This window comes from Pseudoalteromonas sp. 13-15, from assembly GCF_001468205.2.
GTDB lineage: Bacteria > Pseudomonadota > Gammaproteobacteria > Enterobacterales > Alteromonadaceae > Pseudoalteromonas > Pseudoalteromonas marina.
Genome location: NZ_CP019163.1, coordinates 288,357 through 403,699 on the forward strand (window position 1 = coordinate 288,357; position 115,343 = coordinate 403,699).

Here is a 115,343-nt window from a genome sequence, read left to right on the forward strand (position 1 = left end):
ACATCCGCAGGGCGTTGAGTGTCAGCAAGTGTAAACGCGATATCGCCGTTGCTGCTTACATCAAAATCTCCGCCTGAGTATGGTCGTCCAAATGCTACACTGCCAATTTGTTCGGTGATCACTTTACGCTTGCCACTTCGAGGTTGATAAGCAAGGGTAGTTTGCCCTTCATTGGCATAGCTAAAGTAAACCCCTTTAGAGTTTGCAGCCCATTTTATTTGCCCAACGCTTCTATCAAAGTTGGGTGTTAAGCTTTTGGTGTTACCCGTTTTTAAATCACGAATGTAAAGTTGAGTATTTTCGTAGTTAGTGCGTTTATCGTCATATCCTGTATACGCAAGGTAACGACCATCAGGAGAGACTTTGGGTTGTTGATCTGGGCCATTTCTATTTGTTACAGCTTCAATGGCTAATGTGTTGAGGTTTAGCTTATATACTTCGCTGTTTGTAGGCTTGAGTTCACCATTTTTATGCCTATTCGCTGAGTAGTAAAGTAAGCTGCCATCTTTGCTAAAGCTAACATCACCTGTGTTATCAAATTCATCGCTAGTAAGCTGCTTAGCATTCCCACCGTTAGCATCAAGTGTAAATAATTGATTAAAGCCTTTTTGCGAGTATCCACCACCATCGGCTCGATAGTATACGTCATCAATAAATTTAGCTGGCTCTGCCCACGTTGCGCCTTTCGGTTTTCCTGGCAAATTAACCGGTGGCGTGTTTTTACTTGGTACAAACATGCTGAATACAAGCTGGCTTGAATCGGGGCTCCAACTAATAGCGCGAGGGCTACTGGTTAAATTACTTATTTTGGCAATGGCACCGGTTTTAAGCCACTTCATATAAATTTGGCTGCTGCCATCGCGGGTAGATATAAAAGCAAGGCGCTGTCCATCTGGAGAAAGTACCGGCGAGTAATCCATATGAACGCCTGAAGTGAGCGGCTGCATTTGTTTGGTTTTGTAATCAACAGACCAAATGTTTCCCACTTTTCGGTCTGTTTTTATATCCATGCGGTTTCGCACAAAGTAAACGGTTTTTCCGTCGTCAGTAATATCTATTTGATTTGCATATTCTAAATCAAATACATCTTGAAGTTGCAATGTGTGTGTATTGTCGTTTGCGTTTGCCAAATGGCTTGCGCTTAATATAAAACTAAGTGCTAAAAGTTGTTTCATTATTAATCCCTGTTGTTAACTTATGTACAGTTATAAGTGAGGGATTATTAAATTAACAGTGCAATGCGATGAAGCTCATATTTAACTCTATGGGTGTATTTAACAAGTTGGGGTAAAAAGCTGTAAAGGGGGTTTACAGCTTTCATATATTATTAAATGTCAGTCACACAGTGCTTTTATTTCTTTAATGAGTTCAATTGCATCATTATTGTCTCCATGGACACATAAACTATGTGCATTAAGCATAAGTTGCTTACCTGAGCGTGTGGTTACACTACCTGTTTGTAAGAGTTGTTTGACCTGTGCAAGTATGGCCGGTTTGTCATGCACGCTGCCATCAAGTTTGCGAGAGACCAAAAAGCCCTCATCAGTGTATTGCCTATCTGCAAATGCTTCGAGTACTAGTTCTACATTAAACTGTTTAGCTAACTGGATGTGTTTATCTGCTTGATTAGTCGCTAAAATCATCAGCTTTAGTTTACTAGGATAGCTCGCGACAGCAGATAAAATGGTTGCTAACACGTCGTTGTTAGCCATCATATCGTTATAAAGTGCACCATGTGGTTTTACATAGCTTAACGTAATCCCCTGTATTTTTGCCATGCCTTCAAGCGCTGCTATCTGATACTGAATACAATTAGTTAGTTCGCTTGTTGTTAACGCCATAGAGCGTCGTCCAAATCCTTGAAGATCAGGGTAACTGGGATGCGCGCCTACCGTTACGTTGTTTTTTTTAGCTAACGTTAATGTTGTTGCTATTACATCAGGGTCACCGCCGTGAAAACCACAAGCAATGTTCGCCATATTAATATGTGGCATAACTTGATCATCTAGCCCCATTTTCCATGAACCAAAGCTTTCACCCAAATCACAATTTAGTTTCATGTTAATTGCCTTTTTGCGGTTTAATTGTAACAGGCAAGGTGCCATTGGCAGTGGCTTGCCCTACTAATACTTTAGCGAGTGCGGTAAAGGCAGGGCCTGAAACACGCTCGTGCGTGTCTACATCAATATTGTAAGCATAAGAGGCCAGTACACTGTGGGCATAGTCGCCAAATTTAGCAATGTCGTAAGGAGCCCTCAAACTTATAAATACAGTACGCTTATTAAATTTGTTAGTCATGGAAAGCAATGACTCAAGCGCTTGTGGCTGTTCGCGCGTATTAAGCGCAAAATTAGGGTCATCTTTTAAATCATCCATGCCACCAATTTCAACCGCACTTTGATTAGGCGTAGCATTACCCGCTATAACAATATCAGCTGTTTTAATGCTCTGGGCTGCTTTTGCTGGGTCAAACCCTTGTAAGCTGCTGCAGCTGAACGTAATAGATGATGAACTTGCAGATTCAATTGCTTGCTGCATAGCCATACACTTACGGGTGTCGGGCATAATAATATGTATATGTTGGTCATCATTTAAATTTAGTGGCAATGTGTTTTCTGTGTTTTTTACCTGTGTTATTGCTGCTAAAGCAAGCTCAGCTTCTATTTTTCTGTGTTGTTTATTGCCTATTATACTTTTTGCATTAACTACTGCATTAATAGGGTCAAACTCAGTAGATAACTCAAATGCATTTTTAAGCGAAATAATACGCGCAGCCGATTGTGTTATTTCTTGCTCATCTAACTGATTTGACTCGACAGCATGAACTAACGATTTAATAAGCTCATCAAGCTTTTTTATATCATCGGGCGTTCTTATTTCTATAGGCATAAGCGCAATATCAACGCCGGCTAAAAATGTATTTATAACAGCTTGAATGGGTGTGAAAAACTGACTAATACCTGCCATATCAAGTGCGTCGGTAACCACTACGCCTTTATAGTTAAGCTCACCTCTTAAAATGTCGGTAATAATAGTGCGCGACATAGTGGCGGGCTTAATCATTGTATTGCCTTCTACAGAGACAAAGGTTGAGCTATCAAGCGCTGGATATTGTATGTGCGCTGTCATGATCATACCGGGATTTTGCTTAGCAATAATATGTTTAAAAGGGGCTAAATCTTGTTCGTAAATGGTACTTTTTGAGTGGGCAACGTTAGGGAGTCCTGTGTGGCTATCAACGTGAGTATCGCCATGTCCCGGAAAATGTTTGAGCGATGTAATTATGCCATTGCTCTCAAACCCAGCCACTTGTGCTGCGCCAAGTTCACTCACTCGTTGTGGGTTCTCACCAAACGAGCGTACATTTATAACGGGGTTGTCTGGGTTCATATTCACATCAATGGTGGGTGCATAATTTACATTGATCCCCAGGGCTGTTAGCTCATTGGCAATAACCGTTGCTGATTTAGTAGCAAAGTCAACGCCATGCTGTTTATAGGTTGCACCAATAGACATATTGCCTGTGAATGACGTTGCAATATCACGCGGCAAACGCGCAACCCTTCCGCCCTCTTGGTCTATTGATATAAATAGTGGCAGTTTACTTAAAGATTTACTGGCAGCCACTTGAAGTTGATGGCTAAGTGTAATGGTTTGTTCAATTGACTGAGTGTTTTCTGAAAATAATATAACGCCACCAATGTTATAGTCGCTGATTACGCGCGCCAATGACTCTGGTAGCTTTGTCATTGGTGTTCTGCAATGTTGACCAGTGCCTTGTTCACAAAAATAGCGAAAATCGAGCATTAACTTTTGCCCTAGTTTTTCCTCAAGAGAAAGAGCCGGTTTTGCAACCGCTTTAATTGATGGCATTAAGCACCCAGATATAAAAATAATTGACGGTAAAACATACTTATTTAGCAAAATACACTCCAAAGCTAAATAAAATGAACAAGTGAAAGCAGCTTATCTATTTTTTTATACAACTGCAAAATAAGCGCACCCTAGTTAGTAGAGGGAATGTAACGTCACAATGTAATAAAAAGTTATTTGGCTGGTTATTAAAAATACACTATGTGCTCAAATATTAGATAATTAATAAATGGCGGGGTATAATTGTAAATACTTTTTAACAAAGTACTTGCTTTAATAGCAGTGTACTGTGGGCTGTTTACTTTTGCTGAATAAATTATTTCCTGTGCTTAATCTGCGTCTTCTTATTGTGCTATTGGCTTTTTCTGCGGCTTTAGCCACGCTCATTAGTAGTTTTCATTCAACGTACCAAGTACAAAAAGAGCAGTTAGTAAGCCATACATTAGAAAGTAACTTCGCTTACGCTAATAAATTAGCTTCAGCAACCGACAACTTTTTAGAGTCGGCAAAACAACAACTTGCATATTCAGCAAATAAAATTGAGCAAAACATAAATAATGCAGCATTACTGCAAGAAGAAGTAACGCGTTTAAATTTGCAAACAAATAGCTTTAATTCAGTAGTTATAAGTAAGAATGGGGTTATAAATGCCACATCCCCTTATTTACCTGAAATCATAGGAAAATCAATTTCCTCTCCCGGCGCAACACAGGCTTTAAAAGAAAAAAAGCCACTTATTAGTATGCCGTACATGTCAGCAGCCAATAATTTAATTATATTTATATCGCATCCCTTATTTAACGAAGAAGGGAATTATTTAGGCTATGTGGGCGGCTCGTTATATTTAAAAGAAAGAAATATTTTAAATGATCTCCTAGAGCAACACTTTTATGAAGGGGGTTCGCACCTTTATGTCGTCGATGCTAATAAGCAAATCCTTTATCACCCAGATAGTAAACGAATAGGTACAAGCGTTTCCAATAATAAAGTAATTAATGCGGTTATTACAGGAGAGGCGGGGCAAGCCGTTGTTGTAAACAGCAAAGGGGTAAAAATGCTCGCAGGATTTTCACCCGTTATTAATTCAAACTGGGGCGTAGTTGCCCAACGTCCCATCAAAGCAACACTTGCGTCTCTAGATACATTAATCATGGAAGTATTTGCAAGAACGCTCCCCATGGCGTTGCTCACCTTCATACTCATAGGTGTATTTTCGTATTTTATTTCACGCCCATTAAAGCAACTCGCTAGTAGCGCAAACAGACTCGACGAAGTAAACAGCATAGAAAAGCTAAAAAGAATAAAAGCGTGGTACTTTGAAAGCCAAAGATTGAAGCTGGCCATGCTTAATGGCGTCAATATTTTACAAACACAAATAGGGCAACTTAAGCACGATGCCCAAACCGATCCGCTGACAAACACCCACAATCGTAGAAGCTTAAATGGTTTACTTAGCCAGCTAATGTTAAAGCAAACACCTTTTGCTATTTTAGAAATAGACATCGATTTTTTTAAACGTGTGAACGATACCTTTGGGCACGATAAAGGCGATGAAGCACTTAAAGTATTAGCCGATATTATAAAAAAGATCTCTCGAAAAGGGGATATTGTATCGCGTATTGGTGGTGAAGAGTTTTTACTTGTATTGCCTCATGAAGATAGCCAAAGCGCTCTAAAAATAGCAGAGCGATTACGCACCACTGTTGAAACAACGCAAATGGAAACAATCGGTTTTATTACCGTTTCAATCGGAATTGCAACTTGGCCAATCCATAGCAATGACATCGACCAAGTATATAAATGTGCAGACAAAGCGCTTTACCATGCTAAAGAGCATGGCCGTAATCGCTGCGTAGTGGCCGAGCCTAGTTAGTATAGACATGTTTAACTTGAATTAAACTTTACTTTAAAAGCCCTTAAATTTATTTAAGGGCTTTTTTGTTTCTTAAGTTTTTTTTAAGTTTCGCTCTTTAACTTATAAACATACTCCTTAAACGGGCGATGTTTATGCAATTAGCACAGTCAAATTTATCACTAGATAACATATCAAATTCGGCACATTTAATAACTGCTCGAGAAAATGATGAGCATCGCAATGCACTAGAATCTGCGGTAAAAGATGGATTTTTAGTGGCTTACAATGCAACGCTTAAATCATTTATGCCACTACTTTGCCAATACACAACAAGTGAGGGGCAATGTACGTTAGGTTTAAGGCAAGCCACCTCTCCCTTATTTATTGAGCAGTACACTGCAGAGCCCATTGAGCACTTTTTATTAAAACAAACTCCGCGTAGCAAAATATTTGAGCTAGGTAACTTATGCTCTACACATCGCAGGGCAACGCTTGGTCATTTTATTGTTGTTAACGAGGCACTTTACAATGCTGGAGCTAAGTATTTAGTATTTTGCGCCACAAAAAAAGTAAGGGCGATGGTTCGAACGCTGGGGGTTAACTGCACTGAGGTTGCTGTTGCAAACAGCTTTGTGGTTGAAAACCCATTAAGTTGGGGAAGTTATTATGCAAATCAACCTACGGTGTGCATTGTTAATTTAGCGCAGGCACATCAGCAAGTACTTAACACACTCATGCTGTTAAATATTAAACAGCAAAATACACAACAAATTAATGCCTTGATGACTGCGTTGGAGAGCTTATGAGCCTATTAAATAATATTAATAAGGTAGCGAATGAGCCAGTGGTTGTTAGTTACTTAGCCAATAAAGTGATGCCTATTAGCGCTTTGGAGTTACAACAAGAAACTAATAAGCTAACAGCTATTTTTAACGCTTTAGACTCAGGTGCAATTGCCTTCCAGCTTGATAACACTCCAGCTTGGCTGGTTGTTGATGCCGCAACCAGTGCAGCAAACAAGGTTGCGGTGCCTATCGCCCATTTTTTTAGTCAGCAGCAAACACAGTATGTGCTAGCGCAATGTGGTGCGCCGTTTTTTATTAGTGATATGCCTCGTTATTCGCTTGGTAAGCATTCATTGTCGGTAACATTATTTGAGCATTATACCCTTTATATTTATCAGCTCGATGCGATTGAACCCGTGGACTATTTTACTGGTACGCAAAAAATTACATTTACTTCAGGTTCTACTGGCGAGCCAAAAGGGGTGTGCTTATCAATACAAAGCCAGATGCAGGTAGCTCAGTCATTATGTGAGCAAATAAACATTTGTAACCCCGTGCATTTATGCTTACTCCCGCTGCCAGTATTACTGGAAAATATAGCGGGTGTGTATGCACCTTTGTTAAGTGGCGGTTGTGTACATTTAATGCCGTTAAACGAATTAGGTTTTGTTGGCTCAGGGTTAAAAAACCCTAACAAACTCATTGGTGCAATCGATAGTGTAAAACCTAACACCCTTATTTTAGTGCCTGAGTTATTAACGTGTTTAGTTGCCTTTGCAAAACAAGGCTGGCAGCCACCAAAGTCACTTAAGTTTATTGCTGTTGGCGGAGCACGGGTTAGTGAATCTCTAATTTTAACTGCACGAGAATATAACCTACCGGTTTATCAAGGTTATGGTCTGTCTGAGGCTGCTTCAGTAGTGAGTTTAAACACCCCCAACTATGACGATATAAATAGTGCTGGTGAAGTATTAGGGCACGTTGAAACCAAAGTTGAAAATGGTGAGTTATTTATTAAAGGAGCGTTATTTTTAGGGTATTTAAATCAAGCGCCGCATAACCCAAATACCTGGTACGCCACTGGCGACTTAGTAACTAAGCGCAATAATAAGCTGTACATAAAAGGGCGAGTAAAAAATCTGATCATCACCAGTATGGGGCGCAACGTTAGCGCTGAATGGCCTGAATCATTAATTTTAAGCCAAAGTGCGATACAGCAAGCGGTGGTGTTTGGTGAAAGCCAGCCATTTTTAAGCGCGCTTATATATGCGGCACCCGAGTTTAGTGATGAGCAATTAAAAGCACATTTAAAAACAGTAAACCAGCAACTTCCTGACTACGCACAGATTAAAAAGTGGCACCGTTTGGCACAACCTTTAAACGAGCAGCAAGGATTTTTAACCGCTAATAATCGCCCTAAACGAGCGGCAATTAGCCAGCACTACAGCCCTATTTTTGAACAGTTTTACCGACTTGGAGAAGAGATCCATGAGTGATTTTTTTAATACATTAAAAGCACAAACTCAAAACGAGCGTGAGTACTTATTAGCTGCGCCAATTATACAGCGTGTATTTAACGGACAAGCAACGCTTGAAGAGTATGCCTCGTTTTTAGCGCAGGCTTATCATCATGTAAAACACACCGTTCCTTTAATGATGTCACTTGGCGCACTTTTAACTGATGAGCAAGAATGGTTACGTGAAGCGGTAGCTGAATATATTGAAGAAGAAATTGGTCATCAAGAGTGGGTGCTAAACGACATTGCAGCCTGTGGGTTTGATAAAGAAAGTGTGCGCCATAGTCAGCCACAATTCGCCACTGAAATGATGGTGTCGTATGCCTACGATAGTATTGCACGTAAAAATCCGCTTAGCTTTTTTGGCATGGTTCACGTATTAGAGGGGACCTCAATTGCGCTTGCTGATGGAGCCGCATCAAACATAGCGAATGCAATAGGGCTTCCTAAAAAAGCATTTAGCTATTTAACCTCTCACGGCGCGCTTGATATAGAGCACGTAAAGTTTTTTGAAAACTTAATGAACCAAATTACTGACGAGGCGGATCAGCAGGCTATTTTACATGGTGCAAAATGTTTTTATCGTTTGTACGGCGATATTTTTCGCGCTTTAGACGACGAGCCGTTTTTTAAAGCATCAGCACAAGAGCAACACGCATGAATACCGGCTTATGTGTATTAACTGGTGCGACAGGCGGAATTGGTCAAGCGATTGCTAAAACATTACACGGCCAAGGTTGGCAACTGCTCTTGGTGGGGCGAAATAGTGATGCCCTCAATACGTTAAGTAGCCAATGTCCCGGTAGTATAGTTTTTGTGGGGGATTTAACGGTTGCCGAAAACATGTTGGCACTAGCCATTAAAGCCAAAAAATTAGGGGGCGCTAAGTTACTCATAAACAATGCAGGCATTAATGTAATGCAAAGCTTAAGTGCATCGAGTAGTGAGCAAATTGATAATCTACTGAGCACTAATTTAGCCGTCCCTATGAAATTATGTCAGCTGTTTTTAGCGCAGTTGCACGCGAATAAAGGCTCCATAGTTAATGTTGGGTCGTCATTTGGCAGCATAGGTTACCCGTATCAAACACTTTACTGTGCTAGTAAGTTCGGTTTACGTGGTTTTAGCGAAGCGCTATCACGAGAGCTTTCAGACACACCCGTTAAAGTTAGTTATTTAGCACCAAGAGCAACCGATACAGATATTAATGATGCACAAATACGAGCAATGAATAAGGCGCTTGGTAATCAAATGGACTCCCCGCAGTTGGTAGCTGATGAGTTAGTTGCGTTATTAAACTCAAGTAAAACCAGACGATTTATTGGTTTTCCTGAGAAACTTTTTGCACGTATCAATGGCGTTTTTCCAGGTATTGTGGATAACGCAATTGCCAAACAGCTTCCTAAAATAAAACAGTTTTTAGGTTAATAGAGGATTTATTATGAAAAAATTTACTTTAGTAGCTTATTTAAGCATTGTTAGTGTGTTTTCATCGCCGGTATTTGCAGACGAACAAAGCGATTTACTCGCTATTCAACAGCAATGGGCGGTTGCTAATTATGAGCTTGAAGGTGATGCACAAATCAAAGCCTTTACTCAACTGAGTGAGCAAAGTGCTCAATTTATTGAAAGCTACCCTGATTCAGCAAATAGCTATACGTGGAACGGCATTGTACTGGCCAGTTTTGCTGGCGCAAAGGGCGGGTTAGGGGCGCTGGGCTATGCTAAAGATGCAAAAGTGTCATTAGAGCAAGCCCTTAAAATAGACGACAGTGCTTTAGGTGGCTCAGCGTATGCCAGCCTAGCAACCTTATACAGTAAAGTACCGGGGTGGCCTATTGGTTTTGGTGATGATGACACCGCCGACAAGTTTTTTAAGCAAGCGCTCGCTTTTAACAAAAAAGGCATTGATGCTAACTACTTGTATGGTGAGTTTTTATATGACGAACGTGAATATGAGCAAGCTAAAGCCCATTTGTTAGTTGCGCAAGCAGCAGGTATTCGTGATACTCGTGCTAAAGCTGATAAATATCGTCAACAAGCAATTAGCTCTTTATTAGCTAAAGTAGATAAAAAACTAAAGAGATAGCAAAATAAACAATGCATTTATTATTAGTTGAAGATGATCATCTTGTGGCGCAAGGGCTTTGCCGCTCATTGCGCCAAGAAGGCTACAGTGTAGAGCATAGCGCAATGGTTAAGCATGCATTGCAATGCTTAGGCAGTGGTGAAATAGAGTTGGTTATACTTGACCTAGGTTTACCCGATGGTGATGGTTCACAAATTTTAAAGCACATAAAAGCACAAAAAAAAGTGATTCCGGTGGTTATACTAACTGCACGAAGTAGCATTGAAGACAAAGTGCAAGGGCTTGATATGGGCGCTGATGATTATTTAGCTAAGCCATTTGAACCAGCCGAATTATTTGCTCGTTTGCGCGTAGCGAGCCGCCGAGTAAATCAAGCTCAGTCGAGTTTATTACAGTGTGGCGAAGTGACTATGGACACGTCAGCGCATAGTGTCACACTCAACGATGAGCTACTTTCTCTGCCACGAAAAGAGTACATGCTGCTAAAGGCGCTGTTGGAAAACCAAGGTCGCGTGCAATCTAAACAGCAGTTAGAAAATAAACTCTATCAGTGGGGAGAAGAAGTTGGCTCCAACACCATTGAAGTACATATTCATCACCTACGAAAAAAATTTCCCAGCGATTTTATTAAAACTCTCCGTGGTATTGGCTATGTCGTGGGAAAGAGATAGTTCACGTGATTAAAACGCCCCTAGATTGCACAAACTTGAATTTACAAAGGTAACCATACTCTATGTCAATTCGTAAGCGTTTAACCCTTATTTTACTGTCAATGATGGTGTTAACCTGCTTTTTAGCTTTAGTCAAAGGCTACCAAAAAAGTATGAGCCATGGTGAGCAATTACTCGATAGTGAACTAAAAGTGGTCGCTGGAGTGTTGATGCAACAGCCTTTATCTATAAACGCCATGGCGCCAAAAATACAAGACAGCGCCCAGTTACTGTATCAAATTTGGCAAGGCGGTGAGCTCCTTAGTGGCTCTAATGAATTGAATCTAAATTTAAGCCAGTATCAAGCGGGTTTTCAAACGCTTAATATTGCAGGACAGCGAATGCGGGTATTCGTTTTTGTCACTTCTTTACGCACCGTGATTGTTGCCGAGCCGATTGCTAAGCGGTTTGAACTTGCCGAGGCGGTGATTTTATCAGCCATGTTGCCTATGCTTTGGGCGGTTCCTTTGCTTGCGATATTTATTAGCTTTTTTGTTAAATATGCACTGGCACCATTAACCCGTTTATCAAAACAGTTAGCTCTGCGCCAAGCAAATGATTTCACTTCGATCAATTGGCAGGTGACTGATGAAGAGATAAAACCGGTGATCAGCCGCTTAAACGATTTATTTAAACGAGTAGAAACCGCCTATTTACGAGAGCGTTTTTTTGCCTCTGATGCGGCACATGAATTACGTACTCCCCTGAGCAGTTTAAAAATTAATGTGCACAATTTGGCAGCTCAACAAGGAGATAACCAAGAACTACAAGCCATGACCCAAGGTATTAATCGACTGTCCAATATAGTCGAGCAAATGCTAATACTAGGGCGTACTCAGCCAGAGCAGTGGCAAAAACAGTTTAAGGAGCAGTCATTATTGGCGATCACGCAAGAGGTAGTTAGCCAGTTGTATGAAAAAATAGAGGCTAAAAACCACACTATTAGTCTTGAGGGAGATGACTTTATCATTAACGGTGATGAATTTACCTTAGTGACGTTGATTTCAAACCTACTTAGCAATGCCATAAAGTACGCACCAGCCAATGGACAAATAAAAATAACGCTAAAGCAGATGCACAAGCAGCGTATTTGGCAAATAGAAGACAGTGGCCCAGGTATGGCGGACGATCAAAAACAACGGATATTTAACCGTTTTTATCGTGTTGGCGGTGACCAACACCCTTCGGGTGAACAAGGTGCGGGTTTAGGCATGGCAATAGTGCAGCATATTATTGCTATTTATCGCGCTGAAATTCACTTAACGGATAGTGATTTGGGTGGCTTAAAAGTACAGGTAGTTTTTGCAGGAGCTAAATGTGATTAAACAACTTATTAGGCCTTACTTATATTGTTGTGTATTTTTATCATTTAACGCCGCCAGTAAAGACTATCGTATTGTACTTAAAGATCATTTGTTTTACCCCGCAGAAATTGTCGTGCCGGCCAATAAAAAGGTACGCTTGTTAATCGAAAATCAAGATAGTACGCCTGAAGAGTTCGACAGTTTCGATCTCAATCGAGAGAAAGTACTTTACCCAAAGCGCAAAAGCGTTATTTATATCGGGCCATTAATCCCTGGGCGCTATGAATTTTTTGGCGAGTTTTCGCCCAATACGGCGCGTGGTGCTGTCATAGTGACTGAAAAGGAGCGTTCTAATGCTAATAACTAGCCTAGTGATGAGTCTAAACCAGTTACTGCCGGTGGCCATTTTACTTATTTTACTCCAAGTTGTAGCCAAGCAAAGATTAATGAAATTGCTGGGAGGGCTTATTTTAGGGAGCGGGCTTTCATTTTTGTTTGTAAAAAGTGCGCCGTTAATGAGCCCCTTGTTTGACTATCAGGGTTTAGAATATGCCCAAATTGGTTTGTGTATTTTAATTTTTATTAGTGCACTGTACTACGCCATTAAACAAGCAACAGCTGCTTTTATGATTGCGATTATCAGTGTAATGACTCTTTATTTAAGTCACTACATTATTTACCTGATTGGCTTTTGGCAAAGCAACGAAGCGGCTCAAAGTTTATTTATTGGCACTTTTTTAGGATTGGGAATATGCAGCAGCTTTAGCGTCTTGTTGTATTTTTTATTGAGTGCAATCAAACAGCGCTTTGGGCTTACCCCTTTATTGGTATTGTTAGCTTTAAATAGTGCGGCAAAACTACTAGTGGCACTTGATTTAGCAAGCCAGATTGACTTAATAGCAACAACGGTAACCGTATGGGATTTACGTGACATTTTAACCGAAAACTCAGAGTTTGGACGAGTATTGCGAGCTTTGATCGGTTATGAGGCTACGCCAAATTTAACCAGTCTTTTAAGCTATGCGCTGAGCAGCGTATTATTTTTATCTGCTTGTTATTTTATTCCTAAATCAATCACTAAGGAAAAATCATGAAAGCAATAAACCTATTTGCAGCTACTGTATTAATTGGTTTTTGTTTATTAATACCTAAGCTCGCTTATGCTGATGGCATAGTAGTAGATAAAGTTTATCACCCGTATGTGTTGCCGTTTGAACGAGAGCTTGAGTGGCGCCTTGTGTCGCATCAAACCGACAGTGGCAATATTTTAGCTCAACGTATTGGTTTAGGTGGCGCCATTAACGATACTATGGCACTCGAAGGTTATTTAGTGGGTGAGCGAGATGATAACGGCGACTTTGGCTTGCAAGCGTATGAATTGGAGCTTAGATGGCAACTAATAGAGCAAGGCCGGTTATGGGCCGATTGGGGCGCTTTGTTTGAATTTGAAAAACAGCATGACGCCGACGCATACGAAGCAACCTCCGGTTTTGTAATTGAAAAAGAGTTTGGTCGTGCAAGTCTCACCATGAATGCTTTTTTGGTATACGAATGGGGGCAAGACATAGAGAACGAATGGGAAACAGAGTTTAGGGCACAATATCGTTACCGATACTTGTCTGCGTTTCAACCCTCTATTGAGTTATATGCAGGGGAAGATTTTATCGGAATTGGGCCCGGGTTTATTGGGCTATACCGGTTTGAAGGGCAAAAACAGCTAAAATGGGAAGCTGGCTTTATAAGTGAAATTAGCCAGTCTGAAAAAAACCACAGTTTTAGACTTGCCCTAGAATTTGAATTTTAAGCATATAAATACAGGTTGATTATTTATTGCTCAATAAAATAAGGAAGTGCTTGACTTATATTTGGTTATCTATATAGTGGGCCGCAGCTAGAAAGAAAGCATGTAAGCTATAAATCTCCATTTCGTTGTTGTATAAGTAATACTTGTAGTACCGTCCTGAAGTTTTTAAAGTACCATCTCATTTTTTGCTACACCCGCTCATATGAGCATATTTTTTATTTTATATCAGGATATTACAATGTCTAACATCGTATCAGGTACAGTTAAGTGGTTCAACGAGTCTAAAGGTTTTGGTTTCATCGAGCAAGAAAATGGCCCAGACGTTTTCGCACATTTCTCAGCAATCAAAAGCGAAGGTTTCAAAACTTTAGCTGAAGGCCAACGTGTAGAGTTCACTCTTTCACAAGGTCAAAAAGGTCCTCAAGCTGATAACATCACAGCTGTATAATTTTACTTTTTAAGTAAAATGAAAAAAAGCGCCTAGGGCGCTTTTTTTGTGTCTGAAACAAACCTAACTTATTCAACAACCAGGACCTAATGGCAAGGATCACAATTAAAGTGGTTCTACTTGACCCCAAGGTCTAATATAAACACCTATTTAGTGACAGGGTTAGGTGCTAATAAAAAGCCTGTATAGCTTTAATTAGTCAAAGCGTAAAAGAGAGTGAGTTAAAGCACCGCTGAGCAAATACTACTTATTGTTAGTCATTTTCCTCACCTGCACATCATTTAATTAAAAGCCGCGTGTAATTTAACTCATTTACCGTAAGGGCTTCTTTTAGTTTTGCTCACTTGTTTGTGCGCTTCTTCCATTTTTTCTATAAGAACTTTATCTGTATCTTTATTTGCAGCTAAATAAGCAACCGTTGTTAATGTATCTATTTTAAAAATAAATTTTAAGTGGCCCGGTTTAAGTTTAAAGTAATCACTATATTGGAGCATATAAAGCGGGTCATCCAATATTAGGTCTACTTTTTTGGCTAGTAGTAACTTATAAGAATGCTGTATATCTGAAGTTATAACGCCCTCAAACCCCATTTTAGTGAGAGTTTGGGTCGAGAAGTCGTTATGTTGCATAGCTATTTTGTAATTTTTTGCTTGGTCAATATTATTGATTACTATATCGGTTCTGTCTGATAGCCCAACAAACCCCATTTCAAAGCGACCAATTTCCCCTACCCACTGAAATTGATCTTCACGTTCTGGCGTGCGAGCAATGCTGTAAATAAACGTGTTTTTTTCCTCGCTTGCCATTTTGTAGGCGCGGGCCCAAGGGTACATTTGTATGTCTGGTGTTAAACCAGCCTGTTTAAATATATCTCTTATGTACTGTGTTCCTTTACCTTGAACTTCACCGTCTATTAAAACTTGATTAGGTGGTGCTAATTCTGTAACAACCAGCAAAGGCTCTTCAGCTAAAGTACTAAATGATAAAAAAAGGATAAAAAAGGTCAGATTATATTTCACTACAACTAGTCAATTTAAGCTTGGAAACACTTAATTAAGTGTGGTTTAAAATTGTTAAATTTACAAAGTATTAGTGGTTATTTGAGTTGTAAAAATCTCATAATGAAAATAAAGAGAGGATATAGGAAGGAAGATAACTTTATTAAAGCCCTAAAACGATAAAAGGGCCTTGCGGCCCTTGGTGAAGTATCGTTCAAGTCAGCTAGCACTTTAACCCCTTAAAGTACTAACTTCTTGTTTTGCAACACCGGTTCATCTCTTAAGTTTCTAAGCTAGCGAGAGGAAAAACCCAGCAATTGCTGCGCTCATAAGGTTAGCCATAGATCCTGCTAACACTGCTCTGAGCCCTAAGCGTGCGATATCCTTCCGCCTGCTAGGCGCCATACCGCCTAACCCACCTAGTAAAATGGCTATCGATGATAAGTTAGCGAATCCACACAAAGCAAACGTAACAATTGCTTGTGTGTGCGCACTTAACGTATCGCGATAATTTATAAAGTCTAAGTAAGCAACAAACTCGTTTACTACTATCTTTTGACCAATAAAGCTGCCGGCTATAATTGCTTCATCCCACGGTACACCGAGTAACCATGCAACAGGAGCAAATACATAACCTAAAATTTCTTGTAGCGTTAATGTTGGATGATCAAACCATCCGCCTACACCACCTAATAAACCATTTAGAAGCGCAATTAACGCTACGAATGCCAGTAGCATTGCACCAACATTAAGTGCTAAATGCATACCATTTGCCGCACCTGATGCAGCAGCATCAATTACGTTTACCGGTTTATCATCGTCGTTTAAATCTAAATCAGCTAAGTTATCTTTAGGTGTTTCGGTTTCTGGCACAATCATTTTTGCCATTAAAAAACCACCTGGTGCCGCCATAAAGCTGGCTGCAATTAAGTACTTAAGCTCTACACCAATAATTACGTAACCAGCCATTACAGAGCCAGCTACAGTGGCTAAGCCACCTACCATTACAGCAAATAACTCAGATTTGGTCATCGTTGCTATAAAAGGTTTAACAATTAACGGCGCTTCAGTTTGGCCAACAAATATATTTGCCGTCGCTGAAAGTGATTCTGTTCGCGAGGTTTTTAAAAGCTTTTGTAAACCACCGCCTAAAATTTTAATTATCCAGTCCATAATGCCTATGTGATATAAAACAGCGACCAGCGCTGAGAAAAACACAATAACGGGCAAAACCTGAATTGCAAAAATAAAACCTAGCGTGTCTTGCGATGCCAGCGGGCCAAACAAAAAGCCTATCCCGTCATTCGCGTAGCCAATAACCGATGAAACGGCTGCTGACATACTTGCTAATACGTTTTTTCCTGCGTCAAAAAACAGAACAAAGCCGCCAATAACAACTTGCATTGCAAATGCTATAGCAACGGTTCTTAAATTAATTGCCTTGCGATTAGTTGACGCGGCAAAGGCAATGCCCAGCAGCACACACATGCCTACCAAGCTCATAAATGTTGTCATACAAATGTTTCCCGTTGTTATTCTTGTAGTAAATATTTAATTTTACTTTTTATAATATCAATCGCAACGCGGTTCATGCCGCCTCGAGTCACTACTAAATCTGCATTATGCTTAGAAGGCTCAATAAATTGATAAAACATCGGTCTTACAGTTGCTTGATACTGTTCAACAACAGATTGTAACGTTCTGCCTCGCTGCTCCATATCACGTTGCATACGACGCATTAAGCAGATATCTAAAGGAGTATCTATAAATACCTTAATATCAAATTCTTTATTTAGCGCTTTGTCGCTCAGTAATAAAATACCTTCAACAATTAAAATTTTTGCAGCGGCTACACGTCGCGTTTTATCGCTGCGGGTATGCTGTGCATAATCATATGTTGGTACTTCTACTGAATTTCCACTACGAAGTTGAGTTAAATGTTCAAGCATTAACTCATGTTCAAATGCATCAGGGTGGTCGTAGTTCGTTTGCGTACGATGAGCCATCGGCAAATGCGACTGATCCTTGTAATAAGCATCTTCTTCAATAATGGCAATTGCGCCCGGTTCAAGCTCATTAACCAACTCGTTGTATATAGTTTGGCTAAACAGAGATTTGCCCGACGCAGACGCGCCAGCAATAGCTATAATAGTTGTTCGTGTCACTAAAGTTCTCACCCACACAGAAGGATATATTGTTGGTAGATCACAATAGCAAAAAAGACACGATTAATCTCTTTTGCTTCGCTTAAGAACGCAAATTTATAATGTTTAGGTTTTATGAAACAGGACTTTTGTCCTGTACGGAAAAATCGTTCAGCAGATAAAGTAACCACCTAGAAACAAAGTGAGGTCAAAATGGCAAGAGCAATTATCTTAATGGCAGATAGCCTAGGAATCGGTGCAGCACCAGATGCAGATAAATTTGGTGATCTTGGCGCCAATACATTCGCTCACTTACTAAAAGCATATTACGACGAAACAGGCAGCGCACTTTCGCTTCCTAATTTATCTAAATTAGGTTTAGTAGACGCCTGTGAAGCCGCAGGTGGAGAAACGTGTTTAGTTTCAGACCGCCAAGCACCAAAAGGTGCATGGGGTTACGCTAAAGAACTTTCTAGCGGAAAAGACACTCCATCAGGCCATTGGGAAATGGCTGGCGTGCCTGTGTTATTTGACTGGGGATATTTCCCAAAAACACAGCCCAGTTTCCCACAAGAATTTGTAGACGAGTTTATAGCTCGTACAGGTATTCCTGGCATTTTAGGCAATTGCCATGCATCAGGAACAACCATATTAGAACAGCTAGGTGAAGAGCACGTAAAAACAGGTAAACCAATCTGTTACACCTCAGCTGATAGCGTGTTTCAAATAGCCGCGCATGAAGAGTCATTTGGCCTAGAGAAGCTTTATCAAGTTTGCGAAATCGCACGGGCGCTGCTTGATGAAATGAATATAGGGCGAGTGATTGCGCGGCCATTTTTGGGTTCAAATAGTCAAGACTTTGCACGAACAGGTAATCGTCGTGACTATTCAGTACTTCCGCCAGCACCAACATTGTTAGATGTTTTAGCAAAAGACGGCGGCGAAGTAATTAGTATTGGTAAAATTTCAGACATATACGCGCATCAAGGCATAACCCAAAAGCACAAAGCACCAGGGCTTATGAACTTGCTTGAAAAAACCAGCGAGGTTATTTCAACAGCACCTGATCGCAGCTTAATTTTTACCAACTTGGTTGATTTTGATGAAAAATTTGGTCATCGCCGTAACCCGGTAGGTTACGCTAAAGCATTAAAAGAATTTGATGACTATTTACCAACTATACTAAACCAGTTAAATGCAGATGATGTATTAATGATCACTGCCGACCACGGGTGTGACCCAACCTTTCCAGGTTCTGAGCACACGCGTGAATACGTACCTGTGATAGCGTACAAGCCTGGTATGGATAATACACCGCTAGGTGAACGAAACAGTTTTGCAGATATTGGTCAAACACTAGCACAGTGGTTTAACTTGTCTGAGCTTGAATATGGCGACAGCTTTTTAACTAAATTAAACGCGCCAAAATAAAAGGAAACAACGAATGAGTACTCCTCATATAAATGCAAATGTTGGTGATTTCGCCGAAACAGTTTTAATGCCAGGCGATCCGCTACGTGCGCAATATATTGCTGAAAACTTTTTAGATGATGCTGTACAAGTAACTGGTGTACGCAACATGTTTGGCTTTACAGGTACTTACAAAGGTAAGCCAGTAAGCATTATGGGTTCAGGCATGGGTATTCCATCAATGTCTATTTATGCACGTGAGCTAATTGTTAGCTTTGGCGTAAAAAACATTATACGCATTGGTACATGTGGCGGTATTGGTACCGACATTAAAATCCGTGACGTAATTTTTGCACAAGGTGCAAGCACAGACTCAAACGTAAACCGTGCACGTGTTCGTGGTTACGACTTTTCTGCAATTGCAGACTTCGACCTACTTTTAAACGGCGTTAATGCAGCAAAAGAGCTAGGTATTAAAGCAAAAGTAGGTAACGTATTCACAACCGACACTTTCTACCAAGCAGACGACACTTTCTACAAAGATTTAGATAAGTTAGGCGTTCTTGCAGTAGATATGGAAACAGCCGGTTTATATGGCGTTGCAGCTGAGTACGGCGCAAACGCAATGGCATTATTTACCGTAAGCGACCACGTGATCACTGGCGAAGCAACACCTGCTGACGAACGTCAAAGCACGTTTAACGAAATGGTTAAAATTGCATTAGAGTCTATCTAATCAATAAAACAGTTCCTTGGTAACGTATTCACTAAGTTTTGGAGACACGCCCAAAGTGAAGTGAGACTAACCTCCAAAGCCGCATTTTATGCGGCTTTTTTTATGCCTTAATAATTATAAAATCAATTAGTACCAGACTCTAAAAGCGCAGCGTCTCTTAACCTCTTTTTGAATAATGTTTCAAAAACGTAATGCACAAAGAGAACAGAATGAGAAGAAAATGAGTAGCCAAATGAATAGGTTAGAGCTTTGTCTTGTAGACGCACGCTAGAGGGGCAGCTTCTTATTACTTAAGAATAGATATGACCACAGAGCGCACCGAGGCGCTTCGCGCTACACAGAGTTAAAAGCATTTTTTAGTCACTACTCCTGGTCTTCTCCTTCACTTCTCGGTGGTGAAATAATCACTTTTATAGCAGTTGCTATTAAACGAAAGTAAAGCGAGTCTGTAGGCTACATTCAGCCACTGCTTTTGAAATCTTAATGCACAAAGAGAAGCGAATGAGGAGTAAATGAGAAAACAAAGTGAACAGGTTATAGTTTAACTTTGTTTTTTAGACATAGAGCTTGCTCACTTTAGAGGTGTCGCTTCTCACTTCTGGTCAAATATTAAATTACTTATTTTTTACCTCTAAAAGCGCAGCGTCTCTCAACCTCTTTGTGAATAATGGGCTTTTAAATCTTAATGCACAAAGAGAAGCAAATGAGGAGTAAATGAGAAGACAAAGTGAACAGAGTGAGGAGTAAATGAGTAGCTAAAATAAATTGGCTAGGGCTTTGTTTTGTAGACGTAGAGCTTGCTCACGTTAGAAGCGTAGCTTCTTGTTACTTAAAAAGGTATCACCACAGAGCACACCGAGGCGCTTCGCGCTACACAGAGTTAAAAATATTTGTTAGTCACTACTCCTGGTCTTCTCCTTCACTTCTCGGTGGTGAAATAAGCACTTTTATAGCAGTTGCTATTAAACGAAAGTAAAGCGAGTCTTTAGGCTACATTCAGCCACTGTTTTTGAAATCTTAATGCACAAAGAGAAGCGAATGAGGAGTAAATGAGTAGCCATAGTAAGCAGGGTTAACTGATTTTGTAGACGAAGGCTTGCTCACGTTAGAAGCGTAGCTTCTTGTTACTTAAAAAAGGTATCACCACCGGGTGCACCGAGGCGCTTCGTGCTACACCGAGAAAACCAGGAGTAACAACTAGTCACGGCTTCTGTCCTTTCCTTTACTTCTCGGTGGTGAAGCAATCACTTTTCATACCATCATTAAAAATTATGTGTTTAACAAAATTATTTTAAAAGCTGGGTTAAACTCAAGCTAAACTTCGCAATGAAAGCCAAGGTTATTCATTTAATTGCTACCCGAAAACGTTAAAATTTGCTATGTTGCAATACAATACACGCTTAGTGTTTTTATTAGGAAAGTTATGAAATCGTTATCTATTTTTTTTGCTTTATTTACCTTTACGCTAGCAGTAAATAGCTATGCCACAGAGTCTACTACCGATCAGCAAAAAGCGGATGAAAAAGTAAACACACTTGAATATAAAGCCCCTGAGCTTAAAAAACCGGTTGTTGACCCAACCAGACCAGACGACTCAAAAGTGTTAGGCGATGAAACCCCCAAGCCCGTTGAAAAGCCTAAAAATAAAATAGAAAAAGCAGCAGCCGTAGCCGAAGCAGAAAAAGCAGTGGCCCAAGCAAAAGAGGCCTTAACAGCTAAACAGCAAGCTAAAGCTAAGCAATCACGAGAATCACTTGCTGTGGTTGAACAACTTATAAAAGCCTATAACGCGCGCAACATTGAAGAGTTTATTCGTGTTTACGATGAAGATGTAGAGTTTTATATTTTCCCCAATGAGCTATTATTTAAAGGAAAAGAAAAACTAATAGCACGTTATGGTTTAATGTTTAAAAAGCTAAAGTGTATTCACTCATCGCCAATTAAACGCATAGTACATGGTGATATAGTAATAGACCATGAGCTATCAGAAACCTGCTCAGCAGACGAAAACGTAATAGATAAACGCTCAGAGCTTGTATCGAGCTATCAAATTAAAAACGGAAAAATAATTCGCGTATTATTTTTTCGTTAAGGATTATTATGCAAATTACTGACGACAAAAAACTTCGCTTAATGTACCGAGTAGAGCCCGGTTGTTTAGGCCCCGAAGGCGCACAACATATTGAAGATTTTTGTCGTTATGCTAACAAGCATATTAAGTCACCTTATTATGCACAATTCGTTTTTTTACCGCGTTACGATAAACAAAAAGACGAACGCCAATACAGCGTAAAAAGCCGTAACCTATCGCAATTGCAGGTTAAAAAGTACTTTAGTCACTTTGAAATCGATATGGATGGCTTTGAAGAGCAACTCGACGAGCTACTCACCAAAGCAATCGACTTGTACTTTAAACGCTAACACCTAAAGCTCCGAACAAAATTAAAGCGGCCAAAGGTACACTTAGCACGTATGCTTTATTAAATCACTTAGCCCCTAACTCTAAAAGCGCAGCGTCTCTTAACCTCTTTGTGAATAATGGGTTTTAAAACAGTAATACACAAAGAGAAGCGAATGAGAAAACATAATGATCTGGGCAATGCTTAGCCTTGTCTTGTAGACGTAGAGCTTGCTCACGTTAGAAGCGCCGCTTCTCATTTCAGGTCAAATATTAAATTACTTAGTCCCTAACTTTAAAAGCGCAGCGCTTCTTAACCTCTTTGTGAATAATGGGTTTTAAAACAGTAATACACAAAGAGAAGTGAATGAGGACTAAATGAGTAGCCATAATGCACAGGATAGAGCTTTGTTTTGTAGACGTAGAGCTTGCTAACGTTAGAAGTGAAGCTTCTTATTACTTAAAATTAGATATGACCACAGAGTGCACAGAGCGCACCGAGGCGCTTCGCGCTACACAGAGTTAAAAACATTTTTTAGTCACTACTCCTGGTCTTCTCCTTCACTTCTCGGTGGTGAAACAATCACTTTTATAGCATGAGTAAAACGTTGTTATTAAACGGAAGTAAAGCGGCCAAAGGCACACTTAGCACGTATGCTTTATTAAATCACTTAGTCCCAGCCTCTAAAAGCGCAGCGTCTCTTAACCTCTTTGTGAATAATAATCTTTTAAAACCTTAATACACAAAGCACAGGGCTTTATTACAGCCATAAAAAAAGAGCTTTCGCTCTTTTTTTCAAACTATATAAGCAAGCTAAACTTACTCGCCCGCCACAATAGTATTAAAGCTATTATTATCGTGAAGGCTTGCAAATGCACTTTCGTGAAGTAACTCATTACGTAAGTTAGGCGAATACTCAAGTGCCATTTTTATATCGGCCAGCGCATCGGCGTGCTCGTGTATTAGCGCAAACGCACAGGCACGTTGCCAATACGCATAACCGTAATCGCTATCTATATCAATTGCTTGGTTACATAAATCAATCGCTTTGGCGGTTTGATTAATTTCAAGCAGGGCGTCAGCTTTGTAGGCAATAGCTTCAACGTCTTCAGGTTTACGCTTTAAAATTTCATCAAAAATCTCGATTTTATTAGCATAATCACTTTCTAAATTTGCGCGCATCCACAACGAGTGAACCTCATTTGTAATCGATATACGTTCTTGGTTACTGAGTATTTCTTCAGAACGTACACGCAGCTTTTCTTCTAATACTTTTAAGCGCTCTTCGTACTCATCGGTAATAACACTCACGCGGGTATTTACAATATCTTCTACTTTATTTTTAACATCGCGCAGCGAGTTCCAGCCAACAAGTACCAAAATAGATGCCGTCGCAGTAATAATAAAAAACACATTATTTATAGTATCGGTAGTGTAAGTAAGGGCTCTATCGGCAGTGTCTAATTGCGCATGCGTTACTTGTTTAGTAACGTCTTCACGTAGTTTTTGCTGATCTTGGCGAACCGCTTTTAGCTCATCTAAAATGTAGCGTTCCATAAGCGGTTTGTACATAGGCTCTTTAAGTTGCTCGAGCGCTTGCTGTTCTTGTAGCTTTGAGGGGGCTTCTGTTTGTTGCTCAGCTGCATTAGCCATTGTTAAAAACAAAGTAAAACAAATACATAGTAAATAAAAGTAATAACGCATCAACATGCCCAAATAAAATAATAAATTGCAAAAATAATATTAACACGCACAACCTAAACTCACTAGGGCGGGTTTTGTTTTGAAGGCGAGTTTACAGCACATTATAAATTATTATCACTAAAGCATTGTGCAGCAATAAATTTTAGGCAAAAAAAACCAGCTCTGGGTGAGCTGGCTGAAACTGCTAAAACATCAAAGGTTAGGGAAAACTTAACTACCGCTAGCTAACAATAATCAGCTAACAAAAAACAAATAAATTAGAGTTATAAAGTAAAGGTGTATTGGGCTTAGTAATACACCTTTAACATTATAACTACAATTTCATGGTGAAGGGGGGTATTCCTATGTGCGCTGTGGTAAACCAAAGCCACTTTCAAACCCTTCACATACTATTACGCCGCTACTTTTTAATTCGATCATCGTTATTTAAAAAAAGATCAAAAATTTATAAATGCTCGTTTTTAAATACCAATCAAAAATACAAATCGGTCCAATCGTTTTAAATACGGTGCATTTGTTGGCACAGCTCAAAAAATAAGCCTATATTGATAATTCAAAATAAGTACAAGTATATAAGCAGTTGATTAAGCAACATTTGCATGAATTCAAAATAGTAATACCTAAACAAATTAACCATTGCTTACGTATTTTATTTTAGACCAAGAGGATTAAATAATGAGTAACTCTAGCGCTGGCAAATGCCCGGTAATGCATGGCAGCAATACACAAACAGCAGGCCAAAACACAGATTGGTGGCCAAATGCACTTAATTTCGACATCCTTCATCAACACGATACAAAAAGCTCTCCATACGGTAGCGACTTTAACTACGCTGAAGCATTCAAATCCCTAGATCTAGAAGCCGTAAAAACCGACTTAAAAAACTTAATGACACAAAGCCAAGATTGGTGGCCAGCCGATTGGGGCCACTATGGCGGTTTAATGATCCGCATGGCATGGCACTCGGCAGGTTCGTACCGTTTATCTGACGGACGTGGCGGCGGTGGCACGGCAAATCAACGCTTTGCCCCTTTAAACTCATGGCCCGATAACGCCAACCTCGACAAAGCGCGCCGCTTACTTTGGCCAATTAAAAAGAAATACGGTAACAAACTCTCGTGGGCCGATCTCATTATTTTAGCGGGCAATATGGCGTACGAATCAATGGGGTTAAAAACCTTTGGTTTTGCCGGTGGCCGTGAAGACATTTGGCACCCAGAAAAAGACGTATACTGGGGCGCCGAAAAAGAATGGTTAGCACCAAGCGACGAACGTTACCAAAATGTTGATAAACCCGACACAATGGAAAACCCGTTAGCGTCTGTTCAAATGGGCCTAATTTACGTAAACCCAGAAGGGGTAAACGGTAAACCCGACCCGCTTAAAACCGCAGCACAAGTTCGCGAAACGTTTGCCCGCATGGCAATGAACGACGAAGAAACGGCAGCGCTTACCGTAGGTGGCCACACAGTTGGTAAAACACACGGTAACGGAAAAGAGTCAAACCTTGGCCCAGAGCCAGAAGCGGCTGATATTTCAGAGCAAGGTATGGGGTGGAACAACCACAAAACACGGGGCATTGGCCGCGATACAATGACATCGGGCATTGAAGGTGCGTGGACCACACACCCAACAAAATGGGATAACGGCTACTGTGACCTTCTTTTAAATTACGAATGGGAACTGACAAAAAGCCCAGCAGGCGCTCACCAATGGGAACCTGTAAATATTAAAGAAGAAGACAAACCGGTCGATGTAGAAGACCCATCAATTCGCTTAAACCCAATTATGACCGATGCCGATATGGCCATGAAAATGGACCCAGCGTACCGCAAAATAATTGAGCGTTTTCATAACGATTTTGAATACTTTTCAGACGTGTTTGCTCGCGCATGGTTTAAACTTACGCACCGCGACTTAGGGCCAAAAGCGCGCTACCTAGGTGCCGATGTACCAAGCGAAGACTTAATTTGGCAAGACCCAATTCCAAGCGTTGATTACACCCTAACAGATACCGAAATCGCCGATTTAAAAGTAACACTACTTAATTGCGGCGTAAGCGCCAGCGATTTAATTAACACCGCATGGGACAGTGCGCGTACGTACCGAGGTTCTGATTACCGAGGCGGCGCAAACGGTGCACGTATTCGTTTAGCCCCGCAAAAAGAGTGGCAAGGCAATGAACCAGAACACTTAGCAAGTGTGTTAACGGCTCTTGAAAAAGTACAAGCTGGGTTAAGTAAACCTGTTAGCATGGCCGATTTAATTGTACTTGGCGGCACAGCAGCGGTTGAACAAGCCGCTAAAAACGCAGGGGTAGAGGTTAACGTACCGTTTGCGCCAGGGCGCGGAGACGCAACCGACGACATGACCGACGCCGAATCGTTCGACGTACTTGAACCTATTCACGACGGTTTTAGAAACTGGCTGAAAAAAGACTACGTTGTGTCTGCAGAAGAGTTATTACTTGAGCGCAGCCAGCTAATGGGTTTAACAGCACCAGAAATGTCGGTACTAATGGGTGGCATGCGTATGCTTGGCACAAACCATAGCGGCACACAACATGGCGTATTTACAAACAATATAGGAACGTTAAGTAACGACTTTTTTGTAAACCTAACCGACATGGCAAACCGCTGGGAGCCAACAGGTAATGGCCTTTACAACATTGTTGACCGCGCAAGCGGTGCAACTAAATGGACCGCAACACGCGTAGATTTAGTCTTTGGGTCAAACTCAATTTTACGCGCACTGGCAGAGTTTTATGCACAAGACGATAATAAAACCCGTTTTGTTCACGACTTTGTAAATGCATGGGTAAAAGTAATGAACGCCGACAGGTTTGATATTTAATAAACCTAAGTAACAGTTAAGAAGGAGCAGCAATGCTCCTTTTTTGTTTTTAAAAACGGGGCTTTTAAAACCGTATTGCACAAAGAGAAATGAATGAGGAGAAAATGAGAAGCCATAGTAAGCAGAGTAAACTGATTTTTTGTAGACGAAGAGCTTGCTCACGTTAGAAGTGCAGCTTCTTGTTACTAACTTTTAAAGCGATTCCTCTAAAAGCGCAGCGCCTCTCAACCTCTTTGTGAAAAATGGGCTTTAAATCTTAATGCATAAAAAGAAGCGAATGAGGAGTATATGAGTAGTCAAAGTGAGCAGGGTTAACTTATTTTGTAGACGTAGAGCTTGCTCACGTTAGAAGCGACAGCTTCTTGTTTTACATGCTATTTAATTTAAATAAATACAATCCCAAAATGGATATTGCCCGACACTTTTTACTATGCCAGTTCTTAGTGGGTTAGCAACAATATAACGAGCTTGATTAGTTAAATCTTTTTCAGAACGAAGCTGATGCTCAAAATAATTTTGCTGCCAAATCTTGCCTGTTGTTTCATTTAGCTTATTTATTTTTACAGTCGTTACACTTTTAAAGATTTTTATTACGTTAGCTAGTGAGCAGTCTTTAAGCTGAAATAACCAATGGAGATGATCAGGCATTAATACATAGCAAATTGTATTTACTTTATTTTGCATATCCACAATAGCCTTTGCTGCAATACATGCATTGCCAAATTCTTTAAATAGAGATGCTCTATTTATGCAGCATATAGTCACAGAGTAGAACTGATTATTATTTGAAAAACGATGTGCTAATAATTTTGAGGAGTCATGCATAGGAAAGGAATATATTTTGGCTTTGTATAAACATAGATAAGAATTAATCTAAAACAAGTTTTAAAAAGCCTTGCTTTTTCACGCCAGCAAGCTGCGCGTCTACAAGTTACTTTAAACACTATTTTGTAGACGTAGAGCTTGCTCACGTTAGAAGTGAAAGCTTCTCAGTGCTACAAAAAAAACACGAGCAATAGTTAATTACCTCTTGGTGATGATTTAATTACTTGTTTACTAATACACTTAACCAAGCACAAAAAAGGCGCTAACTAAGCGCCTTTTAAACTAAAAACCAATGGGTTTATGCTTTTTTCTCTTCGCAGCTTGCAAGGTACTCGTCAAACGTACCCTGAAAATCAATAACCTGCTTATCTTTAATATCAATAATACGCGTAGCTAACGACGACACAAACTCACGGTCGTGGCTTACAAAAATAAGCGTGCCTGCAAAGTCTTTAAGCGCATTATTTAACGCTTCAATGGCTTCCATATCCATGTGGTTTGTTGGCTCGTCCATTACAAGCACGTTCACGTCTTGCATCATTAACTTACCAAATAACAAACGGTTTTTTTCACCACCTGAACAGTTACGCGCTTTTTTGTTTGAATCGTCTGCTGTAAACAACAAACGGCCTAACATGCCACGAACCATTAAATCGTTATGCTTGGCCGTACGCCACTGCGACATCCAATCAAACAACGTTAAATCGTTATCAAAATCTTTAGTGCTGTCTTGCGGGCAGTAACCAAAGCTCGCATTTTCAGACCACTTAATTTCGCCTTCGTTACTTTTAAGCTCGTTAACTAAACAGCGTAAAAAAGTAGTTTTACCCACACCGTTTTCGCCAATTACCGCAAGCTTTGCACCGGCTTCTAGTAAAAACTCACCGCCACTAAATAACGTTTCACCATCAAAACCATGGCCAAGCTTGTTAACTTCAAGCGCTTGGCGGTACATTTTTTTGCCTTCGTCAAAACTTAACGATGGGCTCATACGGCTTGACGCTTTAACTTCATCAAGCTTAATTTTATCCATTTTTTTAGCGCGCGAACTTGCTTGCTTAGCTTTAGACGCGTTAGCACCAAAGCGGTTAACAAAGTCTTGTAGCTCGTCAATCTCGGCGCTTTTTTTAGCGTTTTCGGCTAACAGTTGCTCGCGCTGCAAGCCTGCCGCTTCTAAAAACTTCTCGTAGTTGCCTGGGTAAATACGCAGCTCGCCGTAATCAATGTCGGCCATGTGTGTACATACCGAATTTAAAAAGTGGCGGTCATGCGAAATAATAATCATGGTGCATTTACGTTTATTAAGCTCATCAGCAAGCCACGTAATAGTATGAATATCCAAGTTATTGGTAGGCTCATCGAGTAGCAGTATATCTGGGTTTGCAAACAAGGCCTGTGCCAAAAGCACACGAAGTTTCCAGCCTGGAGCAACGTTTGCCATTAACCCATAATGAAACTCTTTATCTATACCCGCTTCTATTAGTATTTCTTCAGCGCGGCTTTCGGCGGTGTAACCGTCCATTTCGGCAAAAACGCTTTCAAGGTCGGCCACTTTCATGCCGTCTTCTTCGCTCATTTCGGGTAACGAATAAATACGTTCACGCTCTTGCTTCACTTTCCAAAGCTCAACGTCGCCCATAATTACCGCATCTACCACCGTGTATTGCTCAAATGCAAACTGGTCTTGGCTAAGGTTACCTACTTTTAACCCCGGGGTAATCGACACATTACCCGCACTTGGCACAAGCGCACCGCTTAAAATTTTCATGAAGGTCGACTTGCCGCAGCCGTTAGCGCCAATTAAACCGTAACGGTTACCGTTACCAAATTTAGCTGAAATGTTTTCAAACAACGGCTCTGCGCCAAACTGCATCGTAATATTTGCGGTGGAGATCAAAAAGGGTAATCCTAGAATGAGTACTGACAGGAGCGTGTTGCAGCAAAAGGCCACAAACAACATCAAGCAATAGGGTAAATTAGCTGGCGAATTATACAGATCAGCCACAATTAATGAAAGGTAAAAGGCAGCTAATTTATAACCAATCTTAAACGCACTTTAACGGTGCAAAAAGCCTTAAAATTTGCCTAGCAAGTAAAGGAGGTTAACTAAGTAAATTTACTGGTGTGATTGGTAAATACGCTCAATAACCGCTTTATTGTTAGTAATATACGAATTAATAGCTGCTATATCGTCGGCAGTAACCGTTTTTTTACTCAGCATAAAGTGCACATTATTAACGTTTATGGGCTCAACCAATGCCGCAGGCATAATGTTTGAATACTGCTTTGTAAAATATTGCGCCACTAACGAATCATCAATTAAAAAATTAATGCGCTGCTTGTTAAGCAAAATAAAACGCTTTTTAGACTCCCCCGTAAGCACCACTTGGTTTGCATACTGCGTGCGTAATTGTTCAAACGCATCGCCAAAAACACTCCCTCTGTTTACACCCACCGTAAGCGATTTTTTAAATAACTCGTTAATGCTATTCACATTAGGCGAGCTGGCGTGCTTATATAATAGCATTTTTTCAACACGGTAAGGTAACGTAAAGTGAGCATACTCAGCGCGCTCTGCCGTTTTGCTGGCAGCAAAAATTAAATCAACACGGCCCTGTTTTAGCTCTTCAAATGCACGTAACGAGCTAGGTAACACACTAAAATTTAAGCAATAAGGAGAGCTTTTAAAAATAGCCTTAAGTACGTCTATTTCAGTACCACCCAGGGCATTGTTTTTTAATATTACATAAGGCGGCCAGTAACTTTCGTTGGTAGCTACTGTTAACGTTTTAGTGCATCCCCAGGCGTTAAATGCACTAAAAGTAAAAAGGGTTATAAACAATAATATTTTCAAACTACAGCCTTTTGTAAACGGTTTTTAGTGTGTATTTAGTTATAATTTTTCAAACAGTTCTTCTAATTGTGCCTTATGGCTTTGTATTAATTTATTAACCTCAATAACATCTTGCATAGTGGAAGTATTTTTACTCAGCATTAAATGAATAGAGCCTTTGTTAACATAGGTTGTAGTATTAACTCGCTTAATATTGTTTGACTGGCTAATAAAGTACTCACCCACTAACTGGTCTTCAATTATAAAATCGACCCGTTGTTTAGCTAATAAAGCAAAACGCGTTTTTGCTGCACCGGTAAAAATAATTTGTTTTGGATAAATACTTTTTAAGTGCTCAAATTGCTCGCCGTAATAACTCCCTACATGTGCGGCCACGGTGTAGCCCTGTTCAAGCGCATCTTGTAGGTTTTTAACATTATAGTGTTTATTTTTATGCTGATACAGCCACATCACCTCGTTGCGGTAACTATCCGAAAAATAAACATGCTCTGCACGTTTTTCAGTAAAGCTGGCAGCCCAACCTAAATCCATTCGGCCTTTAGTTTGTTCAACAAATGCGCGCTCGGTATTGGGTAAAAACTCAACCTGAACACAATAAGGCGACCCCGCAAATATAAGCCAAAGTGCCGTTACTTCTTTACCCTGTGCGTGGCCGTCTACATTAACTACGTAAGGTGGCCAATAGGTATCGTGCGACGCGACAAAAAACCTTTTTTCGCAAGCCGTGCTCCCAAAAGAGAGGGCTACTAACAAATACACACCGTATTTTTTTAATCTATGCATTATATCCCTCATGCTAGCGACGCAATATGTACAGTATAAACCAGCCTAAAAATTTGGTAGCAAATTTTGTATAAGCATGTAAATAACATTACGGGCTGTAAAAAGTTATGTATTTATAAATCAGGCATAATTTCGTCTTTATGGAGCTATTTCAAATGTATGAATAAATGCTTTTGATAATTTGGTTTTGATCTATTACAAGTACATTATGTTATTCTTTAGGTCTCAGATTAAGGATTAATAAAATGATATATCTTGATTCAGCAGCTTCGCATCCACTACTCCCCGAAGTCAAAATAGCTTTAATAAACGCCTTTGATGATTGTTATGCTAACTCCGCATCTGGGCATCTTTTAGGTGAAGCAGCTTTACAAAGAGTTGATGAAGTTAGAGAGGAACTTGCAGATATAATCGGAGCTTATCCTAGTGAAATCATTTTCACTAGCGGTGCTACAGAGTCTAATAACATTGCACTTAAAAGCCTTTTACTTAGTAGCGATCATCCTAAAGAAAAAAACCATATAGTGATAAGCGCGATTGAGCATAAATGTATTTTTGCAATATGCGAGTATTTAAAGCTACAAGGTTTCGAAATATCCATAGTTATGCCTAATAGTGAAGGAATAATTGAGCCAAAAAATATAAAAGATGCAATACGCCCTTCTACTGCTCTTGTTTCTGTTATGCACGTAAATAATGAGTTAGGGACTGTAAATCCAATTTCAGAGATTGGTCAAATTTGTTTTGAAAACAATATTCTTTTTCATAGCGATGCAGCACAAAGTTTTGGAAAAACAGAGATAGATGTAGACGATATAAATGTGGATATTATGTCGTTTTCAGGACACAAAATAGGTGGCCCAAAGGGTATTGGTGCGGTTTATATTCGTGACTTAAGAAAAAGAAATGTTATGCCAGTAATACATGGGGCAGGACAAGAACAAGGGGTAAGAGGCGGAACTGTTGCTGCTCCGTTAATCTTAGGGTTCGGTGAAGCTATAAACTCTTTTCCACAATCTTATAAAAATTTTGCTAATAAACAGATACGCAGTTACTTTTTAGAACAACTCGTTCAATCTGATATTTCCTTCTCTATAAATGGAAACAAAGAAGCGCTACCACATATAGTTTCGCTTACATTACCCAAAACAAACATTGGTGTTTTAGTAAGAGATAATGAAGACACTTTTTGTTTAGCTCAAGGTTCTGCATGTTCTTCTAAAGAAATTGAAGCCTCACATGTATTAACCGCATTAGGCTTAAGTCGTGAAGAGGCTGAGTATACTTTTCGTATAAGCTTTACGAACCAAATAACAACTATTGATATAGATCTGTTAGTTAGCGCCATAAAAAAAGCGGCTATTTAGCCGCTTTCATTTTATTTATAACATGTTACACAGGCTCCACCGCCTTCTGCTTCGTCATAAATATCGTCCAACTCATTAAACTCACATACACCTTCAAAGTCCCCTAAAAGTGCATTACGGCGCTTTTTCTTATTAAAGCGGGCTACTTTCTTCTCGTGATTTTCAATAATACGTTTTTGTACTGCTGGGTCTTCTAGCGTTTCTAATGGTTGGCCTTGGCCCATCCAATAAAAGCGTTCACCTACAGTGGTATTGTTGTCATCGCCTTTTTCAAAAGCTTTGGCTTCTTCAAATAAATCAGGGTGCTTTTCCATAAGCTTAACCCATTCTATTTTTCTTTGATAAAAGCAAAATGTACAACCAGAGCGAGAGCGCCATTTATAGTATTCAGGTAATTCTAAACCGTTACGTTGTAATATATTTTCAATATCACTTCTAACTATGCCGTGTTCTCTAAAAGGGAAAACAGATTCAATTGGCTTTTCAATCGTCATGTAACCAGAGCGGTCTGGTTCGTCAGCTCTAATCCCTACATAGTTTTTTATTTTGTAACCATCTTGGATAAAGCCATCAAGCCACTGCTCAAATGGTTTTAATTTCATCTGAACGGTACACCAACGGTCGCGTTGAGAAGGTAAGTAATTACCATGCTCTTTTAAAAGGTGGGCAAAATCTTTCTCGCCACGCCCTTCAATATTATTTAACGAACGTGCATTTAAGCGGTGTATATAACCAAGCTTTTCCTCAAGCTGGTCAATAAACTCATTAGTTTCTGGCAGTTCATAACCCGTATCAGTAAAAAAGTATTCTACATCTAATTCCGGGTAAGTTTCTTTAACAAATAATGCCAAAGCACTACTGTCTTTACCGCCAGAGAGGCCTAAAACATGTTTAACTTTTTCCGTCATCTAGCACCTCAGTTTCTGTTTGATCCATCAAATTAGTTAATAAGTTTGTAAGTGCTGCTAGTTGCTTTTCTTTCGGCATTTTTGCGATAGCGTCTTCTATGTTATTCACAGCCGATTGTACATCATCATCAGCAGCTAAATCATGCTTAGTAAAGCTACTAAACTCTTGATGATTACCTTTTTTATCTGTTGTAATAAAGGCGAGAGGTTTAGAGGAACCTTGAGTACTAAAATTACTGAATGACTCTATACGCCTGAACTGTACACATAAATTTTGTAGCTCGTCTAATCCACTTCGTAAATGTTTATCTGTCCAGTTGCGTTCAGGCACACCGGTTAATATATTAATTACAAATTCAAATTTGGTTTTGCCATCAATATAATGTGATAAACGCTTAGCTAAGTCTTTAACCTTAGGGCGTTTAGCTTCTTTTTCAACAACGTCACAGCGCTCTTTTAAAGCAGTATTAAAATCTTCACCAAGCATATTAACAATAATTTGTTTAAAGCCATTTAACAGTATTTCATGCTGAGCGCTTAAATCTTCTATTGCAGTTTTCAGGTTTTTCCCTAATTTCTCTTCCACATCAGGGTCATCTTTCTTAAACCCAAAAACAGTAGGCAAATCATCTAAAATAAGTTTGTAGGGGTCGTTCGCTGCTATTACTTTGTTTCTAAAGTCTCTTGCTTGTTTAGTAAGGCCGTTTTCGCCTGAGCTTGTAAAGCTTTCGCCACTTGTTTTTTTAACCCACGTAGGTAGCTTATGAATAATGCCTACAATATGTTTTGCAATATTTAAAATTGCAGCGTTATTTGTACCTTCACCTAAAGTCGCTTTCGCAAGGTTATCTAATAAGTGACTTTGAATTTCTGATATTTCAAAATACCTCACTGCTGCTTCACTTGGGTATTTATAAATCTTATTTACGAGTTCTTCATCGAGTTCAGGAATAAATACAAACTGTTTTGTTGAATCCCAATCATAAAATGCAACTTGGCCTTCTAATGATTTTAAAAGAGCTAATCCGTAAATTCGGCATAAGCCAGCTGTTAAACCGTATGGAGGTAACATCCACATTTCATAAAGCTCTGCCAAGGTTACATGCTGTTTGGAAGAATTGTTCTTTATAAACTCAAAGCCGCTCTCAAATAAAGCATGCATTTTAGGGTTTGCTGCAATTGCTTCGTTAGTCCAACGGCTTGGAAATAAATAACCTTCAGGGGTTTCACAGTGCCACCCTTTACTTTTTAAACAAGACAGATAAAGGCCTTTTTCTGGCGGGAATGCTTTGTCATCAAATCCTAAGTCTTTCTCATCACCATTTTCAAACATAGCATTCATTAACTTACGAATAGCACTGTTTGCACTACCTGAAGGTTTAGAGCGGTTAACTAACTCATTAATAACAGATGGAGATTTATGAAATATCTTGTCAGCTATATCAGAGGCTATTGTGGCTAAAGGTAATGTTGCTAATTTTTTACCACAGTATGACCAGCTAGTATTTGTATATGCATTCTTTATTTCACTGTCTACATTCGCTTGTGCAAACTTTATTCGGCTTTCTAGCTCGTTTTTAGCAATTAAATCGTGAGTGATCTTTTTCTCTTCTTTTAAAATCTTACGAAGTGCTATTAACTCAATAGCCGCCGTTTTTAAGTTTGTAAAATCTTTGAGTGTGCCTATTGACGCAAACGGCATTTCTTTCGCGTTTTCTTTAAGAGTTTTGGCAACCTCGGGATTTGTTGGTAAAACAAAGTAAGTGAATGCCTCACCTGTTTTTGGTTTAGTTACAAACGTTTCAAATGCAGTGGTATCAAACTTATTTAATAATTTGGTGGTAGCCCAGCGCATAGTGCCGGTTTTATGGTAATGGGCTGTTGCTAAAATATTTTGTGGTGTAGCGCATGCTTCTGTCCAGTCAACGCCTTCGCTAATAACCTCAATTTGCTCACTAATAAGGTTATTAATATCAATATCACTACCTTGAAACACAAATAAAGCATCGTGTTTTTGGCGATAAATAATTACAGTACGTGCTTCTAACTCTTTAATTGCATCATCAACATCATTCACCTTATAACCACGGCAAACAAAGTAATCTTTAATGAAACTTCGTTTAGCATGTAACTGATTATGAAAGCCAAAAATAGTTAATAACGCTATAAGCTTGGTAATGGCAATATGAAGTTCGTCACCTTTTTGCTCTGCTCTATAAATAGCATCAGAGCCTTCGAGCCATGCTTTACTGTCCTGCGAGGTAACAATTAGGTGGTGTAAATTATGGTAAAGGTAATCCCAATACATTTCAGGGCGATACAAAGCAAGCTCTTCATTTAGGCTTGTATAGTTTTCAGTTAAAAATTCTCTAAACCCATATTTTTCGTGGGATGCTAAGAAACCAAATAAGCTACGTTCGTTTTGTGAAAAACGACGACGAGAAACAGGGCCAAGCAATAAACTAACAATAGGGTCTAGTGGCAGTGTTTTGCTAAGTGCATGCTTGTTTTTATTCTGGTTTGTAAAAGCGCCGCTGACAGTACTAATTAAGTCGGCGTATTTAGACTCTATTGCATCTTCCACTTTAGGTGCTCGGTATATCGAATCACCAACAAGCGTTAAAGACTCGTCAATAGATGGATTAAAGCTTAAGTCGCGATAGCGCCCTTGCACTTTGCTCCATTCTTTTTGAGTTTTAACATCTTTGTTTTTAGCGTAGTCAGAAAACGCCTGATGTAAAAAGCCCATAAGTAAAACAGGTCGTTTTGCCTGCTGCACAATATCGGCTAAAGATTGAAATAAATGTAAATCTTTGTTTTCACGAGATTGATAATCTAAAGCTTTACCCATTTCATCAAGTAAAATTAAAACACCGTCTTCATTTTTACTTGGTTTTTGTAGGATCTTTTTTATTTCTGCTAAGCATTTATCATCATCAAAATCAGCTATTTCTGTTTTATCAAAGTCTTCATCAAATGCATTAAGTAAGCTGACTAAAATACTGTTTGCTGGGGCTTCTAAACCACAAACATGTTTAACAGTTTGCCAACCGTTTTTTAACGCAAAGCGCTCTTCAAAATCGGTAATAACACTTTGAGAATTATTTAATTTTTTTAGGGCATAACTACGTTTTTTTGTGTCGGTAGAGAGCAAGCAAGATAAAAACAAAGCAACGGTAGATTTACCTGACCCATAAGGGCCTGTAATTGTAAATGCACGTTGTGTGCTATTTTCAAATTCGCGACTAATAGTATCAAGTACATTTATAGCTGTACCATGCAGTACAAATTCATCTATAAATGGAGAGAAATCAGTATTATCGGTATCAATTCGTGTCGAACTTTTGTAGCGTTGATTTATTGTAATTAAAGATTCAGACATGTTATTTACCGTAGTACATTTTTAAGTAATCGATCGCATTATTTTTTATATCAGTAGATATACTTACTTGACGTAAACCCAGCGAATCCACCCAAGTTACATTCTTACTTGTAAAGCCCTGCGCTTCATCCAACTTTTGCCCTAACCCAGACTCTGAAAGCCTAAATATTCTTCCCGGTGAGCAAGGTTTTGTAAGTAAAGAATCAAAATCAATAGTACCTACATTAGAGTCTTGTGTTTCTGCATTAAAAAACTCAAGCAGTGCATAAATAAATATTTCAACAGGTAGTTCAGGGCGTTCAGCAAGGTTACTTACATAAAAGCCGCCACCATTATCTTGTACTAAATTTAATTCAGCTAAAGGCGATGTAAAATGGTCTTCATCAACTTTAACAGCTTTTTTTGCTGTACTATTTTTTTGTTTTTTGCTGTAAGTATTTAAAAAACAATCTACATCTTTTTTTAGTGTACTTAAGTTACTCAGCTCTGTTTTAACTAGTCGTTTAGCATCGTCATAACAGTCATCTACTAGTTTACTTTTTTCAAAATATTGAACGTTAGAGTAGTTAAAAAAGTAACGATATGCAGTTAGGCTTATGTTGTTAAAGTTCAGCCAAAAATGAATAAGCCATACAGAACCAGGAAGCTCTAAAAAAGGGTCGTGTCCATCTACAGTTTTATCGCCAAATAAAAACTTTCCGTTATTAGCTACAGAGTGAGCTATTTCACCTTTGTTTATTTTTTCTATCACATTAGCCGACTCAGCCCAATACTGAATCGCCTTAACCATATTCTTGCCTACACCTAGTTCAACAATAGAGTGACGTATACTTTCTTCGTTAGAAGAAAAATTGCCTTTATTATTCAAGTGATTAATAGCTTTAAATAGCCATCCATAGCGTAAAGGGAAGGTGTCGTGCCCTGTAAATTTAGCTTTCATGCTTAAAACTGCTCCTGGAGAAATTGTCCAACGCCGCACATATTATACGGATTATTAGCTGAGAGAAAGCTCTAATTTTATGATTTACTGTTTATTTATACAGTTATTGTTGATAAAAAAGTTGTCCAACGGGTTACAAATCTGTACCTTTCTTTGTATTATACATTTTTACTTATCTAATACTTTGATTTAGTGATAAAAGGTTAGGTTCTATATTGAAGGGATATCAATGCTGACAAAAATTCTAGCAAATTTTTCTGAGGATGAACTATTAAGTTTTCTTCCCAAAAATTCAATAAATTTCGCACTGCAACTTGATGCAAAAGATAATCAGATAACAGAAAACAACTCTTACAATAAAAATAAACTTGCCGGTATAGTTGCGAGTGTTAAACAGGTCGACTTTATTTTTGACTCTCAATTACGAAATAAACTTATCGACCGTTTATCTGCAACGCAACTAGCCGAGCTATTTCCAAGCTTTGAACTTGAAGCAAAAAATGTTACACCAAAATACTATGATGCGATAATAAGTTGGGCAAATGATAACCCTAAAAAGTTTGCTGAGTTACTAGGGCTTTCTGTATTGTATGAAAGTCAGCTAGAACAAGATAATGGCTTAAAAAGCATATCTTGTATTGAGCCAAACTACGGTCTCTACCCTTATCAGCAAGGCATTAGTAAACAGGTTTTCTCTCAGCTCGGCCAAAATAAAAAACGAGTATTGATTCATTTGCCTACAGGCGCTGGTAAAACACGTACCGCAATGAATATAGCTTCTGAACATCTCAGGCAATCAGAGAATAACTTAGTTTTGTGGTTAGCAGACAGAGAGGAGCTTTGTTCACAAGCTTACTCTGAATTTTCAAAAGCATGGCAGTCTTTGGGTAACCGTGCCACTTCTCTTTATGGGTTTTATTCAAGTTCCACAGAAAGCCTAAGTGGTATTGACTCTGGCTTTGTAGTTGCTGGCTTACATAAGTTTTTAAGTTTAAGAAAAAGTGACTCAAGGCAACTACAACTTTTATATAGCAAACTAGCTGAAAAAGTCACGCTAGTTATTTTTGATGAAGCTCACAAAGCTGTTGCCCCTAAATTTCAAGAAGTGATTCAAGACTTTATTGATGATGAGGCGTTTCATGCTGACCTAATAGGTTTAACAGCAACCCCAGGAAGAAGCTATTCTGAGGATGGATTATCTGAAGAAGACGCTCGCCTAGCTAATTTTTTCTATAACAATAAAGTATCAATGCAAATTTCGGGCTATTTATCACCAATAGATTACTTAGTAGAAAAAGGTTACTTAGCCAAAGCGAACTTTAAGTCGTTAAATTATGATCATTCAGGTATTGCTGCATACGAATTAAGGGATGCGGGCGGTGTTGAGACAATGACGACTTTAGCAAGTAACATAGAGCGTAATCGACAGATCTTAAAAACGATAATTGATGAATGTAACCTTGGCTCACAAATCATCGTTTTTGCGTGTACCGTAGAGCACGGAATTAACCTTGCTACCGCGCTTGCCTATCAAGGTATAAAAGCAGCATCTATTGATAGTAAAAATGATACAGCTGAGAGCCGCAGAGCGAAAATAGCGCAATATAAAAATGGTGAACTACAAGTTCTCGTTAATTTTAATGTACTAACGGCAGGGTTTGATGCCCCTAAAACTAACGTAACCATAATAGCTAAACCAATGAACTCCTTAGTACAGTATTTGCAAATGGCGGGCCGTGCCATGAGGGGTTATAAAAGCGGCGGTAACAAAGAATGCAATATTTATACAGTCATGGATAACATACCTGAGTTTCAAAGTATTAGCCTCGCATTTGGTTATTGGAATGATATGTGGGCAGAAAAGGAAATAAAATAATGAGTAATAGATTTTTAAGTGCTGAGACCGTTATTGAGTCATTAAGGGATAATGGATATAACAATACTGCTTACGCATTAGCGGAGCTTATTGATAATAGTTTGCAAGCAACGGCTAACCGTGTAGAAGTTGGCTTTATAGAAGAACAATTAAACGCCCGAAAAAATTATACCGTATCAGAAATTTCTCTTTGGGATAATGGTGTGGGTATGGATATCGAGACGCTTAGAGTTGCTATGCAATTTGGTGGAGGTACTCACCGAAAAGATACAGGCGGTATGGGTAAGTTCGGTATGGGTTTACCTAACTCATCCATTTCACAATGTAAGCGTGTTGATGTATGGAGTTGGCAAGCCGGTGGAGAGCCTCATCATACTTATTTAGATGTTGACGAGATGAAAAGCGGTGCACTTGAAGAAGTGCCAATGCCCACAGCAAAAGCGATACCATCAAAGTACGAAAAAGCATTTTTTACTAAAAAACCAGAATCTGGCACATTAATTATTTGGTCTAAGCTTGACCGCTTAAGCTGGAAAACGGGCAAATCTATTTATCGCCATTGTGAACATCTTGTCGGAAGAATGTATCGTAATTTTATTAGTGATGACAATATAAAAATAGAAAGCATTACTTATCGAAAATCAGCGGAAGACAGGCTTGATGTTTACGATAAGGAAACCTTTAAAGCTAATGATCCAATGTACTTGAAAAAGAACACTTCGCTACCAGAGTTACCAGGTAGTTATAAGAATGAGGCTTTTTTTGAGAAGATGGACGAAGAAGTTATTTCTGTTGAATATATTGATGAAAACGGTGAGCCTAAACGAGATGATGTAACCGTTACTACCTCAATGGTTAAAAAGAATATATCAAATCGTATTTTAAAAGACACCGTTGGTAAGTTAGGTGGTACAACTTGGGGTAAGCATTGTAGTAAAAATGTCGGCGTTTCAATAGTTCGTGCTAATAGGGAGTTAGTTTTAAGAGATTCATTTCTGACTTCGGCTCTGAGAGAAAGTAAAGGGCGTTTTATTGGTATTGAAGTATCTTTCCCTCCAACCCTTGATTCTGTTTTTGGTGTAACTAATAACAAACAAGATGCAATACGATTAATTCCTTATGAGATGAAAACAATTTTTACTCAAGCAGGGTTTGATTCTGAGCAAGAATACTTACGAGATTTAGAAGAGAATTCTGATTCATTACTTCAAGTACTTAAAGTAGTGGCAGTAATTAAAAAGCATGTATCAGCTTTAACTAAAGAGTTAGATACAATAAATGTTGAAGGCAAAGCTGTAAAAGGGGAAGAGCCTAAAACAGTGTCTGAAGGCGCAGCATCTAAAGCAACACAAGGCTCTGCACATCGTGAAACTCATGGCCATAAAACTAAAGAAGAAACACCAAAAGAGCTAAAGAAAGAGGATGTTGTTGATCATCTTAAAAAAGCCGGTGGAATGAGTGATGAAGAAGCTGAAGAAAAAGCTGAGCGACTCATCCTAACAGGGAACCGTTTTTTAATTGAAGACGTAGCACGAGATTCTGAAGCCTTTTTTGACGTATCAACAAGTAAAGGTTTAACGCTTGTATTATTCAATACAAACCACGTTTTTTATCAAAAGCTGGTCAGTAAGCTAGATGGTGATGAACTTGAAATCATGCAAACTACAATTGCAGGTTTTGCACGAGTGATGAATGAAACCACCGATGAACGAAGACTCGCTTATTTAAACACTATTCGCCGTGAGTGGGGCTTAGTTATTAGTGAGTTCCTCCAAGGCCCTGAAGATGACGAGTTGGACGACTTTTAATGTCGAGCCTAATCTCAAATACTGAGCTTACAATTCAGCTCGAAGAGTTATTACCTAACTGTAAAAATTTAACTATCATATCTGCTTTTATGACCCAACCAGCGACACGCTGGTTAGGTCAGTTAATTTCTAACAACAAACCTAAAGTTCAATTGATAGGTCGTTTTACACCGATTGATTTTGCAAAGGGTGCAAGTGACTTAAATGCACTTCGTGATTGCATTAACAACGGTTACCAAGTCAAAGCACTTGTAAATCTGCATGCAAAGATTTATCAAATAGATCACGATACTATTTTTAATGGTAGCGCTAACTTAACGGGTAAAGGATTAGCCTTAGTTAATAACGGCAACTTAGAATCATGTAGCAGAGTAAATGCCTGCGAACAATCTAAAGCATTCATTAATAAAATTGTTGAATCAGCAACTGAGTTAAGTATAAATACGCTTGATAAAATGCAGGCGTTTTTAGAACAACTTGATGATGCAGATGAAACGGAGTTACCTGCTGTATGGCCCGAAGAGATACTGCCACAAACATCAGAACTGTTTGTATCAGATTTTCCGTTAGGTAAACCAGGCGTTATTTTGAATGAATACCAGCTCAACCCATCATTACCCTTTGCTCAAATTGAGAATGCTAAAGACGATTTAGCATTAGCGTCAACATTGTTTAAACAAACAAAAGCTTACTGTTGGCTAAAAGCACAAATTACTGAAAATCAATCAGGAAGAGACTTAGGTTTTGGTCAAATCTCAAGGTTTTTGCATGATGCTTTAGCTGATGACCCTACACCTTACCGACAAGAAATAAAAGGTCTACAGGCTAATTTATATTCTTATTTGAAGCTATATGCGAGTGATGAAATAGAAGTCTATATGCCTGGTAGAAGAAGTGAAGTATTGAGGCCAATTAATGTTGATCAATATTAAAATTAAAAAATATCAATGCTTTATACGTTAAAATATTTTTAGGAACTGAGTAATGAAACTAACTGTTAAAGATACAACATCAGCAATAGCTCTATTGGATAATAATGAATTATTCATACCTGCCTATCAGCGCCCTTACCGTTGGGAGGGGGAGAAGTCAAAACAACTGCTCGTAGATATCGCTGAGTATCTGAAGGCACAAAAACGTGACATGTTTAGCCTTATCAATAACGGCCGTTCAGACAGTAGAGTGGAGTATTTTACAGGTGCGACGGTAACAACTATCGATGATAACCGTGCTTTAGAAATCATAGATGGTCAACAACGAACTACTACCTTCTATTTATTTGCATTTATAAGGTATTTAGTACTTGCACGTATATTGCGAGAGCGTATCGATGGGAATGATCAATTAGCGTTAGAGGTCATTGAAAGTGTTATTGATGCAAGAAATTTAGTATTTATAAATGACACCTCTTTCGATAGTTTAAGAAACCTAAAAAGCAAAGTATCTATAGGCGATCTTTCCTTTTCTGAATTTAAATCTGAAGCAGAGAGTTACATCAACTCATTAATTAGAGATTCAATTGAAGATTGCAACTGGAAGCTAAAAATTAGGTATGCTAGAAATCGTATAAATGAAGATTTAACTAAAGCTTTGTCCAGAGGTTGCTCGTTTACTGTAGATAAAACAGGTTTCAAATTAGACATAACTGCAGAAACGGTTTTTCCGTTTGAATCTTATCAATCTACTCTAGAAAGTTGTTTAGAATGGCTAAGTGAAGAAATAGGTCCGCAAAAATCGCTCATTGCAATGCTTGTTAAAGCGGCTACTTTATTATCTAACCTACTTGACGTTGCTTGTGTTTGTAATATAAAAGCTGAAAATCAAAAAGATGCGTATACCTTGTTTGAGATATTAAATGATCGTTCTGAGCCTCTGAAAGATCTTGAAATTGCAAAAAATCTTTTTTATAGGTACGCATTTGCTTCCCTTAATAGTGACGATGAAGAGACTGATAGACAGCTTGATAATGCAGAAGAAAACTGGAATTGCGCGTTTGAAAATAGCAATATAGAAGGAATTGTTTATCTTGCAGGAACAATGTCTATAACAAACGACTTTACTTTAGACTTTAAAAAAGGGCAATTGGCGGATTTACGTAAGGCAATTTCATTTAAACTTGGACAACAGAAAGACTATAGCCTAAAAAATGTTATAAAAGACTTTGATGAGTACAGAAAAATTGGAAAATACATCAATAAGCATTATAGCCATCAACACAGAACACAAGCAGTAGTATCTGAGATATTTAATGACTCTAGAAACTTGGATAGCATATCAATAAGGTATTTTTTAGCTTTAAAGCAAATCAAAGTCGTTGCACTTTTAGCTAACATACTTCCTGCTATTACCGACAGTACTCTACGAAAGCAAGTAGCTTTATCTTCGCTTATTTTTTCTATTCGTTCCCTAGGGTCGATAGATTTACTGGAAAACCTTAAGAAAATTGCTGAAGTTCTTAAAGATAATGAAGCTATAAAAGACCAAGTTAAATTACTTAATGGAAAAACATCTCAAGTTGACGAGATAAATAAATATAGTAATTGGAGCTATACAAAAAGTAACCATGTAACTATTCTTAAAACTGCATTTTCATTATATGCAGCATCTAATGGTGCTAAGTTAGGTTATCATCACATTGATCTAACTAAATTAGCAAACTGGAAAGACCCAAAAGAGTTCGATTTAGACCATATAATCCCTAAATCAAAATATGAGAGTACTGTTGAGGTATCACAAGCGCGGATAAATGAGGGTGCAAAAACTAACTCTTTAGGTAACATGATGCTACTAGGTAGCGTAACTAATAGGAATGATAAATCCAATTCTATAGAGTTTTTAGTCGGAGAAAAAGACAAACCATCTGATGAGCTATCTAAATATACTCACGATGTAAGCCTAGAAGATATAGAAGCAAATAAATACATTAAGGGGATAAGGGATATAATAGCCCGTCACAATATTGAAACAGTGTCAGATAAAGTTAGTGAGCAATTGGCTGATGATGTTAAGGACTTTAATCTAAAACTAATTAAAGAACTCTATACGCTGAATATCATACCTCTCCAAGGTATCTGATAAATAGTGATTTGACATAGCATACTTATTCTATGTTGCTTTATTTTTCATTGGCTGTACTAGCTCTGACAGTTACCCGTTTTCAAGCGGTGACTGTCAGTTTTGAGTTAAGTCAATGGATTAAACTTATGTCCTTTTATATTTAGGCCTTTATCTCTAAGTAAACTTGATAGAGATTGAGCTGTTAAGTTCCTGCTTTCTTCACATAATTCTTTCAAAAGGCGTTTATTAAACGCCTTTTGTTTTTTATAATCTTCAAATGTGTCATCAATATAATCAATTTTATTGAGGAGGAGCGGCCGCTTTTCTTCAATTATGTAATCAAAAAAGTCTACATCTTGATCTGCCATTTTTATTTTCACACGCTCTTTTAGCTGTGGAAGAGGTGAATCATAAAACCCTTCATAGCCAAGTAGAGTAACCTTACCTGAATGAATATGTATTTTAATGAGCTGAATATCATCAAGCTCGCCATACATTTGTAGGGCTGCACCAATATATACGCGCAATACGAGTGGTAATAAGGTGATAAAGTCTTTATGCAGTGTTAGTGCATGGGGCTGCTCATTTTCAAAGTCGATTTTACTCGCGGGTAATATTTTCTCTGCTTCTAGGCATAGTGATTCAATCAATTTACTATCAGCTATTTGAAAAAGCAGCTCAGTGGCTTGGTGCTGCGCTATTTTGTAAGTGTCGAAGAATACTTTTATGTCGCGCTTTAAGTCTTCAGGTTGTTTCGTGTAAGGCTTTCGCTTTTCAAACATAGCAAGTGCAAAGTAAAGCAGTAAATCTTCTTTACGCATTGTTTCGGCGGTTGTTAGCTCGTCTTCTTCAAACCATTTTAAAACAAGTTGCAGGGCTTTTTTATTTGAACCAATGACTTCCTTTATTTTGACACTTTGCGCAAACTCATTGTTTGCTGGGCAGCGGCCAAGCGTTAAGCATGTTAACCAAAACGATTCAAAAAGTTGCTGGTGTTGTGTAAATAAAATTCGCGCTTGTTCTTCATTAACAGGTTCTGGCGCTGTTAGGTGCTGCCATTTATAAGCACGTTTATGACGGTTTTGTAAAAAGTGTTGTTCGAGTTGCTTATCCTTGAATATGTAATAAATGCCGGGAGCAACAGCAATCGCATTTTCGTCGACGCTCATTTCTATAAACGCTTTAAGCTCTGCTTGCGTAAAGTATTTTTGAAAAGTATTACGGCTAGTTATTACACCATCTTTATAAGGTTGAAACTGGCTTATCAGTGTTTCGTTTCCGAGCATTGCCGACACAACTAGCAGCTTTTGTGAAAGCTCCCATGCGCCTAGTAGCGCTTCTATTCGCTCATCACGGTCTTCTATTACATTAATTACAAAACCAATATTAACAATGTCAGAAATAACTTTATCTGCATCAGGCCGATAATTAAGATCCCAACCTAATGCATCTATTCCATGAGCCTCTAACTCCCTTAAATCATCTCCTCGACCACAACCGTAATCAAATATTGAATAATCGCCATTTAAAAAGCCATTTTTAGCTAATGTTTTTAAAGGGGCAGAAAGTTCATGTCGTACAATAGCCGTTAAATGTCTGTCGATTGTTTTATCGTCATCAAGGCTTTGTACAGCAGAGCTGCGAAATAAACGACCATCAACTAGCTCGTATCCTTTTTTAGTAATTAAACGTTCCCACGAGCCTTTAAAGCCGATCATACGTGTGTTTTCGTATAGACCTGCTTGTTCACCCTCAGCGGTTAAGTCACAAAATAATTGATAGTGCTTATTAGTTGGCGAAACCATGGTTTCTTTTCGGTGCAAAATAGGTGGGTTTTCGCTTTTATCGTACTTAGTGATTTTATGGCTAAGCTTTGCTAAATCTACAGTCACGCTTTGCTTGAGCGCAGGATAGGAGTCTTCATAAAATGTAGGGTAACTTAAAAGGGAAAGCCTAAAGTCGTTTTTAAATAACTTTATTAGATCGTAATCGGCTTCATCAACCTTTAGTGCTTGAGCAACAACTTTAATAAATTTAACTAATTCAGCGGGGGCATCAGTAAACGCGTCTTTATGAAAATAAATAGCGTCAGGTAGCTTTTTGGCTGTTTTTACTTTTTTTACAAGTTGCTTAAATTGCTCTGCGTTCATAGGTTAATAATTTGCTAAGTGTAGTGCCTGCACTTTACAGGGGCTTAATGTATCCAAACTATATAGCTCATCTTGTTGATTTACAATGCAAGGGCACTCAGCAATATAGAAGTCGATCCCTTTTTCTGTTTTTATACTTCTCAAGTAAACAGGGACTATAGGCATAGACGAGGGCAGCTTTTGTAATAGGCTTAAACTAGGGTAAAGCAATTTGTGTTTTGCTAGTGAATCAAACTTATCGCCATGTTTTGCTTCAATCACAAATAAGTGTTCTTTACCGTCTCGCTTAGCGACGAATACAGCATCTATTTCAACTTGACCATTTATATGCTCAAGGACAACGTCTTCGTTAGCGAGTGGCTTAAAGTTAAATGTGAATGTACTTTGCCCCGTTGCTGGCACAACGATGGTTTTGTCATCTTTTAAGTTAAGTGCTTCAGCCATTAGGCCTGATGCTATAGCTAAATTAACAACAGAGGTTTCAGTTACTTTTGGCAATAGCTGAAAAGCAAATAAGCTTCTTATTGATACGTTTGGTAAAAATAGCTCTGGTTGTAATTGACCAAACAGCGCTTGGTCATTAAAAAAGAGATCGTTTACATCATGTGATTTTACAAGAGAGAAATAAGTTTGATTATCGCCTAAGCGAGAACCAAGTCTCAGCACCATTGTATTTTGCTCTTTTAAAAGCTTTGGTAGCTTCTTAATAGAATCTATCGATATTGATGCTGCAGTCTTTGCTTTTAAATTATTGGTACTTAGGTATTTTTGAAAGCCTTGAGGAGGAGATACTTTTTGCCCTTTGTCTTGCATGTCTTGAAATAGATTGTTAAATATCACTTATTCATCCTTGATTTCAAAATAGTAAAAGTACGCACGTCCGCGCTTTTCAAACTTAAGATCGCCACGTTCGCGGCGATGCATTAACTCGCAGTCTGTTATTTTTAGATGTTTTAGGGCTTCTTTACTTGAAAGCCATTTTCCTTTTTGATCTTGATTAGCCATTTAAGTTACTCAAACTAAATATAAATTTAATATACATAACTCTTAACGTAACAACAAATTTGAAGGTTAATGCTAAGACAATTTCCCCGTGAGCACACCCAAAATTGAATTAATGATGAGTAATAACAGCGCATGGATGCGCGTTAAGCTGTGACTTCGCGATGGATGGTGAATAAACAGCATTTACGTTCATATCATTAATTTAAATTGAAGGAACAGTGCGATCCTCGCAGCGCGAAGAAGTGGAAGCATGGATGCCGACAGTAACCCAGCTTCAGGGATGAACTACTTGCAGCAGAGTCCACTTGGAAAATCGTTCGCCCCTTGGTTGCCGTCGCCAACGCGACATGTAAATAAAGTAGAGGAGTATCAAGTTGCGGGAAGCGGGTTTAGGCTATTTAAAAGCTTCGGCTCTTGCGTCAACAAGCTTAACGCCTACGGTCACGAGGCAGTTAAGAAAACTATTTCTAGATAAATATTTTCGATTATAATTTATATAATGCTTTGGTGATCTTACACAACTTATCACTACACATAATTGGACCTTCTTCTTAAGTATTCATTATGTAATGAAAGACTGGATGTTTTACAGACTTCAGCCACCTGATCTAACCAGAGGAAGTACTCGGTCTGCCGTTCTACAGTCCAATCAGATGGTATTGCAGCAGCATTAGAGCACAAGTCTGCTAATTTAATACGCTTTACAGAGTTTGACTTAGTGGGAAGTAACCTGAGCGTTTCTTCTCTTCGTTCCTTTAAACATAGTGATTTGTTGTCTGAAAGTGCTTCTACTAATTCTAGAACGCGTTGACCACAGGTTTTATAAACCTCTTCTGTAGTAACGCCTGTGTCTTCTAAAATATCATGAAGTATTGCGGCGCATAGTTCGTCGTCATCATCAATTCTAGCTATATCAGTAAGGAGGGCTGCAACTTCTATCAAATGATTAATATAGGGTGAGCCGTCTGATTTTCGCTTTTGCTGCACATGATATTTTGAAGCCAGAGCTAGTGATTTAATTAAAAGCTGGTTTGAGCTCATATTGCAACCTTAGAGTAATATTTATAAAAGTTATAGTTAAAAAGCCAAAGTTAAAACTGCAAAATACAACTTCTAGGGTTGTACTAAAATGGCACTTTGAACGTAGCCTCTAAATTTAGAAACAAGCTAGCTTTGCATAACCACCCAAATTAGAATTACTTTAGGTACTCATCATATTGACGTTGTAGTTCTAACCAAGTTGCAGCGCCAACTTTTGTGGCTTTTTCTAGTTTTTTGGCAAGTTTAGAGTCAACAGATAAGTTTCCTGCCATAAATTGCTTAAGGGTCTCAATTTCTATGTTTGATTTATCAGCAAGATATTGAATGCCCTTAGATGTAAATTTGTTTAAACAATTTCGCTTAAAAAAGTTTGAAGGGGTTTTCGAAAGCCACCATCGGGTCGTTTTACTAGCTTTAAATCTTTTAGAGGAATCCTTTTGCTGAGCTTTATAAAGTTATAATTGGTCACGTGATTTCTTTGCGCTCCTTTTTTATAACTTAATGGTTTTTCTAAAAAAGGCCTACATTAAGTAGGCCATGACGAAAAAGTTTCTCACACTTTTTCTTTTGCCCCATCACGGAAGCAACACATGCTAATAATATAAAACACTTGCGACAGAATAAGTCGCAATATCGCCATTTTTATTAAATATCGATCATTTAGTTACTCAATGCAGCAAGTTTAAGAAGCCCACCCATGCATTATTTGAGTCGGGCTTTCTGAGAGTGAAAACAAATAACTCTACGGAACGTCCATTAATGAGCATATTAGTAATTTCTACTAACTGTTCAAGATTTTGAGGCTCAGAAAAAAGCGTGTCGTCATCTAAAGGTGTATACACACCTAACTTACTATCAAAGTCTCGACGGTCTAAATTCAAGTAAGCGATTGACTCATCTTTATATTGCGCTCGCAGTTCTTTAATGTCTTTGGGGTGTTCATCTTCACCTAACTCTTTTAAGAGAAAGTCGATTTGATAGTCATTGATGTTAACCTGCCAGCCATGGTCATTTTTAATTGCTTTGTTCTTTAATAGATCTTGTTCAAGGTCGTATTTCATTAAGTTTCCTTGCTGAATGTTTATGTGATGCTAGAGAAGCTTGAGGGCTTAAAAACATGATTGCTAGGCTTTTAAACAACTTCCTTATCATCGTAATTACACGCAGATTAACCCAAAGCACTCTACTATAAAAGTGCTTTCATATATAAAATAGTGCAATTACACTATTTTAACCTGAAGGCTAACCTGCTGTTATTGTTTGATTTATGGTAATGTGTCGGTAAGTTTAAGTTATGATAGGCCCCAAAGTTGATGCCAACGGCTAAAGGAAAGACTCTCCCTCGCATTATTAATATGATGCAACTCATCCCCATTACTCCTAGATGGACAACGGCCAAAATTTTACAGTCAGGCCTTGAAGATAGAGGCTTTGCAGTGACAAAAAGAACTGTAGAGCGAGATTTAGTTGAAGTGGCTGATTTATTTGGGTTAGTAAGCTCAGACTCACCTGACGGGTACAAATGGTCTTATTCAAGAAAGCGCTCTGATATTTACTTACCTTCAATTTCTGCAGAGGAAGCTTTATCACTTCAGCTAGTTGAGCATCATCTTGAAGATTACTTTCCTAAAGAGGTGTTTTCTCAGCTTGATGCGATTTTTAAAAAATCAAAAGATACATTGGTGAGATCCGAGTTATTACACTCATGGCCATCGAAAATTGCGAGTTTGCCACATGTTTTAGCTTTTAAACCATTAAACATTGATGTTGAAATTAAATCGCTAATTACCCAAGGAATTTTAGAACAAAGAAAATTGGAGGTAACTTACGGTGGTTCCGATTCTGTTCATCTTATTTCACCATTAGGTATGTTGATAAGAGACACTAAATTGGTTCTCATTTGCTACTTTTATGATTATAAAGAACCGAGGCATATTCTTTTTCATCGAGTTAATAGCGCCAAGTTATTAACTGAAACATTCGATACCGACTTTGACACTTTAAAATATGCTCAAACAGGTGCTGTGGGTGTATTAGTAAATGCTGAGGTAATTGATGTAAAACTCGAAGTAAAAGGTTATGTCAAAGATCTATTTCAAGAATCAGCCATTAATGAAAGCCAAAAAGTTAGTGACGAAAATGCTTTATCTAAATCGACTACTCAAAATGATTGGGTCAGTGTTTCTATTAAATTAGCTCATACTTTGGAGTTGGAAAATTGGCTCATGGGTTTGTCAGATCACATTATTGTAAAGGCACCAGAGCAGCTAAAAGCGAGGGTTATAAGGCGAATGATAAAATCATTAGGTCACTATGGAATTAAGACTGAATAAAGATCTTATATAAGCATCTCAACTACCTTAGCTAATCTGAATTACTTAGCAATGTACGACGCTCGATACTTTTAAAATCTCTACGGCAAATTTAAGGTTCTACGATTAAATATAATACGCGACTCATTTACCTTAGCTAATCTGAATTACTTAGCAATGTACGACGCTCGATACTTTTAAAATCTCTACGGCAAATTTAAGGTTCTACGATTAAATATAATACGCGACTCATTTTGTCGTAGTTATGAAATAAGCTATTCATCTGAAATGATTAAGGTAATTGGAGAAAGTAATGTCTTGTTCTTGTGAAGTTAAAAGTTTAGAAACAGCCTTTAAAGTAAAATATAGAAGATTGTTCTTTCTAATATTTTTAATAATTTTTGGCGGCTGGGGTTCAAATTATGCCAAAGACAAAAAAATTGAAGAACTAGTAGCTGCAATCCAAAAGTTAGATAACTCAGTTCAAACTATCAAAAGTAAAAATAGTTTCTCTTCAAAATGAGGAGGTAGAATATGGTATTTTGTATCTCTCATTGGTAAATGATTAGCTATCATTTACCACATCGAAGTCAGTGAGCTTGCCTCGACGTCTAGTATTTAATACTGCTCGGTAGATAAAGCCCTGACTTTCTATTCTCACAAACTGAATGGTATCCAAGCACACTTTTATTTAAGTAGATGCTGTATGTATAAGGGGAGTAAGTAGAGATGATGTTTATCGGCATTGATATTAGTAAAGAGAAGATTGATTTATCGTGGTTGAGAGACCAGCTTACAAACAAGATTAAAACAAAAGTCTTTAAAAACAAACGTCAAGACTTTTTAAAAATAGAAAAATGGCTTTTAAATACAACTAAAAGCGCTGCTAGTGAATTCGTTATCACACTCGAACCAACGGGTGTTTATCATAAAGTACTGATGTATTTTTTTAACGAGCAAGGCTTTAATATTATTTTAGCGAATCCTGGTAAAGCTAAAAGGTATGCTGACGCGTTAAACATAATTCATAAAACAGACAAATCTGATGCAACGATGCTTGCCCATTACGGCTATGCAAAGCACGCAGTCGTTGATTATTGGCAACCTGAAGCGTTAGAAGTTAGAGAGCTTAAAACCCTTATTCGTCGTTTAGATGCGCTTGAGAGTAACCGGCAACGAGAAGCGAACCGATTAGAAGCAACTGAATTCAGTAACGTTTCAGCACGTGTTTGCCAATCGATAAAAATGACTATCGCGTTTTTAGATGACGAAATTAAGCAGCTTAAATCTGATATTGATAACCACATAGATAATGAGTCTGACTTAAAAAGAAACAGGAAACTACTTGAGTCTATACCTGGCATTGGGCCCGTACTATCGAGAGAGCTGACGTATTTGTTTGCGGCTAAAAATTTAATAAAGCCAAAGAAGCAGCAGCTTATTGTGGGTTAATTCCACGGCATAATGAATCGGGTAAATTAAAAGGGCGAACATCAATTAGTAGACTTGGGCCAGCTAGAGTTCGCTGCAAACTCTATATGGCAGCTATTGTCGCTGGGCAATGGAATAAAACAATAAAACGACACAAGTTAACATTAATAAATAACGGTAAAACACCGATGCAAGCTGTGTGTGCAAATATGCGAAAGCTCATCCATATATGTTTTGGTGTAATAAAAAACCAAGAAGCGTTTGAGCTCCAAGAAAGTTAAATACGACCTTAAAGCTTAAAATGAGAGATGGTATCTACAAGAAAAGTTAACCATCGACCATTTAGCTTGAGCCAACTCTGCGGCTAATTTCTACTAAACGGTAAGTGCTAATGACGCAAAACGAGGGCAATATTTAATGCGCTACCAACCTTAAATAGGTACACTTATTTAAGATGTTATTTAAAGGAGTGAATAATGATTAAATGGATTTTAGTTTTGCTTAGTTTTATTTCAACGTACTCTTATGCAGGCGAGGCCTACACGCAAAGTAAGTGCGAAAGCATAGAAAAGGAGCGTGAATCTATTCGCTCTCAATTTAGGCAGGGTTATAGCATTAAAAAAGGTGAGCGATTAACTGCTCGCGACAAAGTGTTATTTACCCAATTGGCAAAGCACTGTAATAAACTTAAAAAGAGTAATAACTCATACCGCCCACATGCTACACATTCGGCGAACACCAACTGGGTACTCAATCAAAAGGTATCAAACATGACCTTGCACAGTGCCAGCTATAAAAACAAAGCTAAGCTTGAGGCGTGGTCTAAATTTTATAGATTGCCTAAGCGGTGTCGTAAAAAAAGGATGGAGACAAGCGATTTTGTTTGGTATAGCGAGTATAGAGTAGCGCAAAAGCAAGTATTTGAGACCCAATGGCAGGGGCGCCCGTAACTATGTTTAATACTAAGCTTCGCATAGTATTTATGTTTGTTGTAATGCTTATTGCCTCAGCGCTTATTGCTAACCATTTTACAGGGCGGGTGTTTAATTATCACGACCCGATAGGTGAAGTTAAGCGTATTTATAAAAGTTTAAGCACACAAAGTTTAGAACCATCGATAACAAAAACAGCAATAAATAAAACTGTTATGAAAGTTCAGGGCAATAAAACGTCTACTGACTTTCATTTTCCGCAGGCCGATATTACTCGGTGTGTTGATACCTCTTTAGGTGAAGTTAAATATGAACGCAACGGCGATATTTATACGTGGACAGATAGCCAAGGCGTTGTGCATTTTACCGATGAAAAACCTAACTTTGCAGTTGCAACGTACGATTCAGGATTTAAAGCGCCGCTCGATTACTTTGATTTAACCTTAAATACCCCTAAGTTACCGACGTCTTTTAACCAAGGTTTACGCATAAAGCTAAATACTGTTTTTAAGGTTTATGGTCAAATAATTGGTGTGCATGCACTTAAAAAAGTGAAGTTAAATTTAACAGTTTTGTCTACTAGAGGCTCTTATGAGGCGGCTATTAAGCAGCGCGGTGGCGACCCTACGAACACAGTGGGAATGTATTTTCATGCTAATAACTCTGTGTTTATAGAGTATAGAAATACTCAAAATGCAATGAGCACAGCGGTGCATGAAGCGGTTCATGCAATTAATAAAGCGGTACTAGGTTATACGCCTAGGTGGTTAAATGAAGGGTTTGCAGAGTACTTTGAAATTACTAAAAACCATATGCAAACCGGTATTGTAGAGCCTAATACCTCGTGGACAATAAATAATAAACTCGCTAAGGGCGTTTTTAATATTAGCAGGTTAATAGGTTCAGAAGAGTCCTGGAAACAAAAAAATACGAGTAAACTATACGCAAGTAGTTGGGCGACAATTTACTTTTTGATGGATTCATCACAGGGGAGAATATTACTTAAAAATATAATGCTAGCTGAGCAGGAGTCGCCTTGTAATAAATTGCAGCCCAAGCAGTTAAAAAGCATGCTGCACTCTGAGTTTCCTAATTTTAGTAAGGTTTATGCCCAGTGGTTAAAAACACCGTTTAAGGCGCATAACTTTTAATAACAATGACATTTTAGTTATTTTTAGCGTTAGCCCTAGTGTGAGTTTTATTTTTTAAGTATTGTTGTTTAACTATTATGCTGGGCTAATTTAATGAAAATAAAAACACGTCATGTATTGTTGTTGGTTGTGGTGTTGCTGGTTTTACACTTTTTTTATAAACCAAATACCGCTGTGGTTGAAGTAAATAACTATACGCACAAAGCTGAAAATGCTGAGAGTTATACGCATGTGTATACTACTGAAACCGTTAACGATAAGCGTGTTGATAATGTAGCCAGTAAAGTAAAAGCTCAGCCAAAACCTACTTCAGTGCAACAAAATAGTTGTGAGTTGATTCATGACCCTGAAGAGCTTGAATACGCGCAAAGTGAGCTGTCGCAGTTAAACGATAATCTCGATTTTACAGCCGAACAATTTGATATTGGCCCTTACACCTCTGTTAATTTAATTACCCCTAATGTAAATAGCGATTACCATAAAACGCTGCGTATTCGTTTATTTAAAGCATACGAAAAGTATCAAAACGTATTTGGTTTATACCCCAACAAATCCATTTTAATTAACTTAGTTGTACTACCTAATAATTATTACGACGATTATGTGTCGCGCTTTGGGGCTTTACCAAGCAACAATGCGGGGATTTACTTTGGTAAAAATAATACGGCGTTAGTGAGGTTTGATAAGGCCGATCCGCAAAGTAGTTTACGCGTAGCAATTCACGAGGCAATGCATGTTATTAATTTTAATTTAATTGGCAGTACCTCTAGTTGGTTAAACGAGGGAATAGCTGAGGTTTTTGAAAATACGCTGATTTATAAAACTAACCGAACTATTGCTATTCCTACCTACCGTTTACGCCGTACGTATATGGAGTTTAGGTCGTTAATTGATTCAGAGGCGTTGTGGGAGCAGCAGTCTTACCGTGGCGATTTATATGCAAATGCGAATAATTGGTTGGCGTTTTTTATTCAGCATAAGCAGGGCAGAAGGGTGTTAAAGGCGATTGTGCAGGCTGAGGCTAAAAACCCGTGCAGTACGCTTGAGAATGAGGTGATTTTAAATGCGCTTTCTACCTATTTTATAGATTACGAGCAGGCGTATTTAGTGTGGCTAAAGGCGTCGAAGCAGGTTAAGGGCGAGTTTATTCCTGTTTATTAAAGTGTGTTAGTTATTTATAAGCGTAATGCACAAAGAGAACAAAATGAGGAGTAAATGAGAAGAGCCGAGCTACTTGATCACTTCTCTAAAAGCGTAGCGTCTCTTACCCTCTTTGTGAATAATGGGGTTTTCGGGCTTTTGGGCGAAGTACACGTTACACAGTTGCTCAATGAGGCAATTAAATGGCTATTTGACTCATTAATTGAGGCAAATAGGTGTGTTTAAGTTAAACGAGTAGTGCTGAATGCTTTAATTAAAGCGAAAGGTAAACTTTCGTCCATAAATTAAAAGCTTTGCTTTTAGGGCTTTAATGCACAAAGAGAAGAGAATGAGGAGTAAATGAGAAGCCAAGTGATGGTGTTAAGTGATCTTTTTATTACCACAGAGCACACCGAGGCGCTTCGCGCTACACAGAGAAAACATTAGTAATGTTAGTTACTTCTCCGCATCTTTTTTCTTAACTTTTGGTGCTGAAACAATCACCTTTCAACCCCCGTAAAAGCGTTGCTTTTAAACGCCAGCAAGCTGCGCGTCTACCAGTAAATTTAGAAATAATGAGCTTATAAAACTGTAATGCACAAAGAGGAGTGAGTGAGGTTGCTACTCTTTTGTTTGTAGCTTTTTAGCGCGTTCTTCTGCGTCTATTAGTGCTTGTGATTTAGGGGCGCGTTGTTTTTCTTCTATTTTTGGTTTTTCGGCTGAGTTTGGGTCCCAACTTGCATCAAGTGATAGGTTGGCAAATGGGTTGTTGGTATCTGCTTTTTTAGGCTCAGCTGTAGGGGTTTTAGGCTCGGCTTTTGTTTCAGATGCTTCTGGCTCTGGTTGAATTTTTTCAGGGGTATTTTGTGGCGCTGGTGGCTCCGGCACCGTTTGTGTTGGCTCTGTTTTACGCGGTTTTTTCTTTTTGCCGGGTAGTGGTGCATTAGGATCGAACGTGCGTACTTCCGGCTCTTTAAAGTCGTGTTCAGTTTTAAATGCAGGCGCTTCTGGCTCGGGTTGTTCTAATTTAGTAGGTGTACTTGTTGGTAGCGGCTCAGGTGTTTGCTCTGCTGGTTGTTCAGTGTTTTCAACAGGCTCTGCTGGTGTTGGCTCTGGTTTTATTGGGCTGTGCTTGCGCTGTTTTTTTACAGGTTTTGCATCTGGATCAAAGTCGCGTACTTGCGGTTCGTTAAAGCTGCTGGCGTTTTTAATACGCTCTAACGTAGTTTTAGCTGCGGCTTCAAACTCGGCGGTATTAGGTTGTGGTTTTTCTTCGCTTGGTTTGTCATTACTAACTGCGTCGTTAGTAGGGGCTTTTGGCTCTGCTGTTTCTGTAGCCGGGTGCTCACTGGGTGCCGGTGTTTTGTGTGTGGTTTTTGGTTGCTCTTGCTCTTGCTCTGAGGTTACATTAGCTGTTTGTTTTTCGGCGCTTTGTGTATTTTGTGTTTGCGTACTAACTGCTGTAACGGCTGCGCTGGCATTGGTTTGTTTTGCGCGGCGCAAACGAATGATCACCATTGCGCCAATAAGCACAACCAGTACTAATACAAAACTTGGTAATAATAACGAGCTAGGTTGCTCGCGCGCTGGTTGTGGGGCAATCACTGGCGCTGGTTTTATCACTGGCGCTACTGTTGGCTCTGTGGGTTGTATAACCGGTGAAGCTTGCTCTGTTACTTGGCTTTGCGCTGGCTCTTGTACTTTTTTTGATTCTTCCTCAAGCACTTGTGCTGAGGCTTGTTCACGTTTTTGGGTTGTTATTGGCTTTGCTAGCGTTTGGTTGTTAGCCGAGGTGTTAGGCTCGTTTTTTTCAGTAAGTGTAGGTTGTGTAGGCTCTACATTAATGGTTACTTCACTTGCGTTAGCGTCAATCATGTCGCTAATTTGCTGTTTTTGCTCATCGGTTAAGTTAAGTGTTTTTTCGTCAATTAGCCCATCGGTGGTTTGGTTGGTGGGCTCAATAACCGGAGCAGGTTGCACATTGTTTGGTTGTGGTTGGGTTACTATTACGCTTGGCTCTGGCTCTTTTACTACTGGTTTAGGCTTAGTAAGTACTTGCTTAGGTTTGTTACAATGTTTTTTGTAGTCACGCGCCGCTTTACGGTATTTTTCGCTTGTTTTGTTATTACTGTATTGCTGTACTTCTTGCTTTATAAGTATGCACATTGCTTCGTTATAAGCAGCGCTATTAACACTATAAAATAAGGCAAAACAAAGCGTCAGGCGTGTGAGTAAAGTGGTCATAAGGGCGGTTAGCGTTTAAACATTAATAAGTTGATTTTAAGCGTAAAATTAAAAATTATCTAGGGGAGTATTACGCTTAATGGCGGGCGAATATGGCTAAGCTTATTTGCTTTAATGTTAAAGCTTAGCCAGGCGGTTAATAAATCGCGCTGAGTAAGCGCTATTTAATTAGCTTATTACCATCAGGCTGCGGTATTCGTCGTAGGCAAATTGGTCGGTCATGCCGCTAATGTAATCTTGAATTAACCGGCATCGGTAATAAAATTCGTAGGCTGCAAAGTGGTCGGGCTCTTCTTGCATGGCGTCTATGGCATGTTGGTAGCTGTTTAGGTGCTTTTTAGAGAGTTTTTTGACAAGCCTTGATTCTATTAGTAGGCGTTTGTCGCCATTTAGTGCGCGTTTAAAGTCGTCGCTTGTTAATTGCAGTAGTGGTTTATAGCTGTCGAGTAGGCCGTTAATAATTCTGTAGCCTTGTAGCTCAAGCTTTTCTACTTCTTTATCTGAAAACACATGCGCTTGGGCAACTTGTTTAAGCGTTTGTGTTACGGCGTGCAAGTGGCTTCGGTCTTCTAGTAGAGCATGGTTAAAGTCGCCGTGATAAATGGGTTCTATGTTTTCTATAAAGCGTTTTGCGGCATGGTTAACTAGCGGGTGCAGCAGGGCTACACGTAGGTATATAAAAAATTCGCTATTAAAGTTATACGGTTGTGCTTTGCCACGCTCTAGTGCGTAGTTTACCGCTTTGCTAACAAAGTCTTGGTGTTCGGTGTCGTCAATGGTTAGGTTTATAAGTACTTTTTGATAGTGATTTTTAAGCACGGTGCACAGTAGTTCAATGGTTATTATGCCTTTTTCTACGGCGTCTTCTATGTCGGCTAGGCAGTAGGATATATCGTCGGCGGCTTCCATTATGTAACTGGCCGGATGGCGACAGTAAGGCTCTATGGTTAACTCGTTTTGTAATGCTTCAATAAAGGCTTTTTCACTGTAGTAGTAGCCTACTTTTTTCATTAAGTAGTTTTTATTTTGGGGTATGTCTTTTACATCAAGCCCTGCTGGGCGGGTGTATTTTAAAATACCTGCACTTTGGCTGTAGGTTAGGTTAAGGGTTTGCAACGAGTGAATAATACGAATGCCCTGGGCGTTGCCTTCAAAGTTGCAAATGTCTTGTGCTAGGTGCTTAAAAATAACGCCTATACCGGTGTTTGGCTCTCGGCATCGCTCGGGCGTTACACTGGTTAAATTATTATTAAACCAGTGGTTTATTGCGGCTTCGCCAAAGTGGCCAAAAGGTGGGTTGCCAATGTCGTGCATTAGGCAAGCCATTTCTACTAGGCTTTCGAGTGGGCGTTCTTGGTCGGTTAAGCCATAATCTTTTTGTTGCTCAAAGCTTAGGTTGGCAAAAATACGTTGTACAATAAAGCGGCCAACTTGTTGTACTTCAAGTGAGTGGGTTAACCTTGAACGCACAGCGGCATTTCGCTCAAGCGGAAATACTTGTGTTTTTTGTTGCAAGCGACGAATAGCGGCGCTGTTTATTATGCGGCCACGGTCGCTTTCGAGCGCCATTTGTAAATTAGAGGTGGTTCTGTACATACGCGCGGGGGTTATTTTTTTACTAAAGTCGATAGTCATCGGTGTCCTTGTTTAGTGGCGATGACTGGCGAGGTAAATGCGCGTTGTCATTCGTTTTTAATACTTACTAGTTAATATATACACCTAGAGGAGTTAGGTACAGGTGCTTGTATCATTTAAGGCCTGGCAATTGTATTATAAAGTTATATTTTTCAGTATTTAACGTATTTTAATGTAGGCGAGTATTTGTAATGAAGTATGGATTTGTAAAGGCGATGATGTGGGCACTTTTGGTGTTGACCAGCCATACGGCGTTTGCAGCAAAAGAGCAAACGGTAGTACTTGTGTCGATTGACGGTTTTAGGTGGGACTACATTGAAAAACACGGTGCACCTAATTTAAAAGCTATGGCCGATAAAGGTGTAAGGGCACAAAAGTTAATACCGGTTTACCCCACAAAAACGTTTCCTAATCATATTTCTATTGTGACTGGATTATTGCCAGTGAATCACGGCATTGTTGATAACAAATTTTGTGACAAAGCGCGTAATAATGAGTGTTACAGCATGGGTAAAGCATTAGGCGACAGTACGTGGGTAAAAGGCATTCCGCTGTGGAACTTAGCTAAAATGCAGGGGCTTAAGTCGGCGGCGTATTTTTGGCCTGAGTCGGATGCGCGTTTTAATGGTATGACCCCCGACTATTTTTATCATTACTCTAAGCATAGTGAGTACCAAGGCCGGGTAGATCAAATTATTCAGTGGTTGAGCTTACCTAAAGCGCAGCGCCCTCGGTTTGTTGCGAGTTATTTTTCGTTAGTCGATAGCATGGGGCACGAATTTGGCCCCGATGCACCACAAACACGTGATGCAGTTAAACAGCTCGATACGTTAATGGGGCAGTTACACGCGCGTTTAAATAAATTAGAACAAGATGTGAATTTAGTGATTGTGTCGGACCATGGTATGGCGGTTGTTAACCCTGATAAAAGCATTTTGTTGAACACGTTACCTAGTGATGACGGTTTTATAGTTAAAAATACGGGGCCGCGTTTACTAATATATGCAAAACCCGAAACTAGCATAGCCGACATAGCCAATTACAAAGCGCGTTTACGCGAGGCGGCAAATGGCCGTTATACAGTGTTAACTGATGAGCAGTTGGCTGGGTATTATTATAATAAAGGGAGCCGTGTGGGCGATATTATAGTGCAAACTAACGCGCCTGCTGTATTTACCAGTAAGGGTAAATCGACTTATGTTGGCACACACGGTTACGCTTACACAGACGACATGGCAGCCACGTTTATTGCAACTGGGCCTGCATTTAAACAAGGTGTAAGCCTTAAAAAAGTAAATAACCTCGACATTTACCCGGTGCTTGCAAAAGTAATGGGCTTAAAGCTATTAAATAAGGTAGATGGCGATGGTAAAACGTTAATGCCGGCTATTAAGCAAAAGGTTGTTGTGCATTAAAAAGAGCGCATAAAGCGCTCAAAAGGGACTAAGGCTAATCCGCAAAATAGATCACTTAATTAAACGGATTGGACTAACAAAATAACGTAAGCGGGCTGATAAATTGGCCCGCTTTTATGTGCTCATTTATTTAAAGTTAGCAATACTTGTTTTTGTAGCCGTTACAGTGCGAATTGCGTATGCCTGGTTTGTAATACCGTAAGGAATACCGTTTACGCTCCAATTTGGGTTAGAGAAGTAATCGTACTGTGTTGCGCTACCAAATACTTGTGGGTACGCCATGATACTTGCAAACTCGTTTTGTACCCCGTGGCCCATGCCATCAGTGTAAACACCACCCGACGTATCACCTTGTTTACGTGAATGCGCTAAGCCTTGGTTATGGCCTAGCTCGTGTACAAATGTGCTTGCGCCACAATCAATCGCTGTAATTGAGTACATACGATCGCTCATTGAGCTGTAAAGGTTGCCGTTTGTACCTTGCCCAACCCATGCTAAACCACATGAAATTAAGCCAGCACCTGCACTTTGACCCATACCTAGCACTGCTACCATATCGGCTTTCCAGCCTGTGCGTAGGTTATCTACGTAGCTGCTGTTTGTTACTGCATTAAGCCAATCTTCAGATGGAGTAATTGCGTAGTCGCCTAAGTTTTGCGAGCCCACTAAACGCAGCGTAATGTCTACGCCATTTTGGCTGTAAACTTGATTACTAAACGCAATAAGCTGGTTAATTTTTGTATTAATATTGCTGGTTGCTGCAGCCGACTGGTCGGTATATAAAATACCAATATCGATTGTTTCTGCTTGAGCTGTGCTTGCAGCGCACAATGCAGCTGCTACTGCTGTTTTGATGATTACATTCTTCATTGTTGTATTTCCTTACTCTTGTAGTGGTTAATATAGTTATTATTAAATTTTGCTTAAGCATAACGAGCACGCTTAAGCAGCCATTTAATGGGGCTTAATATAAAAATTTAGGTAATAGCAATCCGCGATAGCACTTAATTAAGCGGGCGGAATAAGTGATTAGCCGTCGGTTTTAGGCGCAAACATATCGCCAGTGTTATCGGTTTTTGGTTGTGGGGCACTTACGTTGTGCTCAATATGGCTTTTATATAAATCGCGTTTAGCGGCTATCCAGCCGTATTGGCCTTTGCTTTCAAATACGTAGTTACCAGAAGGCGCGGTAAATTGGCCGTATATAGCGTCTTTCCCAACGGTAAGTACCGTGTTGTGCATACGTCCGTCAACGCCAAGTACTTTTCCAAAAATACTTTTGTCACCATTGGCTGACTCAATAACGTTAGTGACTTCGGCTGTATAAGTTTCGGTTGTTTGTGGAATAGCTAAGTCAAAGTTTTCGCCTGTTTTTAGTGCTTGTAAAGTGGCTAGATCAAACTCTATGTAGGCCTCGTTATTAAGGTCGGTAGGCAGTACTTTGGCATTGGTAAGTACTGCTTTGGCACGATCTGATAAGCGGTTTACCGCGTCAAAGCTTTCAAATGGGGCTGTTTGTTCTATTTTAGGCGTGGCTTTTATAGGGTCTTTACTCATATCAATAGGCACAGGCGCTTTGGTTGTGCGTGTTTTTTGCAGATCAATAGGAACAAAATCGATCGCTATTGGAGCAGTAGGCTCCTCGGCTTTTTTGGTCTCAATTATTCCTTTGTAAATGGCAAATGCGAGTACCGCAGTAGCAATGGCAGCAATGATTAAACGCTTCATTTGTTTCTCTTTTGGTGTTTTTGGTTAACTATTTGTTACGTTTTATACTAAGTAAGTGATTAGATCAAGTTTGGCTTTATAGTATTAATGTATTGTTTTTTGATTTTTTAAGTTGTTGTAAAGTAATGGTTAGCTTATTTTTAGTACATTTTAGGTATTGCTTTTTGTAGGCTTTATGCGGCCTGTGGCGCTTTTATAGGTACTTGTTTGTTTTTTAAAATGCAATAATTTAAAGGCTCAAAACTTTTTAAAATAAAAATGAAAATAATTCACGATTCTTACACTAATAGTTAATTGCATTGTAAAAATGAGCAACGTATGTTGTGTGCATAAAAATAAATGCAAGAGGGATATATGGCGTTTTCAGATCAATTACTTAATCGAGCAACCGCTGGATTAGTGGCAGTGATTATTGGTTTTGCAAGTTCCATTGCATTAATTTATCAGGTTGTGATCACCCTAGGGGGGACGCCTGATTTAGTTGCGAGCTGGATTTTAATGCTAGGTTTAGTAATGGGAACAACCTCAATTGGTTTATCTTACTATTACAAAGTTCCTGTTTTAATTGCATGGTCGACCACCGGGGCTGCTTTGCTTATATCAAGTGCACAGGGGTATAACCTAAACGAGGCGGTTGGAGCATTTATGTTTGCCGCGTTGTTGGTTTTTTTGTCTGGTATAACGGGTTGGTTTGAAAAAATAATGAACCGAATACCCAGCGAACTTGCCTGTGCCATGTTAGCGGGCGTGCTGGTTACTTTTGGTATTGATGTATTTAATTTTATGAATGATATGCCCTTAGTTATAGGGTTAATGGTATTGGTTTATTTTGTAGGTAAGCGCTTTTTTGCGCGCTTTGCCATGCTAAGCGTGTTAATTGTGGGGGTGTTATTAGCGTGGCAATTTGGTCATGTAGATACTAGCGCATTGCAGTGGAAAATGAGTCACTTTACCTATATTGCGCCTTCGTTTAATTTACAAGCCTGTATAAGCATTGGTTTGCCTTTATATATTGTGACAATGACCTCTCAAAACTTGCCAGGTATTGCTGTGTTAAAGGCGCATAATTACAAAGCGCCTATTTCGGCATCGCTTAATGTGACGGGGCTAGTAAATGTGCTTTGTGCGCCGTTTGGAGCGTATTCAATTAATTTAGCTGCGATTACGGCGGCTATTTGTATGAGTGATGAGGCTGATAAAAACCCGGATAAACGCTATTGGGCAAGTATTGCGGGTGGTGTGTTTTACATTTTAATGGCGTTGTGTGCTGCAACTTTAGTCGGTTTGGTGGCAAGTTTGCCGCAGGCACTTATTTTGGCGTTAGCGGGTATCGCTTTGTTTGGCACTATTGCAAATAGTTTGCAGCAAGCGTTAACGGGTTCGCAATATACTGAGGCTGCAATAGTGACGTTTTTGGTTACGGCGTCTGATTTAACGATGTTTTCAGTAGGATCTGCTTTTTGGGGAATTATAGCGGGCGTATGTACAGTAATGATCACTCGTAAGGGTTAATGATGGTGGGTTACTTAAAAGCGCTGCGTCTCTTACCCACTTTGTGATCAATTGGCTTTTAAAACTGTAATGCACAAAGAGAATAAAATGAGAAGTAAATGAGCCGAGCAATACCAATGTTTAGTTTGTTTTTGTAGACGTAGAGCTTGCTCACGTTAGAAGCGGCAGCTTCTTGTTATTTAATAATAAATATGACCACAGAGCACACCGAGGCGCTTTGCGCTACACAGAGTTAAAAAATTTTGGTTTGGTCACTTCTCCTGGCCTTCACTTTTCGGTGGTGAGTTAATTACTTTATACCCCGTAAAAGCGTTGCTTTTAAACGCCAGCAAGCTGCGCGTCTACCAGTAAATTTAGAAATAATGGGCTTTCAAAACTGTAATGCACAAAGAGGAGTGAATGAGGAGTAAATGAGCAGAGCAAAGCTACTTGATTTAAGTTATTGGTTTTAATAACGAGTCACTTAATTACTACTCTAAAAGCGCTGCGTCTCTTACCCTCTTTGTGATCAATTGGCTTTTAAAACTGTAATGCACAAAGAGGAGTGAATGAGGAGTAAATGAGAAGAGCAATACCAATGTTTAGTTTATTTTTGTAGACGTAGAGCTTGCTCACGATAGAAGCGGTAGCTTCTTGTTATTTAAAAATAAATATTACCACAGAGCACACCGAGGCGCTTTGCGCTACACAGAGTTTAAAAAATATTGGTTTGGTCACTTCTCCTGGCCTTCACTTCTCGGTGGTGAGTTAATTACTTTATACCCCGTAAAAGCGTTGCTTTTAAACGCCAGCAAGCTGCGCGTCTACAGGTAAATTCAGCCATGGCATTGTAAATGATGGGCTTTTCACTAACTCTAAAAGCGCAGCGTCTCTTAACCTCTTTGTGAATTATTGGCATAAAAAAAGGCGTTAATATTAACGCCTTTTTTATATTGAGTTGATTACAACATTGGTTTTAACACATCAAATATGGCTTCAATGTGGTCGTCTCTGTCGTTTAAAGCTGGGATGTAGCGGTATTTTTCGCCGCCCGCTTCTTCAAATATTTCGCGGTTTTCGCCTTCTAACTCTTCTAGTGTTTCAAGGCAGTCGGCGCTAAAAGCAGGGCTTATAATTGCCACATCTTTAATGCCTTCGGCTGGCAGGCTTTCTAGCGTTGCATCTGTGTAGGGCTTTAACCACTCTGCTTTACCAAATCGGCTTTGGAAAGTGCTAATGACATTGTCTTTATCAAGGCCAAGCTTTTCAACAACAAGTCGCGTTGTTTGTAAGCAAAGGCAATGATATGGGTCGCCGTTGTCTAAAAATAATTTTGGCATACCGTGGTACGAAAAAACAATTTTTTGCGGCATCCCGTTGGCTGCTAGATCTTCGCTTATGCTATTAGCTAACGATTCAATATAAGTGGTGTTTTTGTGGTAACCATTTATAAAGTGAAGCTCAGGCACCCAGCGCCATTTGCGTAGCACGCTTGATACAGCGTCAAATGTAGACCCTGTTGTAGGGCTTGAATACTGCGGATACATTGGCATGATAATTATGCGTGTAAGGCCTTTGTCTCTTAGCTCTTCAAGGCCAGCTTCTATTGAAGGGTTGCCATAACGCATGGCCATAACAACTTCGGTGTTTGTGTAGCCTTTTTGCTTTAACAATGTGTTGAGCTTTTCGCTTTGCTGGCGCGTAATGTGCGTGAGAGGCGACCCGTTTTCTGTCCAAATGCTTTTGTATAACTTTGCTGAACGTTTTGGACGTACTCTTAAAATAATGCCATGTAATATGATCATCCAAACAAGGCGTGGTATTTCTACTATGCGTGGGTCAGATAAAAACTCGCGTAAGTAGATACGCAGTGCCGCGGCTGTTGGGGCGTCTGGGCTCCCTAAGTTAGTAAGCAGTATTCCCGTTTTTTGATTAAAACGCCCGTCGTGGGGATTGTCGGTTACGGCAGAAAATCGCGACACGTTGTGCTCCTTCAAGCAAAGTTATATGTATATTTTAGGCTTATTGTAACGAAAAAAAGCCTGCTTTAGATCAATCATTTAGCGCTTTTAATCATAATTCTGAAGGGGGTTGGTTTTTTTGCTTCAAGTTGTTGTAACTTTTCAATTGATTTACGGCTAAACACATGGCCTTTGGGCAGTAACATAATGCCAGTGTGGCTTTGTATCGAGTTCCCTAATACCATATTTTCTTTAAGCTCTTGAGCATTACAAATAGTGACCGAACCCGCTGTGCTTTTCTTCTCTTTCATTTTGTTGTGGCTGGCTTCAAGTGCTCGCACAATTTTTGGATGATAAAACGTACCGCTGTAAAGTTTTATAGTGTCGAGTGCATGCTGGTGATGTTCGGCCTCGTTATCGCCCACACTTTGTTCATAAGCTTCCCAATAATCACGTGCAACGCTTAATACCATGGCACCAATGGGTATTTCGTTACCCGAAAGCCCTTTAGGTAACCCGTTGCCGTTATAGCGCTCATATTGATAGTAAATAGCATCAGATACATCGTGTAAATGCAGTGCAGGCATAAGCATTAGTTGCGCGGTGCTTGGATGTGTGTAAAAGGTTTTGCGTTGTACTTCGGTTAGTTTATTCACTGGTTTTTTATAAAGATCGGGGTCCATGGCTAGCAATCCTATTTGTGCTAGGTAACCCGCAGTTGGCGCAAGTTCGATACTTTTTTGCGATGCATTTAGATACAAGGCTATATGCGTACAGGTATTGGCAATGTTTTGTGCTCTGTTGCCATCGAGATAAGGGTTTGCATTGATAAAATTGTAGAGCAGCTCTACGGTAGACTTATGCTCGTTTTTTTCTCGTTCATTTGCTTTTTCAAGCTGCCTGAGCACTTGTTTTATTTGCTTTGTACGCTTTTCTACTCTGAGTTCTAACGACTGATTCAGTTCGGTTAATTGCGCATTTTGTTTTTTTACATGCGCTTGAAGTAGTTCGTTGTGCTTTTTTAAGCGAAACTTTTCAACTGCTGATTTTATAACACCGATTAAGTGATCGTTTTGCCAAGGCTTTTGAATGTAGGCGTTAATACCCCCATCGTTTACTGCACTAACCGTTGACTCTAAATCAGAATAGCCCGTTAGCAAAATACGTTGAGTATCAGGAGCTAGCTTTTTTGCTTTTGCTAAAAACTCTGCGCCGCTCATTTTGGGCATACGCATGTCACTTATGACCACATCAAACTGTGTGGCTGTCATTTTTTGAAGTGCGTCGTGTCCGTCGGTCGATACAACCACATTAAATTTGTTCATTCGTAACAGCCGTACAAGTGACTTTAAAACACTTGCTTCGTCGTCTAGGCATAAAATGTGGGCAGGTCTGTTGTTAAATTCTTCTAGTTCAGAGGTTTTTTGCATAAAAGTAAAGCCAGCCAAATCTGATATACGGTTAAATTTAGTCTAACCTCGGCTTATAAACAACTGAATTGGCAGATTTTATTAATCGCAACAAACTTTATTAAAGCGTCAATTTAAAATGCATAAAAAAACAATTAAAACCCAGCATAAAAAGCGAATTTTAGGCTATTTTTTTGCAGAAATTACTAATTACTTCTACTCTAAAACAGAAGGTTACGTACTAATATTGTATAGCGAGGACTGTATGCCAATACCGGTTACAATAGCTGATGACTCAGCACTTTCAAGAAAAACAATTAAACGCGCACTTCCTGAAGATTGGGATATTACAATTCACGAAGCCAAAAATGGGGTTGAAGCGCTAGATGCTGTGCATGCCGGGTTAGCAGAGGTACTGTTTTTAGACTTGCAAATGCCACAAATGGATGGCTTTGAAGTGCTAAAAGAGCTGCAGCAAGAGCATCAAAAAACCATTGTTATAGTGATTAGCGCAGATATTCAACCTGCAGCACAGGCGCTTGTTAGCTCTATGGGCGCTTTTAGGTTTTTACAAAAGCCTTTAAAAGCCGACCAATTACGCGAAACCTTGCTGGATGTTGGCTTGTTATGATTGAAATAAACGAAGACGAGCGCGATGCGCTTCAAGAAATAATGAACATTTCTATGGGGCAAGCGGCCGATGCGCTTGCTCGACTCATTCAAACCAAAGTGTCTTTGTCAATTCCTGCTATTCAAGCAATGTCTCCAGAAGATTTTCAGGGAATGATTAATAGTCTTTCAAATAACTGGTTTGCACGACAGTCGTTCACGGGCACTATTCGTGGTGAAGTGATAATGAGTATGCATAAAGACGGTTGCAATGCGTTGGCTGAAGTAATGGATTTTGACTTACCGCTTGATGAAGCCGCAACAGAAGAACTTGTTTTAGAAATTACCAATATTTTATCTGCTGCTTGCCTACAAGGCTTTACCAGTCAGCTTGAGTTATCAACGCAATTAAATATGCCTGCGTTTTATTATCCGGTGCAATCTGCTCACAGTAATGAGTGGTCGTCTATTTTAATTATAGAAGTTGAATTTTTTATTGAGCAAATGCAATTCGATGCGCGCATACTCATTGGCTTAAGTGAAGGGTCTATTGAACAGCTGTTAATACCAATCAAAGCCTTATTGGAGGATTGATGGAAAAAAGCGAGTTTGAACGCGTCATTGAGCAACTTCCTATTGGTGCCTGTATTATAAATCAGGATATGACAATCACTTTCGCTAACCCTACGTTTTTAGGTGGATTAACTATTCGCCAACCCGATTTAGTTGGCCAACCTCTATTAACTGTATTTGAAGAACAAGCGCGTTTTTTAAAACGTAAAATTGACAGTGTATTTATTTTAAAAAACCCAAGCTTTAGTTACTGGCAACAACGCCCCCATGTATTCCCCATGCGAAGCAGTCGACCCATTACAGGGGATGAATCGCAAATGTACCAAAATGTGCAATTTATGCCGCTATCAAATGAAAATGCCGAGGTTACGCATGTCAGTATTTTTGTGACAGATGTAACCGCAGAGGCCAGTTATTTTATTCAGCAATCTGATTTAAAAAATGCGCTAGAAGACGAGCATCAACAATTAAAAGCACTGCATCAAGAGTTAAAAGTAGCGCAAAAGAAAATGCTGCAATCAGAAAAAATGGCGTCTATAGGTCAGTTGGCCGCAGGGGTTGCACATGAAATTAATAACCCAATAGGGTTTGTGAGCTCAAACCTAGAAACGCTCAAGGATTATGCGTTAAAACTAATAAAAACAACGCAGACGCAAAAAAAAATCATTGTAAAACAGGCTGAAGATCGCTTTATTAAATTACTTGAGGATGTATACGAACGCCAGGGTGTTGACTTTATACTAGAAGATTTACCGGAGCTACTCGATGAGTCGCTAGATGGTGCAGAGCGAGTTAAAAAAATTGTTAATAGCTTACGAGATTTTGCATTAAGCGATGAAGAAAGCTGGATGGAAGTGGACTTATGCGCTGAGATTGAGTCTACTTTGATTGTGTTAAAAAATGAGCTCAAATATAAAGTTCAAATTGAAAAGCAGTTCCCTGCAGAGCCTGTTTTTTTATGGGGTAAGGCCAGTAAAATACGGCAACTCTTGTTTAATACTATTTTAAACTCGTTACAAGCGATGGTTTCTGGAGGAACACTGACCATTGAGTGTAAGCAAGAACAAGACAAAATAAAGCTTATTATTGAAGACACTGGCGCAGGTATTGCTGAGTCTGATTTAGAGCGAATTTTTGATCCCTTTTTTACAACCAAAGAGGTTGGGCAAGGTACTGGCTTAGGCTTGTCTGAGGTGTACACCATCACTGAAGAGCACGAAGCAAGTGTTGATGTACTGAGTAAAGTCGGTGAAGGCAGTCGCTTTGTGTTTGTTTTCAATACCCCAAAAAGTTCATGAGCTAAAAAAACAGCGCTAAGAGAGGCATGTTTTGTGACTAAAGGTTGGTTGAATAGTGTTGCTGGTATTGTTTATTATTAGCTAATTATATTGGATTGGTATTTTTTATTATGTTAATTCTTTATGGTTGGGTTGGTGGTTTGTAGATAGCAAGTGATATATTTGCATTAGGGTTACATGTTATTTAAATGTAAATTACTGTTACCCTATCATTTTAATGACGGCAGGCCTTTTAAGTACTGTTGTATTAGCTGTTTTGATCTTTTTTAAGATTGAATAACAATAGGAGCCAATAGTGGAACCTAGTATCCTTTTGGTTGATGATGAAGTTAATGTTTTGCGCTCTTTACGGCGTGTATTGCAGCGTGCCGGCTTTAAGGTAAGTGTAGCCGAAAGTGGCCCTGAGGCGCTTGAATACTTAAAAACAAGCGACGTATCTATTATTGTGACTGACTACCGAATGCCCAATATGACTGGGGCTGATTTACTTCGAGAAGTTAAAATTCACTGGCCAGAAATAATAAATATAGTGCTTAGTGGTCATGCTGATTTTAATTCGGTGGTTGAGCTTCTTAACCAAGGACTGGCGATTAAGTTTTTACAAAAGCCTTGGAATGAAAATGAACTGATAACAACCATTGAACAAGCGCAACAACTCTATTGCAAGCGTATTGCTCAGCACGAGCGTGACCAACTACTTTTAGGTAGCGTTACCGCGCTTATTGAAATAGACGAAAATGGTAAAATAACCCGTTTTAATGCGCCTGCGCAGTCTTTGTTTTCAGGTTTATACAGCTTTGTTGATGATTACATAATTAATATAGACGCACAGCCAAATAAAGACGACTTGACGGCCTTTTTGAGTAATCAAACCAATATGTTATTTATTGCTCGTAAATGCGCAGAAAGCGAAAAAGAATACGAGTTTATTTTGGAGCGTTATTGGTCTGATGATTTTTGTCAGTTGCTTAAGCTGTCGGTTAACCCTAGTAAGTCGAGTGACAAATTTTTAATAGAAAGCTTTGGTGATTTTTTAATTAAAGAACCTGCTTTTTATCAACAGCTAAATGAGTATGAAGGTGAAAACACTAGCTACACGGTTATTTTTATCGGTATTGCTAAATTCGAACTTATTGCTGATTTATTAGATTACCAAAGCGCTTACGAGTTTACACATTTGCTTGCAAAAGTATTGCACAATACCTTTGGTGAAAAGGTGAGAATGTGTCAAAAGCATTCTAACCAGTTTATGTTATCTGTACCTCACGCAAGTAACGATGCCACATTACTTGCCGCTCTTAATAAAACAATGAGCTTATTTAGCGATGCGATACCCCAGCGTTATAAAGGAATGAGTTTAGAGCTTTATGGGGTTTACGGCATTTTTCCTGAAGATGTTTTGTCGGGCAAGGAACTTATAAATCATCTTAGCCTGAACATGAATTACCTAGCAAAAAAACAGCAACGCTTTTTTACACGCTTTGATGCAGAGTTAGTAAACGATTACCGAAAAAACTTTGAACTAAGTAGGCTGCTTTTTAAAGCAATTGATAACGAAGAATTTAGTTTATGTTTTCAGCCAAAAATAGATCTAAAAACACATAAGGTAAGTGGTGCTGAGGTGCTTATTAGGTGGTATGAGCCGACAAAGTATGGGTGGGTGTCTCCGGCTTTGTTTATTCCTATTTCTGAATGTGATGGCCAAATTATCGCTATAAGTCGATTTGTAATTTCACAAAGTTTTAAACAGCTTAAGCAATGGAACATGCAAAAAGTTGAAGTAGGTAAACTCGCTATAAACCTTTCTGCTCGGCAAATTAAAGAAGACCCTGAATGGATAGACTTTATGCTTGAGTCTCTAAATGAGAACAACCTCAGCGCATCAAACATTCAGTTTGAGTTAACAGAAACCTACTTAATGGATGATCTAACAAAATGCCAACTGCAAATAACCAGATTAAGAAGCTTAGGGTTTGAAGTCCAAATTGATGATTTTGGTATAGGTTATTCATCACTTGCGTATCTTTCAAAGTTATCAATCGATGGCATAAAATTAGATAAAGAGCTGATAAGTGGTTTAGATTCATCCCTTGAAATGCAAAGTATGATCAGAAACATTGTGCGTATGTCTCATGATCTTAATTTAAAGGTGATAGCAGAAGGAATCGAGACGGCTCACGAATGTAAATTGGTAGAAAGACTTGGCTGTGATTATATTCAAGGTTTTTATTTTTCTAGACCTTTGCCTGCTGATGAGTTTTATGATTACTTGATAAATACAAATGTGCGCGGTGATGAATGAAAACAATGAGAGTAGTTTTATTTGACGACGAGCTGTTTATATTAAAGGCGCTACATAGAACTATTAACAGAATATACCCCGCTGCTGAAGTTATTACGGTGAGTGAAATAAATGAATTTTGGTCTGTGCTTAAAAATAATAAATCAATAGACCTAATTATAAGCGATTACTTAATGCCGCACGTTAATGGATTAGATGTGTTAGAGCGCTGTTTAATTGAAAATTCGTACCCAGTGAGGGCTTTGCTCACGGGGGACCCGTCGTTAACCGAAAAAATGCGTCAATGTAACGTTGTGCATATGTACCTTGCTAAACCATTCAATAAAGAAGATTTAATACTTTTGTTTAACAATGTGGCAGAATTAAAAGCACTACCGTTTTCAGAAAGTATGAGAAGAAAACTGGGGGCAATGTCTAGCTTTCCGGTTTATCCCTCACTGCTGCAAGAGCTCAATACGCTTATTAATAGTGGAGAGTTCGACCTAGCTGAAGTAGCCGAGCTTGTCTCTAAGGAGCCTGTTATTGTTGCTAAGTTGCTGCAACTTGCTAACTCGGCCTATTTGGGCTTTACACGTAAAACAGTCTCTATAGAAGAGGCCGTTTCTCGCCTTGGTACGACTATTTTATTGTCAATTAGTACATCATTATTAATGGCAGAAAATTTGCCTCCTTCTATATCGGCCATCGATCACGAAAAGCAAATACATGTTGCAACACATTATGCTAGTTGTGTTAAAAAATTTGCACAACATATAGGTATGAACTTAAAAGAGCAGGCTTTGCTATTTTCAGTGGCGCTATTGAGTTTTGTTGGTAAATTAATAAATGTTGAAGAAGTGACGGACCAACACAAATTAACTGAGCCTGAGCAAAGTATAAATTACCTTCATGTATCTGCTTATATCATGAAATTATGGGGGCAGAGTACGCAGGTGTGCGCATTAATTTTAAACTCCAATGAGTTAAAAACCCCCGCTGATAATTTGAGTAATACCCTTTATATTGTTCATCAAAAGTTATTTCAAAAGCAGTCTAACGAGGTCCTTATTGTTGGTTGTCAGCAACAGGGGGTTTGTTCATCCTTTTGTGAAGCAATAAATACGTTTGAGTGGGAAGTGTTTTAAGCTTAACCTGCCTGTTTATCGTCAATTTACACATTTATTTACAGAACAAAAAGGAGATCTGGTTGCGTATTTTCAGTTTGGCAACTAAATATTAGTTATACAAGCTATAGGGATACTGGCATGAATGAAGTAGAGAGTCATTTAGAAAGTGTATGTTTAAACGATGAAAAAAAACTTAAGTCGTTACAAAAGCAACTAAGTGAAAAAGAGTCCGAATTAGCACGGTATAAAAAAATGCTTGTCCAAAGTACTAAAATGGCAACACTGGGTACTTTAAGTGTTGATGCGGCTTCGGAAATAAGCACTCCATTGTCACAAGCAATTAATACGATAGATAACCTTAGCCATAGCAGCCCAATAATCTCCACATTATTAAATATAAGCGAGCAATACTTAAACGGTGAACTCAAAGAAAGCCAGTTTAAACACGAGCTCGACTTACTTAATTTACAGCACCCATTTGCTTGGATTGGCAATGACTTGTCGACCAAAATAAAAGACAGCGCGAGCACCTTAAGGCAGGTTAACTATTGCGTTCAAAATTTACTTAATTTTTCTGAATCTAATGAATGTCATGCAGTGCAGCTCGTGAACGTAGTCGATATTGCTGTAAATATGCTTAAGCTTCTTGAAAGTCAGCTATCGCTGTGTGCTATAAAAACCGATTTTGAAAATGTTCCGCCTATTTATTGTAATTTAGCTTCCATTAATCAGCTTTTTGTTAATTTACTCATTAATGCCCGAGAAGCCTGTGAGCATAATGACACCAAAGGTTGCATTGTTGAAGTGCGTGTTTTTGAACAAAATAGCTTTATTTGTATTGAGATAAAAGATAACGGTTGTGGCATGACAAACCATGTACAAGAACAGATGTTTGACCCCTTTTTCACGACCAAAGAAGTAGGGAAAAATAGTGGGATGGGGCTAACGCTTGTGCACTCAATAGTACAAGAACACGCAGGAAAGATACAAGTTAACAGCATAATAGAGACAGGTACGTCCATTTTATGCTCACTCCCCTTAAAAGAATAGGTTAATAAATAAATACTCATTGTAAATAGCGTGTTAAATATCTATTTTGTAATTTTAATTCCTTATTTGTGTTAATTTCAGCCTGTTTAGTGTGTTTTTTTCTTAAGTTGAATTTTATTTGCATACTTAGGCCTCTAATTTAAAATTTTTCATTTCTTTTTATTTGGTAATGTTGCTAGGATGTTCCCCATTGGCGATGCTAAATCGCTAAATAATCTATAAGAACACACACATAAACAGGGTCGTCACTATGTCAACATATCGTTTAAATACACTTGCAGCGGCAGTTGCATTTGCAGTATGCGCACCAGGCGTTGCTATCGCGCAAGAAGCCCCCGTTCAAGCTGCTAAAAATATTGAACAAATATCTGTATTAGGCTCTCGGGTGTCTAATCGCACCTCAACAGAGTCATCTTCACCAATAGATTTAATAGACTCAGATGATTTAAATAAAGGTGGTTATACTGAGCTTGGCCAAAGCCTACAAGCTACTGCACCGTCATTTAACTTTTCGCGTACGCAGGTGTCAGATGGTTCTGACTTATTTAGACCCGCTACACTTCGTGGTTTACAACCCGATCAAACGCTTGTATTGGTTAATGGCAAGCGCCGTCATAATCAATCTATTTTTGGCCTTAACGGTACTGTGGGGGCTGGTGCTGCGGGCACCGATATGAACGCAATTCCGTTAACTGCGCTTAAAGGCGTTGAAGTACTTCGTGATGGTGCAGCGGCAAAATATGGCTCCGATGCAATAGCAGGTGTAATTAACCTATCACTTAATAATTCAACAGGTGTAACAACTGGCTTTGTTCAGTATGGCGGCACAAGCGAAGGCGATGGCGACACAGTTACCGCAGGTCTAAACCGTGGTTTTGAGTTAGGTAACGAAGGTGGTTTTATTAATTTATCACTTGAATACCGTGATGCTGACGGGACTAACCGTGCAGAACGCGATACGGGGGGGTAGTTAAATGTAGAACCCGGAACGCTTTCAGAAGATGTTCGCTGGGGACAAGGTAACGCTGATAGCGAATTCACATCGCTGTTTTACAATATGGCACTGCCTGTTGGCGATAGCGAACTTTACTCGTTTGGTGGGTTCTCAGAACGAAGCGCGTTAGGTAATGGTTTTTATCGTAACTTTAACGAAGCGTCTAAAAACGTTACTCAAGTATACAGTGATGGTTTTTTACCGCGTATATACAATGAAGCACAAGACTTTTCATTCGCAATAGGGTTTAAAGGGGACATAAACCCTGATTGGACTTACGATGTGTCGGCTGTATATGGTGAAAACCAATACGATTTTACCTCACGTAATACCTTAAATGCGTCTTACGCTGCCGAGTATTTATTTAATAACCCTGATGCAAGCGATGCTGATATTGCAGCTAATGCAGGCCCAACCGGTGGCTATTCCGGTGGATTTAGATTTGATCAAACTACATTTAATGCTGATTTTAACGGCATTGTAGATATTGGTCGCAGTGAACCACTATACGTAACTATTGGCGCAGAATATCGAAAAGAAAATTACGAAATAGTACCAGGTAGCCAAGCGTCGTATGCCTGTGGTTTAGCTAATACTGATACTTCTTATCCGTCAGTCAATGACGAAAATCAATTTGCGCAGTGTGGATTTCAGGCTTACAACGGCCTACGCCCAGCAGCGGCAAATAAAAGTGATCGAAATAGCTATGCGATATTTGTAGATGTAGAAACGATGATCACAGATGCATGGAACGTTAGTGGTGCATTGCGCTTTGAAGACTTTTCAGATGCGGGTGACGATTTAATAGGTAAACTAGCGACACGTTACGAGTTTAATGATGACTTTGCTGTTCGTGGTGCGGTATCAACTGGCTTTAGAGCGCCTTCGCTTCAGCAAAGCGGTTATACAGCTTTTACAACCAACCTAGGGTCGGATGGCTCGTTAACTCAGTCGTTTACTGCTAACACAGGCACGGCATTTCCAAGTGCGTTAGGGGTTGATACTTTAGAGCTTGAGATATCAACTAACTACAGCGCGGGATTTGTTTACGATGTAAGCAGCGAGCTTTCACTTACAGTTGACTTTTACCGTGTGGAAATTAAAGACCGCATAACCTTAGGAAGTTTGTTATCGGCTGACGACGTATCGTTTAGCCCAGATGCGCTTGCTGCGCTTCAAGCTACAGGTGCAGTACAGGCTAATTACTTCTCAAACTCCGTTGATTCTACTACGCAAGGTGTTGATATTATTGCTTCGTATCGTACTGAGATCGACGGGGCTAATTTGGGTGTTACTTTTGCTGGTAATTTGAACGACACTAAAATTGATAACGTAAATGCAGAAGAAGGTATTCCAGAAGCGGTTGCCTTTGATGACTTACAACGTAGCTTTTTTACTGATGGACAGCCAAGTGAGCGTGCCACGCTGACATTTGATTATGCGCGCGACGCATATACTTCTACAGTTCGTTTTAATTACTTTGGCGAAACCGATGTAAAATACTTTGGTAACGACCATATTTCATTACCGGGAGAGCTTTCTCCAACGGGGTCGTTTAAACCAACAAGTACAGTTGAATCAGCAGTATTGGTTGATGTAAACGTAAGTTATGACATTAATGAGATGTTTACGCTTTCGGTTGGTGCCGACAACGTATTTGATGAAACACCTGATGAGCTAGGTGATGACGAAGTACTTAACTTTATTACCAATGGTGCGTTTAAATACCCTGTACGTGCATTGCCTTATGGCTTTGACGGGCGTACATATTATGCAAAAGTAAGCTTTGAATTTTAATTATTTAAGCTAAACCTGTTACTAAGCGCAGTTATTTACTGCGCTTTTTTTATGTTTATTTATTATGAAAAAAGAGCGTTGTGTAATGATAAAAATACTTGCAAGCTTGAAAATTAGGCATACAATCGCCACTTCTTAAGGTTCTTATTGTTATAAATAGTTAGGAAATAAAATGGCTAAAAAATCGAAAAGCAAAGCCGCAAATAATAGTGCGGTAGACACCGGTCGGGGTGTTATTAATCATAATGCGCTGGCGGCGCTAGTAACCTCTAAAGTGTTTAAACCTCAAGTGGTAAGAGCTAAAAAAGGGAAAGGCTCGTTTAAACGCAATAATAAACACGTAGGACGAGAGTCTTATTTAATCGCGGCTTAAATAGCACCGATCAAATAAGACTTTTAACTGCCTACTTTTTGCCAAGCATACGCGTAAGGGTGTTGTCTTTATCAATAATATGGTGCTTTAAAGCGCCCACAATATGTAACCTAACGCGATAAGAAGCGCATTTGCTGTAATACCGTGAACGGTTTTTCCTATCTCTGCTAAGCCTTGGTTAAAAGCGAGACTTTTTTGTGGGTTTTCTGGGTTGGGGTTGTGCGGTATAAGCTCTAGCCCGAACACCTCTGCGCCATGCCCACCAAAGCCCGACATAATCAGCCCCGAAATAGGCATAAGTAACATGCTTATTATAAGAACGTAATGCACAATTTTAGCTAATACTTGCTCATAATTTGGGTGTTTAACATCGTGCTTTGGCCAACCATTTACAATGCGCCATGTTACTCTTAATAACGCAAAAGCAAGCAGCATTACGCCAAATGATTTGTGCCAACTCATTAGAAAAAACGCTTTAAAGTTTTCCATATATAGGCCTGAGCCTAATAAACCAATAATTAAAATAGCTACAATCCAATGCAGGCTTATGGTGGTTTTGCTTAACGTACTTGTTGTATCTTTTGTAAGTTTCATTGTGGTTATTCCTAACTTAAAAAGTGGCCATTAGTTGGGTGTACAATTGAATAATCTACATTATTGCAGCTAGCTTAAACTATAAAGGGTTAAAGTAGGGTTAACGAAACTTATTTTTTAAATTTAAAAGGATAAACCCGCAACGTGAAGTGAAAGTTGTAGGCGCGAAGCCTGCTCGCGCAAGATACTAATTACTTCTCTAAAAGCGAAACGCCTCTGAGCCTCTTTGTGATTTATTGATCTTTAATACAAAAATGCACAAAGAGAAGGGAATGAGGAGTAAATGAGAAGTGAAAGCTGTATGCGCGAAGCTTGCTCGCGCGAGGTGCTATTTACTTCTCTAAAAGCGAAGCGCTTCTAAACCTCTTTGTGAATAATGGGCTTTATTTACGCGCTATCGCTCGTCACACCAGCAAGCTGCGCGTCTACAAGATAATTTACCCGATCATAACTTTAGCGACCTTCCTTTAAAGTATTTGCGATGGTTTGTGATGGGTTCTCACCAAACAACTGAGTGTAATCTTTAGTAAATTGCCCCGCATGCCAAAATCCCCAGTTTGCAGCAATAACAGAAATTGGCTTAGTTTGCCCAACTACTTTAAGTTCACGCCTTACATTATTTAAACGTGTTAAGCGTAAAAATCGCAGCGGGTTAATACCTAAAATACTTTCAAAACTATACTGTAAAGTACGCCGACTTACATGCGTGAGTTCGCATAATTGTGTAATAGTCACTGTGCTTTGTGGATCAACTTTGATATGTGCTTTTACTTTGTCTACTACGGCTTTGCGATGCTTATAACTTGGCGCAATGTTGTGCTGCTGACTTTCAGTTTTTAATAAATTTAGCGCAAGCATGTAAAGCATTTCTTGTTGTAAATTGGCGTTTAAGCCATGGGCATCATGATTAACCATGCTGTTAATAATACTGCGCGCTCTGTTAAGAGTTGGGCTATTTACTGTGAGTCGCTCTGCGCCAAATGCATTCATGTTTTGTAAATTAATACCTTGCAGTTGCGCCATGCATTCAATTGATTGCCAGTTAATCACTACCCCATAAATATTAAATTTTTCAGGTGTTATTAATTCAAAATCGCTGTGACTACTGCGGCACATAAATTGGTTACTTAGAACATCTAAGCCATTAATTTTACTTTCGCACGATGTTTTAGGGATCCCCAACCAAATAGAGTCTTCGGCAATAACACATTGCTGGCGAAGCGCACGCTCTGTGTACTCTTCAAATACGTGAATATTAGAATGAGCAACGCCTTCAATACAACCAAAAAAGCCACCCTCACTGACTTGATCATACTTTTGTTGCCAATTGATGAGGTTACTTGCTTGCTCATCAATGTCGTGAGTATCCACTTTGCTCTTTTGTGGTGCGTTTGATAAATGCTGATGCGCCATTTTGGGTTTGCTCTTTATTTTTATATTGCTTATTGAGAAACTTTAACCGTTTATAAACTCTTTTAAGTTACTGAATTATTGTGAAAAAACCGATTTGCCAAAATTCGATAGTGCTTTGGTACGAATTAAGCTTTTAGTATTTAAATTAAACATAATTGTAAATAGTGCTGCAGCAAAACCTGTACCAAGGTTTGAAAGAGTTAAATGAGGTAAAAAATGGGGCAAACGTATCGTTACACGCTTGGTACACAAACTTATAAATTTAGAGATTTAGCCCAGTTAATGGCTAAAGCTACGCCGCCGCGGTCGGGCGATAGGTTGGCAGGAGTTATTGCGCAGTCGGCGCAGGAACGAGCCGTAGCACAAATGACATTAGCAGAGGTGCCACTTAAAACATTTTTAAATGATGCGTTAATTCCTTACGAAGATGACGAAATAACACGCCTAATTATGGATGAGCACGATGCGAATGCATTTTTGACCATTTCACATTTAACGGTTGGAGATTTTCGTAATTGGCTATTGAGTGATTTTGCAACCCCAGCGGTACTGGCAAGCGTCAGGTCTGCTATAACTCCCGAAATGGCGGCAGCTGTTAGCAAAATTATGCGTAATCAAGATTTAATTTTAGTTGCTAAAAAGTGCCATGTAACCAGTGCATTTAGAAATACAATTGGTTTGCCAGGACATTTATCTACCCGCTTACAGCCTAATCATCCAACCGATGATATTAACGGGATTGCGGCTAGTATGCTGGATGGCCTGCTTTACGGAAATGGTGACGCGGTAATAGGTATAAACCCTGCCACCGACAATGTTGCTCAAGCCATTAAGCTAATGACGCTTATGGACGATGTAATCCAAAAATATGAAATTCCAACGCAAAGCTGCGTGCTTACCCATGTGACTAATACGATTGAGTGTATAGAAGCTGGCGCACCGGTTGATTTGGTTTTTCAGTCAATAGGCGGCACAGAGGCTACAAATTCAAGTTTTGGTTTTAATTTAAATACGTTAGCAGAGGCGCAAGACGCTGCGCTTAGCTTAAAACGAGGCACGGTTGGTAATAATGTAATGTATTTTGAAACCGGACAAGGCAGCTCGCTTTCGGCCAATGCGCACCATGGGCTTGATCAACAAACTTGTGAGGCGCGTGCTTATGCTGTGGCGCGAAAATTTAACCCTTTATTAGTTAATACGGTTGTGGGCTTTATTGGCCCAGAATATTTATTTGACGGTAAGGAAATTACCCGCGCAGGGCTTGAAGATCATTTTTGCGGTAAGTTACTCGGTATCCCTATGGGGTGCGACGTGTGTTACACCAATCATGCTGAAGCCGACCAAAACGACATGGACAATTTACTTACACTACTAGGTGTAGCGGGATGTTCATTTGTTATGGGTATTCCAGGCTCGGACGACATTATGCTTAACTACCAAACTACCTCGTTTCATGATGCGCTTTATGTGCGCAGAGTTTTAGGGTCAAAACCAGCCCCAGAATTTGAGGCATGGTTAAGCAAAATGAAAATAATGCAAAATACTCAGGACATCATTTTAGCCAATACAATCCCAGAAGCGTTTGCCAAGCCGCTGAATGCAATAGCAGGGGGGAGCTAATGGCAAGTAATCCTAAAACCCTCAATGCAAACACTGATCATAAAAGTAATGGCAAGGTGGTACATAATCCGTGGAGCGATTTACGCCGCTTTACCGATGCCCGTATAGGCCTTGGTAGAGCGGGTATTAGTCTACCGACCTCAGAAATGCTGGCGTTTCAGTTATCTCATGCGCAAGCCCGGGATGCTGTTGGCTTTGCGCTTAATATTAACGAAATGTCATGCAGACTGAGCGATTTAAATCCAGCAGCACCTGTTTTGCATCTACGCAGTCAAGCGGTGGATCGTACTACTTACTTACAGCGTCCCGACTTAGGGCGTAAGTTAAACCAATCAAGTCGCACAGCATTAGCTAATTTTATGACAGAACAAAAGCAACACACTGAGTCTAAATATGATTTAGCTATTGTTGTGGCTGATGGGCTTTCTTCTTTGGCTGTTCAACAAAATACACAACCATTTATTAGCGAACTACTAGAACAGCTAGGCGAAAGTCAGCAATTAAAACTAGCGCCAATAACGTTAGTAGAACAAGGGCGTGTAGCCATTGGCGATGATATTGGTGAGTTGTTAAATGCGCAAATAGTCATGGTACTTATAGGTGAGCGACCAGGGCTGAGTTCCCCAGATAGTTTGGGGCTTTATTTAACATGGGCGCCAAAAGCAGGGTTGAGCGATGCATGCAGAAATTGTATTTCAAATATTCGACCCGCTGGGTTGTCTTTTGAAGAAGCCGCCCGCCGTACTGTGTATTTATTACGCGAAGCAAAAAAGCTCAAATTAACAGGCGTTAACCTAAAAGATCGAACACAAGACGATGTAATTGAACATCAGCAACCTAATACCAACTTTTTAATTGCCAAATAATAAGCAATTAAAAAATCAAAACAATAAAAATCAAGTATCAACGGAGAGAACAATGTCGAACAATAACTCAGAATACCTTGCCAAAAGGCAATTAAAAAGTGGCACTGCAGGTTGGTTACTGCTAGCCGGTTTGGGGGTGTCGTATGTCATATCGGGCGATTTTGCTGGTTGGAATTTTGGCATAGCTGAAGCTGGTTGGGGTGGGTTTGCCATTGCCGCAGTATTAATGGCTATTATGTATTTAACATTGGTACTTTCGCTTGCTGAGATGTCGGCTGCTATTCCAGCAGCTGGTGGTGGATATAGCTTTGCCCGCCAAGCAATGGGTCCCGCTGGTGGCTATTTAACAGGACTTGCCGTATTGATTGAATACGCGCTTGCGCCGGCTGCTATTGTTATATTTATTGGCTCTGCGGTAGAAGCATTAACTGGGTTTAATGGTCCATGGGTTTATGCGCTGTTTTACTTGGCATTTGTGGGCATTCACTTAGCGGGTGTAGGTGAGGCACTAAAAGTTATGATGGTGATAAGTGGCTTAGCGGTGCTGGCAATTATTGCCACTGCGATTGCGCTTGTTGCTAACTTTGACCCCTCAAATTTATTTGATGTAGCCGTAACCGATGCAGCAGGCGCAAGCGAGTTTTTACCGCTTGGCTGGTATGGCGTGTGGGCTGCATTGCCATTTGCAATGTGGTTATTTTTAGCGGTTGAAGGTGTCCCACTTGCAGCAGAAGAAGCAAAAAATCCCGCTAAAGATGTGCCAAAAGGCATTATTGGAGCAATGGTATTTTTACTTTTCACTGCGTTATTGGTGGTTGTTTTAGTACCTGGTGCCGCAGGTGCAAATGCAATGGGTGCCAGTGCAGTACCACTGGTAGATGCGCTTAATGCAACAGGCAATAGCAGCTTAGCTACGACGGTTAATATTTTAGGTTTAGCGGGCTTGGTGGCGTCTTTTTTCTCTATTATTTATGGTTACAGCCGTTTAGTGTTTGCCCTTTCTCGTGCGGGTTATTTACCACAATCTCTATCAATTACTACAGAGCGCAAAGTACCAGCGCGTGCGTTAATAGTACCTGCTATTTTTGGTTTTATTGCCTCACTAAGTGGTGAAGGTGACTTGATGCTAGCCATGGCAGTTGTTGGTGCTACGGTTTCTTACGCATTAATGGCATTAAGCCATATTATGCTGCGTATAAAGCAACCTGAATTAGTCCGCCCTTATAAAACGCCAGGCGGTGTTGTTACCTCGGGTATTGCACTTGTATTATCACTTGTTGCACTTACCGGTGTATATGCCTTTGACCCTCGCGCGTTTTTATACACCATAATTTTATTTGCATTCGGAGCGGCGTATTATTTTGGATACAGCTCTAAGCGCTTAGTCGCTAAAACCGCAGATGAAGAGTTTGCCATGTTAGCTGATGCAGAATCTGATTTAGCAATGGCGGTAAACGAGGGGTAATAAACGTTTAGGAATACCAATCTTCAATAATACTTAATCATTTTGCGGAGCTAAACCTGTCGTTACCTTCGTTAAAAAATTCTCATTTAGAATAACTAAATAACGATTTTTTTGCTTTGCGATCAACACGTTATTCTACCCTCAAAGTAGAACAGTTAATCAAGCGAATTGGTATAAAGCGATAAAGCAGGCTAAAAAAGTGTTTTAGCCTGCTTTTTTTTAATTAGTCAATATGGGCAGTTGAGTCTCTAACTACAAGTTCAGGGGTATATTGCTTGATAATGTCGCGGTCGTTGCCATTACGAATTTGCGCAATTAATAAATTAGCAGCATCTTGCGCTATTTGATTGTTAGGCTGGTGAGCGGTAGTAAGCTTAGGCCATGTTTGGCGCGAAAATGGGCTATCTTCAAAGCCTGTAATTGATAATTGACTCGGTATGTCAATTTCCATTAAGCGCGCTGCAAATAGCGCACCTGCGGCGATTTCATCGTTACAAGACACAATAGCGGTTGGCCTGTTGGTTTGATTTATTAATGCTTTTGCCCCTTCAACACCTGACTCAAACGAGTACTCTCCGGCAATGATCAACTGCGAGTCTATTTCAATGTTATGCTGCGTTAAAGCTGCTTTGTAGCCCTCTAATCGTTCTTTAGTTGAGTTATGCTCTGAGCCACCTGCTAAAAAACCAATACGACTGTGGCCATTATTAATTAAATGTTCAGTAATAGATTTTGAAGCGTAGTTATCGTCAATCATAATACACGGGGTTAACGTATCTGGTGCGCTGTGGCCCGATAGTATGCGCACAACTTTAATATTTAACTGCGTGAGTTTTTCTACAAAATTGGGCATTTCTGAAAAGGGCGGTGTGAGTAAAATACCAGCAATTCGCGTGCGTTTTACCATGTCGGTAATTTCATCTATTATTCGTGTCTCTTTCGCATCGCATGGGTGAATGAGTAATTCAAAACCTTGTTTTTTACAGGCATCTAAAATACCTCTTTGCATGTCTATGATGTAATAGGCATTAGGATTATCGTAAATATAGGCAATACTGTAAGCCTTTGTTCCTGCAAGGCTTCTTGCTGCTAAGTTTGGATGGTAGTTTAGCTTTTCAACCGACGCCATGACTTTTTCACGCGTATTGTCACGCACAGACGCTTCGTTGTTTATTACTCGTGATACCGTTTTTATCGATACCCCTGCATCTTTTGCCACGTCGTTTATTGTTGCTTTCATAAGCTTAATAGACCTTTAATATTATTTTTTTTGGCACTAATTTATTAGTTAATATCGACAGTTAAAATAGCGGTAACTGCGTATTGGATATTATTTTTAATGAACAAATTATAAAGACATCCGTTGAGATTGATAGTTAATTTATTGAATGGGCATCGCAGATCATGAAAATTCTGAAATTTTTTATAAAAAAAATGACTAATTTATTATTTATTAAATACAACACATTATATAATTTGTATGATTTATTATGTAAATATTTTGTATCTTTTTTGCGCTCGTATGTAGCTATGAAAATAAAAACGGTGTAAAGTCGCTCCGTAATGACAACGCTGTCATGTTGTTTAACACAAAATATCATGACACCGTAGCGCGTTGTTTATTTGTAAAAAATACTGACACTCAGACACTAGAACACTAAAAAAAAATGAAACACCAATAAGGGGAAACCAATGTCAAATTCACTGTTTAAAAAGGGAATGCTAGCTAGTTCAATTGCACTTATTTTATCTGGTAGCTTATCTGCTGCGGCCATTGCACAAGATGCGCAATTAGCACAAGAAGAAATGGAAGTTATTGAGGTTAAAGGGATCCGCAGTTCACTAAAAGAAAACCTTAATGCAAAACGCTTTTCTTCAAATGTGTCAGACGTGATTACGTCTGAAGACATTGGCAAGTTCCCTGACAAAAACGTTGCTGAAACACTGTCTCGTATTACTGGTGTTGCAGTTAGCCGTGAATTTGGTGAAGGTGAAAAAATCAGTATTCGTGGTGCTGGCCCTAAATACAACCGAACATTGTTAAATGGTCAAACAGTGGGTACTGCTGATTGGTTTATTTTAGATGAAGCAAACCGAAGCTTTAACTACACCATGCTACCGTCAGTTATTGTAAAAGGGCTTGAGGTGAATAAATCACCTGTTGCAAGTATTGATGAGGGCTCTATAGGGGGCACTATTGTACTTAAAACACGCCGCCCATTGGATATGGATGCAAACTCAGTCAGTTTGTCACTAGAAGGGCAGTATTCAGAAACATCTGGCGAAACAGACCCACAATTAGCGGGAATGTATTCGTGGAAAAATGACGATGAAACATTGGGTGTTATGGTATCGGCTGTTAAGCAAGAACGTAATTTAGAGCGTCAGGGTTTTGAAGTGCTAGGTTGGGTTGAAAGCGACGATGATGAGTATCTTGTGCCTCGTAACATTGGCGCACCTAAATTTATTCAAAGCCGGGAGCGCGAAACCTTATTTGCAACCCTCCAATACGCACCTAACGATAACTTATTAATGACGTTAAATTATCTAGATTCGCGAATGGATGTAGATAACCAAAATTCTAACTTAATTAATTTTGCGTTTGGCGACCGCGCTGAAATTATTACTAATGCGACTAAAGTTAAAAATGGCGCTATTTTAGCATCAAGCGCAGGCGGTAATTATGCTTACAACTACATCAACCGCGTATCAAGTACTGAAACAGATCAAGTTCATCTTGATATTGACTACCAAGGCGACGGTTACAGCCTTAATTTCGAGCTAGGTAAAACCGCAGCGAGTGGGGGTACTTACCGTGAAACGTCTTGGGAATATGTTGCAGTTGGCTCAGGCTATGATTACGACTTGACGGGTACACCCAATGTAAATGTGGGTGTTAACGCCGCCGATGGTAATAACTTTGCAGCTGGATGGATTTGGGGCGGTGCTAAACCGACTACCGATGAAGAAACCTTTGCTCAAGCAGATTTAACATACGATGTTGAATTTGGCCCATTCACAGCAATAAAAACAGGTATTAAATATCGCCAAGCAGAGCGTACTCAAGGGCGTCATGCTTATAGTTGGCATGCACCATTTGCCGATGGTGGTGCAAATTCAGACAATTATCTTGATCACATTTTTGACACTTGCCCAACGCTTGCAACGTGTGACTTAGATGCCAATGGCGCTACAAGTATTGATGCTGCTGTGACTGGTAATATTACTGAGCAAGTTTCACATAACCGTGAACTAATGGAAGAAATTGCCTTTAACGGTTTAAACGGAATATCTGCCAGTTATGCGATTCACGATAATTTAGCCGAAATTTGGGAAGTAGAAGAAGATATTTTAGCGCTGTATGTACAAGGTGATTTTTCTGGAGAGGGTTTCAGAGGTAATGTAGGTATGCGTTATGTAAGCACCGAGCAGACCTCTTATGGTTATGAGTTTTCAGGTGATTCGTGGGGCTTAAATACAATTAATGGTGATTGGCTAACGCCAAGCGTTTTAAACTGGGTAAGCCAAGATAATGACTACGCTGAGTTTTTACCAAGCTTTAACATTGCTTTTGATCTAACTGAAGAGCAAATACTCCGTATCGGTGCTGCACGTGTTATGGCTCGTCAAAATTGGGCCGATATTTCGTCGTCAGAAACCTTTGGCTCATTAACCGGTGGTCGAGGCACAGGTAGTCGTGGTAATCCAAACTTAGCACCCACTATTTCAAATCAGTTTGATTTGTCATGGGAATGGTATTACAACGAGGCATCAATGCTATCGGTTGCTTACTTCGCTAAAGACTTAAGTTCTTTACGCTCTACCGTTACCGTAACAGAAGATCGTTATGATCAAGAAAACGAAGTATTTGTTCCTGTTGATTTTGCACAGCCGGGTAATGGACTAGGTGGCACAATTCAAGGTATTGAGTTGGGATTACAACACGATTTTGGTGGTTTTGGTGTATCAGCGAACTATACATACACAGATGCAAGCGCTGATGAGCAGCGAGATACAAATCAGGTTGGAAGTGGCTTAGTCGAAGGGACATCGAAAAATATGCTTAACTTAATGGCATATTACGAAAATGACGCTTACCAAGCGCGCATTATGTATAACTACCGAAGCGACTGGTATAAAGGTCTTCACTTTAATGGTGATGAGCTTTTCAATGACGCCTTTGGCCAGTGGGATGCAAGCGCCTCTTATAATGTAAATGAATGCGTTACGCTTACTTTAGAAGCGGTTAACTTAACAGATGAAGAAATTGTTGAGTACAACACGAATGAAGAACGCATTATGTCTATTTACTCTAATGGACGCCGTTATGTGGCAGGTATTCGTGTTAACTTTTAAGTTAATATGAATAAGCATTTCAAAAGCCGAGTTTAGCTCGGCTTTTGGTTATTAATCACCTTGATACAAATTATGGTCTTTAATTATGCGTGCTTTAAAACAGGTAGCAACTTGGCATAATGTAACTCCAGCTATGTTTAAAAACGACATAGCACCACTAGCCGAGCCCGCCATTTTAAAAGGGTTAGTAAGTGATTGGCCGTTAGTAAAGCAAGTAACTAGCTGCACAGGCGAAAACCCTCATGCTTGGCTTAACATGTTAAGCGATCACTATGTGGGTGGCAGTGTTCGAATGGCTGAAATACCGCAAAGCGAATCACCTCAGTTTTTTTATAACAAAGCGCGTGATGGATTTAACTTTACCCGCAAAGTTGCACCTTTTATGCAATTTATGCAGGTGTTGTTACAAAATGCAGAGTTAATAAAGGCGGGTAATAACCCTGGTGCTGTTGCTATTCAAAGTGCCCCTGTTGTTGATTATTTTAATGACCTTGCAACAACTCACACTATGGCGTTATTTGCAGATAAACCAAAGCCGCGATTTTGGCTGGGTAATCAGTCAACGGTGGTGGCTCATTATGATGATGCAGAAAATATTGCCTGCGTAATTGCTGGTGAGCGCAAGATTACTTTGTTTGCGCCGCATCAAATCACAAATTTATATGTAGGCTCTATTGAGCATACGCCAGCGGGTGCGCCAGTTTCAATGGTGGATTTAAATAATCCCGATTTTGAAAAATTCCCCAAGTTTAAGCAAGCACTCAATGAGGCACTTGTCGCTCAGCTACAACCGGGAGATGCATTATATATTCCTACCTTGTGGTGGCATCATGTAGAGGCATTAAGCCCTATAAATATGATGATGAATTATTGGTCGGGCGGGTCTATTGCAAAGAATAGCGAACCCGTGCCAATGGATGCATTATTGTTATCAATTATGACCATTAGAGACTTACCCACAGCACAAAAAAAAGCGTGGCAGGCTTTTTTTAACTACCATATTTTTGACTTTGAAAAGCCGCAAAATCAACATATTCCTGAACAGCTTAAAGGAATTTTAAATCCGCTTACAAGTCAACAACGAGCGCAAGTTAAGCAGTGGCTTATCAAACAGCTCAGTTAATAGATTAAAGGATACAGGCAATGACACTCAATTCATTACTGATAGCAGGCTGTATAGCATTGAGCTTAACAGCGTGTCAGGACACAATAACACACAAACAAAATGTTGAGCTGGTTAAAGCGAGTAATACCGCAATAGAGTCACTCGCTAACATGTTACAAATACAGTATGAACAAGTCGATAATAGACCGTCAGAATACTGCGATAAAACCATTGAAAACGGTAATTGCTTTGAAGCAAAGCTACACATTAAGGCAAGTGGTGCCGTTAATGTGGATGGTTGGAAAATTTACTTTAGTCAAATCACGCCTATTCAACAGGCTCTCAGTGATGAATTTACTATTACTCATGTTAATGGGGACCTTCATGTAATTGAATTAAAAGAGGCGTTTAAGGGGTTTAAAGCAGGCGAAACCAAAACTATTACGTTTTATGCTAATTTTTGGTCGTTATCGCACAGTGATGCAATCCCAAATTATATTTTGGTTAACCACAATGAGTACGCCAAGGTAATTACGAGCACTAAGCCCACTGTTGACCCTGAGACAGGTTTAGAGTTATTACCTCATGTTGTACCTTATAGTGATTACGAGCGACAATTTAAGCGTACTAAAAACGATGAGACACAATGGCTGACAGCAGAACGGTTGTTTGAGCGAAACACAAAGTATGATTTTTCACCTTATTTAAAAGATGAAAATAAACAAGTAGCACAGCACATTATTCCTACCCCAACTCAGGCTACATTTAGTCAAACACAACAGCTAGATATTAGCCAAGGCTTAAGCTTTAACCTTAATGGTGTAAGTGAAAAAGGGGTAACTGCGGCCATTGAGCGACTTAAATTATTGGGTATAACGACGAGTGCATCTGGTATCGCGGTAAATCTTAATTTATCACCCACAAAAGATGGCTCACAAGGTAGTTATAGATTAGCGATTAACGCCAATGAAATAAATATAAGCGCCACTGATGACTCAGGTGTGTTTTATGCCTTGCAGAGCTTGGCGAGTTTATACCAAGTAAACAATACAACATTGCCAATAGGTCAGGTAAATGATGCTCCTCATTATGAATTTAGAGGCGTGTTGGTGGACGTTGCCCGTAACTTTCGAGACAAAGCATTTATATTAAAGTTACTTGATCAAATGGCTGCCTATAAGCTTAACACACTACACTTACATTTAGCCGATGACGAAGGTTGGCGTTTAGAAATCCCTTCTCTTGAAGAGCTTACCGATGTTGCTTCAAAACGCTGTTTTGATCTCTCAGAGCAGCAGTGTTTAATGCCACAACTTGGCGCTGGCATAGATACTTCTAGCCAGGTTAATGGTTTTTATTCTGTGGATGATTATCAAGAAATCCTTAAATTTGCGAGTGCGCGACATATTCAAGTTATTCCCTCATTAGATATGCCAGGTCATTCGCGAGCGGCTATTAAGGCTATGCAGGCTCGTTATAATAAGTACATAAAACAGGGTGATAAACAAAAAGCTGAACAGTTTTTACTTTATGATCCGCTCGATACCACCGTATATTCTTCGGTACAGCATTACAACGATAACACCATTAATGTATGTTTAGATTCATCATATGCGTTTATACGCGAGGTTATGGAGCAAGTTAAAATAATTCATAATGAAGCGCAGCACCCGCTAACGCGTTATCACATAGGTGCAGATGAAACGGCGGGTGCATGGGTGTCGTCTCCAGCGTGTACTGAGTTTATTAAACAAAATAATTTGCCGTTTACCAAAGCTGAACAATTAGGTAGCTACTTTATAGAGCGTGTGTCAAACATGTTAGCTGACATGAATATTGAAACAGCTGCATGGAGTGATGGCCTATCGCATACTAACCCAAATAATATGCCTGACATTGTGCAAGGTAATAGTTGGGATTTGCTGATGTGGAATGGCCACCAGCGCGCGCACCAATTTGCTAATCGTAATTGGCAGGTAGTGGTGTCATCACCAGATGTTTTATATTTTGATTTTCCCTATGAAGCCGATCCTCAAGAGCACGGTTATTACTGGGCTTCAAGGCATATTAATACAGAAAAAGTGTTTCAATTCATGCCTGATAATTTACCTGCGCACGCCGAATTTTGGCTAGACAGAGAAGATAGACCTTACACCGCAGACGACACGATTATAAAAAATGATGCAGGTGAGGTTGAGTTTGCACCGCTTGCAAAGGGTAAACAATTTATTGGTATTCAAGGTCAGCTATGGAGCGAAAATACCCGTACCAATAATATGGCTGAGTATAAGCTTTTTCCTCGTTTATTATCTTTAGCACAACGCGCATGGCACAAAGCGCAATGGGCTGTGCCTTACGATCATAATGGCTTTGTTTATAGTCGAAATACGCAGCGTTTTACGCCTTCACTGAAGCAGCAGCGAGACCAACAATGGTTAACATTTGCCGCCAGTTTAGGGCTTAAAGAGTTTAATAAGTTAGAGAGGGCAAATGTACACTTTCGGATTGCTAACGCAGGAGCCAAAATTGAAAACGGCATGTTGTACGCTAACGTTGCTTACCCCGGTTTGCTAATAGAATATATGCAAGCTGGAGGACAATGGCAGACGTATAATGCGCCGGTAAAAGTAACTCAAGATGTGTGGGTGCGTTCCAAATTACCTATATCAGGTCGTGTTAGTCGTACATTAAAAGTAACACAGCCGTAGCATGCACACCCCTTAAATTATAAGGGGTGTAGAAACATAATTTAAATAAAAATCAAAGAATGACAACGCTGTCATTTGTGTTAGTATAAGATTCATTCGCTCTGGCAGCGTGTTTTATTTTGAGTGTTATGCAACACGGTCGAACAAGTAAAGAGGCAAAAATGATCACCAATACAATTAACAATGAACTCTTTGTTGGGATCGATGGGGGCGGCACTAAATGTAAAGCAATTATCGTTAACAGCGCGAATGAAATTTTAGGAACGGGGATTGCTGGGCCCGGTAACCCTTTACATGGATTTACACAGGCCATTAATTCTATAGAGCAGTCTGCCCAATTAGCTCTTAATGATGCAGGTTTAAGTGAAACCCCTTTGTCTTACTTAGTGGCAGGTGTGGGGTTGGCGGGTGTTAACTTACCAAGCCTACATAAACAAATGATGCATTGGAAAAGCCCCTTCAAAACAATGCATTTAACTACCGATTTACTTATTGCTTGTATGGGTGCACATCAAGGTGATGATGGTGCAGTGATAATTGCGGGTACGGGTTCGTGTGGTTTTTCATATGTTAAAGGACAGTCTTTTATGATTGGCGGGCATGGCTTTCCGCATGGCGATAAAGGAAGTGGTGCATGGATTGGCTTTACAGCATGTCAAAACGTGTTGTTGAGCTTAGATAAGCTAATGCCTAACAACATGCTGACTGAATGTGTTTTAAAGTATTTATCGGTCAATGATGCCATGGAGTTAGTTGAAATTATTGCAAATAAACCCGCTGCATTTTTTGCTCAATTAGCCGGGTGTGTATTTCAGTCAGCTGCGGCAAACGACGATATTGCTATTAGTATTTTAAAAGAAAGCGGTGCCTATTTGAGTGACATTGCTCGTCGATTATTAGCTAAAAAATCACCAAGATTATCTTTTATAGGTGGATTGTCTTCGGTTATGACGCCTTGGCTAGATAAAGATATTCAAGGTGTTTTATCTGCACCTTTATCATCTCCCGAAATGGGATCAGTACTTTACGCGAAACAACAGCAAGTTAACTACAGCAGTCAGGAGCTATGATGTATCACACATTAATGGAAAAAGAAGCGGCGCAAACGCCTGAAGTCATTAAACAGCAAATTCTTGCTAATCAGCCTCTAGTAGAAAAAATTGGCCAAAAGCTACGTGATATTGCACCAAAAATGGTGATGATCATCGGTCGTGGTTCGTCAGATCATGCTGGAGTATTTGGTAAATATTTAATAGAAACTGAAGCCGGTATCCCTGTTAGTTCAGCGGCGCCATCGGTTGCCAGTGTGTACGGTAAAACACTTAAACTTGATGGTGCATTGGTGATTGTTATTTCTCAATCAGGACGAAGCCCAGATATTATTGCCCAAGCTAAAATGGCAAAAGAAGCTGGCGCATACTGTATTGCACTGGTAAATGATGAGGCGTCACCGTTAAAAGACATTGTTGATGATTTTATTGGGCTTAAAGCGGGAGATGAAATATCGGTTGCGGCGACTAAAAGTTATTTATCTACGCTGTCAGCTTTAGTGCATTTAGTTGCTAATTGGACTCAAAATAATGAATTATTACAAGGGTTAAAGCTGTTACCTGAAGCATTAGATGCAATCATTGACTCACCAGTACAACTTCAGCCTGACGCATTTTTGCCGATTAAAAACATGGTTGTATTAGCGCGCGGTTTAGGGTTTTCAGTCTCTAAAGAAATGGCATTAAAACTCAAAGAAGTGTGTGCTATTCATGCAGAGGCATTTAGTAGTGCAGAATTTTTACACGGCCCCGTTACATTAGTTGAACAAGGTTTAGTGATTTTAAACTGCACGGTAGAAGATGAAACCGCATACTCTCACCAGCAGCAAATAGCAGACGTAACCCAGCGCGGCGCTCAAATTATCAACCTTACTCAAAATGGGATTGCAGTGCACCCACGTTTAGCGCCGTTTTTAGTGCTGCAGCGTTTTTATTTAGATATTGCCAAAGTGGCTGTTAAGCGAGGCTTTAACCCCGACGAGCCCAAAGGGCTTAAAAAAGTAACAAGGACATTATAAATGTCAGTTCAACGTATTTTGGTTGCAACGCTGTTTGATGGTGATCAGTTTTTAAAAGAAAAAGTGCTCACAATTGACGCGGGTGTTATTACCGCTATTGATGAAAAAACTAATAATGTAGATGAAACCTTATCAGGCTTAATTACCCCTGGGTTTATAGATTTACAGGTAAATGGTGGTGGAGGTGTATTGTTTAACCGAGCACGCAATGCATCAGAGGTTAAACGAATGCTTATGGCGCACGCTAAGTATGGCACAACAGCCATGCTGCCTACTTTAATTACCGATACAGTTGAAGTTATGCGTCAAGCGGCTGACGTAATAGCCGATGCGATTGTTAAACACATACCTGGCATTATGGGCATTCACTTTGAAGGACCGCATTTATCTATAGCTAAAAAAGGGGCACATAGCGAAGAATTCATTCGTCCTATTTCAGATGATGAGTGGCAAGTTTTATCGCGCAAAGATATAGGCAAAGTGGTGGTTACATTAGCCCCTGAAAATGTACTTCCAAGTGATATTACTCAAATGCGTGAGTATGGCATACATGTTTGCTTAGGCCATACAAATGCGTGTTTTGAGCAGGCACAAAGAGCCGTTGATGCTGGCGCTACAGGATTTACACATCTATACAACGCAATGTCACCTTTGCAAGGGCGTGAGCCGGGTGTTGTGGGGTGTGCTTTGCTAAATGATAATGCCTATTGTGGCTTAATAGTTGATGGTCATCATGTTGATTATGCTACATGCCAAGTAGCACTAAAAGCTAAACCTAAAGGGCGTGTTTTTTTAGTGACCGATGCAATGCCACCTGTGGGTACAAATGAAACTGAATTTGCTTTTTTCGATCGAACAGTAACACTTAACCAAGGTAAGTTAACCTCAACAACGGGGGAGCTTGCAGGCTCTGTACTTGATATGGCAACGGCTGTGAAAAATAGCGTTGAGCATTTGCAGTTGCCACTATCAGAAGCACTAAAAATGGCATCTTTATACCCAGCACAGTATATTAACTTACCCACAACAAATGGAAGGTTAATTGTTGGCAGCCCTGCTAATTTTGTTCAACTCGATACAAACCAACAGGTTATAAGCACGTGGATTGGTGGCGAACAGCTTTTTAAAAAATGATAATAAATATAAATAAAGGAAAAATAACATGACAACAAATGTTATGGATACACCTAAAAGCAGTAGCATACTGCCCATGGCTATTGTGGCAGTATTATTTTTTATACTGGGGTTTGCAACGTGGCTAAATGGTTCATTAATGCCTTATTTAAGCCAAATATTAAAGTTAACGCCATTTCAGGGATCGTTAATTTTATTTTCGTTTTATATAGCGGTGACTTTTACAGCGTTACCATCGGCAATGTTAATTAAAAAAGTTGGTTATAAAAACGGTATGGCGATGGGCATGGGGTTGATGATGATTGCCGGCTTGTTATTTATTCCTGCTGCTATGTCGCAAGTTTTTCCTTTATTTTTGTTGGCACAGCTAGTGATGGGCGCAGGACAAACATTGCTTCAAACTGCGGTTAATCCCTATGTTGTAAGGCTTGGGCCTGAAGAGTCTGCAGCGGTTCGTATTAGTATTATGGGCATACTCAATAAAGGGGCGGGTGTTATTTCACCCTTAGTGTTTACCGCGTTAATTTTAAGTAATTTTACAGATACAGTAGGCACTGAGCTCAGCCAGCAACAAGTTGATGACATGGCGAATGGTCTTATTCTTCCTTATTTAGGTATGGCACTATTTATTGGACTATTAGCGTTTGCCGTTAATAAATCACCATTACCTGAACTTATTACTGACGATGCTGAGCAAACAAGAGGTAGCAGTGAAATAAGCGAAACGTTATCTCACCCTAACTTAGTTTTTGGGGCGATTGCCATTTTTTTATATGTTGCAGTAGAAGTTATTGCTGGCGATACCATTGGTACTTTTGCGCTCTCTCTTGGCGTTGCTAATTATAGTGTGATGACCTCCTACACCATGATCTTTATGGTGTTTGGCTATATTTTGGGTATTTTGCTTATTCCCAAATTTATAACTCAACAAGCAGCCCTCACACTATCAGCCGTATTAGGTATTGCTATTACCTTATGCATTTTATTAATTGATGCACAGTCGTTTATGATTGCTAACGCATTATTAATACCATTAGGCGGCGCTAATTTACCCGATGTATTACTACTTATAGCGTTTTTAGGCTTAGCAAACGCCATTGTTTGGCCCGCGGTATTTCCACTTGCGTTGTCTGGGCTTGGAAAACTAACAAGCACAGGCTCTGCGCTTTTGGTTATGGGGATAGCCGGGGGGGCGTTTGGTCCAGTTTTATGGGGATTATTAAGCGGGTTTACTTCATTACAAACAGGGTATTCGGTGTTGTTACCATGTTATTTATTTATTTTATTTTATGCCGTAAAAGGCCATAAAATGAAAAAGTAATAACGTCCACCAGCGACCCAAACCCCAGTGCACTTTGCAGTATAAAGTGCACTGATGCTTAACTAACCTGAGCTCTGGCGAGGGGTACATTGATTACCCACAGCTTAAGTTAACTATTACACGTTAACTTAGGCGCGTTACTTTTAGTTTTATCCTGCCTGCGTTTGCCCCATAAAAGCGGCTTAAGTCGTTGGCAAAGGGGCTAAATTCACCTGATTTAGTAATAGTCACCGTAGCGCCATTGGCTATTTTAAATAAAAATTCTTCGTTATTACTAATTGCGCCAACTAATGAGAACCACTGAGCATCTGGAAGTCGCCTGAATGGTTCAAGTAACGCCATTGGAATTTCTTTAACGCCTAATTGCACGTCATCGCGATGCCATCCCATAGGTGTACACTTTATGCCGTCGTCAAACCAATGTTGATCAGGGTAGGGGGTAAAGCGATAGGTTGCACCTTGCTCGAGCATTAAGCCCGTTTTGTTATAAAACTCACTGGCGAATACCACCACATCTTGGCTTTGGCCAATACTTAATACGCTCATATTTTGGTTGGCAAGCGTAATGTGTGCACTTAAGCCGGTAAAACTTAAGGTGCTGTTGTCACTGTAGCTAACGTTGTATGACTGCTTTTTAAGTGACTCTGGACGGTAGCTGGTGAGCTTATTAATACGTGTAGCCACACTGTGGTGAACTAATGGCCTAATATTACTCGCTTCGTTATCCACCAGCACAAAGCACTCTCTATCTACTAGCTTAAAGAACGAGTTTAACCAAAAGTAATTTTGCTGGTGGCTCAGTGCAAGTGAATCGGGGATAACAGTGAGATCGTCTTGTGCAATTAAATTACTATCGGGAAGAAGAGTTTTGTAGTTAATATCGTGACTTGTTAACAATGAAATAGCTAATGGCTGCTCAATAATCCACTCAAGTGCATAACGTAAGCAAATATCAGCTAAACCATCACGGTAGTACCCACCGCCAATGTCTGAATGCGCGCCTGCAAACCACAGTTCAGTAATGTTATTTTGATGGTTCATCAGCGTAGGCTCAAACGCACGGCGTTTTTCATCAAGTGCAACGCAGTGCAGTGCTTGTGAAATATTATTAGCAATGGTGTGGTTTTCAAAAATAACGTGCTCGGCGCCGCGTGTCGCTTTACTCACTTTTGATAAGCCAATTGAGGCCACGGTATCAAATACACATACGTACACATTATTACTAATCAAAGGTTCCAGAATTTTTGCAAAACGCCTAGCGAGAGCGCCACCTCGGCTAAAACCGGTAAGTAAAAGGGTATCGCCTAGTTGGTAATGCGTTTTAAAATCACGCATGGCTTGATTTAAAATACTGGCAACATCGTCACCACGTGGCGCTAAAGTTTGATTTAAAATGCGTTTTAACCGGCTACCTTTAGTGCCAATACCTTGATAATAAAAGCTCAATTGTTGCGAGAAAGGTGTAGTGGGGGAACCATCAAGTTTGCCGCCTAATAACAAGTGCAGCTTAACAATATTAGAAATACTACTGTCTTCTTTAAAATGCTCTGAGCTAAATTGTTCTGCGTCACGGGGCTCATTTCCTGTGCCATCAAAGTTAAAAACTAGTGTTTTTCCCGTCATTGCCCTAACCCTTTAATTGTTTTAAATACTCTACACATGCAATGTTAAATATTAAAGACATTAAATGGCACGCTAAGTGGCGTTAGCGTGCTTAGCGGGTTATTTAGTGATTATCAAACATATAATGATTTAGCTCTGTGCCGAGGGCAGGCTTAAGCGCTGGGTTTAGCTGAATTAACTGTTGATAAACCTCAGGGTAAAACATTTTTAATCTGGCAACGCGGGCTAAGTGATTGGGCTCAAATTTTTCAACAAGCTGTAAAGCTAAAGGAATCATTGGGCTTAGCTCACCTTTTGTATAACTTTGCTCTAGTGCTAAGTCGAGTATATCTACACCAAGCTTACTGGGAACAGTCGGTATTTTATTATCAATTAAAAATTGTACTATATCGTTTGAGGCAAACATTGCCTGTATGTATACGTCGCGGCCAAATATGTCGGTAATCGAAAAATCAAAACCAGCTTGTTTTAGCTTTTGCCAATGCTCAAGCGGAAAACGACTTAATCTTGCTAAATCACTTGGTGGCTTAGGTTCAATTCGGCTTTCCCAGATCGTTATAAAGTCATGAGGCTCTAATAGCAGTAATGTAAAAAGTGTATCAGTTTCTGTTTGAGTTAATGGTGTACTAAGGCTGTACTCATAAGCTTTTTGGTAATTTTCTTTAGACAAATATTCGCTGAAATCGCTATGACTTCTATCGTTTGAAAGCTGATTACTTAGCATACTCCACCAGTAATTAACTAATACGGGGTCTTGTTCTTGCAAAACATATTCGAAGTTATTACCGTGCTCTTTTTTTACCTCTAGCACCGTATTATATGCTTGCATAGTAGAGTGTAATTGCTCAGTATCACTTAACTGCTGCTGTAATAGTTCACAGTTTTGCCTATTATTATCTAGATCTTTCTTTTGTTGCTTCAAATTTACTAAAAAGCGTGCAACATCAGAATTATCGGGGTCACTCACTTGAGGCATTGTGGTGTTGTCTATTTTACCAATAGAATTAAAGTAAGCATATTGCTCAGGGTTTTTCTGCGCATTAATATAGGCGCCTTGCTGGTAAATAAAGTCACTTACAAAAAAAACGCCTTTGTTATTTGGATCGTCATTAGCATTACCGCTATGAGCTTTATAGCCCTGCTCTGTAAGGTAGTTTAACATTTGAGTATGCTTTGCATCTAAAGGGGCTAGCGTTAAGTTACCACTTTTAGGCAGGTTTACTATTGCAACATCTAAACCCGTAAATAAGCCTGGCTGATTGGTTGGTGTTACGCCTAGTTGTTGCAATGCTTTTACAAGCGGTAAATTAAACTGGCTTACGGCAATATCAGCTATGTTATACAAAACAGATTTTTCTTCGTATAGCGGCATAGCATTCAGTGCCGGCACCTGCTTTATAAGCGCAAAAATATACTCATTAGGAATGTTGTTTTTAATCGCAGTAGCCACTTCATTTACTGTAAATTGGTTAGATGAAATTGCCTGCTCAAACTCTTTTGGGGTAAATTTATTTGCATTAAGTACAAACAATGTAGCCGGGGAAATAACCTCACTGCCCTCAAGTTTAATAAACGTTTTAGAGTAAGTGGTAAATGTATCAGTGTTGTTTAATAAAGCATAAAGGGTTTCTTTTTGTACATTTTCATCAAGCGGTACGCTCATAGAAAGCCCTGGAGGGCTATGCTTATTATCTCCAAGCTGTTGAATCATTTCTTTTACTTTATCATTGGTGAAACCTTTAATTGCCTCAATGCCTTGCCAATTAGCTAACTCGTTTAAAGAGCTAGTAATATTAAGCTGCTGTTTTTGCTCTGCAACTATGGCATCTCTTAAAAGGGCAATGTATTGACGCTTATAGATTTCTGATAGGTTTGCATACTTTAAAAGCGTAGGGACCAACGTCCCTTTTTTAAGCTCAATTACAAAAAATGAAACAAGCGATTGGTTTAAATTATTTATTTTTATATGTTGTTGCTGTGATTGATCTCTGCAAAGGCGAATATCTTTTTTTAGATCTATGACTATTCGTAGCGGTGTGCCTTCTGCGGGCTGCTTTTTATTAACTAAATTAGGCTCAGTGACATTAGGTGCAGCCACGTTGTTCTGCTCTACAGCTGCTGTGTTAGGCTGGGTTTTAAATAAATATACTGCCAAAGCCGCTATAATTATAAGTCCGATAAGTAGCTTTTTCATAACCGCCAATCCCTTGATGTTATTAAAATATTCTCACATCGTACTACTTTAGGTACGCAAAGTGCAAAAAAGCTTTAAGAGAGAATACTTATTAACTGTTAAAGCTTTTTGTGGTGTTGTGAGCGTACTTAATTTATTAATGCAATTTCATTTTAGGGCGCACTACACGCAGTACTTTTTCGCTTATCCATAACGCAAAGGTTTTTGCGCTACCGTGTATGGCGCGTTGGTGCATGCGATACAGCGATATATACATAAAGCGGGCTATTTTACCTTCAATAAAAAAGGTGTTGCTGGTTAAGTTACCCATTAAATTACCTACCGTGCTGTAGCGCGATAAGTTAACGAGAGAGCCGTGGTCGCTGTATTTAAACTCGCTTAGCGGCTGGTGTTTAAGTGTTGCAATAAGGTTTTTTTCAACACATTGTGCCATTTGATGGGCCGATTGCGCGCGTGGCGGTACAAGTTTTCCGTCTTCTTGGGTAAAGGCGCAGCAATCGCCAAGTACAAAAATGCTTTCATCTACGGTGCTTTGTAAAAACTCGTTTACTTGAATTTGGTTGCTGCGGGTAAGCTCAAAAACACCTAAGTCTTTAATAAAATCTGGCGCTTTTACGCCTGCCGCCCATACCATAATATCGGCATTAATATGTTCTTCGTCTTTTGTAATAAACCCTTGCTCGGTGGCTTCTTTTACCTGTGTTTGCTCTCGCACGTTTACGCCCAACTTTAACAGCTCACGTTTAGCGCTTACGGCAATTCGCTCGGGCAGAGCAGGTAAAATACGTGGGCCCGCTTCAATTAAATGAATGTGCAAACGTTTAGACGACATATTTGTTAGGCCGTAAAGCTTTAGTAATTCAGACACATGATAAAGCTCAGCTGATAGTTCAACGCCTGTTGCGCCGCCGCCAACAATGGCAATATCAAGAGATTGTTGCTGGTTGTCGTCTTGGTGAAGGCGGGTAAAGCTATCGAGCAAAGAATGCTGAAAACGCTCAGCTTGCTGGTTTGAATCTAAAAAGTAGCAATGCTCTTTTATGCCTGGGGTATTAAAGTCGTTACTTACACTGCCAATAGCAATAACAAGGTGGTCATAGCGTACAGTGCGTTTGGGCAAAATAGTGTGGCCAAGTTCGTCAAAAAGTGGTGCGAGAGTGATTGTTTTATTACTTTGGTCGATATTACAAAAGGTACCAAGTTGAAAATTATAATGATGTTTTGCGGCATGGGCAGAGTAAACTACGCCATCTAAATCGGGGTCAATAGAGCCTGTGGCTACTTCGTGCAGTAATGGCTTCCATATGTGGGTGCGGTTTTTGTCTATTAATAAAATTTCTGCGTGTTTTTTCTTTCCTAGTTTATGCCCTAATTGAGTTGCAAGCTCTAATCCGCCAGCGCCGCCGCCAATAACGACGATTTTAGGAGTGGTTATGTTCATGACTATGCCCTTAAAAATAATATACCCAAGCAATCTGTTTTATTATTTTTAAAATGACTTGGGTATCAAAAAATTATTTTGGCAAAGCTCACTTTTATGGGGCTATAGTGTGCGCCTAAATAATGGATATGTCAGCAGTAAATCACCTAATTTACGGTATACTAACTTGCAAATACTTCATCTAGGCTGCATTTTTCTGTTATAGCCCTGTGTTATCAACGCCAAAAAGGACATTTTTATGAATACGCCGCTTTTACAATCACTTGAGCAACATTTTGGTTTTAACCAGTTTAGAGCAGGGCAGCAGCAAACTATAGAGCAGCTTTTAAATGGGCAATCGTCCCTTGCTATATTCCCTACAGGGTCGGGTAAGTCGTTGTGTTATCAGCTAACGGCTATGCATTTAGAAAACTTAACGTTAGTGGTGTCGCCATTACTAGCCTTAATGAAAGATCAAATTAGTTTTTTAAATAGCAAAGGTATTTACGCGGCAAGCCTTGATTCTAGCCAAGACCAAATACAAAGCAGCACCGTAATGAACGATGTGCGAAATGGTAAAATTAAAGTGTTAATGGTGTCGGTAGAGCGCTTTAAAAACGAGCGATTTAGAGAGTTTATAAGCCAAGTTGCGCTGTCTATGCTGGTGGTAGATGAGGCGCACTGTATATCTGAATGGGGCCATAACTTCAGACCTGACTACTTAAAACTACCGCGATATCGCGAAGAGCTAAATATTCCACTAGTACTATTGCTTACCGCCACCGCCACTAAAAAAGTAAAACGCGACATGAGCGAGCGTTTTAATATTGCCCCTGAGTGCATTGTACAAACTGGCTTTTACCGCGCTAACCTCGATTTAAGCGTGCTAAGTGTAAAAACGGCTGATAAAAACACCGAACTTACAAACATAGTGCGTGCGAAAAATGGCCCAGGTATTGTGTATGTAACACTGCAGCAAAGTGCTGAGCAAGTGGCTAACACGTTAAGTGCGCAAGGTATTCAGGCGGTTGCGTATCATGCAGGGCTTGAAGATACACTCCGGTGGCAAATTCAAGATGATTTTATGGCGGGTAAAATTAACGTAGTTGTAGCAACTATAGCCTTTGGTATGGGCGTTGATAAATCAGACATTCGCTTTGTTATTCATTACGATTTACCAAAATCGATTGAAAACTACAGCCAAGAAATTGGCCGCGCAGGGCGCGATGGCAACCCATCAAACTGCTACACGCTTGCTAATTTAGATGGCCTAAACACAGTAGAAAACTTTGTATATGGCGACACCCCTGAGCTGAGTGGCATTGAATATGTAATTAACGATATTCGCCAAGCCCAACAGCAATGGGAAATGCAAGAATACAGCCTTTCAAGCGAAAGTAATATTCGCCAATTAGCACTTAAAACATTACTGGTGCAACTTGAAATGCAAGGCGCAATTACGCCGCAGTACGCCTATTATGCCGATTTTAAATACAAGTTTTTGGTTGATAAAAACGAGCTACTTAGCCAGTTTGACGAGCAGCGCCAAGCCTTTTTAACGCAAATATTTAGCCATACCGATTTTAAAAAAATATGGGGCACGCTCAATTTTGACACCCTTACCCAAGCCGCGCAGGTTGACCGTAAACGGGTTGTGGCCGCGCTTGACTACCTAGCCGAAAAAAGTCTTATCACCCTTGAAACCAAACGTATTACCCAAGTATATAAAGTGCATAGTGAAGTTATAAATAACCCAGAGCTTGCCCAGCAGTTACACCACTACTTTGCTGATAAAGAACAAGCTGAAATAAAACGAATTGCTGCTTTAGTGCGCTTTTTTGAGCTACAAACTTGCCTGAGTTATAACTTAGCGCGCTACTTTGACGACCGAAACGCGCCAGCGCAATGCGGGCATTGCAGTGTATGCCGTGGTAATGCTGTAAAACTAGAATACTCACTAGCGCCTGTAACTGTTGCAGATGAGATTATTTATCAAAAAGTAGATGAGTTTTTGGCGCATATGGCCACAAAGGGAGTTCATAACGTGGGTGTTGAAACCCAGTGCCGCTTTTTAGCAGGTATGAGCGTGCCATTGTTTGCTCGTAATAAGGTACGCCAACTCAGCGGATTTGCGCTTTGTGAGCAACAGCGGTATAGCGATATAAAAGCTACACTGCTTGGCAGATAGCCATTAAAGTAATGATCAAACCTGCATAATTATAAAAAATGTTAAATTTTTGTTTGTTTTTTCAGCGTTTAACTATACTCAACATGACTATTAAGGTCATATAAAACGAGGTGAACGATGAAACTGCAAAAATTGATGCTGTTAGGAGTGTTTATTTCAGGGACTAGTTACGCTGAAATTAATATTTCAGGCTTTGCAAGTATTAACGCGGGTAAAGTACTCAGTGGAAGTGGTGTGCCGCAATATGGTGTTGAGCCAACCTTTTTGGCTGACTACCCTAATGTGAGTGGCTACACAGAAGACTTATCTTTCTCTCCAGAGTCGTTAATTGGTATACAAGTGTCGGGGGATCTTGGTGAGGGCTTATCTGTCACAGGTCAAATTGTTGCCCGAGGTGTAAACGATTTTGATGCTAATTTTGAGTGGGCATATATTTCGTACGAAATAAATGATAATTGGACGGTTCAAGCAGGTAAAAAGCGTTTGCCTCTTTTTTATTACTCAGATTTTTTTGACGTAGGTTACGCATATGTATGGATGCGTGCACCTGCCGACAATTATACATGGCAAGTATTTAACTATGAGGGCATAAACCTTCTCTATTCTGGCTCGATTGGAGAGTGGGGTGTGTCTGCTAATGTGTATGCTGGTAAAGAAGATGATGACGACAACAAACTGCTATCAGACTTTTTCTTTCAAGAGCCTACCCGAGAAATTTGGGAAGATATGCTAGGTGGTGTACTTTCGTTAAGCCATGATTGGCTTGAATTGAGAGTAACGCATATGCAATACACTAATAAACGCTTTCGTTCTGGAGAGCCGGTTTTATGGGATGGAAAAGATAGCCGTGATGGCAAATTCTATGGCTTAGCTGCCAATTTTGATTTTGGCGACTTTTTTGTACTAAGCGAACTTAACCGTTTAGATCTAGACGGAAACCTAGACACTTATATGATCAGTGCAGGGTATCGGTTTGATGCAATTACGCCTTATGTGATGTTTTCAGATTTTGAGCAAGAAGGTGAGGGAGATACTGAAAGCCATAATACCTTTGCGGTGGGGGTTCGTTGGGATTTTCATCCTTCGGCGGCACTCAAAATGCAGTACGACAGGGTAAAAGATGATTCATTCGAGTTAGCGGTAGCGGGTGATAGTAAAGCAATCACGCTTGGTGTTGATGTTGTATTTTAAGGGGAATTAAAAATGAAAAAATTAATGTTATGTGTACTGTTTTTGTTTAGCAATGTTGCCTTTGCTGATTTTGCTATTATTGTACATCCTTCAAACGAGAGTAGTTTTGATGAGTCCGTCATTAGTCGAATTTATACCGGAAAAGAAAAGTCGTTTAGTAATGGCAATACGATCATTCCAATATCACAAGATTCAAAAAATCCGACTACGGAGCAGTTTAACAGTAAGCTGCTTAATAAAAGTGCGTCGCAGTTAAGAGCCTATTGGTCAAAGCTTATTTTTACGGGAAAAGGAACACCACCCAAAGAGCTAGAAAATGACTCAGAGGTGATCAAAATGGTTGCAGCTAACCCAAATACGATTGGGTTTGTTTCGGCATCTGCCGTGTCTGATGATGTGAAGGTGGTATTAAACTTTTAATTTAAAATTAAATGCCAACAATAAAGCGTGTTAACGAGTAGCACGCTTTTTATTACTCTATTTGTTCACCATTAAAATTAACTAGCACGTTTAGCCAGCTCGTGTATCCTACTTAGCGTGTTTCTTTTATTTAAGCCACTATGCCTAACACTGTTATTCCAAGTAAAACTATTTCCTCTACACCTGAGTCCGTAACCTGCGCTAACTGCCAAGCGTGTTGTTGCCAATTAGAAGTGCGCATAGTAACCGACACCGGTGTGCCTTTTCAGTACATTGATTACGACAAGTGGGGCAGCGAAGTAATGAAACGCGGCGATGATGGTTGGTGCCAAGCACTCGACCGCAATACGCTAATGTGTACTATTTATGAAAACCGCCCACTTACTTGCCGTGAGTTTGAAATGGCCTCGAACGAGTGTATTACAGAGCGCGAAATAGCCGGTATTTAAAAATACGGACTAACTAATAAACCCGTGTTTGTGTTTTTAACCAATAGAGAGTTGTGCGCTTGGGTATCTTAGTTTTTTACTTCGTGGACTTGCTAAAAAGTAGGCGAGAGTGAGCGGGCCTATTCTGCCCATAAACATTAAAAACATAATGATAAACTCCCCCAGCGGTGATAACGATGACGTTAAACCGCGTGAAAGTCCTACCGTACCCAGTGCCGATACCGCTTCAAAAGCAATATCTAAAAAAGGTGCATCTTCAACGACCAGTAATGTAAAAATAGCCAACCAAGTGACTCCCGCTGAAATAACGGTTAAGGCTAATGCCTTATACACTGAATCTTTGTCTATTTCTCGGCGTAAAACGGTGACGCCTTTGTCACGTCTTAAGTAGCTATAGGTTGCTAATATTAAAACGATAAACGTAACGACCTTTATGCCACTTGCAGTACTCAAAGAGCCGCCACCAATAAACATAAGCATCATAGTTAAAGCGGTACTGGCATTTTTTAATTCTTCAATAGCAATGGTATTAAACCCCGCAGTACGAGGGGTAACGGCTTGAAACCAAGCTGCTAGCCATTTACCTATTTCAGATAACGGCTGCAGTGTTTTTGGGTTATCGTATTCAATTACGTAAATAAGCAACAATGCAATAACGTTAATAATAACAGTGCTGATCAGCATTAATTTACTGTAGGGACTGAGCTTAGCCCAACGCTTTGACTTATATAAATCTGTTAATACGGTAAAGCCAAGGCCACCAATAATAAACAAATAGGTAATTGTTAAATTTACAACGGGGTCTTCTACATATTGCATTAAGCTATTGGGGCTCAATGCAAACCCTGCGTTGTTAAAAGCGCTAATAGTATAAAAAAGTGCATGAAAAAAGCTTTTTTGTAAGCCCATTTCGGGTAGCCAATACAGCGTTAAAATAATAATGCCTACAGATTCAACGATTAGCGCAAACAGCAAAACAGACTTAGCGGTATTTACCAAAGTAGATGTATCTGTTTGATTAAAAGCAGCTTTAGTCACTGTTTTTTGAATAAAGCCAACTTTATTACCCAGTGCCATTAAAGTTACAACCGCAAAGGTCATTAAACCCAGACCACCTAGTTGAATTAATAGCGCAATAACGCCTTGTCCAAAAGGAGTAAACACTGAACCGGTATCGACGACAACCAGTCCAGTTACAGTCACCGCAGAGGTTGCTGTAAACGCACTTTGTATCCATGAAATAGGCGCATAGGTTGCAAAAGGTAGTTTTAACGCCAACGCCCCTAGCGTTATTAATATTAAAAAACTACAGCAGAGAACAAGCGGTGGAGCCGCATTGAGTTTTTTATGTCCATTGGCTTTTCGATCTATAGGTGTTTTGAGAGGGTGCCATAAAACCATAATTATAAAAGCCTTGGTGCAAGATAGTTTAGTTCGACTCGATTACCTGATAACAGTAAAGTGTCGTAGGTAAGTAACTCAAAGTCGTCATCAAGTTTGGCAAACGTTTGCTTGGCGCGCTTAACCAATAATGGGTCTACAGTGCCTTTTATTTCTTTAAGTAAATGCCCTAGTTTTGTTTTATGTAAGTGCGCTTTTATACTTACTTCAACAACGTATATGCCATTGCCTAGGGAAATATAGTCGTTCACTACAGGGTAATTAAGCGCTTGTGCAACGCGCACGCCCATTTCTTCTTCAGGATGAATAATGCGTGTTACACCTAATTTAGAAATAATTGTGTGATGGGCTTTAGTGCTCGCTTTTACCCATATTTGCTTAACAGCTAGGTTTTTTAATGCAAGGGTGCACAGAATGCTCGATTGCATGTCTTCTCCAATCGCCACTAAAACTGCCTGACTGCTCGCTAAATCAAGCTCTTTAAGTGCGGCTTCATCAGTGGAGTCGCAAACAACGGTTTCTGATAAATGCTCAACATATTTTTCAGCGAGTTTAGGGTTACTATCAACCCCAGTGACTGTATGCCCTAAATGAATTAACTCAAGGCTTGCTGCAATGCCAAATCGACCTAATCCGATCACTGTAAAATGTGCCATGTTGATACCTAAATTAAAGTTAAAAGAGAGAAGTGGTAAAGTTTATTTGGTCAATAAACAGTTAATACATAGGCTGTAAGCATCACTATTTTTATCCAACCCAACACACCTATTACTCCTTCTGCTGAAGTTAGAATATGAGTTATTAAAGTAACAATGAAGGTAGGCGTTAAAAGCTTTATAAAGATTTAACGAATCAGATAAAAAACTTTATAAAAACTTTATAGAGGCAATATCGAAAAGGCAGTAATCTAGGTGCTCAAATGTTAGAGGAATAATTAATGAATCAGGCAGAGGCGAAACCACGTTGGTATAACGCATTGTTTTTGGCAGTAATAATGCCATTAATTGTTGTTATTGCCATTTACCCTGTGCGTAATTGGTTTACTACCACCGATATCGTGATGCTTCAGTTATTGTGGGTGACTTGGGTTGCTGTGCGCAGTAATCGTCGTCTTGCCATACTGACCACCTTAGTGAGTGTGGCGTGTACAGATTGGTTTTTTGTTGCCCCAAATTTTACTTTTCATATTGAAAACATAGAATATTTAGTAACCTTTATGGTTATGCTCATTGTTGGTTTTGTGATCAGCCAATTGGCAGGGGAGCTCAGTACTAAAGTTAGGGATGTGCAATTACATGCAAGTAATAGTCGCACCTTGTACGAACTGGCCAAAGACTTAAACAGTCTAGATACGCTGGATGAACAAAAAAAGTACTTTGTGCAGCGCATCAGTAAGCATTTAAACGCATCTTGTACATTTATACCTGCAGCATCGCAGGGCAATAGTGAGTTTATATTGCTTAGTGAGGTTAACCCTAGCTGGGGCGGGTTTAATTTTACTAAACGGTTAACGCAAGGGCAAAAATCCTTTGCTGACACCGCTATTTCGCTTCTTTATCAGGTACATGAAAAAACGTTATTACGCCAACAGTCGGCTGCTATTTCGGTACAAGCGGAATTAGAGCGCGCTAAAAATGCACTTTTACGCAGTTTGTCTCACGATTTACGTACACCACTGGCGACTATTATGGGCGCATCGAGCATGCTTGCAGATGATGAGATTACCCTCAGTGACATCGTGATAAAAGAGCAAGCGAGTAATATTTATGAGCAAAGTAAAATACTAAATGAGCACTTTGATAAAGTAATGGAGTTAAGCCGAGTTAACAAAATGGGTGAAAACCTAAGTTGGCAAACAATAAACTTACAAGCACTACTTAGTGAAGCTAAAGCTCGCAGACAGAAGCAACTCACTCATTTTGTTATAAATACCAATATAGACGCTCAATCAAAATGCGTAGGGGATGTGACTTTGTTAGAAATTGCACTGGCTAATATGCTCGAAAATGCATGGCGTTATGGTGATAAAAAGGTGAGCGTTGAATTTACGCAAAGTATCAATCAGCAAAAGGTACGTTATCAGCTAATTCTCACTAATAACGTGATCATTAAAGCGCAAACAAGTAGCGATGAAGGTGTTGGGTTAGGCAGTATTATTTGTGATGTGGTTGCTAAATTTCACCAGGGCACATTTACATTAACAATTAATAACGAAACAAATATGGCGTACGCAAAGTTAATCTGGGAAAAAAGTAATGACTAAAGTCTTGGTATTAGAAGATTCTCCCCCTCTACAAAGCTTTTTAAAAACCTTGTTGCAAGCCAGTGGTTACGAGCTAAGCATTTGTGATAAAGGATTAGATGGTTTTGCACGTTTAAGTGAGCAAAGTTACGATCTTGTATTATTAGATTTAGGCCTGCTAGATATGGATGGTCAAGACTGGTTAATTGAGTTTCGACAATGGAGTGCCTTACCTGTTTTAGTGCTGTCGGCTCGAGATGGCGAAGTTGAAAAGGTCACTGCGCTTGATAATGGGGCAAATGACTATATTACCAAACCGTTTAGCGCCAATGAGTTGCTAGCCCGGATTCGGGTTTTATTACGCAGCCAAAGCCAGCCGAGTGTGGCATTTACCTGCGGGAATATAAAAATAGATCCACAAAAGCACAGAGTAACCACTTCTGGAAATGAGATAAAACTCACTAAAAAAGAGTACGCAATACTATTATTACTGTTCCAGAATAAAAATACAGTACTTACCCATAATGCAATTTTAAGCCATATTTGGGGAGCCCAATACATAGACCGCCCTGAATACGTCCGAGTCCATGTGGCACAGCTCAGACAAAAACTTGAGGCTAACCCCGCTAGTCCAAAATATATCTTAACTGAACCGGCCGTGGGTTATCGATTGGTTGACTAAAAATGAGAACTTTAGAGTTTTACTCTACAGCACAATGATCCAGGTAAATTATTTTTAATTGAATTTTAATACGCTTGAGCAAATTAGTGTCAATAAAACAGAGCAGCAAAAATGTTTGCTATGACTGTGTTTCCACAGTCATAGGCGTATAAAATTAGTCGTATTTAGCTTCTAGCTCATTAGCCGTATGAAACTTCTCGTGGCTTTGTAATTGCTCGTCGTATTTTACTAGGTTTTTAAAGTGACCTAGCTGGCCTGAGTTTTTAACAATTTCAACAATAAACGACATCATAAAATCGGCGCCGGTTAGGGTGTCGCCAACTAAATAACGTTTACCTTCTAGACGGTCGTTAAAGTAGCTAATTACTTTCGCGGTTTCAGCGTCGGCGTAGCCTTCTAAAAATTGTGTTTTAGCGCCATCTTTAAGCACAAACATTTTAAGTAGTAGCGGTAAAATGGCAGAGCTTTCAGCAAAGTGCAGCCATTGTTGGTAATCAACGTAGTCAGCGGTGCCAGCCTTTGGTGCAAACTTTCCGCTACCGTATTTAGTAATTAAGTAATCAGTAATAGCGCCAGATTCGGTAACAATTAACCCATCGTCTTCAATAACTGGCGACTTACCGAGTTGGTGAACTTGCTTTAGCTCATCAGGCGCTAAAAATGTGTCTTTGTTACGTTGGTAAGCAACAATTTCGTAATCAACTTCTAGTTCTTCTAAAAGCCAAATAATACGTTTTGAGCGCGATTTATTTAAATGGTGTAGTTTTATCATGTCAGTCCTTGTTGGCGTTGCTGGTTGCAGCAACGCTGTGTTTATATATTTTAGTTAAAGTGCATCGTTGATTTTAACAACGGTTTTACCAAAGTTTTTACCACTGATCATATCGTTAAATGCGCTTACAGTGTTTTCAATACCTTCTACCATGTGCTCGCGGTATTGTACTTTGCCATCCTGCAGCCACTTTTGCATGTCTTGGGCAAATTCATCGTAGCGGTGGCCGTAGTCGTCAAAAATTATAAAGCCTTGCATTTTAATACGTTTAGTAAGCAACTGCCCCATTAGCATACCCATACGGTCAGGGCCTTCAGGTAAGCTTGTAGCGTTATACTGCGATACTAAACCACAAAGCGGTACACGAGCTGCGGTATTAAGTAATGGTAATACGGCATCAAACACTTTACCGCCCACATTTTCGTAATAAACATCTATACCGTTATCACATGCTTTTTCTAGCTGCTCTGCAAAGTCATCGGCTTTGTGATCAATACAGGCATCAAACCCTAGTTTTTCAACTGCATGGGCACATTTTTCGCTACCACCAGCAACGCCTACCACTTTACAGCCTTTAATTTTAGCTATTTGGCCAACAGTTGCGCCAACCGGCCCCGTTGCTGCGGCTACTACAACGGTTTCGCCTTCTTTAGGTGCGCCAATATCAAGTAGGCCCATATACGCAGTAAAGCCCGGCATACCCATAATGCCTAGCGCGTACGAAGGATTAGCAGGCTCTTTGCCTAATTGCATAAGGCCTTCGCCATTACTAATGGCGTAACTTTGCCAACCTGTGTAGGCAAGTACCCACTCGCCTTCGCTAAATTTATCGTTTTTAGACTCTTCTACTTGGCACGCGGTAGCGCCAACCATTACGTCACCCACGTTTACCGGATCGGCGTACGACTTTGCGTCGCTCATGCGGCCACGCATGTATGGGTCAAGTGATAAATAAATAGTGCGCAGCAGTACTTCGCCATCTTTTAGGGCTGGTAAATCGACTGTTTTAAGCTCAAAGTTTTTATCGGTTGGAGCACCGTGTGGGCGTGATGCCAAAGTAAGTTGACGACTAGTTGCAGACATAAAATTCTCCTTTTGAATATGAACCCACTTAACGAATGTGTATGCGTTTAATAACCCGATTGGCATAAACAATAATGCGCGCTAAGTGGTAAATGTATGTACAAATTTGTACCTTACAACAGGAGTTTTGGGCGAGGGGCTGTTAATTCAACCTTAAGCGGAGTAATTATTCTAAACGGTTCATTTGAGCTTGCTAAAAATATGACTATCGTAAAATGCGCCATTTTTATAAATGGCTTGGTTAAGAACGGCCTCGGCCTTAAAACCACATTTAGTCAGTGCCTTTATAGAACCAGTATTACCAGCAAATACAGCGCCAAAAATACGGTTTAGGTTTGAGGTTTTAAACGCGTCATCGCAAATTTTTGTAATAGCGTGAGTCATGACTCCTTGCCCCCAAAAGTCACTATTAAGCCAATAGCCTATTTCGCCACTGCGGCTATACTCGAATTCTCCGGGCGTTATGCCTATACACCCCGCAAATTGCTCATCTACAACAATGGCCTTAACTATTCCACTTTTAGAGCCTTGGTTTATCCACCAATCGGCGTCGGCTTGGGTATACGGAAATGGAATTTTAGACGATAAAAAGCGGGTCACCTGTTCATCGTTTAAGGTATTAATAATGTGTGGCGCGTCCTTTGGTTTAAAGTCTCTTAGGGTAATCATTGTTTTAATTAAGTATGGGCTGAATACGGTTTAACTTAGCAAGCAATTAGAGATTGCACAATCACAAAGATTAACCGCTTACGCCTATAACTTTGTTTTAAAGTACTCTAATATAAGCAAAATATAATACTGTTTAAGATACCTTTTATGCACCCACACATAGCCGCCCTATATAATAGTGCCCAAAAGCCAAGCCGTTTAATTGTAGGTTTAATGAGTGGTACCTCGTTAGATGGGCTCGATGTAGCGCTGTGTAAGGTAAGCGGCGCGGGCTTAAACACACATATTGAAATATTAAATTTTACCACCGTTGAATATAGCGACGATTATAAAAGCAAAATAAAGCAGGTATTTGCAAAGCGAGAGTGCGATTTAGAACTAGTAACCTTACTGCACCCTTGGGTAGGTAAGCTCCATGGCAATATGGTTAATCAGTGCTTAAAAATGTGGCAAGTGGACCCTAGTACAATTGATGTTATAGCCAGTCATGGGCAAACAATTTACCACTGCCCACAGTCGCAACATAATCATAAAAGCTTTACTAATGGCACGTTACAAATTGGCGACAGCGACCAAATAGCCGTTACTACCGGCATTACAACTATTGGCGATTTTAGGCAAAAACACATAGCCGCAGGAGGCGAAGGTGCCCCACTTGCGGTATATGGCGATTACTTGTTTTTTTCAAGCCTTGTTGAAAACCGTATTTTACTCAACATGGGTGGCATAGCTAACTTAACTTTTTTACCCAAAAGCGGTGATGCAAACAGTGTATTTAGCTCTGATATTGGCCCGGGTAATACAATAATGGATGCCTACGTACAAAAATATTTTGAGGGGATGCATTTTGACGACGGTGCAAAAATAGCAAAAGCAGGAAAAGTAAATATGCCTTTACTTCATGCATTATGCGCAGATGACTTTTTTAATTTAAGCATGCCCAAAACAACAGGGCCAGAAGTGTTTAATTTAGCGTATTTAAAAGCGGCTCAAGCACTCACCAATACGCTTGACTTAACCCACCACGATGTAATGGCAACACTCAATGCATTTAGTGCTAATGTAATAAGCGATGCAATAAAAAAGTGTGCTAAACACGAGGCAAATTGTGTGGTGTATGCCAGTGGTGGTGGAATACATAACCCACTATTAATGGAGCAGCTTTTAAACCTTTGCTCAGAGGTTAAGGCGTTTAAAAACACACAGGTATTAGGAATAGATCCCGATGCTAAAGAAGCCGTGTTATTTGCTATTTTAGCCAACGAATGCCTAGCAGGTGAGCAGCAACACCTTAATAATAACGCGCAAGGTATTGCGGGAGTGACTATGGGAAAAATAAGTTTTCCCGACTAACCGCTATTGATAAAAGCGTTTTAAAACAATGATAAAAAGGTCGAGCCTACCCCTGCAAAATATCGGCGAAAACCGTGTGGTTTTGACTGCTCGATATTTACAAGTGGCGCGTTATAGCCGCCCTCAAATGCGTTAATATTCATATCAAACTGAAGGCTATTTTTTAATGTAGCGTATTTTCCGTGCAACATAAGCTGCATTACAAAACATTGGCTATGGGTAATTTTGTTTAAAGTAAGGTTAACGTAACCACGCTCTAAATCTGCTTGCGTAATAACGCTCTCAGTAAAATACTGAGCGCCACGGGCACTTGGATGTGTTGCGCTCAGCGAAATAACATCACCTTCATGTACAGCATCTGGCAAATCGCATTGCAATGTAATTGCATGAAGCGCATTGGCTTGTACCGAAAGGTTTTCGTATTCCATGGTGTGGCTCATAGCCGCAGACATCGGATCATCAAGTGATTGCAGTGCAAATGTTAGTTGCACTAGAGGTGTGGTCATTTACTTCGTCTTCTAGATTATAAAAAATACAGTTTGAGTTTAAATTATCGCCTACTTAGATTGCAGTTTTATGACAAATTGCACTTAATCGGATAATCGCTGCTTTTTGATCAAAAAAAGATCGTTATAAGGTTTTCATTGAATTTAGGTGACGTTTGTTGTCAAAGTATGTGAAATTTTCGATCCAGCCTAAAAGGGTATTAATAGTGCTTATAAATAGTGCTTATAAATATTGTGGGGTAAGCATGTAGGCAGCAATATAATTTATATACTCAGAGCGATTTTTCATTTTCAATTCTATGAATTTTAGCTGTATATATACAGCCATAGTACGGTCGCTCGCATAGTCAATAAAACGACCCCGTTGCTCGTTTTATACTATGAAGAAAAGCGATCACTGAAGGATTTTAATAACGCTGGCAATTAGTTGGCAAGTTTGTTACTAATAAACAAACAAGAAAAACGAGCTCCGCCGTGGTAGAAAAACGCGCGATTCGCTCGCTATAAACATGTTAGGGTTTTCGGAAGTCTTGGGCATTTATGGATAAAAATTTAGCGTTGAAATATCAAAGTTACATTGAAGACGTAGCTCCAAACGTAATAACTATTTTAAGATCTCATCTAGTTATTGAGGAGCAGCTCAATCAGATTTTAGAAATTATTGCTTTTGATTATTCTTCACTGTGTAAAGCAAAGCTTAGTTTTTCTCAATTGGTTCGCATTGTTCAAGCATTTTTGGATGATCCTTGCCATCCCAATTTATTCCCATCAATAATTAACTTAAATAAATTGAGAAACATGATTGCTCACAATCTTGAACCTAGTGATTTGGACAAGCAACTTACTAAGTTTATTACATCCGCTTCAAACGGCATTGAAAAGGATATTGAGTTAAAAGAAGATGAATCAATAAATCTAGAGTTT

The 115,343-nt window shown here is 39.5% G+C and carries 92 protein-coding genes and 2 pseudogenes (2 of these 94 cut by a window edge); 57 read left to right on the forward strand and 37 right to left on the reverse strand.

Going from position 1 to position 115,343, the window contains the following annotated elements:
- The 3 genes from ATS72_RS16835 to ATS72_RS16845 form a co-directional block, all read right to left on the reverse strand.
- On the reverse strand, positions 1-1,175 hold the 5' portion of the coding sequence (locus tag ATS72_RS16835; RefSeq protein WP_058429346.1) for a S9 family peptidase. Its footprint begins 850 nt before the window's first position; 1,175 of the gene's 2,025 nt are visible here — the first part of the coding sequence; its start codon is at positions 1,173-1,175; its stop codon lies off the left edge, out of view.
- A gap of 159 nt (positions 1,176-1,334) precedes the next feature.
- The gene (locus ATS72_RS16840; protein ID WP_058429347.1) at positions 1,335-2,060 is read right to left on the reverse strand and encodes a 5-oxoprolinase subunit PxpA; all 726 of its coding nucleotides are present in this window, start codon (positions 2,058-2,060) and stop codon (positions 1,335-1,337) included.
- A 1-nt stretch (position 2,061) separates the two neighbouring features.
- Positions 2,062-3,873 (reverse strand): glycoside hydrolase family 3 protein, encoded by a 1,812-nt coding sequence (locus ATS72_RS16845; RefSeq protein WP_058429348.1) that lies wholly within the window; start codon positions 3,871-3,873, stop codon positions 2,062-2,064.
- Between the two features lie 304 nt (positions 3,874-4,177).
- Between ATS72_RS16845 and ATS72_RS16850 the strand changes: the two genes are divergently transcribed.
- The 12 genes from ATS72_RS16850 to ATS72_RS16905 all read left to right on the forward strand — a co-directional run bounded on the left by ATS72_RS16850 (position 4,178) and on the right by ATS72_RS16905 (position 14,385).
- Positions 4,178-5,746, forward strand: a complete 1,569-nt coding sequence (locus tag ATS72_RS16850) for a sensor domain-containing diguanylate cyclase (RefSeq protein ID WP_237113120.1) — start codon at positions 4,178-4,180, stop codon at positions 5,744-5,746.
- Between the two features lie 134 nt (positions 5,747-5,880).
- Positions 5,881-6,534, forward strand: a complete 654-nt coding sequence (locus tag ATS72_RS16855) for a thermostable hemolysin (RefSeq protein WP_058429349.1) — start codon at positions 5,881-5,883, stop codon at positions 6,532-6,534.
- Positions 6,531-8,009, forward strand: coding sequence for an AMP-binding protein (locus ATS72_RS16860; RefSeq protein WP_058429350.1), 1,479 nt, complete (start codon positions 6,531-6,533; stop codon positions 8,007-8,009). The genes ATS72_RS16855 and ATS72_RS16860 overlap by 4 nt, the downstream gene beginning before the upstream one ends.
- Complete coding sequence (locus ATS72_RS16865) at positions 8,002-8,691, forward strand: TenA family transcriptional regulator (protein ID WP_058429351.1); 690 nt, start codon at positions 8,002-8,004, stop codon at positions 8,689-8,691. The genes ATS72_RS16860 and ATS72_RS16865 overlap by 8 nt, the downstream gene beginning before the upstream one ends.
- Entirely contained in the window at positions 8,688-9,458 is a 771-nt protein-coding gene (locus tag ATS72_RS16870; protein ID WP_058429352.1) for an SDR family oxidoreductase, read from the forward strand. Before ATS72_RS16865 ends, ATS72_RS16870 begins: the two co-directional genes overlap by 4 nt.
- Before the next feature lie 13 nt (positions 9,459-9,471).
- The gene (locus tag ATS72_RS16875) at positions 9,472-10,119 is read left to right on the forward strand and encodes a hypothetical protein (RefSeq protein WP_058429353.1); all 648 of its coding nucleotides are present in this window, start codon (positions 9,472-9,474) and stop codon (positions 10,117-10,119) included.
- Between the two features lie 11 nt (positions 10,120-10,130).
- Complete coding sequence (locus ATS72_RS16880; RefSeq protein WP_058429354.1) at positions 10,131-10,790, forward strand: response regulator; 660 nt, start codon at positions 10,131-10,133, stop codon at positions 10,788-10,790.
- 62 nt (positions 10,791-10,852) lie between these two features.
- Positions 10,853-12,154: an ATP-binding protein gene (locus tag ATS72_RS16885; protein ID WP_058429355.1), complete on the forward strand. Its 1,302-nt coding sequence runs from the start codon at positions 10,853-10,855 to the stop codon at positions 12,152-12,154.
- On the forward strand, positions 12,147-12,500 hold the full coding sequence (locus ATS72_RS16890; protein WP_006793322.1) for a cupredoxin domain-containing protein: 354 nt from the start codon (positions 12,147-12,149) through the stop codon (positions 12,498-12,500). Before ATS72_RS16885 ends, ATS72_RS16890 begins: the two co-directional genes overlap by 8 nt.
- Positions 12,487-13,227 (forward strand): hypothetical protein, encoded by a 741-nt coding sequence (locus ATS72_RS16895; protein ID WP_058429356.1) that lies wholly within the window; start codon positions 12,487-12,489, stop codon positions 13,225-13,227. The genes ATS72_RS16890 and ATS72_RS16895 overlap by 14 nt, the downstream gene beginning before the upstream one ends.
- Positions 13,224-13,937, forward strand: coding sequence for a hypothetical protein (locus ATS72_RS16900; RefSeq protein WP_008132926.1), 714 nt, complete (start codon positions 13,224-13,226; stop codon positions 13,935-13,937). The genes ATS72_RS16895 and ATS72_RS16900 overlap by 4 nt, the downstream gene beginning before the upstream one ends.
- Before the next feature lie 238 nt (positions 13,938-14,175).
- Positions 14,176-14,385, forward strand: a complete 210-nt coding sequence (locus ATS72_RS16905) for a cold-shock protein (RefSeq protein WP_002959120.1) — start codon at positions 14,176-14,178, stop codon at positions 14,383-14,385.
- 308 nt (positions 14,386-14,693) lie between these two features.
- On the opposite strand, the gene ATS72_RS16910 is transcribed toward ATS72_RS16905, so the two are convergent.
- The 3 genes from ATS72_RS16910 to udk form a co-directional block, all read right to left on the reverse strand.
- A complete protein-coding gene (locus ATS72_RS16910) occupies positions 14,694-15,404 on the reverse strand; it encodes a substrate-binding periplasmic protein (RefSeq protein ID WP_058429357.1) in 711 nt (236 codons plus the stop codon).
- Between the two features lie 267 nt (positions 15,405-15,671).
- On the reverse strand, positions 15,672-16,898 hold the full coding sequence (locus ATS72_RS16915; protein ID WP_008132935.1) for a NupC/NupG family nucleoside CNT transporter: 1,227 nt from the start codon (positions 16,896-16,898) through the stop codon (positions 15,672-15,674).
- Between the two features lie 17 nt (positions 16,899-16,915).
- Positions 16,916-17,548, reverse strand: coding sequence for a uridine kinase (udk, locus tag ATS72_RS16920; protein ID WP_006794607.1), 633 nt, complete (start codon positions 17,546-17,548; stop codon positions 16,916-16,918).
- A 192-nt stretch (positions 17,549-17,740) separates the two neighbouring features.
- Between udk and ATS72_RS16925 the strand changes: the two genes are divergently transcribed.
- From ATS72_RS16925 to ATS72_RS19010, 5 genes are all read left to right on the forward strand, one after another.
- Entirely contained in the window at positions 17,741-18,958 is a 1,218-nt protein-coding gene (locus ATS72_RS16925; RefSeq protein ID WP_058429358.1) for a phosphopentomutase, read from the forward strand.
- A 13-nt stretch (positions 18,959-18,971) separates the two neighbouring features.
- Positions 18,972-19,673: a purine-nucleoside phosphorylase gene (gene deoD, locus ATS72_RS16930; protein WP_006794609.1), complete on the forward strand. Its 702-nt coding sequence runs from the start codon at positions 18,972-18,974 to the stop codon at positions 19,671-19,673.
- Positions 19,674-21,096: 1,423 nt separating this feature from the next.
- Positions 21,097-21,765, forward strand: a complete 669-nt coding sequence (locus tag ATS72_RS16935) for a nuclear transport factor 2 family protein (protein WP_058429359.1) — start codon at positions 21,097-21,099, stop codon at positions 21,763-21,765.
- Between the two features lie 8 nt (positions 21,766-21,773).
- Positions 21,774-22,094 carry a hypothetical protein gene (locus ATS72_RS16940; protein WP_058429360.1) on the forward strand — a complete coding sequence of 107 codons (321 nt, stop codon included), beginning with the start codon at positions 21,774-21,776 and terminating at the stop codon, positions 22,092-22,094.
- A gap of 368 nt (positions 22,095-22,462) precedes the next feature.
- Positions 22,463-22,597: a hypothetical protein gene (locus ATS72_RS19010; protein ID WP_257790777.1), complete on the forward strand. Its 135-nt coding sequence runs from the start codon at positions 22,463-22,465 to the stop codon at positions 22,595-22,597.
- Between the two features lie 294 nt (positions 22,598-22,891).
- On the opposite strand, the gene ATS72_RS16945 is transcribed toward ATS72_RS19010, so the two are convergent.
- On the reverse strand, positions 22,892-23,776 hold the full coding sequence (locus ATS72_RS16945) for a tetratricopeptide repeat protein (RefSeq protein WP_058429361.1): 885 nt from the start codon (positions 23,774-23,776) through the stop codon (positions 22,892-22,894).
- Between the two features lie 675 nt (positions 23,777-24,451).
- Here ATS72_RS16945 and katG point away from each other — a divergent pair.
- Complete coding sequence (gene katG, locus ATS72_RS16955; RefSeq protein WP_058429362.1) at positions 24,452-26,629, forward strand: catalase/peroxidase HPI; 2,178 nt, start codon at positions 24,452-24,454, stop codon at positions 26,627-26,629.
- Positions 26,630-27,007: 378 nt separating this feature from the next.
- Here katG and ATS72_RS16960 read toward each other — a convergent pair whose 3' ends face one another.
- The 4 genes from ATS72_RS16960 to ATS72_RS16975 all read right to left on the reverse strand — a co-directional run bounded on the left by ATS72_RS16960 (position 27,008) and on the right by ATS72_RS16975 (position 31,091).
- Positions 27,008-27,454 carry an REP-associated tyrosine transposase gene (locus ATS72_RS16960; RefSeq protein WP_074210181.1) on the reverse strand — a complete coding sequence of 149 codons (447 nt, stop codon included), beginning with the start codon at positions 27,452-27,454 and terminating at the stop codon, positions 27,008-27,010.
- Positions 27,455-27,752: 298 nt separating this feature from the next.
- On the reverse strand, positions 27,753-29,351 hold the full coding sequence (locus tag ATS72_RS16965; protein WP_010556085.1) for an ABC-F family ATPase: 1,599 nt from the start codon (positions 29,349-29,351) through the stop codon (positions 27,753-27,755).
- A gap of 219 nt (positions 29,352-29,570) precedes the next feature.
- Positions 29,571-30,308, reverse strand: a complete 738-nt coding sequence (locus tag ATS72_RS16970; protein WP_058429364.1) for a substrate-binding periplasmic protein — start codon at positions 30,306-30,308, stop codon at positions 29,571-29,573.
- A 39-nt stretch (positions 30,309-30,347) separates the two neighbouring features.
- A complete protein-coding gene (locus tag ATS72_RS16975) occupies positions 30,348-31,091 on the reverse strand; it encodes a transporter substrate-binding domain-containing protein (protein ID WP_058429365.1) in 744 nt (247 codons plus the stop codon).
- Between the two features lie 245 nt (positions 31,092-31,336).
- On the opposite strand from ATS72_RS16975, the gene ATS72_RS16980 reads away from it, so the two are divergent.
- The gene (locus ATS72_RS16980; protein WP_058429366.1) at positions 31,337-32,458 is read left to right on the forward strand and encodes a cysteine desulfurase family protein; all 1,122 of its coding nucleotides are present in this window, start codon (positions 31,337-31,339) and stop codon (positions 32,456-32,458) included.
- A gap of 11 nt (positions 32,459-32,469) precedes the next feature.
- Here the strand turns inward: ATS72_RS16980 and ATS72_RS16985 are convergent, their stop codons facing one another.
- The 3 genes from ATS72_RS16985 to ATS72_RS16995 are packed head-to-tail and all read right to left on the reverse strand — an operon-like array spanning position 32,470 to position 37,688.
- Positions 32,470-33,366 (reverse strand): phosphoadenosine phosphosulfate reductase family protein, encoded by an 897-nt coding sequence (locus tag ATS72_RS16985; RefSeq protein ID WP_058429367.1) that lies wholly within the window; start codon positions 33,364-33,366, stop codon positions 32,470-32,472.
- A complete protein-coding gene (locus ATS72_RS16990) occupies positions 33,350-36,748 on the reverse strand; it encodes a hypothetical protein (protein ID WP_058429368.1) in 3,399 nt (1,132 codons plus the stop codon). The genes ATS72_RS16985 and ATS72_RS16990 overlap by 17 nt, the downstream gene beginning before the upstream one ends.
- 1 nt (position 36,749) lies before the next feature.
- Entirely contained in the window at positions 36,750-37,688 is a 939-nt protein-coding gene (locus ATS72_RS16995; protein ID WP_058429369.1) for a DUF4007 family protein, read from the reverse strand.
- Positions 37,689-37,917: 229 nt separating this feature from the next.
- Between ATS72_RS16995 and ATS72_RS17000 the strand changes: the two genes are divergently transcribed.
- Genes ATS72_RS17000 through ATS72_RS17015 form a run of 4 tightly spaced genes read left to right on the forward strand, consistent with a single transcriptional unit; the run spans position 37,918 to position 44,447 of the window.
- Entirely contained in the window at positions 37,918-39,564 is a 1,647-nt protein-coding gene (locus ATS72_RS17000; RefSeq protein ID WP_058429370.1) for a DEAD/DEAH box helicase, read from the forward strand.
- A complete protein-coding gene (locus tag ATS72_RS17005; RefSeq protein ID WP_058429371.1) occupies positions 39,564-41,372 on the forward strand; it encodes an ATP-binding protein in 1,809 nt (602 codons plus the stop codon). The genes ATS72_RS17000 and ATS72_RS17005 overlap by 1 nt, the downstream gene beginning before the upstream one ends.
- A complete protein-coding gene (locus ATS72_RS17010) occupies positions 41,372-42,304 on the forward strand; it encodes a phospholipase D-like domain-containing protein (RefSeq protein WP_058429372.1) in 933 nt (310 codons plus the stop codon). Before ATS72_RS17005 ends, ATS72_RS17010 begins: the two co-directional genes overlap by 1 nt.
- 52 nt (positions 42,305-42,356) lie before the next feature.
- Complete coding sequence (locus ATS72_RS17015) at positions 42,357-44,447, forward strand: DUF262 domain-containing protein (protein ID WP_058429373.1); 2,091 nt, start codon at positions 42,357-42,359, stop codon at positions 44,445-44,447.
- Between the two features lie 107 nt (positions 44,448-44,554).
- On the opposite strand, the gene ATS72_RS17020 is transcribed toward ATS72_RS17015, so the two are convergent.
- The 5 genes from ATS72_RS17020 to ATS72_RS17040 form a co-directional block, all read right to left on the reverse strand.
- Positions 44,555-46,579, reverse strand: a complete 2,025-nt coding sequence (locus tag ATS72_RS17020) for a DNA phosphorothioation-associated putative methyltransferase (protein WP_058429374.1) — start codon at positions 46,577-46,579, stop codon at positions 44,555-44,557.
- A 3-nt stretch (positions 46,580-46,582) separates the two neighbouring features.
- Positions 46,583-47,419, reverse strand: a complete 837-nt coding sequence (locus ATS72_RS17025; protein ID WP_058429375.1) for a DUF6997 domain-containing protein — start codon at positions 47,417-47,419, stop codon at positions 46,583-46,585.
- On the reverse strand, positions 47,420-47,584 hold the full coding sequence (locus tag ATS72_RS18890) for a hypothetical protein (RefSeq protein WP_170865591.1): 165 nt from the start codon (positions 47,582-47,584) through the stop codon (positions 47,420-47,422).
- Positions 47,585-48,112: 528 nt separating this feature from the next.
- On the reverse strand, positions 48,113-48,625 hold the full coding sequence (locus ATS72_RS17035) for an HD domain-containing protein (protein WP_058429377.1): 513 nt from the start codon (positions 48,623-48,625) through the stop codon (positions 48,113-48,115).
- 668 nt (positions 48,626-49,293) lie between these two features.
- Entirely contained in the window at positions 49,294-49,686 is a 393-nt protein-coding gene (locus tag ATS72_RS17040; RefSeq protein WP_058429378.1) for a hypothetical protein, read from the reverse strand.
- A gap of 252 nt (positions 49,687-49,938) precedes the next feature.
- On the opposite strand from ATS72_RS17040, the gene ATS72_RS17045 reads away from it, so the two are divergent.
- The 6 genes and pseudogenes from ATS72_RS17045 (at position 49,939) to ATS72_RS17070 (ending at position 55,612) form a co-directional block, all read left to right on the forward strand.
- Entirely contained in the window at positions 49,939-50,958 is a 1,020-nt protein-coding gene (locus tag ATS72_RS17045; protein WP_082650888.1) for a helix-turn-helix transcriptional regulator, read from the forward strand.
- Between the two features lie 292 nt (positions 50,959-51,250).
- Positions 51,251-51,460 carry a hypothetical protein gene (locus tag ATS72_RS17050; RefSeq protein WP_058429380.1) on the forward strand — a complete coding sequence of 70 codons (210 nt, stop codon included), beginning with the start codon at positions 51,251-51,253 and terminating at the stop codon, positions 51,458-51,460.
- A gap of 206 nt (positions 51,461-51,666) precedes the next feature.
- A pseudogene (locus ATS72_RS17055) lies at positions 51,667-52,649 on the forward strand (IS110 family transposase).
- 195 nt (positions 52,650-52,844) lie between these two features.
- Positions 52,845-53,318, forward strand: coding sequence for a hypothetical protein (locus ATS72_RS17060; protein WP_058429381.1), 474 nt, complete (start codon positions 52,845-52,847; stop codon positions 53,316-53,318).
- Positions 53,319-53,320: 2 nt separating this feature from the next.
- Complete coding sequence (locus tag ATS72_RS17065) at positions 53,321-54,451, forward strand: DUF1570 domain-containing protein (RefSeq protein ID WP_058429382.1); 1,131 nt, start codon at positions 53,321-53,323, stop codon at positions 54,449-54,451.
- Positions 54,452-54,544: 93 nt separating this feature from the next.
- Positions 54,545-55,612, forward strand: coding sequence for a hypothetical protein (locus ATS72_RS17070; RefSeq protein WP_058429383.1), 1,068 nt, complete (start codon positions 54,545-54,547; stop codon positions 55,610-55,612).
- A gap of 600 nt (positions 55,613-56,212) precedes the next feature.
- On the opposite strand, the gene ATS72_RS17075 is transcribed toward ATS72_RS17070, so the two are convergent.
- Both ATS72_RS17075 and dgt read right to left on the reverse strand, forming a co-directional pair.
- Complete coding sequence (locus ATS72_RS17075) at positions 56,213-57,835, reverse strand: hypothetical protein (protein WP_058429384.1); 1,623 nt, start codon at positions 57,833-57,835, stop codon at positions 56,213-56,215.
- 168 nt (positions 57,836-58,003) lie between these two features.
- Complete coding sequence (gene dgt / locus ATS72_RS17080; protein WP_058429385.1) at positions 58,004-59,470, reverse strand: dGTPase; 1,467 nt, start codon at positions 59,468-59,470, stop codon at positions 58,004-58,006.
- A 191-nt stretch (positions 59,471-59,661) separates the two neighbouring features.
- On the opposite strand from dgt, the gene ATS72_RS17085 reads away from it, so the two are divergent.
- Positions 59,662-60,885 (forward strand): alkaline phosphatase family protein, encoded by a 1,224-nt coding sequence (locus ATS72_RS17085; RefSeq protein WP_058429386.1) that lies wholly within the window; start codon positions 59,662-59,664, stop codon positions 60,883-60,885.
- A gap of 126 nt (positions 60,886-61,011) precedes the next feature.
- Here ATS72_RS17085 and ATS72_RS17090 read toward each other — a convergent pair whose 3' ends face one another.
- Both ATS72_RS17090 and ATS72_RS17095 read right to left on the reverse strand, forming a co-directional pair.
- Positions 61,012-61,755, reverse strand: coding sequence for a zinc-dependent metalloprotease family protein (locus ATS72_RS17090; protein WP_006793508.1), 744 nt, complete (start codon positions 61,753-61,755; stop codon positions 61,012-61,014).
- Positions 61,756-61,914: 159 nt separating this feature from the next.
- Complete coding sequence (locus ATS72_RS17095) at positions 61,915-62,613, reverse strand: hypothetical protein (RefSeq protein WP_058429387.1); 699 nt, start codon at positions 62,611-62,613, stop codon at positions 61,915-61,917.
- 354 nt (positions 62,614-62,967) lie between these two features.
- Here ATS72_RS17095 and ATS72_RS17100 point away from each other — a divergent pair, with 354 nt between their 5' ends.
- Positions 62,968-64,125, forward strand: a complete 1,158-nt coding sequence (locus ATS72_RS17100) for a benzoate/H(+) symporter BenE family transporter (RefSeq protein ID WP_006793510.1) — start codon at positions 62,968-62,970, stop codon at positions 64,123-64,125.
- A gap of 941 nt (positions 64,126-65,066) precedes the next feature.
- Here the strand turns inward: ATS72_RS17100 and hemH are convergent.
- Positions 65,067-66,086: a ferrochelatase gene (gene hemH, locus ATS72_RS17105; RefSeq protein WP_006793511.1), complete on the reverse strand. Its 1,020-nt coding sequence runs from the start codon at positions 66,084-66,086 to the stop codon at positions 65,067-65,069.
- 74 nt (positions 66,087-66,160) lie between these two features.
- The gene (locus ATS72_RS17110) at positions 66,161-67,495 is read right to left on the reverse strand and encodes an HD domain-containing phosphohydrolase (RefSeq protein WP_033019531.1); all 1,335 of its coding nucleotides are present in this window, start codon (positions 67,493-67,495) and stop codon (positions 66,161-66,163) included.
- Positions 67,496-67,613: 118 nt separating this feature from the next.
- Here ATS72_RS17110 and ATS72_RS17115 point away from each other — a divergent pair, with 118 nt between their 5' ends.
- From ATS72_RS17115 to arfA, 8 genes and pseudogenes are all read left to right on the forward strand, one after another.
- Entirely contained in the window at positions 67,614-68,105 is a 492-nt protein-coding gene (locus tag ATS72_RS17115; RefSeq protein ID WP_006793513.1) for a response regulator, read from the forward strand.
- Positions 68,102-68,677: a chemotaxis protein CheX gene (locus ATS72_RS17120; protein WP_006793514.1), complete on the forward strand. Its 576-nt coding sequence runs from the start codon at positions 68,102-68,104 to the stop codon at positions 68,675-68,677. Before ATS72_RS17115 ends, ATS72_RS17120 begins: the two co-directional genes overlap by 4 nt.
- Positions 68,677-69,954 carry a PAS domain-containing sensor histidine kinase gene (locus ATS72_RS17125; protein WP_058429388.1) on the forward strand — a complete coding sequence of 426 codons (1,278 nt, stop codon included), beginning with the start codon at positions 68,677-68,679 and terminating at the stop codon, positions 69,952-69,954. Before ATS72_RS17120 ends, ATS72_RS17125 begins: the two co-directional genes overlap by 1 nt.
- Before the next feature lie 295 nt (positions 69,955-70,249).
- Positions 70,250-72,256 (forward strand): EAL domain-containing response regulator, encoded by a 2,007-nt coding sequence (locus tag ATS72_RS17130; protein WP_058429389.1) that lies wholly within the window; start codon positions 70,250-70,252, stop codon positions 72,254-72,256.
- Entirely contained in the window at positions 72,253-73,380 is a 1,128-nt protein-coding gene (locus tag ATS72_RS17135; RefSeq protein WP_058429390.1) for an HDOD domain-containing protein, read from the forward strand. The genes ATS72_RS17130 and ATS72_RS17135 overlap by 4 nt, the downstream gene beginning before the upstream one ends.
- A gap of 120 nt (positions 73,381-73,500) precedes the next feature.
- The gene (locus tag ATS72_RS17140) at positions 73,501-74,412 is read left to right on the forward strand and encodes a sensor histidine kinase (protein ID WP_058429391.1); all 912 of its coding nucleotides are present in this window, start codon (positions 73,501-73,503) and stop codon (positions 74,410-74,412) included.
- Between the two features lie 250 nt (positions 74,413-74,662).
- Positions 74,663-77,203: pseudogene (locus tag ATS72_RS17145) on the forward strand (TonB-dependent receptor plug domain-containing protein).
- 172 nt (positions 77,204-77,375) lie between these two features.
- Entirely contained in the window at positions 77,376-77,576 is a 201-nt protein-coding gene (gene arfA / locus ATS72_RS17150; protein WP_058429392.1) for an alternative ribosome rescue factor ArfA, read from the forward strand.
- Positions 77,577-77,663: 87 nt separating this feature from the next.
- Here arfA and ATS72_RS17155 read toward each other — a convergent pair whose 3' ends face one another.
- Complete coding sequence (locus ATS72_RS17155; protein WP_201020836.1) at positions 77,664-78,170, reverse strand: cytochrome b; 507 nt, start codon at positions 78,168-78,170, stop codon at positions 77,664-77,666.
- 453 nt (positions 78,171-78,623) lie between these two features.
- Positions 78,624-79,583 carry a helix-turn-helix domain-containing protein gene (locus tag ATS72_RS17160; RefSeq protein WP_058429393.1) on the reverse strand — a complete coding sequence of 320 codons (960 nt, stop codon included), beginning with the start codon at positions 79,581-79,583 and terminating at the stop codon, positions 78,624-78,626.
- A 216-nt stretch (positions 79,584-79,799) separates the two neighbouring features.
- Between ATS72_RS17160 and ATS72_RS17165 the strand changes: the two genes are divergently transcribed.
- Genes ATS72_RS17165 through eat form a run of 3 tightly spaced genes read left to right on the forward strand, consistent with a single transcriptional unit; the run spans position 79,800 to position 83,534 of the window.
- The gene (locus ATS72_RS17165) at positions 79,800-81,203 is read left to right on the forward strand and encodes an ethanolamine ammonia-lyase subunit EutB (RefSeq protein WP_058429394.1); all 1,404 of its coding nucleotides are present in this window, start codon (positions 79,800-79,802) and stop codon (positions 81,201-81,203) included.
- The gene (eutC, locus tag ATS72_RS17170) at positions 81,203-82,069 is read left to right on the forward strand and encodes an ethanolamine ammonia-lyase subunit EutC (RefSeq protein ID WP_058429395.1); all 867 of its coding nucleotides are present in this window, start codon (positions 81,203-81,205) and stop codon (positions 82,067-82,069) included. The genes ATS72_RS17165 and eutC overlap by 1 nt, the downstream gene beginning before the upstream one ends.
- A 52-nt stretch (positions 82,070-82,121) precedes the next feature.
- A complete protein-coding gene (gene eat / locus ATS72_RS17175; RefSeq protein WP_058429396.1) occupies positions 82,122-83,534 on the forward strand; it encodes an ethanolamine permease in 1,413 nt (470 codons plus the stop codon).
- Between the two features lie 223 nt (positions 83,535-83,757).
- On the opposite strand, the gene ATS72_RS17180 is transcribed toward eat, so the two are convergent.
- Positions 83,758-84,774 carry a LacI family DNA-binding transcriptional regulator gene (locus ATS72_RS17180; protein WP_006793525.1) on the reverse strand — a complete coding sequence of 339 codons (1,017 nt, stop codon included), beginning with the start codon at positions 84,772-84,774 and terminating at the stop codon, positions 83,758-83,760.
- A gap of 452 nt (positions 84,775-85,226) precedes the next feature.
- Here ATS72_RS17180 and ATS72_RS17185 point away from each other — a divergent pair, with 452 nt between their 5' ends.
- From ATS72_RS17185 to nagP, 7 genes are all read left to right on the forward strand, one after another.
- The gene (locus ATS72_RS17185) at positions 85,227-87,890 is read left to right on the forward strand and encodes a TonB-dependent receptor (RefSeq protein ID WP_058429397.1); all 2,664 of its coding nucleotides are present in this window, start codon (positions 85,227-85,229) and stop codon (positions 87,888-87,890) included.
- Positions 87,891-87,975: 85 nt separating this feature from the next.
- Positions 87,976-89,013, forward strand: a complete 1,038-nt coding sequence (locus ATS72_RS17190) for a cupin-like domain-containing protein (RefSeq protein ID WP_006793527.1) — start codon at positions 87,976-87,978, stop codon at positions 89,011-89,013.
- A gap of 20 nt (positions 89,014-89,033) precedes the next feature.
- A complete protein-coding gene (locus ATS72_RS17195) occupies positions 89,034-91,703 on the forward strand; it encodes a family 20 glycosylhydrolase (RefSeq protein ID WP_058429398.1) in 2,670 nt (889 codons plus the stop codon).
- A 161-nt stretch (positions 91,704-91,864) separates the two neighbouring features.
- Entirely contained in the window at positions 91,865-92,773 is a 909-nt protein-coding gene (gene nagK / locus ATS72_RS17200) for an N-acetylglucosamine kinase (protein WP_058429399.1), read from the forward strand.
- Positions 92,773-93,771 carry a glucosamine-6-phosphate deaminase NagB-II gene (nagB-II, locus tag ATS72_RS17205; protein WP_058429400.1) on the forward strand — a complete coding sequence of 333 codons (999 nt, stop codon included), beginning with the start codon at positions 92,773-92,775 and terminating at the stop codon, positions 93,769-93,771. Before nagK ends, nagB-II begins: the two co-directional genes overlap by 1 nt.
- Positions 93,772-94,905, forward strand: a complete 1,134-nt coding sequence (gene nagA, locus ATS72_RS17210) for an N-acetylglucosamine-6-phosphate deacetylase (RefSeq protein ID WP_058429401.1) — start codon at positions 93,772-93,774, stop codon at positions 94,903-94,905.
- 28 nt (positions 94,906-94,933) lie between these two features.
- Positions 94,934-96,226 (forward strand): N-acetylglucosamine MFS transporter NagP, encoded by a 1,293-nt coding sequence (gene nagP / locus ATS72_RS17215; RefSeq protein ID WP_058429402.1) that lies wholly within the window; start codon positions 94,934-94,936, stop codon positions 96,224-96,226.
- A gap of 123 nt (positions 96,227-96,349) precedes the next feature.
- On the opposite strand, the gene ATS72_RS17220 is transcribed toward nagP, so the two are convergent.
- From ATS72_RS17220 to ATS72_RS17230, 3 genes are all read right to left on the reverse strand, one after another.
- Positions 96,350-97,849, reverse strand: a complete 1,500-nt coding sequence (locus ATS72_RS17220; RefSeq protein ID WP_058429403.1) for a phospholipase effector Tle1 domain-containing protein — start codon at positions 97,847-97,849, stop codon at positions 96,350-96,352.
- Positions 97,850-97,952: 103 nt separating this feature from the next.
- The gene (locus ATS72_RS17225) at positions 97,953-100,043 is read right to left on the reverse strand and encodes a hypothetical protein (RefSeq protein WP_058429404.1); all 2,091 of its coding nucleotides are present in this window, start codon (positions 100,041-100,043) and stop codon (positions 97,953-97,955) included.
- 136 nt (positions 100,044-100,179) lie between these two features.
- Positions 100,180-101,484, reverse strand: coding sequence for an NAD(P)/FAD-dependent oxidoreductase (locus ATS72_RS17230; protein WP_058429405.1), 1,305 nt, complete (start codon positions 101,482-101,484; stop codon positions 100,180-100,182).
- 238 nt (positions 101,485-101,722) lie between these two features.
- Here ATS72_RS17230 and ATS72_RS17235 point away from each other — a divergent pair, with 238 nt between their 5' ends.
- The 4 genes from ATS72_RS17235 to ATS72_RS17250 all read left to right on the forward strand — a co-directional run bounded on the left by ATS72_RS17235 (position 101,723) and on the right by ATS72_RS17250 (position 105,711).
- Positions 101,723-103,651, forward strand: a complete 1,929-nt coding sequence (locus tag ATS72_RS17235; RefSeq protein ID WP_058429406.1) for a RecQ family ATP-dependent DNA helicase — start codon at positions 101,723-101,725, stop codon at positions 103,649-103,651.
- A gap of 117 nt (positions 103,652-103,768) precedes the next feature.
- On the forward strand, positions 103,769-104,842 hold the full coding sequence (locus tag ATS72_RS17240) for a porin (RefSeq protein WP_039037250.1): 1,074 nt from the start codon (positions 103,769-103,771) through the stop codon (positions 104,840-104,842).
- Positions 104,843-104,854: 12 nt separating this feature from the next.
- Positions 104,855-105,262: a substrate-binding domain-containing protein gene (locus ATS72_RS17245; RefSeq protein ID WP_010556059.1), complete on the forward strand. Its 408-nt coding sequence runs from the start codon at positions 104,855-104,857 to the stop codon at positions 105,260-105,262.
- Positions 105,263-105,402: 140 nt separating this feature from the next.
- Entirely contained in the window at positions 105,403-105,711 is a 309-nt protein-coding gene (locus ATS72_RS17250; RefSeq protein WP_058429407.1) for a YkgJ family cysteine cluster protein, read from the forward strand.
- 36 nt (positions 105,712-105,747) lie between these two features.
- Here the strand turns inward: ATS72_RS17250 and ATS72_RS17255 are convergent, their stop codons facing one another.
- On the reverse strand, positions 105,748-107,112 hold the full coding sequence (locus tag ATS72_RS17255; protein WP_058429408.1) for a TrkH family potassium uptake protein: 1,365 nt from the start codon (positions 107,110-107,112) through the stop codon (positions 105,748-105,750).
- 2 nt (positions 107,113-107,114) lie between these two features.
- Complete coding sequence (locus ATS72_RS17260) at positions 107,115-107,768, reverse strand: potassium channel family protein (protein ID WP_058429409.1); 654 nt, start codon at positions 107,766-107,768, stop codon at positions 107,115-107,117.
- A gap of 281 nt (positions 107,769-108,049) precedes the next feature.
- Between ATS72_RS17260 and ATS72_RS17265 the strand changes: the two genes are divergently transcribed.
- Together ATS72_RS17265 and ATS72_RS17270 are read left to right on the forward strand one after the other, a co-directional pair.
- A complete protein-coding gene (locus tag ATS72_RS17265; protein WP_058429410.1) occupies positions 108,050-109,375 on the forward strand; it encodes a DUF4118 domain-containing protein in 1,326 nt (441 codons plus the stop codon).
- Positions 109,368-110,036: a response regulator gene (locus ATS72_RS17270; RefSeq protein WP_058429411.1), complete on the forward strand. Its 669-nt coding sequence runs from the start codon at positions 109,368-109,370 to the stop codon at positions 110,034-110,036. The genes ATS72_RS17265 and ATS72_RS17270 overlap by 8 nt, the downstream gene beginning before the upstream one ends.
- A 154-nt stretch (positions 110,037-110,190) precedes the next feature.
- Here ATS72_RS17270 and ATS72_RS17275 read toward each other — a convergent pair whose 3' ends face one another.
- The 3 genes from ATS72_RS17275 to ATS72_RS17285 form a co-directional block, all read right to left on the reverse strand.
- Positions 110,191-110,808: a glutathione S-transferase family protein gene (locus ATS72_RS17275; protein WP_058429412.1), complete on the reverse strand. Its 618-nt coding sequence runs from the start codon at positions 110,806-110,808 to the stop codon at positions 110,191-110,193.
- A gap of 54 nt (positions 110,809-110,862) precedes the next feature.
- Positions 110,863-111,891, reverse strand: a complete 1,029-nt coding sequence (locus ATS72_RS17280) for an NADP-dependent oxidoreductase (RefSeq protein ID WP_058429413.1) — start codon at positions 111,889-111,891, stop codon at positions 110,863-110,865.
- A gap of 180 nt (positions 111,892-112,071) precedes the next feature.
- Positions 112,072-112,560: a GNAT family N-acetyltransferase gene (locus tag ATS72_RS17285; protein ID WP_058429414.1), complete on the reverse strand. Its 489-nt coding sequence runs from the start codon at positions 112,558-112,560 to the stop codon at positions 112,072-112,074.
- A 147-nt stretch (positions 112,561-112,707) separates the two neighbouring features.
- Between ATS72_RS17285 and ATS72_RS17290 the strand changes: the two genes are divergently transcribed.
- Positions 112,708-113,913: an anhydro-N-acetylmuramic acid kinase gene (locus ATS72_RS17290; RefSeq protein ID WP_058429415.1), complete on the forward strand. Its 1,206-nt coding sequence runs from the start codon at positions 112,708-112,710 to the stop codon at positions 113,911-113,913.
- Positions 113,914-113,933: 20 nt separating this feature from the next.
- On the opposite strand, the gene ATS72_RS17295 is transcribed toward ATS72_RS17290, so the two are convergent.
- Entirely contained in the window at positions 113,934-114,419 is a 486-nt protein-coding gene (locus tag ATS72_RS17295; RefSeq protein WP_058429416.1) for a hypothetical protein, read from the reverse strand.
- 540 nt (positions 114,420-114,959) lie between these two features.
- Between ATS72_RS17295 and ATS72_RS17300 the strand changes: the two genes are divergently transcribed.
- On the forward strand, positions 114,960-115,343 hold the 5' portion of the coding sequence (locus ATS72_RS17300) for a hypothetical protein (RefSeq protein WP_058429417.1). It continues 57 nt past the right edge of the window; 384 of the gene's 441 nt are visible here — the first part of the coding sequence; it begins with the start codon at positions 114,960-114,962; its stop codon lies beyond the right edge, outside the window.

Excerpts from the sequence above, each read along its gene's own strand:
- deoD (WP_006794609.1), top strand. The coding sequence starts at position 18,972 with ATGAGTACTCCTCATATAAATGCAAATGTTGGTGATTTCGCCGAAACA.
- ATS72_RS17225 (WP_058429404.1), bottom strand. The coding sequence starts at position 100,043 with ATGAAAAAGCTACTTATCGGACTTATAATTATAGCGGCTTTGGCAGTA.
- ATS72_RS17065 (WP_058429382.1), top strand. The coding sequence starts at position 53,321 with ATGTTTAATACTAAGCTTCGCATAGTATTTATGTTTGTTGTAATGCTT.
- ATS72_RS17285 (WP_058429414.1), bottom strand. The coding sequence starts at position 112,560 with ATGATTACCCTAAGAGACTTTAAACCAAAGGACGCGCCACACATTATT.
- ATS72_RS16940 (WP_058429360.1), top strand. The coding sequence starts at position 21,774 with ATGCAAATTACTGACGACAAAAAACTTCGCTTAATGTACCGAGTAGAG.
- nagP (WP_058429402.1), top strand. The coding sequence starts at position 94,934 with ATGACAACAAATGTTATGGATACACCTAAAAGCAGTAGCATACTGCCC.
- ATS72_RS19010 (WP_257790777.1), top strand. The coding sequence starts at position 22,463 with ATGCACAGGATAGAGCTTTGTTTTGTAGACGTAGAGCTTGCTAACGTT.
- ATS72_RS16870 (WP_058429352.1), top strand. The coding sequence starts at position 8,688 with ATGAATACCGGCTTATGTGTATTAACTGGTGCGACAGGCGGAATTGGT.
- ATS72_RS16860 (WP_058429350.1), top strand. The coding sequence starts at position 6,531 with ATGAGCCTATTAAATAATATTAATAAGGTAGCGAATGAGCCAGTGGTT.
- ATS72_RS17195 (WP_058429398.1), top strand. The coding sequence starts at position 89,034 with ATGACACTCAATTCATTACTGATAGCAGGCTGTATAGCATTGAGCTTA.
- ATS72_RS17125 (WP_058429388.1), top strand. The coding sequence starts at position 68,677 with ATGGAAAAAAGCGAGTTTGAACGCGTCATTGAGCAACTTCCTATTGGT.
- ATS72_RS17115 (WP_006793513.1), top strand. The coding sequence starts at position 67,614 with ATGCATAAAAAAACAATTAAAACCCAGCATAAAAAGCGAATTTTAGGC.
- ATS72_RS18890 (WP_170865591.1), bottom strand. The coding sequence starts at position 47,584 with ATGGCTAATCAAGATCAAAAAGGAAAATGGCTTTCAAGTAAAGAAGCC.
- ATS72_RS17245 (WP_010556059.1), top strand. The coding sequence starts at position 104,855 with ATGAAAAAATTAATGTTATGTGTACTGTTTTTGTTTAGCAATGTTGCC.
- ATS72_RS17135 (WP_058429390.1), top strand. The coding sequence starts at position 72,253 with ATGAAAACAATGAGAGTAGTTTTATTTGACGACGAGCTGTTTATATTA.
- ATS72_RS17040 (WP_058429378.1), bottom strand. The coding sequence starts at position 49,686 with ATGAAATACGACCTTGAACAAGATCTATTAAAGAACAAAGCAATTAAA.
- ATS72_RS17020 (WP_058429374.1), bottom strand. The coding sequence starts at position 46,579 with ATGAACGCAGAGCAATTTAAGCAACTTGTAAAAAAAGTAAAAACAGCC.
- ATS72_RS16855 (WP_058429349.1), top strand. The coding sequence starts at position 5,881 with ATGCAATTAGCACAGTCAAATTTATCACTAGATAACATATCAAATTCG.
- ATS72_RS17220 (WP_058429403.1), bottom strand. The coding sequence starts at position 97,849 with ATGACGGGAAAAACACTAGTTTTTAACTTTGATGGCACAGGAAATGAG.
- ATS72_RS17035 (WP_058429377.1), bottom strand. The coding sequence starts at position 48,625 with ATGAGCTCAAACCAGCTTTTAATTAAATCACTAGCTCTGGCTTCAAAA.
- ATS72_RS16845 (WP_058429348.1), bottom strand. The coding sequence starts at position 3,873 with ATGCCATCAATTAAAGCGGTTGCAAAACCGGCTCTTTCTCTTGAGGAA.
- ATS72_RS16885 (WP_058429355.1), top strand. The coding sequence starts at position 10,853 with ATGTCAATTCGTAAGCGTTTAACCCTTATTTTACTGTCAATGATGGTG.
- ATS72_RS16935 (WP_058429359.1), top strand. The coding sequence starts at position 21,097 with ATGAAATCGTTATCTATTTTTTTTGCTTTATTTACCTTTACGCTAGCA.
- eutC (WP_058429395.1), top strand. The coding sequence starts at position 81,203 with ATGGCAAGTAATCCTAAAACCCTCAATGCAAACACTGATCATAAAAGT.
- ATS72_RS17070 (WP_058429383.1), top strand. The coding sequence starts at position 54,545 with ATGAAAATAAAAACACGTCATGTATTGTTGTTGGTTGTGGTGTTGCTG.
- dgt (WP_058429385.1), bottom strand. The coding sequence starts at position 59,470 with ATGACTATCGACTTTAGTAAAAAAATAACCCCCGCGCGTATGTACAGA.
- ATS72_RS17000 (WP_058429370.1), top strand. The coding sequence starts at position 37,918 with ATGCTGACAAAAATTCTAGCAAATTTTTCTGAGGATGAACTATTAAGT.
- ATS72_RS17100 (WP_006793510.1), top strand. The coding sequence starts at position 62,968 with ATGGCGTTTTCAGATCAATTACTTAATCGAGCAACCGCTGGATTAGTG.
- ATS72_RS16840 (WP_058429347.1), bottom strand. The coding sequence starts at position 2,060 with ATGAAACTAAATTGTGATTTGGGTGAAAGCTTTGGTTCATGGAAAATG.
- ATS72_RS17160 (WP_058429393.1), bottom strand. The coding sequence starts at position 79,583 with ATGGCGCATCAGCATTTATCAAACGCACCACAAAAGAGCAAAGTGGAT.
- ATS72_RS17230 (WP_058429405.1), bottom strand. The coding sequence starts at position 101,484 with ATGAACATAACCACTCCTAAAATCGTCGTTATTGGCGGCGGCGCTGGC.
- ATS72_RS17090 (WP_006793508.1), bottom strand. The coding sequence starts at position 61,755 with ATGAAGAATGTAATCATCAAAACAGCAGTAGCAGCTGCATTGTGCGCT.
- eat (WP_058429396.1), top strand. The coding sequence starts at position 82,122 with ATGTCGAACAATAACTCAGAATACCTTGCCAAAAGGCAATTAAAAAGT.
- ATS72_RS17045 (WP_082650888.1), top strand. The coding sequence starts at position 49,939 with ATGCCAACGGCTAAAGGAAAGACTCTCCCTCGCATTATTAATATGATG.
- ATS72_RS17190 (WP_006793527.1), top strand. The coding sequence starts at position 87,976 with ATGCGTGCTTTAAAACAGGTAGCAACTTGGCATAATGTAACTCCAGCT.
- ATS72_RS16990 (WP_058429368.1), bottom strand. The coding sequence starts at position 36,748 with ATGTCTGAATCTTTAATTACAATAAATCAACGCTACAAAAGTTCGACA.
- ATS72_RS17015 (WP_058429373.1), top strand. The coding sequence starts at position 42,357 with ATGAAACTAACTGTTAAAGATACAACATCAGCAATAGCTCTATTGGAT.
- ATS72_RS16975 (WP_058429365.1), bottom strand. The coding sequence starts at position 31,091 with ATGCATAGATTAAAAAAATACGGTGTGTATTTGTTAGTAGCCCTCTCT.
- ATS72_RS17290 (WP_058429415.1), top strand. The coding sequence starts at position 112,708 with ATGCACCCACACATAGCCGCCCTATATAATAGTGCCCAAAAGCCAAGC.
- arfA (WP_058429392.1), top strand. The coding sequence starts at position 77,376 with ATGGCTAAAAAATCGAAAAGCAAAGCCGCAAATAATAGTGCGGTAGAC.
- ATS72_RS17120 (WP_006793514.1), top strand. The coding sequence starts at position 68,102 with ATGATTGAAATAAACGAAGACGAGCGCGATGCGCTTCAAGAAATAATG.
- ATS72_RS16865 (WP_058429351.1), top strand. The coding sequence starts at position 8,002 with ATGAGTGATTTTTTTAATACATTAAAAGCACAAACTCAAAACGAGCGT.
- ATS72_RS17050 (WP_058429380.1), top strand. The coding sequence starts at position 51,251 with ATGTCTTGTTCTTGTGAAGTTAAAAGTTTAGAAACAGCCTTTAAAGTA.
- ATS72_RS17010 (WP_058429372.1), top strand. The coding sequence starts at position 41,372 with ATGTCGAGCCTAATCTCAAATACTGAGCTTACAATTCAGCTCGAAGAG.
- nagA (WP_058429401.1), top strand. The coding sequence starts at position 93,772 with ATGTCAGTTCAACGTATTTTGGTTGCAACGCTGTTTGATGGTGATCAG.
- ATS72_RS17240 (WP_039037250.1), top strand. The coding sequence starts at position 103,769 with ATGAAACTGCAAAAATTGATGCTGTTAGGAGTGTTTATTTCAGGGACT.
- ATS72_RS17075 (WP_058429384.1), bottom strand. The coding sequence starts at position 57,835 with ATGACCACTTTACTCACACGCCTGACGCTTTGTTTTGCCTTATTTTAT.
- ATS72_RS16925 (WP_058429358.1), top strand. The coding sequence starts at position 17,741 with ATGGCAAGAGCAATTATCTTAATGGCAGATAGCCTAGGAATCGGTGCA.
- ATS72_RS17180 (WP_006793525.1), bottom strand. The coding sequence starts at position 84,774 with ATGAAAGCAACAATAAACGACGTGGCAAAAGATGCAGGGGTATCGATA.
- ATS72_RS17140 (WP_058429391.1), top strand. The coding sequence starts at position 73,501 with ATGAATGAAGTAGAGAGTCATTTAGAAAGTGTATGTTTAAACGATGAA.
- katG (WP_058429362.1), top strand. The coding sequence starts at position 24,452 with ATGAGTAACTCTAGCGCTGGCAAATGCCCGGTAATGCATGGCAGCAAT.
- ATS72_RS17085 (WP_058429386.1), top strand. The coding sequence starts at position 59,662 with ATGAAGTATGGATTTGTAAAGGCGATGATGTGGGCACTTTTGGTGTTG.
- ATS72_RS17280 (WP_058429413.1), bottom strand. The coding sequence starts at position 111,891 with ATGTCTGCAACTAGTCGTCAACTTACTTTGGCATCACGCCCACACGGT.
- nagB-II (WP_058429400.1), top strand. The coding sequence starts at position 92,773 with ATGTATCACACATTAATGGAAAAAGAAGCGGCGCAAACGCCTGAAGTC.
- ATS72_RS16880 (WP_058429354.1), top strand. The coding sequence starts at position 10,131 with ATGCATTTATTATTAGTTGAAGATGATCATCTTGTGGCGCAAGGGCTT.
- ATS72_RS17110 (WP_033019531.1), bottom strand. The coding sequence starts at position 67,495 with ATGCAAAAAACCTCTGAACTAGAAGAATTTAACAACAGACCTGCCCAC.
- ATS72_RS16875 (WP_058429353.1), top strand. The coding sequence starts at position 9,472 with ATGAAAAAATTTACTTTAGTAGCTTATTTAAGCATTGTTAGTGTGTTT.
- ATS72_RS17235 (WP_058429406.1), top strand. The coding sequence starts at position 101,723 with ATGAATACGCCGCTTTTACAATCACTTGAGCAACATTTTGGTTTTAAC.
- ATS72_RS17265 (WP_058429410.1), top strand. The coding sequence starts at position 108,050 with ATGAATCAGGCAGAGGCGAAACCACGTTGGTATAACGCATTGTTTTTG.
- ATS72_RS16980 (WP_058429366.1), top strand. The coding sequence starts at position 31,337 with ATGATATATCTTGATTCAGCAGCTTCGCATCCACTACTCCCCGAAGTC.
- ATS72_RS16995 (WP_058429369.1), bottom strand. The coding sequence starts at position 37,688 with ATGAAAGCTAAATTTACAGGGCACGACACCTTCCCTTTACGCTATGGA.
- ATS72_RS17155 (WP_201020836.1), bottom strand. The coding sequence starts at position 78,170 with ATGAAACTTACAAAAGATACAACAAGTACGTTAAGCAAAACCACCATA.
- ATS72_RS17275 (WP_058429412.1), bottom strand. The coding sequence starts at position 110,808 with ATGATAAAACTACACCATTTAAATAAATCGCGCTCAAAACGTATTATT.
- ATS72_RS16945 (WP_058429361.1), bottom strand. The coding sequence starts at position 23,776 with ATGCGTTATTACTTTTATTTACTATGTATTTGTTTTACTTTGTTTTTA.
- ATS72_RS17095 (WP_058429387.1), bottom strand. The coding sequence starts at position 62,613 with ATGAAGCGTTTAATCATTGCTGCCATTGCTACTGCGGTACTCGCATTT.
- ATS72_RS16960 (WP_074210181.1), bottom strand. The coding sequence starts at position 27,454 with ATGCATGACTCCTCAAAATTATTAGCACATCGTTTTTCAAATAATAAT.
- ATS72_RS16915 (WP_008132935.1), bottom strand. The coding sequence starts at position 16,898 with ATGACAACATTTATGAGCTTGGTAGGCATGTGTGTGCTGCTGGGCATT.
- ATS72_RS17270 (WP_058429411.1), top strand. The coding sequence starts at position 109,368 with ATGACTAAAGTCTTGGTATTAGAAGATTCTCCCCCTCTACAAAGCTTT.
- ATS72_RS17295 (WP_058429416.1), bottom strand. The coding sequence starts at position 114,419 with ATGACCACACCTCTAGTGCAACTAACATTTGCACTGCAATCACTTGAT.
- ATS72_RS17185 (WP_058429397.1), top strand. The coding sequence starts at position 85,227 with ATGTCAAATTCACTGTTTAAAAAGGGAATGCTAGCTAGTTCAATTGCA.
- ATS72_RS16900 (WP_008132926.1), top strand. The coding sequence starts at position 13,224 with ATGAAAGCAATAAACCTATTTGCAGCTACTGTATTAATTGGTTTTTGT.
- ATS72_RS16895 (WP_058429356.1), top strand. The coding sequence starts at position 12,487 with ATGCTAATAACTAGCCTAGTGATGAGTCTAAACCAGTTACTGCCGGTG.
- ATS72_RS17255 (WP_058429408.1), bottom strand. The coding sequence starts at position 107,112 with ATGGTTTTATGGCACCCTCTCAAAACACCTATAGATCGAAAAGCCAAT.
- ATS72_RS17250 (WP_058429407.1), top strand. The coding sequence starts at position 105,403 with ATGCCTAACACTGTTATTCCAAGTAAAACTATTTCCTCTACACCTGAG.
- ATS72_RS16985 (WP_058429367.1), bottom strand. The coding sequence starts at position 33,366 with ATGACGGAAAAAGTTAAACATGTTTTAGGCCTCTCTGGCGGTAAAGAC.
- ATS72_RS17165 (WP_058429394.1), top strand. The coding sequence starts at position 79,800 with ATGGGGCAAACGTATCGTTACACGCTTGGTACACAAACTTATAAATTT.
- ATS72_RS17060 (WP_058429381.1), top strand. The coding sequence starts at position 52,845 with ATGATTAAATGGATTTTAGTTTTGCTTAGTTTTATTTCAACGTACTCT.
- ATS72_RS17005 (WP_058429371.1), top strand. The coding sequence starts at position 39,564 with ATGAGTAATAGATTTTTAAGTGCTGAGACCGTTATTGAGTCATTAAGG.
- nagK (WP_058429399.1), top strand. The coding sequence starts at position 91,865 with ATGATCACCAATACAATTAACAATGAACTCTTTGTTGGGATCGATGGG.
- ATS72_RS17260 (WP_058429409.1), bottom strand. The coding sequence starts at position 107,768 with ATGGCACATTTTACAGTGATCGGATTAGGTCGATTTGGCATTGCAGCA.
- ATS72_RS16905 (WP_002959120.1), top strand. The coding sequence starts at position 14,176 with ATGTCTAACATCGTATCAGGTACAGTTAAGTGGTTCAACGAGTCTAAA.